This is a genomic window from Afipia sp. GW822-FHT03D08, assembly GCF_058801645.1.
This window is the reverse complement of record NZ_JBXANK010000002.1, coordinates 687,582-800,144: the sequence shown is the minus strand read 5'-3', so window position 1 is coordinate 800,144 and position 112,563 is coordinate 687,582. Positions and strand designations below refer to the sequence as shown.

Here is a 112,563-nt window from a genome sequence, read left to right as displayed (position 1 = left end):
TATTTTGAGTGGGTCGTATCGTTGCGCGAGCGCAATCGCAGTGGCGCGTAGCTGGGGATACTCATAACGTCCCCTTGTGACGTCCATCAGATAGAAGTGTTTATCTACCAACAACCATGTCGTGCAGACTGACCAGTCGTTCTGGCTACCGACCTTGGCGGCCGTGTCCCACGATTGAATGACTTTGGTTCGATAGCTGCGTTCCGGCAATTGATCGTAGTAGCGCAGCCAATCACGTTTGATCATCCCGCCGCCGTCGGGAACTGGAGATTGCTGATACTGGGCGCCGAAGATTCCGGAACCCATTTCGGTGCGAAGCTTTTCCAGCGTTGCGAGAGTCTCGTACGCGGGATGAAGAGCTTGGCCGGCGCGGCGCGCGTGGAACTGCCCTTCACCGATCTCCACTTTCTCATCGACCTCGGCAATGGCAGGCAGGCTGAGGACCTTCCAGTCCTTGGAATTTTCGACCAGAAATCCCGTCAGGTCGTGAAGATGAACCCGCTGCATGACCAGAATGATGACGCCCGTCGCTTTATTGTCGAGCCGCGAGAGCAGGGTATTCGTGAACCACTGGTTCAGGGAATTACGCAGCGTGTCGGATTGCGCATCTACTGGCTTTTGCGGATCATCCAGAATGATGATGTCACCGCCGAGGCCCGTCAGCGTTGCCGAAACGGAAGTTGACCGGCGAAAGCCGCGTCTGGTGGTGAAGACGTCGGAATCCGCAATACGATCGACGCGCATCGTCGGAAACGTTTTTCGATACCAAGCGGACTGAACAATCGCCCGGAAGTCGGCTGCGTGTTTGGCCGAGAGATCATTGCTGTAGCTCACGCCAAAGATCCGCAACTGAGGTTCATGGCCTAGCAAAAATGCCGGCAAAATCACCGACACCGTAAGCGACTTTAAGTACCGCGGCGGCATGTTGAGGATTAGACGGTTGACCTTGCCCTCTCGAATGAGCTGAAGCTGGTGCGCAATCGCCTTGATGTGCCAATTCGGCAGGTACTCAGCACCCGGATTGAGCATGAGAAAGCAGCGATGGAGGAAGCTTTCGAAGTCGTTGCGCAGAATGGAGTGCAGAAGATCTTGATCCTTCACTGTGTTCACTCCTTATCGGGATTCGATCGGAATTTGCTCAGGTAAGCATGAAGCACCGCCTTGTCGTCCGGATTGACCTCAGTCTCTGTGCTGTCTGTCGATGCGATTGCAGCCAAACGGTTCAACACGAAGGCTGCGCTCTTGGTGTTGCCCTTGAGTGAATCCTCTGCGAGCTTATGAAAAATTCCCTCCAATATGGTGATCTTGCGAACCTTGCCGTTCTGGCGGATTTCGATTTTGCGATTCAATAGCCCTACCAAAATGGTGGCCTCACTTTTGGCGCCCTTGGGTCGGCCTTTTGGATTGCCGCTTTTTCCGGGCTTGAATTGATTTGCCTTTGGCGGCTTGCCGTAGCCGACATCTTCGTCGCTCGACTTCAGCCGCACCCGCTTGCGGAAGACACGCTCAATTTTTGGGATCGAAGCCATTGTGTTAGATCCTTACGCGTTTGAGAGCAGGGGAAGCGGATCGCTCGGCGGTCACCTCGTCGAACGTCTGGCCGGTGGCCACGAGAACCGCGTCGCGCTTGGTGAATTCCTGCCAACGGCGGATAGCAACGTCGACGTACAAAGGATCGATTTCGATGCCGTAGGCGCGTCGGCTGACCTTTTCGGCGGCAAGAATGGTGGTGCCGGATCCCATAAAAGGATCGAGCACAATGTCGCCACGACGCGAACAGTCCCGCATGGCGTCGGCCACCAGGGCAACGGGTTTGACCGTTGGGTGAACGGTCAGCTCGGCGAGGCGATCTTTGCGGAACGTATTGACGCCGGCGTACTCCCAGACGTTCGATCTGGAGCGGCCAAACTTGCCGAGTTCGATATTGTTCTGGTGGCGGCCAGTGCCGTTCTTGAACACAAGGATTAGCTCATGCTGGGAGCGGTAGAAGCTGCCTTGCCCAGCGTTGGTTTTGACCCAAGCGATTATGTTTTTGAGCTCAGTGAAAGCTTCTTCGCCGGCCGCAAGGCACTCGCCAACGTGCCGCCAGTCCATGCAGCAGAAGACGATTGAACCGTCCTCTAAATACCGAGCGGCCAAGTGCATCCAGCTGGTAAGGAATTCAGTGAACTCGGCGCGCGACATCTCGCCGGAAGCTGCGGCAAACTCGCGGTGCTTGATTTTGCCGCGACCCTGAACGGAGCTAACTCGAACATTGTAAGGTGGGTCCGTAAACACCATGGCAGCTCGGGCGGTGCCCATCAGCTTTCTGACGTGCCCGGGCTCTCTGGAATCCCCGCACAACAGACGATGTTTGGACAGCGTCCATAAATCACCCGTCCGACTGACGGCCTTGGCTTCTATCTCGGGTACGGCATCGCCAGGCTCACGCTCAGAGTCGAGGTGATCGCTCATCAAGTTGTCAATCTCAGCAGTCTCAAAGCCGGTGAGTTCGATATTGAGCTGACATTCAGGAAGCAGAACCGCGAGCTCGCCGAGCTCCGCTGCAAGAACCGGATAATCCCATCCCGCGTTCGTCGGGATCTTGTTGTCCGCTATAGTAAGGAGGCGCTTCTTGGCGTTGCTTAGGCCCGACATGATTATTGTCGGCACTTCCTTAAGCCCGAGTTCGAGCGCGGCGAGATAGCGGCCATAGCCGCAAATAATGGTGCCGTCCTCATCGATCAAAATTGGATAGGTCCAACCGTAACAAAGGACTAGGTTTGCGATTTGTCGGATTTGCTTTTTTGAGTGCGTTCTTGTTTTACGTTTGGGCGCTCGCAATGAGCGTACAAGCGTCATGACGACGCGGTCGTGGGTCACAGTGAGCTCCTTTCATTTCGAAGGGAGCTCTTACATCCATCATTTTTTTGCTGAACGCATCAATCGCGATCAATGTGAGATTGTGGCAAGATTTAAGATCGGTTTTCCGAGGCTTTTGTACGCCGGCGGCGGGCTTGCCTGTTCGCTTTTGGTTTGGCCAAAAAGCGCTTCAACACACTGAGCCGCTGTGGACCGTCAACGATTCCTTCCAACGGTCCGCGATCGGCCGCTTCACGCGCCCGACGTTTCATATCCTCAATCGCACGCTTAGAAACTGTGACAAAAATCGTGGACATTGTATGCCTCCATTGCATGGAAGCTAATGATGTCACACGGGATGTCGTTGTCAGCCGCGCTGATCAAACTCAAATTGTGGCACGGCGGGGGCGCGCCCTTTTGTGACGAATTCCAAACTTGCTCAAGGTGTCGGAGATCTTTTGCTCCGATACAACCTTGCTGTTCGGATTATGCTTGAGCAGGTCGCCCTGTATTACCTTCAGATACGGAACATTGTCCAAGTCTCGAAGAGCACTGTAATTGAGAAGGTTCAATTCGCGCGCCATCGCAATGAAGTCAGGCCCTTGAGAACCGGCCGGAAGAGCGTAACACCGATCCTCCGCTTCCGCCGATGAAATCGTCTGATGGACGATCTGCCAATCACGTTCGGTGGTTTTGTACGGCAACTTCGCCGGAGTAATTTGAACTGCTCGGATAACCCTGCCGTCGATCAGGGTCACATTAACATCGCTGTCAACCATGGCGTCCGCCAACTCAACGGTTTCGAAATCAATCGACTCCGACCGATATCTGGCACGGCATATTTTTGAGCTGCGCAACCAAACTGTGTAAACGTGGCGATTACCGCGCTCAAATAGAAGTCCAGTGAGAGTGACAGCCTCGCCCGATGGCAGCGTTAAATCGCCACATGTTATCCTAGCTTGATCGCCGGATTGAAAGCCTGCTTCGTCGCTGAGCGCCGCGACCGCGTCCGCAACAGAAAGCATGTAAGGTTTCCGGTCGCTAAGATTGATGTGGACTGTCATGTCGAGCCTCGCGTACCCAAGATTCTCAGGTTGGTGAGCTCGGAGTATCTATGTCAAGTGCAGAGTGACCCGTTCCGGTGCGGCTGCAATCAGATCCGATCCGTGGGTTTTTTCGCGTAATGATGGATGAGTGTTTTAGGGGATGAAACCTGCACTAAAAAGCCCGCACTTCTGCGGGCTTTTTGCTTCTCCAGTTTTCAGTGGTGGCCCCAGTGGTGTCCGCCGTGATGACCACCATGGTGTCCGCCAAAATGTCCGCCTCCGAAACCAAATCCGATGCTCGGTCCACCGCCATAATAATAAGGCTGTGGGGCATAGTAAGCCTGCGGAGCATAGTAGCCGTAGCCCCCACCGTAAGGGCGAACGTGTCTATGGCGTGAGTGATGACGATGACGCCGATGCTGCGAACTGAACTCATTAATTTGCGCAGTGTGGGTTGCAGCCTGCGCCTTCACCGAGTTGTCTGCTGCATTGGCGGCGGAACCGCCGAGGAGCGCCGCTGCACCGACGGCAAATGCGATAGCTAGTTCTTTCATTTCTTTCCTGACTCCAAATACATGTCATGTGGAGCAATAATTACGATGGGAGATATCCGTTCCAGCTCTCCAGATTAAATTTGCGATAAGCCCTTGAACATTCATTCATATCGATGAACCCATCGCTGGGTTGACGAGGTTAACTGCGATGATGTTGCCCCTTGTGTCTTTCTCTAAAAGCCCGTCAGCCTCCGATAAAGGGACCGGTATAGACGTCTCAGATTTTGAGACGCTCTCCGTGCCGCTTAGAACCAACAACCCCAGGCCGTTGACGCCTACTAGTTTCGGACGAGCCGACGCTACGCGCGGCTTCCGGTAGCCGGGTACATGCCTGAGCTCGTTGCTATCCATTTCGCAAGAATCTTGTTGCAAGTTATTCGCAACAAGTATTTGATAGTCATTCGCAAGTAGCTCTGACAACTTAGAATGGCGACATTTTTTATGACGCTGCGAGGCCAAAACGTCATCGGCGAGCCGCGTCGCGGCGCGAATATCTTTAAAAGTCTGCTCGCCGGGATCGCGCTCGGGGCGCTGTCGTTCGAGGGTGCGCTGGCGGCCGACCAGCCTGGTGCTATGACGGTAAAAGCGCCGCGCATTGAAACTTACTTCGATTGGACCGGCCCCTATATCGGCGCTCATATGGGGTACGGCTGGGGGCGCACCAGCGCGACGCTGTTCGATCCGCTGCCGTCGGCGCTTTCCCACTCCTATAGCGGCATCAACGGCGGTGTGCAGGCCGGATATAATGTCGTCTTGCCCTCGCGGGTTTTGCTCGGCGTCGAGGCCGACATCACGTTTCCAAACTACATCAACTCTAACGCGGTGGTGTCGTCCCCAAGATCTGCGGAGGCTGGCCTGACGGAGAAAATGGATTACGTCGGCTCCGTGCGCGCGCGCCTCGGTTATGCCCGACCTTCATGGATGGTTTATGCGACTGGTGGATTCGCTTGGCAGGGCACACGGTTTGCCAGTGACCTGTCGGGCGGACTGGAAGAGAAAAGCATCCAGCGTCGCACCGGCTGGGCTGCCGGGGCCGGATTCGAATATGCCATCGATCCGCTCTGGTCGGCGCGGCTGGAGTATCTCTATTACGATTTCGGACCGGCCGACGTCCGGTTGCCGTCGGGAGCGCGCAATGCCTCGGCACTGGATTTCCAGACGCTTCGCATCGGCCTGAACCGCAAGATCGATTGGCCGGGGAGCACGGGATCGCAGCCAGTAGCGGCAAGGACCGCGCCGTCATCGGACATTTGGGAAATCCACGGACAGACCACCTACCTGTCGCAGGGCTATCCCGGATTTCATGCGCCCTACACGGGCACGAACAGCCTGACGCCCAGCCGCCAGTCGCAGGCGACATGGAGCAACAGCCTCTATCTGAATGCCCGGCTGTGGGACGGCGGCGAAGTCTACTTCAACCCTGAATTGCTTCAGGGCTTCGGCCTCAGCAATACCGTCGGCGTCGCCGGCTTTACCAGCGGCGAGGCGCAAAAATCGAACTTCCCTTATCCGCGCTTCAACCCGTCGCGATTTTACCTGCGCCAGACATTCGGCTTCGGCGGCAAGCAGGAAGAGTTGCCCAGCGGCCCCGGTCAACTCGCGGGGAAAGCGGACGTCTCACGGCTGACAGTACAGGCCGGAAAGTTCGCTGTGCCCGATGTGTTCGACGGCAATGCCTACGCCAAGGATCCCCGCAAGGACTTTATGAACTGGTCGATATGGGCGCCGGGCGCGTTCGACTATTCCGCCGACAAGGTCGGCCTGACATATGGCGTGACGGCCGAACTGAACCAGAGATACTGGGCGCTGCGCGCGGGTTATTTCCTGATGGTTTCGGAATCGAACTCAGGCAATTTCGACATGAAGGTGTTTCAGCGCGGCAACTACATCCTCGAGCTCGAAACGCGCTATTCGCTGTTTTCGCAGCCGGGGAAATTCCGCACCATCGCCTGGCTCAACAGTGCCTATTCCGGCGGTTACCGGGACACATTGAACGATCCGGCGCTCAATCTCGACATCAGCCAGACGCGCCGCGGGCGGATCAAATACGGCTACGTGTTCAACGTCGAGCAGGCGATCACTAGCGATATCGGCGTGTTCGGAAGGTGGAGCTGGAACGATGGCAAGACTGAAATCATGGTTTTCACCGACATCGACGCCAGCCTGTCGTTCGGCACGTCGATCAAGGGAACGTCATGGGGCCGGCCGGACGACGTCATCGGGATCGGCGGCGCGTTCAATGCCCTATCGAAGGACCATCGCGACTTTGTCGCGGCCGGCGGCCTCGGCGTGCTGATCGGTGACGGGCAAATCAATTACCGACAGGAGAAGATTCTTGAGATCTATTACGCATTGGCCGTTAACAAGCAGATCACGGCAACTGCCGACTATCAATTCATCGCCAACCCCGCTTACAATGCGGATCGCGGCCCGGTGTCGGTGTTCTCAGGCCGTCTGCGCGGAGAATTTTGACGTCGTCGTGCCCCGACGAAGAAGCACACAAGTTTCAGCATGCTTGAAAGTGCGCAGTCAAAAGCAGACCGGCCGACGTCAGTTCAGGCCTGACTAATCGGGTACATCAGCCAGCCTGTTTAACTCAGTCACGTCCTGTGAGCTTTTCAATAACTTGCTCACCATTTCGTAAGCTTTGTTGATTTCGGCCAGTCGGCTTATCTCGACGGTTGGCTGGATATTGGATTTTTCTACCATACCCTGCAGTACCTTCGCAGAGCCATCCGAAATTGCAGCCGGTGCGGAGTCCGATCGAAACAGATTTCCGCCGACCGCATGCAGATTGCCGCGTTCTGGAAATTGGACCAGTCGCAACCGGTCCAGTTCGCCCAGCTTGGTCGAAATCCGCCCGCTTGCGTCGATACTGATGCTGCCAGCTTGGGCGGGCACTGTTACTGCGCCATTTCCAGCTTGAACTGTGTGGCCCTCCATGGTGACCAGCCGGGCCGATTTATCAAGACTGAATGATCCGTCTCGGGTGTATCGCTCTCCCTGAGGGGTTTGAACGACGAAATAGGCATTTCCGTTGATCGCCAGGTCGAGCGGGTTCGTTGTGATCTGCAGCGCCCCCGGCGAATCCGCCGTAAATCCAAATGCAGCATCGACCAGAGAGACGGGACGTTCGGGTTTGACGCCGACGACCTGATTGTTTTCTGGTTTGAGGTACTCTTGAAAGGAAAGATGCTGAGCACGGAAGCCGGTAGTTTCGACGTTCGCAATGTTATTTGCCGCGACGTCGAGCTGACGCCTGAGAACCATCAGGCGCGAAAGATGGATAAGCGTGGTCTCTCCCACGGCGGCCCCTTTTCACGGCGAATCAAATCAAGCGTACAGCTTGCTACGATGCCGCCTTCGCGACGTAGCGCAATGCGACATCTTGGGTGCACGGCCAGCTCTCACCACTCGGTTCCGGAATCCAGGCGCGCTCTGCGAACTCAGTGATGGCCGTGGTGTCCGCCATGGCCACCGAAATGGTGTCCGCCGTGATGCCCAAAGCCAAAGGGTATGATTACAGGTGGTGCGTAACCGTATCCATAGCCGTAATAAGGATTAACGCGATAACGTCGATGCGCGTGGTGTCTATGATGACGATGCCGGCGCATGTGAACCGGCTGCACTTGCTCGCTCGCAGCAATAGTTCGCGCATCTATGGCGGTCCCGGAGGCCGGTAAGGCCGCTGCGGGAGTTACGGCTGCGACGCCACTCAAAAGAATAACGCCAGCCGCAATCGTGATGATGGTTTTCATGGCAACGTTCCCTTTCGGTCGATAGCAATCATGAATCCCGCAAGAGACATAAACTTTGTCACATCCTGCGTGCCAAATCAATTCCCGTACGGTATAGCGATCACTCCTTCAGTGCCTACGTGTGGCCAAACGTACGCCACAGAAGGTTCCCCTCTTTGCTCGAATGAGATTGGCCGTTATAAAGTCTCATTCGATCGCAAAAGGTCCGCCTTATGAAATGGATCAACGAGCATCACGAGTTGAAGAAGCTTAAGTTATTCTTCCTCGTGGCGGGATTGGTCGTCGCGATCAGCGCCATCAAGGTGTTTGTTCACTGGATGCAGTTCGAATTCGTGACGCTGAGCACGCTGTTGACCAGCGCAATCGGTGGCGCAATCTTCATCATCGGCTTTCTGCTGTCGGGCGTTCTTTCTGACTACAAAGAATCTGAGCGATTGCCGGCCGACATTCGCGTGGCATTGGAGGCAATCCATGACGACGCTGTCTGTTTCGCCGAGAAGTGCCCGGATTTCAAAGTCGGTCCGCTGCGAACGATACTCGGGAACATCCTGACCGTCTTGCAGAGGGGGCTTGGACACGAGGGAGCCCACAAGGATCTGCGGCCAGCCATTCTCGAAATCGACAAGCTCACTCCGATGATTGCGCAAATGGATATTTTGGGCATGCCGGCGAATTTCATCGTGCGACTGCGCGGCCAGCAGGATCAACTGCGCAGATGCGTCTTCCGAATCTATCACATTCAAAGCATGCAATTTGTGCCTTCCGTGTACATCTTGGTGAAGACGTTGGTTGCAGCTATCGTGCTGCTTTTGCTGTTCTTGGAGACTGAAGGCTCGCCCGGTACAGCGCTGATTTTTGGCTTTATATCCTATATGTTTGTATATGCGCTTTATCTCATCGAGACGCTTGAGCAGCCGTTCCGCAAAGATCATGACTCGCTCGACGATGTCAGTCTGTTCCTGCTACGCGAGTTCGGAGATAAATTGGACGGATATAAAGATGAGAATCTTGCCAACCGGCCCGTCGCCGGCCCGTGATATCGCAATGGTCGATCCGGCGGCAGGCGACTTCGTGCAGGTCGGGGGCCGGCAGGCCAGTTTCAGATGCGCAGAACCGACTCCGCCGTAACCTGGCGCCAAGTCGGCGCTTCAGCGCAACCATAGTCAGAATGGTAGGACCCTTTTATGGTGAGCCGCGCGCCTGCATTACGCTCAATTGTCGCACCGCGATTTTGAACAAAGGATGGCGGATCCATTCATCATTCATTCAAGCGGCGGCAGTCTGGAGGATATCCGTCGCCGAACGGATAGTGTCGGACCGCGCGAAACCGGCATTGGAGCAGACGCTTGCCGATCTGGTCAGCGAATTACTCTATGTTCGCTTCATCGGGAAACTCGGTCCGGCCCCGTCATTGTCCGTCGCGGCCAAACCTAAACAGGTTCGAACGGATACTAGCAAGCACCGACAGTTACGTACGCGGTCACACTGACATGCCTATAACTTGCCGTTCATCACTTATGAGTTCGGTGCGCGTTCGCTTGCTCATGTTCGTATGTAAATGGGGCTATATGCTCATTGTCGCGGCGCGATTCTGAACAAGGCATGCCGGATCCATTCATCATTCGCTCATTCGATCGGCGGCAGTCTGGGAGGAGATCCGCAAGTGTCCGGATTGCCGTTGCTGACCGTCAAGCTCAATCGGCAGACGCTGTCGCGATATGGAATCAGTGTCGGCAACGTCCATCACCTTCATCGAAAGCTGCGCAAGAAGGACATGCCCTGATCGATGCCGTCCGAGAGGGGGCGCTGACGAGGTTGCGGCTTGTACTCATGACGGCACTCGTCGCATCGCTGGGTTTCGTGCCGATGGCGATCGCAACCGGCGCCGGCGCTGACGTACAACGGCTGCTTGCGACCGCGGTCATCGGTGGAATTATCTCATCGACATTACTCACGCTTGTCGTCCTGCCCGCGCTCTACGTTTTGTTCCGGCGTGAAAACGCGAGCGACGAACGACTTCACCCCCCATCCAACGGAATTGCAACACGAAGTACATCGCATTGTTCTTTCCCTCATCTCTAAGACGGCGGCTGTTGTAAATTTCTTATGAGAGCTGTCTGCAGCCATTCTGATTAAGGCATCGATTCGAAGTCTCTACGTGGGCGCCTACGAGGGTCCTAGCGCTTCGATGATGCGGCAATCAGCAATCGTTCCGCACCTGCACTGATTGATCACGCTATCCAACTCGGCCCGGAGGGCCTTTAGGTCGGCGATCTTACGGTCTACCTGTCTGAGATGTTCTCGGGCGATTGCGTCTACAGATTCACAAGATCGCCGCTTTTCGTCGGAAAGGTCGAGCAAGTTACGTACTTGGTCCAATGTGAAGCCCAGCTCTCTTGCGCGGCGTATGAAGCTTAGTCTGACTAGATGCTCCGGAGCGTATGATCGGAAATTCCCTGCCGTGCGACTGGGCGCGGGGAGAAGGCCTATGTTCTCATAGTACCGTATCGTCTCGACCTTGGTGGTGGTTGCCCTGGAGAGGTCGCCGATTTTTAAGACTTGCACGGACATGCGCCCTTGACCCTCTAGTTGCTACAGGGTTTATATGAGCAGTCACGTCGAGAAAGTCGAGGTGACAAATGACAGATCTTTCCGTGCCGAGTCGGCTGACCCATCAGCTCTCTTTCCGCGTGATAGGCCTCGATTGTCAAAACGAGGCCCGTCAACTCAAGAGCGCGGTTGGTCCGCTCGTGGGTGGCGAAGACAACCTCTCCTTTGACACGAAGGCAGGTCGTATGGATGTTGCGCCGGGTGTTTCTCCGGCAATTGATGACATTCTAGTTGCCGTCGCAACCACTGGAATGGTCGCGGAATTGTTACGTGACCAGAAGCTGCCATTGAGTGTGTCGGCGACGGACGCCGCTTGCACCGGCTGCGCCGGCGACGACGTTGCATTCACCGCGCCCGTACCTGCCGCAGCCCCAGACGGAGTGGTGTTCAAGATCCATGGCATGGATTGCGGAGACGAAGTCGCCGCTCTCAAGCGCGAAGTCGGACTGTTGGTCGGCGAGGACAGGCTTGTATTCGACCTGGTCAACGGCCGGATGTCCGTGAGCGGTAATCCCGATGCAGCTATGCTGGCAAGCATCGAGAAGGCTGTTGCGCGGACTGGCATGCGTGCGGAACAGTGGATTGAAGGCCCGAAGACTGAAGGTGCTCTTGCCGAAGATCGAAGGCGTCGCACCCAATCGCTCCTAACGGCAGCCAGCGGAATTCTGACCGCACTTGGCTTTGCCATTCATGCTTCGTCCGCGGGAAGCGTGCTTGCCGCGCTCAGTGAAACTCCTGGGGTGTTCGCACCTGCTCCAATCGCCGCCATCCTGGCGTATGCGCTGGCTGTCGTCTGTGCCATCAGATATGTCGCGCCGAAGGCCCTACTTTCCGCGCGACGTCTGCGGCCTGACATGAATTTGCTGATGGTCATTGCCGTCGCGGGCGCTGTTGCCATTCACCAATGGTTCGAGGCGGCCACCGTCTCATTCTTTTTCGCGCTTGCCCTGGCGCTGGAGGCGTGGAGCCTTGGGCGCGCGCGTCGGGCCGTAGCAGCGCTGATGGAACTGGCTCCGGCCGTCGCGCGCGTGAAGTTTGCAAGCGGAATGGAGAAGGAAGTTCCTGTTGCGGAGGTGTCAATCGGTGCTCACATCGTTGTACGGCCTGGCGATAAAATTCCGCTCGACGGAATCGTCCTGACCGGTGCAAGCGAAGTGAACCAAGCTCCCATCACCGGCGAAAGCGTCCCCGTCTCGATATCGGAAGGTTCTGTGGTCTACGCCGGAACCATCAATGGCGAAGGTGCGCTGGAAATCGAAACCACAAAGGGCGCGGAAGACACCACGCTCGCCCGCATCATCAAAATGGTGGGCTCCGCGCAAAGCCGCCGCGCGCCTTCCGAGCAATGGGTCGAACGCTTTGCCCGAATCTATACGCCGAGCGTCATGGGGCTTGCGGTGGCGGTGTTGGTCATTCCGCCGCTTATATTCGGCGGAGCATGGGACGTATGGTTTTATCGCGCCCTGGTTCTTCTTGTCATCGCGTGCCCCTGCGCGCTCGTCATCTCCACTCCGGTCAGCATCGTGGCGGCTCTGGCTGGTGCCGCAAAACAAGGCGTGCTGGTAAAAGGCGGCGTGCACCTTGAGACACCGTCGAAGCTCAAGGCAATAGCCATGGACAAAACCGGCACGCTGACGCAAGGACGCCCCAAGGTCGTCGAACTCGTCACCTTCAACAATCACAGCGAGGGCGAACTGCTGAAGTTGGCGGCTGCCCTTGAAGCTCGCAGTGAGCACCCTTTGGCCCACGCGATACTCGAAAAAGCGGCCGAAGCCGGCATTGCGGCGGTCCCCGCCAATGGCGTTCAGGCAGTGCGCGGCAAAGGTGTCGTAGGACGCATCGGCCGGCAAGAAGCTTGGTTAGGGTCTCGTCGCTTTATTGAAGAACATGATAGGCTTTCGAATTCGGCCGAGGCGCTTCAAGCGGCCGATGCTCTTGCAAGTGCTGGGCGCACCGTTATCGGCGTTGGCGATGACCGCGAGATCTGGGGCCTGATTGCCGTCGCTGACGCGGTGAGACCCGAGGCCAAGCGTATTGTGGCCGACCTACACGCGGCAGGTATCGAGCGCGTCGTGATGCTGACTGGCGATAACAAGGCCACTGCCGAAATGATTGCGCGGGAAACTGGCGTCGATGAGGTGCACGCGGAGCTCTTGCCCGAACAGAAGGTCGAGTCTGTTGAAAGGTTGGTTGCGCGGTACGGCCATGTCGGGATGATTGGAGATGGCGTAAACGATGCTCCCGCGATGGCACGCGCAAACGTTGGCATCGCTATGGGAGCAATCGGGTCTGACGCCGCCATTGAGACTGCAGATATTGCCCTCATGCAGGACGATTTATCGCGGCTGCCTTGGCTCATTCGTCATTCCAAGGCCACCTTGGCGATCGTCCGGCAAAACATCGGCTTTTCGCTTGCCGTCAAGTTACTGTTCACGGGTCTGACGATCGTCGGATGGGCGTCCCTATGGGGTGCTATCGCAGCCGATGTCGGAGCCTCGCTGCTGGTCGTGCTGAACGGGCTCCGACTATTAAGCCGCGATCAGTCAGCTCAGACGTAAATCCATCGACGAATAGCCGTGGCCGATTGCCTCTGACTGCAGAGGCGGAACGGTGTGCTCTCACTGAAATAAGCTGGCGGATGAAAGTTCTTGAGTTGATGAGTTATTTGTTGGGCATACACCGATGACGCTTGACCTTTCCGTCGTCGGCATTGTTACGGCGTTCGCGGCCGGAGCGGTCTCGTTCCTATCGCCGTGTGTCCTTCCCCTGGTGCCGGCATACATCTCATATGTCGCAGGTCAAAGCCTCCCACCGGCGGACGGCGATCAATCGGTCCCGGCTCGGCAGCAGCTTCGCGTACTGTTTTTGAGTGTATGCTTTGTCCTCGGATTTACGACGATCTTTGTAGCACTTGGTGCCGGCGCCAACGCCTTGAGCTTGGTGCTCGCAGTTTACCGATACGAAATCAATATACTTAGCGGTCTACTGGTAATTCTGTTTGGTATCTTTACGACAAGCCTCTGGCGTCCTGCTTGGATCGAGCGCGACACGCGCGTGCAAATCGCACGGCCGGGAACAGGGCCGGTCTCTGCCTATCTCCTCGGTACTGCATTTGCGTTTGGATGGACGCCCTGCATTGGTCCGGTCCTTGGCGCAATCCTTGCAGTCGCGGCTTCGTCTTCCTCCGGCGCGAGCGGTGTGGCGCTGCTTGCCATTTACTCTCTCGGCCTTGGGTTGCCGTTCGTTCTGGCGGCGCTTTTTTCCAGCAGATTTGTCGGACGCTTGGGAAAATTTGGACGCGCCGGTCGCATTTTGCAGTTGATTGCCGGATTCGTGATGATCGCTATGGGGGTTGCAATGATTACCGGTCATCTCACTGACGTTGCGATCTGGTTCTTCGAAACGTTTCCGATGCTGGGTCAAATCGGCTGAGCAGGCGCGCAGGTGGAGTGTGATAATGCGAGCAACATTGGCGGTGGCTGCAACGTGGTACATCATAGACCAAGCCACCAAATGGTGGATACTCAATCATCTCATGGATTCGCCAACTGTAATCGACCTCACGCCGTTTTTTAACGTAGTGCTGGGCTGGAATACCGGAGTCAGCTTCGGGCTGTTTGGAGGCCTTGGCGTTCCGGCGTGGATTTTCGTGGCATTCGCGATCGCGATGTCCGCAGCCCTTTTGGTCTGGCTGGGTCGCGCTAACGTCCCATTCGTGCGCGTTGCCATCGGCTTGATCGTCGGTGGAGCGCTCGGGAATGCCACGGACCGCTTACGGCGCGGTGCCGTACCTGATTTTTTGGATTTTCATCTCGGGAATTGGCACTGGCCGGCCTTCAACATGGCCGACGTCGGGATCGTCTGCGGAACATCTCTGCTGATGTTGCATTTCGTCACACAACCGGGCAGGGCCAACACGGCAAGCACACAAGAAGAACGCTGATGCTTTGTAAGCACGGCTTGCACTCTATAACGCTTCGGAGTTCGAATTGTCGAAGATCATCGCCACACTTATGGTTTCAGTCCTTCTCCTGGGATGTTCGACGCCTCAATTTGACGCTGCTAAGCATCTGCGGTCGATACCCACGGTCTTATTGTCAGACATGCAGGCCAAGGGAATGACCTCGTCAGACCCGATCTTGGTGCGCATCTTCAAACAGGAAAATGAACTTGAAGTGTGGAAACGCGAGAGCAGCGGCCGTTACGCTTTGCTGAAGACGTACGGCATTTGTCGATGGTCCGGCCAGTTAGGTCCGAAAAATCGGGAAGGAGACCGTCAGGCCCCCGAAGGATTTTATCTCGTTACGCCTAAGCAAATGAACCCTCGCTCGGAGCTCTTTCTTTCATTCGATCTGGGATTTCCGAACGAGGTCGATCGGGCGCACGGTCGATCTGGACGTCATTTGATGGTGCATGGTGAATGCACTTCGAGCGGATGCTACGCGATGACGAATGACGGGATGGCTGAAATATATGCGCTTGCGCGGGAGGCGTTCGCCGGTGGCCAAAAGGGCATCCAAGTTCAAGCATTACCGTTTCGCATGACAGCTGAGAATCTGGCCAAATACCGTGCCGATCCGAATTTTGCGTTTTGGAAGAACCTGAAGGAAGGTTCGGATCATTTCGAGGTTGTGCGTCACGAGCCCACAGTTGACGCGTGCGGCGGGAATTACGTTTTCAATGCGAGCGCGCCTCGGGGCCCGCTTCGCGCCTCTCGGCCCTGCCCGGAATTGGTGTATGAACCAGAAACAGCGGCACTTGTTGAGGAAAAGCAACGCAACGACACCCAACAGGTAGCTCAGCTCGTGCGCGCCGGTACTGGTGCATTCAAACGCGTTTATCTCGATGGAGACATGCACAAAAGTTATCGGCGCTTATTGGACGCGGCACCCTCATCATATGCGAGCTTCAACGTCGCCGAGGTCAGTCGGCTGGAGGCGCTAAAGGGAGAGCCGCTAGAAATGCCAATCCAATAACATATTACTTTACGAGCGTTGAGATGGGAATTTGGGGAGGTCGCGAAGCGAGCACGGTCAGCTGCACGGCATTAAGGAGCGTGAAAATTCAAGCCGCTGAAAAGTGCGGCGGCTGGCCAAAGAAGGTTTCCGATTCCGCTTCATAACGAGCCAATGCGAGAGAGAATGGACACTCGAAGTATCAAGGTTATTCTGGAGAACCGGCAAATCGGTATTTATTTTGGTACCGTCGTGGTGGCAGGCATAAGCGCCTTGCTTCTCCCTGGCACGACTACTCTTGAGGCCAGTGTCAATCCTGCGCTCGCACTGATGCTGTTCGTGACCTTTCTACAGGTACCGCTTGCAGACCTCAGACAACATTTCGCTCGGCTCGATTTCCTCGCAGCTCTGCTCATCGCGAACTTCATCGCCGTTCCGCTTCTCGTAGCGGCGCTTGTTCAACTCCTCCCTGCTGGCTCTATGGAGCGACTTGGTGTGCTCTTGGTGCTGCTCACTCCTTGCATCGATTACGTCGTGACGTTTTCACATCTGGGCCGAGCCGATGCCCATTTGTTGCTGGCGACGACACCGGCCCTGCTTATTCTGCAAATGCTGCTGCTACCGATTTATCTTGGTCTGTTGCTCGGAGAAGATGCCGCCGGTCTCGTGCAGTTCGGGCCGTTCGTCCATGCATTCGTGTGGTTGATTGCTGTTCCTCTCGTTCTCGCTGCCGTCGTGCAGTTATGGGCTGCGAGCAGCAACGCCATTACTCGGGTGTCAACGGTGTTGGGGATGCTGGCGGTGCCGGCGACAGCGCTTGTCCTGTTCGTGGTCACCGCCGCCGTGGTGCCGCGGCTTGGGTCGGCAATGAATGCTGTGTTGCACGTGCTCCCAATTTATGTAGCGTTCGCAATTTCCGCGCCCTTGATCGGTTGGAGCATTGGGCGACTGTTCCGTCTCGATGCGCCGGCCGGCCGATCAGTTGCCTTCAGTGCTGCTACACGGAATTCGCTCGTGGTGCTACCAATTGCATTTGCAATACCCGGCGCAGTCCCGGTATTGCCTGCCGTCATTGTAGCGCAGACGCTTGTCGAGCTGGTCAGCGAACTACTCTATGTTCGCTTCATCGGGAAACTCGGTCCGGCCCAGTCATTGTCCGTCGCGGCCAAACTTGAACAGATGCGAACGGATAGTGGCAAACACAGACAGTCACGTACGCGGTCACACTGACATGCCTATAACTTGCCGTTCATCACTTATGAGTTCGGTGCGCGTTCGCTTGCTCATGTTCGTATGTAAATGGGGCTACCGGTTAACGATTCGGGCGCGAAACTGGCGGGAGCCACTAATACAGGAGGCCGCGCTACGTTCAGGCGAGCGAGTCCTGGAGGTGAGCGCGGAGGGGTGCAGCTTGTGCGAGGTGCTTGCACGTCAGTATCCCGCAGTACATTTTTCTGCCGTACAGCCTGCGGGATTAAACACGAGCGTCCGCAACGCCTTAAGCAATCTCGAGCTTTTGCACGGGAATCAGCACTGCATCAATTGCCGTGCTGCATCATTCGACAACGTGATCTTATCGCTCGCGCTGCATCCTTTACGGCTGAGTGATAAGGTTGCCCTCCTCAAGGAAATGAGGCGAGTATTGCGGCACGGCGGTACACTGCACATTGCCGACTTCGACCAACCGCTGCACCCGCGAGAGATCCACGCACTTCGCGGCACCGGCTATTTGTTCGGCTCTGAGACCGCGAAGTCCCATCTCGACGGCAGTTGGTTGAACTTAATCAAGAAGACAGGGTTTGATGGTGTGCGTCGCGTGAACACCGTTTCCGAGATGGTCGGCCGCATCGCCATAATCTGCGCACGCCGCAACTGAGCCGTTGCGGTGCCGAATATTTTTAACTCTCTATTTGGTTTAAATTTTCGCCAGCATTCCGGAATCAGACTGATGCAATGGCTGAACCGGCGGCAGGCAACTTCGTGTAGGTCGGGGACCGACAGGACAGCTTCAGATGCGCAGCACAGGCTCGGCCGTTCGCATTTCCTCGTCCTCAATCTGAATCGTCACATGATCGATCTTGAATTTCTCCTCGAGAACGGCCTTTGCGTTCATCAGGATTGCCCGTGCGTCTTTCATGTCGGTGACAACCACGTGGCCGGTCAATGAATCCGTTCCGGATGTAATGGTCCAGACGTGCAAATCATGAATGGCGGTCACACCGGGAATTTCCAGCAATGCCTTTTCAAGTGAAGGCACATCAACTTCGACCGGAACCCCCTCCATCAGGATATGGACGGCTTGCTTCAACAGCGTCCAGGTTCGGGGCACGATAAACAGGCCGATGCCGGCGCCGATGATGGGATCGGCCAAGGTCCAGCCGGTGTACATGATGATCAGGGCGGCGGCGATCACCCCCAGCGAACCGAGCATATCGCTGAGCACCTCGAAATAGGCACCCTGGACGTTGAGGCTTTCCGAAGAACCAGCCGAAAGCAGCTTCATGCTGATGAGATTGACGACAAGGCCGACCGCCGCGACGGCAAGCATCGGTCCGCTGAGAATTTCGGGCGGCGACAGAAATCGTTTGTAAGCCTCATAAAGAATGTAAACCGTCAGGAGCAACAGCACCACGGCATTGGTCAATGCGGCGAGGATTTCAGTGCGCAGATAGCCATACGTCTTTTGTGGAGTTGTGGACTTCTGGGCGAAGTAAATCGCAAACAACGCCAGAGCTAGGCCGCCGGCGTCGGTTCCCATGTGCGCGGCGTCGGCGATCAGCGCAAGACTTCCGGTCCAAATCCCGCCGACGATTTCGGCGGTCATGTAAGTCAAGGTCAGCGCGAGCGCGATATAGAGAGGTTTCCGGTGTCGGCCAGCCGCCGATGGGATAGCTCCTCCGTGCGAATGACCTTCACCCATGTATGTGCCTCAAAGTGTCGCAATCGACTGACTGAACCACCGCTAGGGTAGTTTCGGGTGAAAATCAAACTCGAGAAGCTGATTTCAGGCACTTTGTGATAGTGTTCAGTAACGGAATTTGCTATTCGGACCATATGGAACATCGGGCCAGCCGGAATCTATTTGATCAACGAGCGCTGCGCATTCGCCCGGCGCTGGTGATGTTCCTGGCGTTCGTTTATCTTTTTGTTGGACTGGCCCATGCGACCGCGCATGTGAACGAAACGATCACAGGTTTCAAGGTCATTCCAACAACGATTGCGCTTGAAGCGAGTTTGGCAACGGACGGTCTCGACGACGGAAACTCCGAAAAATTGTCCGCCGGCGGTGAGTATTGTCAAGTCTATGCACCGATTTTAGTGCCGGTCCTGGCCCGGGTTGCTACTCCTTCGGCTCAGCTTATTGGGCCACGATTCAGGGAACCGACGCTCCTGGTCGAAGACCACCCCCGGCTCGACACGCCACCCCCCAAAAATCTGATCTGAACGTTGTCGTAGCGACGCGGCTCTCTCGCGTCGCCGTTTCTCCGTTTTCAGGTCAGTATTATGTCTTTCGTCCGAACGGCTTTGCGCGTGATTTGCGCATTGCTTATGATAACAATTCCCGCTGCAGCCACCGAACCGCGTCCCACGCGCTCCATTTCGCTGCCGCAGGCCCTGCAGCGGGCGCTGTCGGCTAATCCGCGCTTAACAGCCGCTGAACGCGATATCGGGATAGCAGGGGGGCTTCGCATTCAGGCTGGAGCGTTGCCTAATCCTGACGTTTCCTTTGAACTGGATAGTGCCCTTGGCTCGGGTCCCTACAAGGGAACGCGATCTGCCGAGACAACTTTACAGCTCAGCCAACTCGTCGAGCTTGGAGGGAAGCGCGAAGCTCGTCTTGCCGCCGGCGAAGCCGGCGTAGGAAGCGCGGTCTGGCAAAGGCGCGCGACGCGTCTCGAAGTCCTCTCGGAAACCGCGATCGCGTTCATCACGATTATCAGCGCCCAACGCCGGATCGAGATCTTCGACGAGCAGATTGCAAGCTTCGATACGCTCATTCCACTGCTTCAAAAACGCGTCCAGGAGGGCGCTTCGTCGCCAGCCGAGACCCTGCGGGCCCAGGTCGCGGCCGATCTGTTTCGAGTCGAACGCGAGCGGTCGAAAACGCTATTGGCGACAGCGCGGCGGGATCTGGCCATCCTGATGGGCGACAGCAGTCCGCGTTTCGGAACCGCGGTCGGGCGGCTTGCGAATATTGGCCAGCCACCTTCTTTTCAGGCGGTCGTCAACGCCATCGAAGCCAATCCCCAGCTCATGCGGTGGACTGCCGTCACTGCCCAGCGCAATGCCGAACTGCTCATCGCGCGCCTAAAAGCGATCCCTGACCCGCGCATTTCGGCGGGTTGGCGGCATTATCAGGACACCAACGACAACGCCGTGCGCTTGGGCGTCTCGATTCCGTTGCCGATCTTCGACCAAAACACCGGCAACATCATCGCGGCCCAGGAGTCGTTGGCAAAGACCAATGCCGAGCGCGCCATCAACAAGCTCGTCCTCATCAGCATCGCGGGCCGTGCCTACGACACGCTGACTGGAGCGCTTGCGGAACTCAAGCTGCTGCGGTCTTCGGTCATCCCGAAGGCGCGCAGCGCTTCTGAGACTATCCTGAGCGGCTACACGCAAGGCAGGTTCACCTTGCTCGAGCTGCTCGACGTCCGGGGCTCGGTTTTGCAGGCGCTCCTTCGCGAGCAGGAGGCCTTGCAGAATTTCCATATCGCCATCGCGACGATCGAAGGTCTCGTCGGTAACCCGTTTTCGCTAACCCGCGAGAGTTCAAGATGATCAAAGGACTAATTCGGTACTCGGTGTTTTTGCTAGTTGTCGGGACGCTTGCTTATGGCGGCTATCGGTTGCTGGCGCCGGCAACTCCCAAACCAGGCTCGACGGAAAAGGTGGAAAAGGAAGAACATTCCGAAGGGGTCGAAATGAGCGACGCCAAAGTGGCCGCAGCCGGTATCGAACTTGCCAAGGCATCACCCGGCGTCTTGCGCGATAGCCTGCTGTTGAACGGCGTTGTCCAGCCAAACCAGGAATCGCTGGTGCAGGTCACGCCGAGATTTCCCGGAATCGTGCGCGAAACCCGCAAGCGGGTCGGCGATCGCGTCCAAAAGGGCGATGTTCTTGCGATCGTCGAGAGCAACCAGAGCCTTACGCCTTATGAACTGAAGGCGTCTCTCGCGGGTACGGTGATCGATCGCCAGACCACACTGGGCGAATACGTTTCCGAGCAAAAGCCGGCGTTTGTTATCGCGGATCTGTCAACCGTCTGGGTGGATCTTTCTGTCTACCGCCGCGATCTGAACCGCGTCAGCGTCGGCGACCAGGTTTTTGTCGATCCGGCCGACGGTGGTCCGCCGATCGAAACGAAGATTGCCTATCTGGCTCCAATCGGAAGCAGCGACACCCAGAGCGCAATCGCGAGAGCCATCGTGCTAAATTTAGATCAACGGCTGCGTCCGGGCCTATTCATTACTGGTCGGCTGTCGTTGTCGGCGAAGAAGGTGAATGTCGCGGTGAAATCGTCCGCGCTGCAGACAGTGGAAAATCGAACCGTCGTGTTCGTCCGCAACGGCGACAAGTTTGAAGTCCGCGATGTCGAACTCGGCGGGCGCGACCCGGAAATCGTCGAAATAGCATTCGGCCTTGTGGAGGGCGACGTCTATGCCGCCCAGAACAGTTTTATCGTCAAGGCAGAGATGGCGAAAGGATCGGCTTCGCATGAACACTGATCGCGACATGATGCTGGTAACAGCGCTGATTAGGCCGCACATGGAAGGGCACGTGGTGCGCATGCTTCACGACCTGCCTGACTTTCCGGGTTTCACATTCACCGAAACCCGCGGTCAGGGGCGAGGACGAGGGCAAGGCGGTGCCTATGTCTCGTCTGAATTCGATCTCACATATCATAATTTTCTCGAACTCCGGCTGGTGTGCCGACCCGAACTGGCCGATGAGATTCGTGACCGCATCGCGTCTGCAGCCTGGACCGGAAGGAAGGGAGATGGCGTCGTGTTCATAACCCCCATCCATTCTTTCGCTCGCATCCGGGAAATCGGCAAACGTCCGGAGAAGTCCAATGATTGACGGTATCCTTTCGTTTTCCATCCGCCAGAGGTGGCTGGTGATGATCGGTGCTGTGCTCATGGCAGCGTTCGGAGCGTGGAATTTCACGCGCCTGCCGATCGATGCGGTGCCCGACATCACCAACGTTCAGGTTCAGATCAATACCAGCGCCCCGGGCTACTCACCGCTTGAGGTGGAACAGCGGATCACGTTTCCGATCGAAACCGGTATGGGCGGTCTTCCTAACCTGCTTAACACTCGGTCGCTTTCCCGATACGGGCTGAGCCAGGTAACCGTCGTCTTTAAAGACGGCACCGACATTTATTTCGCGCGACAACTCGTCAATGAGCGCATTCAGCAGGTCAAGGACAGCCTGCCCACGGGTGTCGAAACGGCGATGGGCCCGATTTCGACCGGTCTCGGAGAAATCTATCTGTATACGGTTGAGGCCAAGCCAGGAGCGCTCAAACCCAGCGGCGAGGAATTCACCCCGACGGATCTGCGGACAATTCAGGACTGGATCATCAAACCGCAACTGCGAAACACTTCGGGCGTAATCGAAGTCAACACCATCGGCGGCTTCGAGAAGCAGTTTCATGTGCTTCCTGATCCGGCGCAATTGATGGCCTACAAACTTAGCTTTCGCGACATCATGTCCGCGCTTGCTGCCAATAATGCCAATGTCGGCGCCGGATATATCGAGCGCAACGGCGAGCAATATCTGGTGCGCACGCCCGGACAAGTCGCCAACATCGAAGAGATCAAGCAGGTGGTCATCGGGTCGCGCAATGGCGTGCCAGTTCGTATTTCCGACGTTGCCGACGTGAAAGAGGGCAAGGATCTTCGAACCGGCGCGGCCACGCTGAACGGCAAAGAAATGGTGCTGGGCACCGCGATGCTTCTGATCGGCGAGAACAGTCGTACGGTTGCGCAGCGCGTTGCCGCGAAGCTCGAACAGATCGGCCGGTCGCTTCCGGAAGGCGTGACGGCCCGCGCGATCTACGACCGTACCCATCTCGTTGAAGCCACGATCGCAACCGTGGAAAAGAATCTCGTGGAAGGTGCGCTTCTCGTCATCGTCATTCTGTTTTTGATCCTCGGGAACTTCAAGGCGGCGATCGCAACGGCGTTCGTGATCCCGTTGTCCATGCTGTTCACCGTCACGGGAATGTTCGAAAACAAGGTCAGCGCCAACCTGATGAGCTTGGGTGCAATCGATTTCGGTATCATCATCGATGGCGCCGTCATCATCGTCGAAAACTGTCTGCGCTTGCTGGCGCATGAGCAGCAAAAATTGGGCCGCGTTCTCAAACGCGAAGAGCGTTTCGCGACGATTCTGGAGGGATCACGCGAAGTTATCCGTCCAAGCCTGTTCGGCACTCTCATCATCGCGGTCGTCTACCTGCCCGTCCTCACGCTGACCGGCGTCGAGGGCAAGATGTTCACGCCGATGGCTCTCACGGTGCTGATGGCGTTGCTTGGCGCCAGCATCCTGTCGATGACGTTCGTACCTGCCGCGGTCGCGCTGCTGGTAACTGGCCGAGTGTCGGAGAAAGAGAACTGGTTCATGCGCGGCTCGCGCCGCATCTATGTTCCCCTGTTATCGAAGTCAATCCAGCATCGCGGCATGATTGCGTTCCTGGCCGCGTTCCTGGTCATTATTAGCGGCTTCGCGGCGTCCAAAATGGGCGGCGAGTTCATCCCGAGCCTGGACGAGGGAGATGTCGCCCTGCAGGCGATTCGTATTCCAGGCACAAGCCTAACGCAGTCGCTCGAGATGCAACAAATGCTCGAGAAGCGCCTTCTCAAGATACCTGAGGTGAAGGAAACTTTCGCCCGTACTGGCGTTGCAGAAGTTGCAACCGATCCGATGCCGCCTTCGATCTCCGATGGCTACGTGATGCTCAAGCCGCGTGAACAGTGGCCGGATCCGAAGAAGCCAAAGAGTGAGGTCGTCACAGCCATCGAGAAAGCTGCCGAAGAAATCGCGGGCAGCAGCTACGAACTCTCGCAGCCGATTCAGTTGCGCTTCAATGAATTGATTTCGGGGGTTCGCAGCGATGTCGGCGTCAAGATCTTCGGCGACGATCTGGAGGTTCTGGCTCAAGTTGCTGCACAGGTTCAGGCTGTCATACAGAACGTCCAGGGCGCGGCCGATGTCAAGACCGAGCAGATTTCGGGGCTGCCGGTACTGACTGTCAAGCTCAATCGTGCGGCGTTGTCGCGCTACGGCATCAGCGTCGCGGACGTTCAAAATCTCGTCGAGATCGCTGTCGGCGGTAAGAGTGCTGGTCTGGTTTTCGAGGGCGATCGGCGCTTCGAACTGGTTGTGCGGCTTCCGGAGCGCTTGCGCACAAATTTGGAAGCGATCAGGTCGCTTCCGATACCGCTGCCTCCGCTCGACGGGCAGGCGAAGGCGATGACGACGCGCGCAGTTTGGGGAAATTCTCCGCTCGCCCAGATCAGATACGCCCCGTTGTCCGAACTTGCCCAGATCGATGTCGCGCCGGGCCCCAATCAGATCAGTCGCGAGGACGGCAAGCGCCGAATCGTTGTTTCCGCGAACGTGCGGGGACGGGACCTGGGATCGTTCGTTGCCGATGCGCAAAGCCAGATCGCCGAGAAAGTGAAGATTCCGGCAGGCTATTGGGTCGGGTGGGGCGGTCAGTTTGAGCAACTGGTCTCCGCAACGCAGCGATTGACCATCGTTGTGCCAATCGCGCTACTTCTGATCTTTCTGCTGCTCTTCATGAGCTTGGGTTCGATGCCTGACGCGCTCTTGGTGTTCAGCGGCGTTCCGCTCGCATTGACCGGCGGCATACTTGCGCTCTTGCTTAGGGGCATTCCTCTTTCGATCAGCGCAGGCATTGGATTTATCGCGCTGTCCGGTGTCGCCGTGCTTAACGGGCTGGTGATTATCACCTTCATCGAAAAGCTGCGCTCCGAAGGTCACGCGATCATAGATGCTGTCAGAGAGGGCGCATTGACGAGGCTGCGGCCCGTCCTCATGACGGCGCTTGTTGCGTCGCTCGGCTTCGTGCCGATGGCGGTTGCCACCGGCGCCGGAGCAGAAGTTCAAAGGCCGCTGGCGACCGTCGTAATCGGCGGAATTATTTCATCGACACTTCTCACGCTTCTTGTCCTGCCGGCGCTCTACGTTCTTTTCCGGCGTGAGAACGGCGAGAGGGGCGAAGGACCTCAACCCACAACCAATGGAGTTACAACATGAAATACATTGCAATCATTGTGCTGTCCCTCATCTGGTCGGTGCCGTCTTTCGCGCAACATTCCCATGGAAGCCAAAAGGGACCGAATGGCGGGCAGATGGAGGATGTCGCAGGAGTTGAAGCAGAACTGGTTACATCCGGAAGCACAATCATGATCAACGTCTTTGACGAAAGCAAAAAGCCGGTTTCCACAAAGGGCTTCACGGGCGCCGCTCTTATTGCCATGGGAGCGGGGCGCGAGACGGTCACACTTGCGCCATCGGGAGAGAACGCATTGAAGGGCGAGGCAAAGGCCCCGATTGCCGCGGGCGCGACGATCACGCTGACCATCAAGACAGCCGACGGAAAATCAGGCCAGGCGAAATTCAAGAAATAGGATGATTAAACGAGGATAGCGGTTCATGGCGATAAGGTCAGGCTTTCGTCCCATCGGCCCAGAGAATCCGGCGCATCGCACCATATGCTCCGCTCTCCCAAGCGTCTTTCGTTTGTGCTTCCCATGGACCGTGGGAATGTTTTTCCTGACAGCCGCTGGTTCATGGTCTGCAGTTCAGGCGCAATCTTCCCAAGCCAAGATTGTCGGGCTGGGCGCAACGACGTGTCAGCGTTTCAGCATTGATATTAGATCCAACCCTATCCTTCGTCGCGACTATCTGGCTTGGGCACAAGGCTTCATGAGTGGAATTCTGTCGAGCAGACCCAGCGGTGTCGATGAACAACTCGACCTCAATCCGGTCACGTTCGATCTCGTAAACCAGTTGCATTTCCTCGAAGATCACTGCGCTCAGAACTCGGCGATCAATTTTTCCGACGCCGTCGCGGCGTTATATAAAAGGCTGCGCAAAGAAGGCAAAACATGATCAGCCACACAACCAAAAGCCCGCCCATGGCCGGCACCCCACGCAGTTTGCGCCTCGGTGTCGAGGGGATGGACTGTGCCTCTTGCGCCACGAAGATCGAAAACGCCCTGCAACGGATGCCCGGTGTTGGCGACGTAACGGTCTCAGTACCTCGGGGCACGGTGACAGTTAGTCATGACGGTAAAGCGGAAAACGAAAAGATTCAAAACCAGATCTCGGATTTGGGCTATCGAATCACGCGCGTGGAAGAGCTTGCAGCCAAGCCCGCTGGTGATGAGACGGATGATGGAACGCTCCCGGCTTCTTACGACCAACTCCATTCGCACGTTGATGGGGCCGGTTCGAGCAACCAGGCTTGGTGGCGAACCCGCAAGGGGATGCTCACCATTGCGTGCGGCTTGGCCTTGGCCTCGGCTTTTCTACTGGGCAAATTCTTTCCTGCTACAGAGCGTTGGGCATTCCTTTTCGCCATGATGGTCGGGCTCGTTCCAATCGCGAAGCGCGCGCTATCTGCAGCGCGGGCTGGCACGCCATTCTCGATCGAAATGTTGATGTCAGTCGCCGCCGTGGGTGCGGTGATCATTGGAGCAACCGAAGAGGCCGCGACTGTTGTCTTCCTGTTCCTGATTGGCGAACTCTTGGAAGGCGTGGCCGCAAGTCGCGCCCGTGCCAGCATCCAGGACTTGACCAAGCTTGTTCCGAAAACGGCCCGGCTGGAAGAAAATGGGTTGGTTCGCGAGGTGCAGGCGGACAGTCTTTCGGTCGGAGCGATCATCCAAATCCGACCCGGCGATCGCATCCCGGCCGACGGCGTCATCCTTTCTGGAGAAAGCGGGATCGACGAAGCGCCGGTGACCGGCGAAAGCACACCGGTCCGAAAGGGACCTGGGGAAATCGTATTTGCCGGTACCGTCAACGGTGATGGCTTGCTGCGTGTGCGCGTCACGGCCGCAGCTTCCGACAATACGATCGCGCGTGTCGTCCGATTAGTCGAGGAAGCTCAAGAATCGAAGGCTCCGACAGAGCGCTTCATTGATCGCTTTTCCCGGTACTACACCCCCGGTGTGGTGGTTGTTGCGGCCTTGATCGCCGTCGTCCCGCCACTCCTGTTCGGCGGTGTCTGGAGTAACTGGATTTATAAGGGGCTTGCCATCCTCCTGATTGGCTGCCCATGCGCGCTGGTGATTTCGACGCCGGCCGCCATTGCCGCAAGCTTATCCGCAGGGGCAAGGCGGGGGCTCTTGATGAAGGGCGGCGCCGTACTCGAGCAGATCGGCAAGATCACCGTCGCGTGCTTTGACAAGACCGGGACATTGACCGCCGGTAAGCCCCAGGTCACGGACATCATCGGCTATGGACGCACCGAAACGGACGTATTGCGGTTTGCCGCCGCGCTCGAGTTGGGTTCGAGCCACCCCCTCGCCACAGCCATTCTAGCGAAAGCAACCGAGCGGGAGCTATCGTTGCCGCCGACGTCCGACGCCAACGCGATGGGCGGAGTAGGCGTTCGTGCTAAGGTGGAGGGGGTTGAGGTGTTCGTCGGATCTCCGAAGGCCGCTGGTGAACGGGCTCCGATGACACCAGAGCAAAGGACGCAGATTTCTGCGCTCAATCATGAGGGAAAGACGGTTTCCATCGTTCTGGTCGGGCATGAAGTGGCTGGCGCAATCGCGATGCGCGACGAGGTCCGACCGGACGCAAGAGCAGGCCTGAAGGCACTGACCGAGATGGGCATCAAGACGGTCATGCTGACTGGAGATAATCGCAGAACGGCAAATGCAATCGGCGAGCGTCTTGGAATCGAGGTTCAGGCGGAATTGCTGCCTGAGGACAAGCAGAGGATCGTTGCTCAGTTTCAGAAAGCGGGCTGGTCAGTTGCGAAAATTGGAGACGGCATCAACGATGCCCCCGCGCTGGCCGCCGCAGATGTTGGCATCGCCATGGGCGGAGGCACCGACGTCGCGCTCGAGACCGCCGACGCCGCTGTGCTTCACGGTCGCGTCGCAGACGTCGCGGCGATGGTCGATCTGTCAAAGCGCACTATGATCAACATCAAGCAGAACATTGCTGTCGCACTTGGTTTGAAGGTCGTATTCCTCGTGACGACGGTCGTCGGTTTGACGGGTCTGTGGCCGGCCATTCTCGCGGATACTGGCGCTACGGTTCTGGTGACCATAAACGCCTTGCGCCTGTTGGCGCCGCCCAAACTTTAATGATGTGGAAGAACTGCAAGCAGTTTTGTTTCAACGGAAGGAAAGCAGATGGGTTTCGATCAGTATCACGAGCCGCCGGAAGAGCTTTCACAGGAAACTCGTACTTTCGCGCGGATGATCACATCTCTGATCGAGGAGGCGGAAGCCATCAGTTGGTACGAACAGAGAATCTCTGTCGAAAAGGACAAGAACGCCAAGGCGATTATGGCAAACGCGCAGAAGGAGGAGTTCAAACATTTCGGAATGAACCTCGAATTTCTTCTCCGAAAAAAGCCGGACTGGCGTGCGGAGCTACAAGGGATTCTGTTCACGAAGGGCGACATCGTCAAACTAGGCGAGAAGGCGGAGAAGAAAGTCGATTAGACAAACGCGGTGTCGGTCTTGGGATATCATGAACGGAGGAAAGTTTTTAGAGCCGGCATAATCTCTTTCGGAGATGTGGCGATCTCCTGCACAGTCCGGAGTCTCAGTTCCACTGGAGCCTTGCTGGAAATTAGGGGCCCAGCAGCAGTTCCGAAGAAATTTACTCTTGTAATTGCCGCAGACGAGTTTCGGCGAGCTTGTCGAGTTATTTGGATGACGGAAAAGAGGCTCGGCGTGGTGTTCGAACTGATCTGACTTAGGGGGCCGATTCTGCTAGACTGTAGGAGGATGCAATGCTGCATTTATTCATCGTACTCATGGTGTGTCTGACCGTAACCGGAGCAAATGCGCGCGCGGCAGGAATGGCACAGGGCAAATTCTCCCCGCTCTCAGATGAACGCCTGCAACAGCTGCCGCCAGCGATTCACAAGGCGTTCAAAGCGGCGCAGCGTCTCTGCATGGACGACGCGATAGATGTTCGAACGGGATATCTGCGATACATTATAGGCCCGAGGGGCGAAGAGTTCATCGCAATTCACTTCGATCAGTTCAGGTGCTCCAATAGCCAAGCGCTATGCTCGCCGAAAGGCTGCCTTCATCGTGTTTTCATTTCCAGAGCAGGCGCGCTTCGCGAGGTATGGCGAGGGAACGTCTTCGAGATCGATATGTCGATCGACTCAGGTGTGCCGTCGATCGACGTCAATTGCAGCCGAGACGGGTTGTTTTGCCGCCATAAGATGCAATGGGATGGCAAGCGGTTTCGTTGAGCCTGCGAGCACGCAGTTTCCGCTAAAGAGTTGCATATCCAGCCGCTCGAGATGACGACGGTCGTCGCCTGTAACCGGGGGGAATTATCGCCGGACGGCGAGAATACTTAGCCGTGCTGCTGAATGGGCATCGAAGGAATTATTGCATGCTGTCCGTTCTCAACCATCGAATTTATCGGCACCTGTTTGCCGCCCAGGTCGTTGCCCTGATCGGCACCGGAATGATGACCGTCGCGCTGGGGTTGCTGGCCTTCAAGATCGCTGGCGACAAGGCGGGAGTCGTGCTCGGCACGGCGCTTGCCATCAAGATGATCGCCTATGTCGGCATAGCGCCAGTGGTCGGTGGATTTGCCAATTTCCTTCCGCGTCGCGCATTTCTGGTTTCGATGGATCTTGCGCGCGCGACTGTCGCGCTGGCGTTACCGTTCGTCGATCAGGTTTGGCAGGTCTACTTGCTGATTTCAATTCTGCAGTCGGCGTCGGCGGCTTTTACACCGACATTTCAAGCCACGATTCCGGACGTTCTCCCCGATGAAGGCCAATACACACGGGCATTGTCGCTTTCTCGTCTAGCTTATGACATGGAAAGCCTGCTGAGCCCGATGTTGGCAGCCGCGCTGCTGACGGTCATCAGCTTCAATTGGCTCTTCACTTGGACTGTCGTCGGCTTCTTCTGCTCGGCAGCGCTGGTTCTTTCGGTGACGATTCCCGAGCCGGCGCCCGCGGAACGTAGGGGTGGCATCTATGAAAACACCACGCGCGGTATTCGCATCTATCTTGCGACGCCACGTTTGAGGGGGCTGCTTGCCCTCAATCTCTCGGTCGCAGCGGCTGGCGCCATGGTCATCGTCAATACGGTCGTCGTGGTGCGAGGATTGCTCGGCGGCACCGATAGTGATGTCGCCATTGCACTGGCGTGTTTTGGGGGCGGATCGATGACAGCCGCATTGGCGTTGCCGCGGCTGCTGGATCAGATCGCGGACCGTCAGGTCATGATTCCAGCTGCTGGAATGCTCGGCGTAACGCTGCTCGGCTTCGCTGCCGTTCTGTCTTTGTCATCGGGGACCGCGGGAAACTCCTCTTTCATATGGCCCAGCTTGCTGGCTGCATGGACCCTATTGGGCGTAGCTTACTCAGCGGTCATGACTCCATCCGGTCGACTGCTCCGTCGTTCGGCACATCCTTCGGACCGACCGGCGGTATTCGCTGCACAGTTTGCGCTTTCACATGCTTGCTGGCTGCTAACTTATCCAATCGCTGGTTGGCTGAGTTCAGTTGCTGGGATAGTGCCAACACTGTTGGCTTTGGCAGCTCTGACATTCGCAGGACTGGCCCTTGCGATCAAGTTCTGGCCCGTAGAAGATCTGCAAATATTGCCGCATGAGCATCCGAATCTACCCAGCAATCATCCGCATCTTCGAGGCTCCGCCGAAGCTCATGCCCATTCGTATGTCATTGACGAGATCCATCGCAGATGGCCTTAGCGACCTGGACCACCGATGCTGCTTATCGCGAGACGGAATCCGCAATCGATGCCGCTTGGGCTTATGACGTCCTCGCCGTCGAGATGGAAGCCGTTGCCCTGTACGCATTCGCGACTGCCATGCGGCGATCCGTGGTGTGCTTCGCGCACGTCACCAACGCCATGGCGCAGACGGAGGGTGATTTTGGAAAAGGCGAGGCAGACGGAACCACGGCGACTCTCGCTGTAATTGGTGCGGCGGCGCAGGGGTGGTCGTCCTCTGCCGCTGGTGGGCATTAGGTTAGCGATCCGAACACCTCCTCGATCGTGAGGTGATGAACTAATCAACTCGTAAGGGCTCGTGTCAGCGCTCCTTTGCCCCAGCCCTCCAGCTGGTCCGAAGACGCAACAGCGTTCGATGATGGCGCAAACGAGTCAATTGAGCATCGGGGCTTGGCACGCACGGATCGGTGGGGCGGATGAGGAATGAGGCGCATGGTACTGCGCGTTCCGCCATCACTGCGGCTGTGTGTAAAACCTCTTACGGTTGCTTGTCGAGAAATTCCCTGTTACCGCCAGAGCATCCACGACCTCAGCACAAGTCTGCACAGCGCGCCGATGTCGGATGGCCGTTGCTGCACGCGCTTGGAAAGTTCTCATGCGTTTTCCTTCCGATGGCTGTAGCCGGTTCGCGAAATAACCTGACGCGTCGCCTTCAACAGAGTGAATTTCATTGGCTCTGCCAGCACGACTATATGTCGGTCACGCGCAGCCGCAGCGCATTTGCGACAACGCTCACCGAAGAGAGCGCCATGGCCGCTGCAGCTATGATCGGAGAAAGCAGCAAGCCGAAATTCGGATAAAGGAGACCTGCAGCAATCGGAATCCCAGCTGCGTTGTAGATGAAGGCAAAGACTAAGTTCTGCCGGATATTTCGCATCGTTGCTTGAGATAGACGACGAGCGCGAACGATGCCGCCCAGGTCGCCCTTCAGCAGCGTCACGCCGGCGCTCTCCATTGCGACGTCTGTACCCGTGCCCATAGCAATACCAACGTCTGCTGCAGCAAGGGCCGGCGCATCGTTCACGCCGTCGCCAGCCATTGCGACAATTCGCCCCGCCTTTTGCAGCTTGCTCACCACTGCGCTCTTCTGATCCGGAAGGACTTCTGCCTCGACCTCCGGAATGCCAAGCTGTCTTGCGACCGCATCCGCTGTAGTCCGGTTGTCTCCAGTCAGCATGATCACCTTGATGCCTTCTGCTGCCAGTGCCTTCAGGGCATCCGGCGTCGATTGCTTTACCGGATCGGCAATGGCGAAGATTCCCGCTAACTTACCATCGATCGCAATATTGATGACCGTCGCACCGTCTCCGCGCAGCCGTTCAGCATGCGCGTCTAACAACTGTGTTTCGATGCCTTGGGACTTCACGAAATTTGCGTTGCCCAGCAGGACGGTCTTGCCGTCGACCTTGCCGGTCACGCCCTTGCCCGTCGGCGAGTCGAATTCCTCTACCGTGCTCAAGTTGAGGTTTCGCTCCCCGGCGGCACGCACGATCGCGTCGGCGAGCGGATGCTCGCTCGACCGTTCGACGCTGGCCGCCAGCTGCAGAATGTCAGTTTCTTCGAAACCAAAGGCGGGGATGATCGAGACGACCTTCGGTTTCCCTTCCGTCAGCGTTCCCGTCTTGTCGACCACAAGCGTATCGACTTTCTCCATGCGCTCGAGGGCTTCGGCATTCTTGATCAGCACGCCGGCCTGGGCACCACGCCCGACACCGACCATGATGGACATGGGCGTGGCAAGGCCCAGCGCGCAGGGGCAGGCAATGATCAGAACGCTCACGGCTGCGACCAAGCCAAATGCCACGCGCGGTTCGGGGCCAAAGAGCGTCCAGGCACCAAAGGCGACAAGTGCTACGGCGATGACCGTTGGCACGAACCAACCGGCGACTTGGTCGGCAAGGCGCTGGATCGGCGCACGCGAACGTTGCGCTTGCGCGACCATTTGCACGATCTGAGAAAGCAGCGTTTCGCGCCCGACCTTCTCAGCCTGCATCACGAAGCTACCGGATTGATTGAGCGTCCCCGCGATCACCTTGCCGCCTGTCTCCTTTGTGACGGGCATGGATTCGCCGGTTACCAAAGATTCGTCGAGCGATGAACGTCCTTCAATGATGACGCCGTCCACCGGCACTTTCTCTCCCGGACGGACGCGCAACTTGTCGCCCACGTTCAGGCTGTCGAGCGGGACCTCATGGTCAGCGCCACTATCGTCGATGCGCCGCGCGGTCTTCGGCGCGAGATCAAGGAGGGCTTTGATTGCTCCGGACGTTGCCTCACGGGCACGCAACTCCAGCACCTGGCCGAGAAGGACCAGGACGGTGATCACTGCGGCGGCTTCGAAGTACACCGCCACCGCGCCATCGTGGCCGCGGAACGTTGGCGGGAATATGCCAGGCGCAACAGTCGCGACGACGCTGTAGGCATAGGCGACACCGACGCCCATCGCGATCAGGGTGAACATGTTCAGGTTGCGCGTTACCAGAGATTGCCAGCCGCGCACGAAGAACGGCCAACCCGCCCAGAGAACTACGGGTGTCGCAAAGACGAGTTGAATCCAGTTCGACAAGGTCTGGTCAACCCAGCCGTAATTGCCAACCAGGTGGCCGCCCATCTCCAGAATAACGGCCGGCAAAGCCAACCCAAGCCCCACCCAGAAGCGCCGGGTCATGTCGGCCAGTTCGGGATTGGGCTGGGCCTCCAAGGTCGCCAGCTCGGGCTCCAACGCCATTCCGCAGATGGGGCAGTTCCCGGGTCCGGTCTGGCGGATTTCGGGATGCATCGGGCAGGTGTAGATCGTCCCTTCTGGTACGTCCGCCTGCGGTCGGGACTTGTCGAGGTACTGCTCGGGAGCGGCCGCGAATTTCGTCCGGCAACTCGCCGAGCAGAAATGATAGATATGGCCGTGTTGCTCGAACCGGTGCTTGCTCGTCTCCGGATCTATACTCATCCCGCAGACCGGATCTACGACAGTCGAAGGACCGGAGTCGTCATTTCGACGATGACCGTCATGCCCATGTTGGCCGGAGTGGTTCTGGTCTCCGCCGCAGCATCCGGACTTTCCAGCAGTCGCGGGTGCAGCGGTCGTTGTCTTGGGCGAGCAACAGCTCCCGGAACCCTTAGCTACTTCGTCCGATTTTGCTTTTCCGGATTTGGTCATCTAAATCTCTCTCGGCGGTTGCAACCTATACCTGGTATGGGTATATAATCGGCATGCGAAAAGACATCAAGAGTTCCTGCCAAAAACGGCTAAGCCGCATCGAGGGTCAGGTCCGCGGTCTCGCCAAAATGGTGGATGAAGATCGCTACTGCATCGATATCGTAACGCAGATCTCCGCAGTTCGTGCCGCACTGCGGCGCGTCGAAGAAGAAGTCCTGAAAGATCACGTATCCCATTGCGTGGAGCACGCGATTGCGAGCGGCGATAAAGCCGATCAGCGCAAGAAGATCGCTGAACTCATGGCGGTTGTCGGGCGAGCGGACCGATGAGGGCAGGCAACGGAACTTTATCACATCGGATGTTCGCGCTTGGCGGGGGAATGGTTTCCTCGTAAGCTTGCCATGATACCGAGTGCTCAAGTTGCGAGACAAAGGGCTAGATGTTCGTGCGTTTGACCAAAGCGAAGCGATTGAGGGCGGGATGGTTGCTCGCCTTGGTCTATTTGCTTTGCGTATCGGCGCCGGGCCTCTCGTTTGCATTGAGCGATGGGTCTCGTGTGGCGCCGTGCCTCACGGACGCGAGCTACGAGTCCGGGATCATTCACGTTCATCAATCCGGCGACAGCACTTCGGAGCACGTTCATAAGGACGGCCACGCCCACGAACGTTCCGGTGGACATAGCCATTTCAGCAAATCGCACAGTCCTGACAGTCAAGCATTGATCGCTGACGAAACACCGGCCCCTGCGAACGATCACCACAAGTCTTCCGGAACGAAATGCTGCGGTATGGTGTGCATCAGTGCATTGCCTGCAGCCCTCGTGGAAATCAGTGACCCCTCTCCTCCGAAGTTGCGTTCTGAGTCCGAGACCTATCGGCATCTCGCCGACAACGCGCCCCCTCGGCATTACCGCCCTCCCATTTTCTGATCTGACGAAATGACGTGGCCGCACCCGCTGAGGGCTCGCGGACCTATGGATCATCGGCAGTTCAGGAAAACATCATGCTTGCGCAGTTTGGGGCGAACTTCGCCGCCGTTCACTCGGTGGTCTGCAAAATCTATCAAAGGAGAAATAGCGGTGCCGTAGCTTTGGCTTTGTTGGCTATCGGCGGCGTGGTGTCGGGGTGCGCGGTCCCACTCGCCGTGAACGGGCAGGATCCGGCTGATCCGAGTGTGAAAGTCGCTCGCGTTGGCTACCGCTCGACGGTTGCTCCGTATGCGAGCTTGCGCCCGACGACGCCGTCCTCCTGGCGTAAGCAGAACGACAGCGTCGCCCCGAAACCGAAGTCCGGGCAATAGGAGCGCACGATGAACCGAACTCTCCAGATCGTACCGTTGGTTGTTGTTGCGAATCCGTTCCGATCGAAGGCGGCGTGTGTGGCCGCGGTTATTTCAATGTTTGCGCTATCAGGATGCGCAACCTTTTCACCCGATGGTGGAATGGCAGTCGTCGCCGATGTTGCGGGTGAGACAATCAAAAAGGATGTTGTGTCTATCCGCAGCGGCGAAGATGCGGAGTGGGCTCGCAGCGCGGTGCAACGGTTGCTTCGCCGCCCATTGACCGTGGACACTGCGGTTCAGGTTGCTCTGCTAAACAACAGAGGTCTTCAAGCCGCCTACAATGAATTGGCGCTGGCGGAAGCTGATTTCGTTCAGGAGAGCCTTCCACCCAATCCAACTTTCTCGATTTCGCGGATTGCGGGCAACGGCGCTGTCGAGATCGAACGTCAGGTCGTGGGCGATATTCTGGCGTTGGCGACGCTTCCGTTCCGCTCCGAGATTGCGCGTCAACGCTTCCAGCAGGCGCAACTGCGAGCCGTGCTTGAAACGCTGAGGCTCGCGGCTGATGTCCGACGGTCATATTATCGAACGGTCGCGGCCAACGAACTCGTTGGCCTGCTCACCGACGCTAAATCGACGGCGGAGTCCACCGCCAAGCTTGCCCAGAAGCTCGGAGAGACCGGTTCACTCAACAAGCTCGATCAAGCCCGCGAGCAAGCGTTCTACGCCGAAACGACAGCGGATCTTGCTTCCACGCGGCAAGAGGCGACCAGTTCGCGCGAACGGCTGGCCCGGCTCATGGGTCTATGGGGAAGCGATCTCGGTTTCCGGCTGCCGGATACCTTGCCGGTGCTTCCGCGACGCCCCTCTGCGCTTCCTTCCATTGAGATGGATGCCGTCAGTCATCGCATTGATCTTCAGATCACCCGGATCCAACTAGATGCGCTGGCCAAATCTCTCAATCTCACGGAAGCCACGCGGTTCGTCACGCTTTTCGATGTAGCGGGAATATCCAGAAAAACCCAGGATCCTGAAGGCGCACCGTTCCGCGAGCGTGGCTTCGATATCCAGTTTCAGATCCCGATCTTCGACGGCGGCGAAGTGCGCGTCCGGCAGGCGACTGCGATTTACAATCAGGCGTTCAATCGCCTGACCGAAAAGGCGGTCAATGTCCGCTCGGAGGCGAGAGACGCATACCGCGTCTACCGCTCGACCTACGACATTGCCGGACAGTATCAGCGTGAAGTGCTGCCGCTGCGCAAGATCATCACCGAAGAAATGCAATTGCGGTTTTCCAGCATGCAGATCGACGTGTTCGCGCTTTTGGTCGAGACACGACAGAGAATCGCGGTGTTGCGGGCCGCCATCGATGCCAAGCGCAATTTCTGGCTGGCGCAATCCGATTTGACGACCGCTATCAACGGTGGCGGCTCTGGAGACACACAAAATGAATCACGCCCGACTACCACCGCCCAAGCGGGCGGGAGTGGCGGCGGCCACTGAAGGAGATGAGCATGCTATCGCGAAGAGGATTTCTCGGAACGGCGGCGCTGGTCAGTGCCAGCGCCGTGAGCGGCCGTGTGCAGGCGGCCAGCATCCCGGAAGCACCGATCATGGACAAGGTGACGATGCAGCCACCGTTACATCCCACGTCCGGTCCCGACTATCGGCCGGTGGTGACACTGAACGGCTGGTCGTTGCCATGGCGCATGAACGGTGACTGGAAGGAGTTTCATCTGGTTGCCGAGCCCGTGGTGCGCGAATTTGCCGAAGGCATGAAGGCTCATCTCTGGGGCTACAACGGCCAATCTCCGGGTCCCACCATTGAGGCCGTAGAAGGCGACAAGCTCCGCATCTTCGTCACCAACAAATTGCCGGAACATACCACCGTGCATTGGCATGGCGTGCTCTTGCCAAGCGGTATGGATGGAGTCGGCGGTCTCAACCAGCCCCACATCAAACCTGGCGAGACTTTCGTCTACGAGTTCCAGATGAAGCATAGCGGGACGTTCATGTACCACCCGCACTCCGATGAAATGGTGCAGATGGCGATGGGCATGATGGGCATGATCGTGGTGCACCCACGTGATCTGTCATTCCGCCCGGTCGACCGCGATTTCGTCTTCATCATGAGCACCTACCTGATCGACCCCGGCACCTATTTGCCGAAGGTCAACGAGATGACCGACTTCAACATGTGGACCTGGAACAGCCGGGTGTTTCCCGGGATCGATCCGCTGCCGGTGCGCCTCAACGATCGCGTGCGCGTTCGGATCGGCAATCTCACCATGACCAATCATCCCATCCATCTTCACGGACATAAGTTCGTCGTGAGTTGCACCGATGGCGGCTGGGTGCCGGAAAGCGCTCAGTATCCGGAGACCACGACCGACGTTCCGGTCGGTGCGGTTCGGGCGTTCGACGTCGTCGCCGACAATCCCGGCGATTGGGCGTTCCACTGCCACAAGTCGCACCACACCATGAACGCGATGGGCCACGACATGCGCAACATGATCGGTGTCTCGAAGAAGGATCTGGCGAAAGCAGTCGGCAAGCTGGCGCCGGACGCCATGGTGATGGGGTCGACCGGGATGGCGATGGGCGAAATGGAAATGCCCGCGCCGGACAACACGCTGCCGATGATGACCGGTTCCGGCCAATTCGGGCCGATCGAAATGGGCGGCATGTTCTCCGTCATGAAGATCCGCGAGGGACTGGGCCGCGACGATTACAAGGATCCCGGTCCCTATGATTATCCGAAGGGTACTGTCGCCTACAAGGTCGACGCGCCACCGGCTGAAGCACCGCGGCAGAACAAGCCGAAAGAGTCGGCCAAGCCGACCGAGATGAAAGCGATGAAGGGAATGAAAGGCATGAAGGGGATGTAGGCGGCAACGGGAAGACTGAAGCGTACGATCAACAAAGGAACCGAAAAATGAAGAAGCATCAAACTGGCATCGCGCTGTTTGCGACGGTGGTCCTGTCCGCATCCGCCTGGGCGGGCGCGGGACCTGCAGGTCACGGTCACGAAGGTTTCTCGGCCGGCGAGCCCGGCGACCTGAAAAAGCCTGCCAGGATTGTTCAAGTAACGATGGGCGAGATGGACGGCAAGATGATGTTCATGCCGGCGAAAGTCGAGGTGAAGAAGGGCGAGCAGATCAAGTTTGTGCTGCGTAACAATGGCGAACTCGACCACGAATTCATCCTCGCCACAACGGCTGACAACCTCAAGCATGGCGAGGCGATGAAAAAGAATCCCGACATGGAGCACGATGATCCGAATGGCAAACGGCTTGCTCCTAAGAAGGCCGACGAGATCGTCTGGAAATTCACCAAGGCCGGCGAGTTCGAATACGGATGTCTGATCCCCGGTCACCGGGAAGCCGGGATGGTCGGCACGATCGTCGTGAAGTAACTCCTCAAGAACAGAGATAGAAATTGAAAGGAAATCCGATGAAGACGCTGAACATTGCAACCACGTTCGCTGTGCTTTTGACATCTACAATCGCCTTTGCGCAGAGCACGATGGTGACCGGTGAGGTGAAGAAGGTCGATGAAGCAGCCGGCAAAATTACCCTGAAACATGGCCCAATCAAGAGTCTCGACATGGACGAAGGAATGACGATGGTCTTCCGCGTGCAGGATCCATCGATGCTCAAGCAGGTCAAGGTGGGCGACAAGGTGCAATTCGAAGCTGAACGGGCGACGGCCGGCATCACAATCACGAAGATGCAGAAGTCCAAGTGATGGAGTGACGGTCCGGTAGCGTTGCGGTTTCGAGCCATCGCGCTGCCGGGCCGATCCGACTGATGCCGATTGATCAATTCGACGGCCGAAACAAGGGAGGTCACGTTTGACCGGAGCCAACGCTGCCGTGGACGAGCGAATGCTCGCATATGACCGCAAGAGTGGAAGGCTGACTGGTGCTGGGTTGATCGACAAGGTCGCGGTCCGCGCGCTGCAGGCCGGGTCGGCTCTCACACGTCCGTTCGGGCATCGCGGTTACGGATTGGGCTGCAAGGCGGTTTCGGCTGTCGCCACGGAATGCGACATCGTGGTCAGGCTAAACGCCGATGCGGTGTTCGCAATGCCTTTCTCCGACAGATATTGGAGCAGGATTCTCGACCGCCGATACGACTACGAAGAAGAAATCGAGGCGTTGCTAACGAGCGCCGCTGGGCTCAAGTACACGCTGATCGATTGTGGCGCAAACTTCGGTTACTGGTCAGTACTCGCGACGAGCAAGCCGTTCGGCTGCCAGCAGGCAATCGCGATAGAGGCATCTCCTGCAAATGCCGCAAGACTCGAAACCAATGCGAGGTTGAACGCCGGCCGCTTCAAGTGCTTAAACGCCGCGATCGGTGCGGCGACGGGTGGATACGCCAGGATCGTCGGTCAGAAGCATGAGGCGTTCGCAGCAATACCCATCGGGTTTCGGGAACGCGAAGCCGTCAGGATGCTGTCGGTGGATGGGTTAGTTGATGAGGGATTCATCGATACCTCCTTGCCGTGTCTGATCAAGTTGGACGTGGAAGGACAAGAGATCGAGGCGCTGGACGGCGCTCGCCGCATTTTAGCCGGCGACAGCGTCGTCATTTGTGAAGATCACGGAGCCGACCGGAATCACAGCGTCACGCGTCATCTCATTCGAAGTACTGACCTGAAGACATTTGCCTTCGATCCAACGAAGTGCCGCTTTTTTGCGGTGACCGCGCCGTCGGATCTCGACAGGATCAAGCGGCATACCTGGGTCGGCTACAACGTCTTCGCGACCTCAAGTCCTCTTTGGCAAGATAGGCTGCTTTCGGCGACGTGGGCTTACCGATGACGAGGTCGGACGGGGGTGGTGGGACCCGAGCATTCGCGGAGAAATCCACCGGGCCCAGACGGTTCGTGATCAGACGGGCGACCGGCGGTGACAGCCGCCAGATAGCGAAGTTGGCCAACCTCGCGGAGGGCGATACGCTTACGTTCATCCTGCGCGGCATCGATCCTGCAGCGGAAGTAATGCCAACGTATCGCGAGATGGTTGCGATGCCGACCGGAATATTCTCGTATCAGAATTGCATGGTTGCCGCGTCGGGCGGCCGGATCGTCGGAATGGCGAACGCATTTCCCGCCCGGCTCATCGAAGGTGAGATCGCGGACGTTGTATTGACCGAGCGTGAGGAGTTGTTGCGGCCGCGCACGGAGCTCAACGACCCCAGCAGCTATCTGCTGAACAACATCGCCGTTCTGCGCAGCCACCGCAGACTAGGTGTGGGTTCCGCACTGCTGGCCGCGGTCGTCGATGAGGCCATGCAGCAGTCGTTTCCCTCCGTGACGTTGCACGTTTGGGCCGACAACACGGAAGCGATCGTGTTCTATCTCGCCGCTGGTTTCAAGGAGGTCCGTCACGCGGAAATTCCCTGGCATCCCGACCTGCCGCACACGGGCGGAAGCCTTCTCATGATGTTGCCGGTCGAAATTGAAAGGGACGAATCGGTGAAGCGGCGGCTTGCGACGGTATCTCAAGACTCGGCGGATGAACGAGCATCGACTTCAGCTTGAGGACATCATGATTGCTCTCCCATACGACTATTTCCTGATCGCATGGTTCGTCATCGCGGCCGCTTCCACGGCCTACGTCGCTTTCGACCAGTTCAACGGGAATCCCGAACCGACCGTGATGAAGTGGGGCTTCATCCTTGTGACCCTGTACATGGGTCCGTTTGGCCTTCTCCTGTACGTACTTGCTGATAAGGAGCCGCGGCCCGGAGAGCATGAGCAGTTCACGTCCCCGCTTTGGAAGCAGGGCATCGGAAGCACCATTCATTGCGTTGCTGGTGATGCCACCGGCATTATTCTCGCAGCGGCCGTGACCGCACTGCTCGGTCTGCCGATGTGGATTGACCTGATCGTCGAGTATGTCGCTGGTTTCTCGTTTGGTCTCTTCATCTTTCAATCGTTGTTCATGAAGAAGATGATGGGCGGTACGTATTGGGAAAACGTGCGTAAAAGCTTCATGCCAGAGTTCATTAGTATGAACGCCATGATGGCAGGCATGGCGCCGACCATGAGCCTGTTGATGATGGGCCGCGACATGCGCGCGATGGACCCGCTCGAGCTGATCTTCTGGGGCGTGATGTCCCTCGGAGTGATGGTCGGGTTCGCGACCGCCTATCCGTTCAACGTTTGGATGGTGAAGAAAAAAATCAAGCACGGCCTGATGACCGCGCGCTCGGATGAGGAATCTGCCGAGATGCGCTCAATGTCCGGAATGAAGTCCGAGATAGTTAAAATGTCGGCTGCGGGCATGAGCCACATGAAGGGACACGAAGACCGTCCGCAGAAACAAACGGCTGCCAACGGCCACAAGTCTCACGGCGGTCATCAAATGACGAGCAATGCGACGACGCCACAGTTGGCTGCGCTCGCCGGTGTAACGACATTCCTCCTGATTTCCGGAATGGTGCTCCCAGGTTTCAAGGTCAATCTAGGTCTGAGCGTACGCGACGTCGGCGGCGCCATTATGCCGCCGGGCATGATCATGACGTTCGATACGCCAGGCGAAGCAATGAAAGACATGTCGGCGGTCAATCCCCGGCAAGTGGTCTATAAGGCGCCTGCCGATGCCCGAGGGGACAACGTTCTTGAGCCGCGCATCGAAAACGGGGTGAAGGTCTTCGATATCGAAGCTTCGATCATACGCTGGAATATTCTTCCGGATGTCTCCGTAGAGGCCTATGCCTACAATCGCCAGGTGCCGGGCCCGCGGATTCAATTGACCGAAGGCGATCACGTCCAGATCAAATTCCGCAACAACCTTCCGGAATCTACGACTGTGCACTGGCACGGTCTGATCGTACCAAACGAGATGGACGGCCCGGCCAAGATAGCCCAGCCGCCCGTGGCGCCGGGCGGGCAATACACCTACGAGTTCACCGTGAGCCAAAGCGGAACCTACTTTTATCACAGCCACGACCACCCCGATCGTCAACAAGGCCTAGGCCTTTACGGCGCGTTGCTGATTGCGCCGAAGGACAGTGCCGCCGATGTAAAAGCCGATCTCGAATACACTATCCAGCTCCAGGAATGGCTCAAGCGCGAATGGCTCACCTATCCCGCGATGCTGATGGAGGGTGGCCTTCCGAACTATTTTACAATCAACGGGAAGTCGTATCCGGAGACAGACACCGTCTTCATGAAGGTTGGGCAAACCATCAAGATTCGCTTCATCGGCACCAACAACAACTTCGTTCACCCTATGCATGTTCATGGCGGGCCTTTCCAGGTAGTGGCCCGCGACGGAGAGACGTTGGCAGAAAACCAGCGGTTTCTTGCCGATACGGTGAACGTCGGACCAGGACAGCGATACGACGTGGTTTGGACAGCGCGCAAACCCGGGAAATGGCTGGTGCACTGTCATATCCCGCATCACACCACCAACAACAATGTCGAGCAGAAAGGAGCGGGCGGCCTGACACTAGTTCTCAACGTGCAATAAGGGGCAGCCATCAAACCCAGGAGAGCTCAATGAATCATATGAGCAAAGAAATGCAAAGCTGCATCGATGAATGTCTGCGCTGCTACCAAGTATGTCTAGGAACAGCCATGACCCATTGTCTGGAAACTGGGGGCAAACATGTCGAACCCCAGCACTTCAGGCTTATGATGGCCTGCGCCGAGATCTGCCGCACGGCCGCTCATTTCATATTGCTAAATACGCCTCACCACAAGCACGTCTGCGGCGAGTGCGCGGGAATTTGCACCGAGTGTGCGAAGGACTGCGAACGCATCGGCGGCATGGACGATTGCGTCAAGGCCTGCAAGCAGTGCGCGGAAAGCTGCTGCGCCATGGCAGGCTAGATGAGCTGACAATCGATCAGGCGCTAGATCGATGTCTAGCGTCTGATCGGGCTATCGTTCGAGACGAAGTGCCTTTCCCCGGTCGGGTCGTCACAAACGTAAACGTCCTCGCCTTTCTGAAACCGTCGCCAAGAGTTTTCATGACAATTCGTGCTTTCCTTCCTGCCAAAGGCCGTGATCTCCGCCTCGATCTTTTCCGCGGCCTTGCGAACTGGGCAATCTTTCTCGATCACGTCCCGAATAACGCGGTCGCGTGGCTCACGACCAGAAATTATGGCTTCAGCGACGCAGCGGATATCTTCGTCTTCATTTCCGGCTATACGGCCGCGTTTGTCTACGCCAAGAGCATGCTCGTCCAAGGCTTCGTTGCAGGAACCGCTCGACTATTAAAACGCGTTTGGCAATTATATATCGCGCACGTGCTGCTGTTCGTTTTCTATATCGCGGCAATCGGCTGGGTCGCGGAAGCCTACAACCATTCTCACCTTGTGGATGAGTTCAACGTTGCAGGGGTGATCGACCGTCCGATGCTGACCTTAATGCAAGGCCTGCTGCTCAAATTCAAGCCGCTGAATCTCGACGTTCTCCCGCTCTATATCGTTCTGATGGCAGCATTTCCGCTGGTCTTGTGGCTGATGCTTCGGCGGCCAGACCTTGCAATCGCGAGCGCGCTCGTCCTCTATTTCGCTGCACGCCAATTCGGGTGGAATCTTCCCGCCTACCCATCGGGTGTTTGGTATTTCAACCCGTTCACATGGCAACTCCTCTTCGTGCTTGGGGCCTGGAGTGCGCTCGGTGGAGCATCGCGGCTGCAGAGGTTCATTCGCTCGCCCGCGATCGTATCGATCTGTTTCGTTTATCTGGGGTTTGCGCTGCTTATGACGGTTGCAGGTTATGTCGGGCCGCTGGGAAAACTAATCCCTGAGGGGCTGTTGGGCGCGTTCAATCCTAGCGACAAGACAAACCTCGCGCCATATCGGGTTCTGCACTTCGTTGCCTTGGCCGTGTTGGTCGTTCGGTTTCTCCCCTTCGGTTGGCCCGGGTTGACCTCGCGCTGGCTTCGCCCACTGATCATCTGCGGTCAGCGTTCATTGGAAGTGTTCTGCGTCGGAGTGTTTCTCTCCTTCGTCGGTCATTTCCTTCTCGAACTGGTCTCCGACTCGCTTCTCGCGCAGATCATCGTGAGTGTGTCTGGGATCGCGCTCATGACGGCCGTCGCCTACTACCGATCGTGGTCCAAGGATCTGGACAAGCAACCCGCGGCGTCCAAATCCAGTTCGGAATCGGTTTCGACATCGGTCAGTTAGAAGTTTGTTTGGAGGAAGAAATGTTTGGAGTAGTCTCGATGACCAACGAAGTACGGACCTCGCGACATGAATAACTCAGGAAAATATCCGGGCTTTTTGACTCGCAGAAGCGTTTTGGGACTAACAGCCGCGCTACTGGCTTTCCCGGACGGCGCTACCTCTGCTGCGGAATCCGTTGTCTTGGTTCATAAGGATCCAGATTGCGGTTGCTGCTCGGGTTGGGTGCGCCATCTCAAGGAAGCTGGTTTCAGCGTGACGATCAGGGAAACGGCGGATCTTCATGCAGTCCGGAAACGCCTTCGCGTACCTGCCGACCTCGCGGCGTGTCATACGGCGGAGGCGGATGGATACGTCATTGAAGGTCATGTCCCCGCCGCGGCCGTGCGACGACTATTGAAGGAACGTCCGAACGCGGTCGGATTGGCGGTTCCCGGCATGCCTTTGGGATCACCGGGGATGGAGGGCAGCCGGGTCGATCCCTATAACGTCGTTCTCTTCGACGCCACCAGCCGGCGAACGTACATGCGGTTCATCGGCGGCGATATCGCTGGTTGAGACTGATCTTTTAACCATGTCGCAGGTAACTGTGATCTGATCGTTTTCTGCTTATGGCGGATTTGTGATGTGATCTGCCTTCCCAAGTCCATGATCCTATGGGATGTTGGGCTATGAATTTTTGTCGATTCATCAGCCGTTTGCTCGCGATCTTTGCGATTGCCGGGCTTGTTGCTTCGCCGCTGGTCACGCCCGCGGTCGCGAAGCCGCTGTCGGCTGCCGAGATGAGCGATATGTCGGCAATGTCCGCCGACATGCCTTGCTGTCCGGAGACACAAAAGAGCAACGGCTGCCAGGATTGTCCGCTTCGTGCGATGTGCGCGTTGGGCGTTGCACAGGCGCAACCTCCTCTGGCAACCGGAATCCCGGCGCGTCTGCCAGTACACCGGCCGCTCACGGCTTTCGACGATCGGATCGCCGATGGCCTCGACGGTTCTCCGCCGGATCACCCCCCTCGAAACCTGGTCTGACCGGCGCTTAAGCGCCGATTGCTGCCGCGCCGACGCAAGTTCGCGCGGATGACGCATGCCGCCTTGCGGCAGACCCAGGACAATCGAGGACTACGAACATGAAGACGTTTAACTTCGCGCAGGCCTTCCAGGCTGCGCTGATCGCTGCCGCAATCGGTGGTACAAGCACGGCCGCTCTGGCGGACATCAAGGACTACAAATTCGAGCTGGTCGATCAGACCATCCAGGCCGGGCCCGACAAGGTCATCACCGTCCGACTGATGAACACGAAGACCGGCAAGCCGGTGCCTGACGCCGTCATCTTCGCGACCCGTCTCGACATGGCTCCGGACGGCATGCAGGAGATGGCAACCAAGATCGCGCCGATGCCGGGCGCGGAGCCGGGCAGTTACAAGTTCAAGGCGACGTTCGGGATGGCGGGCCGCTGGCAGCTTTCGCTCGGCGCCAAGGTTCAGGGCGAGACCGGCACCGTCGAGAACAAGCTCGTCATCACGGCGCAGAAATGACCCGCGCCGTTCTCACAAGCGCTGCCGCCGCGTTGATCGCGGCGGCAGGCATTGGATACGTCGCCGGCACGCAGCGGCCGCCGGCGCGCGCCTTCGCCATGGTTACTCCCGCAAGGGCGGAAGGAAATTCCGCCCCGATCTATTTTCAGGATCCGGACGGCAAGCCTGCATATTCGCTGACGCCGAGGAAGACCGGGGATGGCCGCGACTATCGTGCTGTTCCGGCGGGCGCCGACGTCAATTTTAACGAGGCAGCTCCGGACACATTGCCACCAGCCACAACATCCGCCGGCGGGACTACGGAGCGTAGAATCAAATACTACCGCAATCCCATGGGGCTGCCGGACACGTCGCCAACACCGAAAAAAGATTCGATGGGGATGGATTATATCCCGGTCTATGAGGGCGAGGACAGCGACGACGGATCGGTGAAGCTTTCGCCAGGGAAGATCCAACGTACCGGCGTCAGCTCCGAACCCGCCACATCGCGCGTCATTCGAACCCTCATTCGTGCGCCAGGCACGATCCAACTCGACGAGCGCCGGATCTCCGTCATTTCGATGCGAGCGGAAAGCTGGGTGCAGAAAGTCGCGAACGTCACCACCGGCAGCAAAGTTAGCAAAGGTCAGCCGCTGATGGAAATTTACAGTCCGTCCGTGGCATCGGCGGCCGCCGAATACATAGCCACCATCACGTCGAAAGGGACGAGCGGCGTCGCCGTGTATGGTCGCGGCTCGCGTCAGCGGCTGATGAACCTTGACGTTCCCGACACGGCAATTGCCGCCATGGAGAAGAGCGGTACCGTTCCGATCACCATCGACTGGTCGGCTCCGCGCGACGGCATTGTGCTCGAACGCAATGCCATCGAAGGCATGCGCGCGCAGCCCGGCGATGTGTTGTTCCGGGTCGCCGACACGTCTGTCGTGTGGGCCATGGTCGATGTTGCCGAGCGCGATCTCGGCGCAATCGCCATCGGGCAACCGGTGACGGTGAGGGCACGCAGTTTTCCTGGTCGCGAGTTCACCGGGAAGATCTCGGTGGTCTACCCGCAGGTGAACAGGGAAACACGAACCGCCCGGGTGCGGATCGAATTGGCCAATCCGGATGGCGCTCTGCTTCCCGATATGTATGTCGATGCGAATATCGATATTGGCAGCTCGCAGCCTGTGCTTACCGTACCTGAAAGCGCCGTTCTGGATACCGGCAATCGTCAGGCGGTATTCGTCGAGAAAGGACAGGGGCGCTTCGAGCCGCGCGAGGTGAAACTCGGCCATCGCGGCGACGGCTATGTCGAAATCCGACAGGGCCTCACGGAGGGCGATCCCGTCGTCGTCTCGGCCAACTTCCTGATCGATGCGGAAAGCAATCTGAAGGCCGCCCTTAAAGGGTTTTCGAACGCGGGAGGCCAGCAATGATCGCCCGCGTCATCAGTTGGTCGGCTCGCAACCTGCTGTTGGTCCTGTTCGGCACCGGCTTTGCCGCAGCCGCGGGCATCTACGCACTGGTCCATCTGCCGCTCGATGCGATTCCGGATCTCTCCGATACCCAGGTGATCGTCTACACCGAATATCCCGGCCAGGCGCCGCAAGTGATCGAAGACCAGGTCACGTATCCGCTGACGACCGCGATGCTGACCGTGCCCCGATCCAAAGTCGTGCGCGGCTTCTCGTTCTTCGGGGTTTCGTTCGTTTACGTCATCTTCGAGGATGGCACTGACATTTACTGGGCTCGCTCGCGGGTGCTCGAATTCCTCAACGGCGCGGCCTCGCGGTTGCCCGCCGGCGTAAGCCCGACGATCGGTCCCGACGCTACAGGCGTGGGCTGGGTCTACCAGTACGCAGTGGTATCGAAAGCGCTGAACCTCGCCGACACGCGGACCATCCAGGACTGGAATCTGAAATTCGCGCTGGCCAAGGCCGAAGGCGTCGCCGAAGTGGCGAGCGTCGGCGGCTTCGTCAAGCAGTACAACGTCATCCTTGATCCGCAGCGCATGCGCGATCTCGGCATCTCCATGCAGAAGATGCGCGATGCGATTCGCGCCAGCAACGCCGATGTCGGCGGCCGCACCGTCGAGCTCTCCGAGTTCGAATACGTCATCCGCGGCAAAGGTTATCTTAAAGGCATCAACGACCTCGGCAACATCGTGCTGAAGACCAGCAACGGCACGCCGGTTCTGCTGCGCGATGTTGCCCGCGTCGAGCTTGGTCCGGACGAGCGCCGAGGCATCACAGAGCTCAACGGCGAGGGAGAGGTTGCCAGCGGCATCGTGCTGCAGCGGTTCGGCGTTAATGCGCTTGATGTGATCGAGAATGTGAAGAAGCGCTTCAAGGAGATCGCCAGCAGCCTGCCGAAATCCGTCGAGATCGTCCCGGTTTATGACCGCTCCAACCTGATCAACGCGGCCATCGCTACGCTCAAGCACACGTTGCTCGAGGAAAGTGTGGTCGTCGCCTTGGTCTGCATCGTCTTCTTGCTGCATGTCCGCAGCGCTCTCGTCGCCATCCTGATGCTGCCGGTCGGCGTGCTGATGGCGTTCGGTGCGATGAAGCTGCTCGGGCTGGGGTCCAATATCATGAGTCTGGGCGGCATCGCGATTGCGATCGGCGCCATGGTCGATGCAGCGATCGTTATGATCGAGAATGCACACAAGCATCTGGAGCGGGCTGAACCCGAACGGTCAAGGGTCGACATACTGATAAAGGCAGCGTCCGAGGTCGGGCCGGCGCTGTTCTTTAGCCTGCTGATCATCACCGTGTCGTTCATGCCGATCTTCACGCTGGAATCGCAGGAAGGCCGGCTGTTCAGCCCCTTGGCGTTCACGAAGACCTTTTCAATGGCGGCGGCAGCGTTGCTGTCGGTAACGCTGGTGCCGGCGCTGATGATCATCTTCGTGCGCGGCAGAATCGTGCCCGAGCACAAGAACCCGATCAATCGCTTCCTGATCTGGATTTATCGGCCGGTGATCAAGGCCGTGATGCGTGCCAAGGCACTGGTGATCCTTATCGCGCTGGCAATTGTTGTGGTGACAGTGTGGCCGGCGCGTCAGCTCGGCACCGAGTTCATGCCCAACCTCAACGAAGGCACGCTGCTCTACATGCCCACCACGCTACCGGGAATTTCGGTGACCAAAGCGGGTGAACTGCTGCAGATGCAGGATAGGATCATCCGGTCGTTCCCGGAAGTGGCGTCAGTCTACGGCAAGGCCGGCAGGGCTTTGACGGCGACCGATCCGGCACCGTCCGAAATGTTCGAGACCATCGTCAACCTGAAGCCGAAGGAAGAGTGGCGGCCCGGCATCACGGTCGACAGTCTGATCGCAGAGATGGACAAGGCGTTGCAATTCCCCGGCGTCTCGAATGCCTGGACCATGCCGATCAAGGCGCGCATCGACATGCTATCGACCGGAATTCGCACGCCGGTTGGGGTCAAAGTGATCGGCACAGATCTGGTCGAGATCGACAAACTGGCCAAGCAGATCGAGCAGGTTCTAAAGGCTGTGCCGGGAACATCGTCGGCGTATGCCGAGCGGGGTATCGGCGGCTACTATCTCGACGTGACACCGGACCGGGCGGCCTTGGCGCGCTACGGCATCATGGTCCAGGACGTTCAGGATGTGATTGCGACCGCACTCGGCGGCCAGACGGTGACCACGACAGTGGAGGGCCGGCAGCGCTTCAGCGTCAACATGCGTTACCCCCGGGACCTGCGCGAGAATCCGCAGGCCATCGCCAACGACGTCCTGGTTCCGATGCCGGCGGGAGGTGCAGTGCCGCTTGGGGAGGTCGCCAAGATCGAACCGGCGCGAGGGCCGACATCGATCCGCACCGAGAATGGACAGTTGGCGACTTACATCTACGTCGACATCCGTGACCGCGATCTCGGCAGTTATGTTGCCGACGCGCGGCAGGCGGTGCAGGCCAGTATTCAATTTCCGGCGGGATACTATGTGGTCTGGAGCGGTCAGTACGAATATCTCGAACGCGCAACGGCGCGCCTGAAGATCGTCGTCCCGGTGACGCTGCTGATCATCTTTCTGCTGCTGTACCTCAACTTCCGTTCCATCGCCGAGACCGTGATCGTGATGCTGTCGCTGCCGTTCGCCTTGGTCGGCGGCATCTGGCTGATGTGGGCGCTAGGCTTCAACCTGTCCGTTGCAGTCGCGGTCGGTTTCATCGCGTTGGCGGGTGTTGCGGCTGAGACTGGCGTCGTTATGCTGATCTACCTCAACCAAGCCCTTGCCGAGATCAAGGCGCAGCGTGACGCCGAAAAGCGAACACTGACCCGTCACGACCTCTACGACGCCATCATGGAAGGCGCGGTGGAGCGGGTGCGGCCGAAGATGATGACGGTCGTGGCCATCATGGCGGGACTGCTGCCGATCATGTGGAGCACTGGTACCGGGTCCGAGATCATGCAGCGCATCGCGGTGCCGATGATCGGCGGCATGATTTCGTCGACACTGCTGACGCTGATCGTGATTCCCGCGATCTATGGATTGATCAAAGGCTTCCGTTTGCCGCCCAATGATCACGAAAACGATCATTCGCCATCGCGGGCCATCAAGCCGGCCAAGGAAGACTCGCGACTTGTTTCGGAACCCGCCGAGTGAGGTGAACCATGATGAATGGTATGGCGCCTGGAATGATATGGGGCATGGGGCTTTTGTGGCTGCTGATCATCGTTGTTTTGATCCTATCGGCAGCAGCACTCGTCAAATATCTGTTTTATGGAGACAAGGGAGGTCGGCGATGAACAGATTGATCATGATCGCATTGGTGACAGGCGCGTTCCTGCCCTCTGCACAGGCACAGCTAGGCGACGCATCCCGTGGCCAACGGAGTTTCCAGGCCTGTGCGCCATGCCACTCGCTGGAACCGGACCGAAACATGACGGGACCAAGTCTCGCCGATCTATGGAACCGAAAGGCCGGCATGCTGCCGAGCTTCAGTCGGTATTCACAGGCGTTGAAGTCGTCGGGAATTACTTGGGACGACGCCACGCTCAACGAGTGGCTTCGGGATCCGCAACACCTCATTCCTGGCAACACGATGCCGTTCTCCGGCGTGAAGGACGCGGGACGGCGCGGTGATCTTCTGGCGTTTCTCAAGGATGCGACCCAGCCCGGTCACGCTCCGCCATCGATTGCGCAACGCGGCAATCAAATGGGCGGAATGATGATGGGCATGATGGGTGGTGGTGCGGTCCCAAATCTCAAAAAACTCGAGTCTGACCAACGGGTGACGGCGATCACGCACTGCCGAGACACCTACCGGGTGATCACCGCGGATGGAAAAACGCGCGATTTCTGGGAGCGAAATCTGAGATTCAAGACCGACGTGAGTGACGATGGGCCACAGAAGGGCGCTCCGGCGATCGTGGCGGCCGGAATGATGGGAGACAGGGCTGACGTGATCTTTGCCGCACCAGAAGAGATTAGCGGGGCCATCTCACCGCAATGTTGATGAGCTCCAAGCCCATCAATCGACAACGGCGCGGCAGCGGGCCAACTATTTTTCCATTGATAGCGCCGTCAACTGTAACCAAACCGGCTGGATCAGCGAACTCATAGAGATAATGCAAGTATGACGACCAACGAAATCGAACTCAAGGCACTGATGCTTGCAAGCCTGGATGGCGACGCGGCCTCACACCGCGCGCTGCTTGAGCGATTGAGCCGCCGTCTGCGCGCATATTACAAAGGCAAATTTGCGGGCATTGGAAGAGGCGCGGCAGAGGCTGAAGATCTGGTTCAGGAAGCGGTATTGGCGATTCACATCAAGCGACATACCTATGACCCCACGGAGCCGCTTACACCGTGGGTGCATGCGATCGCGCGCTACAAGTTGATCGATTTCCTGCGTCGAACTCGCGCGTCGTTCGCTGATGTGCCTATCGATGAGGCCGATCTGATCATGGCACATGACGACAATGTCAGCGCCGAGAGCACACACGACGTCAGACGGCTCATGGAGCGGTTGCCGAAAAACATGCGATGCGCCATCGAGGCTGTAAAACTGGACGGACAGAGCATAGCTGAAGCGGCAGACCGATGCGGTATCTCGGAATCGGCCGTAAAAGTGAACATTCATCGTGGGCTCAAAACACTGGCTGCCTTGATTGTCCGGGAAACCAGAACATGAAGACGGATGACTTGGTTGCCATACTAAGTGCGAACGCAGAGCCGGTAGACCGCAGATTGGTCGTTCGGACGGTTTGCATTGCGCTTGCGGCTGGAACAGTGGCGGCACTCGGCATCATGCTCGTCGGACTAGGTGTCCGCACAGACCTGATGACGGCCCGCGCCTTGATTTTTCTCCTCCTGAAACTCGCGTTCACGGTGGGGATTGTCGGCGTCGCGTCGATCTATCTCACAAGGCTGGCGCGCCCCGGAGGGGAGCGAAGAACCTCGTCGATTTTGGTTGCAATGCCGTTCCTCGCGATTGTGTTACTTGCCGCAATCAGCCTTGCTTTTGCGCCGAGTTCCTACTGGGACAAAATGATCATCGGCGATCAGTGGCTTGAATGCCTTCTCTCGATTCCGATCATCGCAATCGTGCCTTTCGCAATTACCATCTGGGCGGTGCGAAGGGCTGCCCCAACGGATCTCGCCCGCACAGGCGCCTTCGCCGGCCTCATTGCTGGCGGCGTGAGTGCGATGGCTTATGCGCTTCATTGCATGGACGATTCATTGCCATTTGTTGCGGTCTGGTACGGTGGCACGATCGCCCTTTGCACCTTCGCAGGCGCAATATTGGGGCCGCGCTTGTTGCGGTGGTAACGGGCCTTGGTGGTCGTTTTCACGTCACCGTGAGTGTGTAACCGGCCGACGATTTGCTCCGAACTCATTTGTAGAAGCGCATGAGACACGCTTCACAATGACAAGGAGCCGGACAATGTTAACGAAACACTTTCTCACGATTTCGCTCTTGCTGCCACTTGTAGCGATATCAGCAACGGCCCACGCGGGATCGACAATTACCGACAAGAGCTATTGGCCAAATGAGGCCAGGCCGAGCGCCTACAACGCTGGTCGCTCGCAAAGCGACTTGGCTTCAGCGTTTGCATTCGACCGAAGGAAGCCACGTTCCCAGATAGCGCCGAAGGTCAGTTCCCAAGCGGCGGCGACGGTCCAGAGTGGCGGATACGTTTGGCGCTATCAAGGAGGTCCGAAATCTCCGATGATACGCACAAGAGGGAAATGATGCGCGCTATCCAAAATACGCAGCTCATCATTGATGAGCCTCCAGTGAGTGGTCTGAAGCCAGAACCGGTTGCGGATCCGGACCAATCGTTGCAACCGATTCACTCTGCATTTTCACCAAACGGAAGAGCAATTGGATGACCTTGATTGATCACAACGCAAACACCCGCGGGTCAGGCGATCGACCGCGCGATACTGTGACCAGCTATTTCACTCGGTATCGCTTGGCGCTGTATCTCTTCTCGGGCGCGGGAGTTGCTGCTGGTGTTGCGTTGAACTGGAACTGGCTGGCAGCAGCGGGGTTCCTTCCTGTCCTGGCGTTTCTCCCCTGCATGTTGATGATGTTCATGTGCATGAAACACGGGGCGCAATCGCCAAATGATCCAGGTACGGAGTCAACCAAGATCCTACCATCTCGATCAGGTAAGCCGCTTGAACCGCAACAATAGATGCGCGACCGAACCGATTGACTGGCGCGCGCAGACGCACGTCGGTTCATTCGTAAATTGGAACAGAGAGGAGAATCTTCCATGAAAACAGTTGCAACATTAGCAGTCGTTTTGTTCGCCGTTGGAACAGGCTTGGCTCTTGGTCCCGTTGCTCGCGCCCAAGATACGCCGACGCCATCGACTCCGCAGGCCAGCGATCACGGCATGATGAGCGGTGATATGAAAGCAATGATGGGTATGATGGGCCAGATGAACCAGATGATGGAGAACTGCAATCGAATGATGCAGAGCAAGAACGATCGGCGTGACGAGAAGAATCCGACGCAGAAAGGTCGACCTGGTTAGATAAAAGCCACAGAGTTTCGGGGGGGGGGGCACTCGAAATTTGCTCGGTCGGAATGTAGGTCGTAGCCCAGAGGTGACTTCCCAACATTGGCGGTTATTCATTGTTCCAATTGTCGACCAAGAGCATCGAAGTCGGCATATTCATCGTGGTGAAGTGCCTTTTACGGTGCGAGCGCTGGGTCGACGCGTTTGTCTTGCGACGGGCATCATCTCGAACAGCGCATCGATGATCGGACACTCCGGAACCTGATCCCGCGTGCACTGTGCAGCCATGTCCGACATCACTCGTTCGAGACGTCGCAAATCAACGATCTTCTGACGAATATCCGTGAGATGCTCGACTGTGAGCGCATGTACCTCCTCGCAACTGTAGGTGTGCCCATCGACAAGACGCAGCAATCCCCGCAACTCGTCGAGAGCAAATCCAAGTTCCCGACCGCGACGAACGAAATGCAACCGCCTCACATCGTCAGAGCCGTAGAGGCGATAACCACTCGCACTGCGGGCGGGCGACGGCATAATGCCGATCTTCTCATAATAGCGGATGGTCTCGATATTCACTCCGCTGCGCTCTGACAGCACCCCGATCGAAAAATCTTCATTCTGGTTCATTATTGGCCTCACAAACCCGTGAGAAACTCTCGCTTGACCCTGTAGTCGCTACAGGCGCTAGGGTCACCATAGACCAATCGCGGGAGCGGGCTCAATGACGATGCGAGACGAGGCGACTGTGCTGCCAAGCAAGGCGACGCCGACGCAGAAGTGCTTTGACAGCGTAGCGCTGCTGTCGGTTGGCGGCATCTTGGCGGCACTTGGCGCCGCGACCTGTTGCGTGGTGCCCTTCGCTTTGTTCCTAGCCGGCGTCAGCGGTGCATGGATCGGCAATTTGACCGCGCTCAAGGCCTATCAGCCATTGTTTATCGGGCTCGCGGTCGCATGCCTCGGCGCCGGTTACTATGTCGTCTACCGCAAACCGAAGACGGCCGATTGCGTCGAAGGCTCCTACTGCGCCAGCCCGTCATCTCGTCGGACCGCCGAGGTCGGACTGTGGATCGCAACGCTCCTGATCATCATCGCCGTATGCTTCCCCCTCATTGCTCGCCTTTTCCTCGACACCTAACAACAAGGAGACTTGCCATGAAGATTCTGCCTCTCGTCGCCCTGACCGTTGCCCTGTTCTCCTACGGTGCAGCTTCAGCCACCGAGCGAACTGTGACGCTCAATGTCGCCAACGCTACCTGTGAACTCTGCGGCCCGATCGTGAAACGCTCTCTCACTCGCGTATCCGGCGTGCTCGATGTTCAGATATCCGAGGCAGATGGGGCTGCGATTGCAAAGGTTCGGTTTGAGGATAGCCGGACGGACGTCCCGACGCTCATTACGGCGACCACCAACGCCGGCTATCCCTCGCGCATCGTGCAGTAAGGCCCGCGTCGGTATGGACCGTCGCAAAACTCATCATCATCGGGGCAGGGCGTACTCCGATTGTCTGCTGTGCGGCCCTGACTCCTGCAACGTGGATGCGAACACACGAAAGTTGAAACCATGAACGACTGTTGTACCCCGAGCATGAATGGCGGCAGCAGCCGCTACGACCTTGTTGTCGTCGGCGCCGGCTCCGCCGGCTTCTCGGCCGCGATCACTGCCGCCGAGCAGGGCGCGCGCGTTGCGCTCGTCGGGCACGGCACGATTGGCGGCACCTGCGTCAACATTGGCTGCGTGCCGTCGAAAACGCTGATCCGAGCTACAGAGACGGTGCACCACGCTGACGCCGCCCCGGCTCGGTTCGACGGCATCGAAAGCAGCGCGCGCGTGGTCGATTGGGCCGCACAGATCGCCCAGAAGGACGCGCTAGTCGCCAGCCTTCGTCAGGCGAAGTACGCCGATCTTTTGCCCGAATACAACAACATAGCCTACCGTGAAGGTCGGGCGCGCCTCGTCGAGGGAGGCGTCGACGTGGACGGTCAGCGCCTCGTCTCGGACCGCATCATCATTGCGACGGGCGCGCGGCCTGCGCTACCCACCATCCCAGGCATCGCAGAGGTTGCGCCTCTCGACAGCACGACGGCGTTGTCGCTGAAGGAGCTATCGCGCTCGATGATCGTGCTTGGCGGCGGCTACATTGGAGCTGAGCTTGCTCAGACCTTTGCACGCGCGGGCGTGGCGGTGACGCTCGTCTTCCGGAGTCGCCTCCTGCCGGAGGCCGAGCCGGAGATCGGGCAGGCGCTCGCGGGCTATCTGACCGACGAGGGGATCACGATTGTGGGTGGCTTGGCCTACGATTTCGTCCACAAAACCGAGGATGGCGGCGTCGCACTCACGATCACTCGCAACGGCGGTCCAGAGATATTGACCGCCGAGCGGATTCTTGTGGCGACAGGACGCACCCCGAATACCGAAACGCTCGGGCTTCCGGAGGTGGGCGTCGCGCAGACATCGTCTGGCGCGATCGTCATCGACGACCGCATGCGCACTTCGAAGGCCGGCATCTATGCCGCCGGCGACGTGACGGGCAGGGACCAGTTCGTCTACATGGCGGCTTATGGCGCAAAGCTTGCGGCCAAGAACGCGCTGAATGGCAACAGTCTGCGCTATGACAACACCACCATGCCCGCCATTGTCTTCACGGACCCTCAGGTGGCGAGTGTCGGTCTGACGGAATCGCAAGCCCATGCCGCCGGGTATGCCGTGCGGACTTCTCTACTCGCGCTCGACAACGTGCCGCGTGCGCTCGCAGCGCGCGACACGCGGGGGCTTATCAAGCTCATCGCGGATGGGGTAACGCGCAAACTGCTCGGAGCGCATATTCTTGCGCCAGAGGGTGCCGATAGCATCCAGACTGCGGCCTTGGCCATCCGCTGCGGTCTCACGATTGATGATCTGTCGGAGACGATCTTCCCCTATCTCACGACCGTCGAGGGCCTGAAGCTCGCGGCACAGACGTTCGACAGAGACGTGAAGAAACTGTCCTGCTGCGCCGGGTAACGGGGCGGGCTAAGGAACTGGCTATGGAATCAGAAGCGTCACTAGCGTCCGAACCCGCAGTGGAGATCAGACCGGGCGTCTTCCGTTCGGACTGATCTGCGGTGGCGGGCGCAGCGGCACGCCAGGCGTCCTTGGGCGCATACCGAAAACCTCATCCGGCGATGCTTGCGTAAGCGTCCATTCCTGACACGTGGGATCAGGTTGCGGGATTTGACGGGGTCCAATTCCAGGGCAGCAGGTCGTCAAGTCGGTTCATAGGATGACCGTTGGACATGTGAATAAGCACGTCTTTGAGGTGGGCGAAGGGCTCGACGTCGTTAAGCTTTGCCGTGGTGATAAGGGAGCGGACGGTCGCCCAGCGCGCAGCCCCGCGATCGAATCCGGCGAACAGGTGTTTTTTTGCGGCCGAGTGTGATGGGGCGGATGGCGCGTTCCACGGTGTTGGTGTCGAGTTCGATGCGCCCGTCATCGAGGAACCGGCTGAGGTCGCTCCAGCGGGTCAGTGCGTAGCGGATCGCATCGGCAAGCCCGCCGCGCGGCGGGATGTGGGTCAGCTGCGTCTCGAGCCAGGCCCTCATCGCAGCAACCAGCGGCAACGAGCGAACTTGTCGTACGTCCCGCCGTGCGTCGGCGGTCTTGCCTCGGATCGTTGCCTCGATCGCATAGAGCTCGGCGATGCAGCGTCTCTACATCGGCCGGCAGGGCGGTGAGATCGATGTTCATGACGATAGAGTGTAGCCGACTCGTGTCCGCTTCCGCCGCTCCGAATGCACCATTCAATCCGTCTCAGATCATCCGGCCAGGGCCGGTCGCCAGCGCTGCACGATCGGCGCTCCCGACCACGAGGAGGGATAAGCCCCCGGACTAACGAGAGGACTAAGCGGCGGACTAAAGGGAGGACTTAAGTTGCGCCGCCGGTAAAGCAGCTTGCGTTCCGGAGGCTGCGGCTCAGCCTCAAAAATCGCGCGTCAGTTCTCGAAGGCCTTGCGCGGAATACCCTCCGCCTCGCAATACTGCCGTTGGTTCAAGTCACTACGCTTCCACGCCTCATGGTGTGCCCGCCAGAAAGTCTCGCCCTGACGTCTCCACACTCCGTTCTTGCTCGCCATCTCGCTCTCCTCATCTACAAATCGAGAGCGAGAACAGATCGCGTCCGCTAGAGCCTATTCAAGCGTGTAAGAATTCAGCGCTCACCTAGATCCCTGTTGTCCGCGCGAGGTTTCCCTGTTCTTCGAAATGTGTTCCCTGTTAATTTTGTAGGGAATTATCGCCAAAAGCGCTGCGCCGCAGTGGTTTCTCGCCTCCAAGCTCCTCTGGGGAGGCCAAAATCGCGAATTTCCCTGTAAAATTCCCTGTTACCAGGGAATTCGCTTAGAGACGGGCGCGATCAGCACTGCGTCGCCAGCCATCGAGTACGAGTTTCGGAGAATTTCTTTCTTTTGTGTAAGAAAGGCCCGCCAATGGCAGGCTTTTTTAACATGCTGAGTTTCTACAGAGACCGGAATCGAACCGTCACCTTCTCAAATTGGTCGACATTCTCTGGCCAACCATTGAAGAATTCCCGTTTTCTAGAGTCTCCTTCCAGAGACCGAAGAATAAAAGCACTGCGTGGTCGTGGTGGCAGTGGTGACAGCTGCAAACAAAGGTGGCCGAGCTAACGGAAAGAAAAAGCTGCAGGGGGAAGGATGAGTGAGTGGGACGGTATCTGTGTGCTCGGTCGACAAGCGGTTATGTTGCGCGGTAGCCCCGCTCATTTCAAGCAAGGTCAATCGCCTGCGGTGCGCGCTCCGGGAAACCCTTACGGACGCATCTGATAGTGTTTCGTCACGCCATCTTCTACCGACGGTACACCAAGATCGGTTACCACCTTGAGAGGGAATTGTCCCACAGGCCGAGCGCTTTCGATGGCGATACTCCCTCCTTCCTTTGCAACCAAGGACTGCAGGCGTTCAAACTCGCTGCACCAAATAGTTTCCATGTCCCGATCCCGCCCGGCGTCACGGGCTTCCGCGGGACTTCCAATTCCGACCGCTCTGACTTGTATAACGTCAGTTTGCGAGCCGCCCAATAGTTCAACCCCATAGCCCGGATTAGCCGGCTTTCGGAGAACGACGCGACCACCCGCGACCCATGCCGTCATCATTCCCTCGGAGACCTCATAGCCGAGACTCGCAAGTCCTTCCAAAACTGTACGTCTCCTCTCTTCCGCAGCCATGGAGCGTACTTCGGCCTCGATCAGAAAGTCGGCGCGTTTGACGAGTTCCTGTCCATTGGCGCCGGACTTCGCAATGGCCCGCTCGATCTCGACGCGCAGCGCTGCCGCTTCGGCCGATTTCATCTCCGATAGTTCGGCATGCCGCTCAGAGAGATCCCGTTCGAGGCACGCGCGCTCGCGCCCGGTCTTGACCGCAAAGCTGAGATCGAGAAGCAGGCTGTCGGCAACGAGAGCTTGCCGTGCGCCCGGCTCGGCCTCGAGAGCCGTGATCCGGGCAGAAAAAGGACTGGGATCGATTCCAAGGCCGGCAAGTTCGCCGAGGAGTTTGTCCACCTTCAAAAGCGCTTGGTCTTCGCTTACATTGGTTTGTTGGGCAGTCCACTCCTCGAGCGTGATACGGCGGTCGCCGGCACCGAGCCGGTCGGCGAGCGCCCGCTGACGCTCGGTGACACGTTCGGAGCGGTCCGTCGGCTGAAGCAGCATCAGCCCCTTGCTGACAGCTTTGTTGAGGCTCTCGACGGACGCCGCGGGGGTCATAAGCTCTCGTCGAAGATCGACCGGAATCTGGATGCGAGAAGCTTCAAACTTTGCGAGCAGTGCTTGGGCGGCGGACTTGGCACGCCTGTGATCGCCCTTGCGCTTGGCCTCAGATTCTGCGGCCTTCTCCGCGCGTCGCTCGGCATCGGCGTTCAAATATGAGATCTCGGCGAGGACCTGCTTTTGAAGGTCAGTGAACTTGTCCGCGTCGAGCATTCGGTGAACTTCGTCGCGTCGAGCGATAACCCGGTCGATATCCTTCTGATCGATCGTCCCATTACGTTTGCAGGTCGATGCCCAGAATTCGATGGCTGCGTCCAGGCGCGCCAAGCTGCGGCGGCAAATTGAGATGATTTCCGCGCGGGTGACTATCCGGAAGGCTTTCGGACCACTCATTGGTATCCTCCTCCGTTGTGAAGTGCGTTCTCGACGGCTTCCTTGAGACGTTGACGCTCCTCGTCTCCGGCATGGGTCCAAGCGTAAGATGAGACGCGGTGAATGAACGGGACGGCTCCATTCAGAACTTTGGGACGCCAGACCTCGCGCGCTCGCGCTCTCTGGAGCAACAAATGCCGCGGAGCGTCGCACTCTATGCCCAGCACATACAGACCCGTGCGAGGATCGGTAATAGCGAAATCAAGACTGAACGCGCCGCCGTCGTGCGCCTTGGCCGGCTTCCATCCATTGGTCTCCAGGAATTTCTCGACGGATTTCGTGAATCCATCTTCTACGTGGCTTTCATATTCGTGATCCACACTCTTTTCCGTCACGAGACGTTCGAGCAAGGTCCTGCCGGAGTCTGCCGATCCCTCCGAAACGGTACGAGCGTATTCGAGGTAGCCCTGCAGATAGTCACGAGGTACACGCGGTCCGCTGCGCCGTGTCAAAAGGTCGGAAATCTCGGATACCGGCATAGACGTGACGATGACGACCTTCTCCCTTGCTCTGGTAACAGCCACGTTCAAGCGTCGCTCGCCGCCGGCATGACCAAGTGCGCCGAAGCTCTTGCGGAAGACGCCATGCTCATTGCGTCCGAAGGTGGTTGAGAACACGATGATATCGCGCTCGTCGCCCTGAACGTTTTCTACGTTCTTTACGAAGAAGCTCATGTCCTCGCCTGCTTCCACGCGCTCGCGTTCCCGCATCAAGGCATCGCGAAATGCTTCGTCGCTTTCTGCACGCTCTTCCAGCGCATCCTCGATCGCGTCCGCCTGCTTGCGATTGAATGTTACGACACCGACTGATGGCGGCGAAGCGTCCTCCCAGAGGCCGCTGAGATACTCCACAACATCGGAGGCTTCTTTGGGATTAGTCTGGCTCTTGTAGATACCGTCCGAGCGGAGAACCTCGATAGGCTTGATCCTCCGGATCGTTTCGTCGGGGTGGCGAACAGGCACGCTGAGACCGTTCGCGTAAAACGAAGCGTTTGAAAACGAGATGAGCTCGCGGTATTTCGAACGATAGTGGACCTGTAGGGTTCGGCTTTGGAGAGCGGACCGGGCAAGCTGGAGTAGGTCGGGGCAATCCTTGATCTCCCGCCGATTCCATGTTTCCGCGAAGGCTTCGCGTTCCTCTTCGGTCGCCTCCTCCTCCGGCTCCTCGCCATCGAAGATTGCCGCTTCGTCGTTCTCGACCTTGCTCGCGAAGAATGTCGTGGGCGGCATCTGCTTCTCGTCGCCGCTCACGATCACGATCTTGCTTCGGAATAGCGATGGCAACGCGTATTCCACCGGCATCTGGGAGGCTTCGTCGAAAATGACGGTATCGAACGTGCCGGGACGCGCCTGCAGCACGCGGCTCGCGATGTCGGGAGTCATCAGCCAAACCGGTCGCAGCGCGAAAAGGCCAAGCGGAGCGGCTTTCTCAATGAACTCTCGAAGTCGCAACGCCCTCGGTCCGCGAAGTCGAGTGATCGGTTCCCACTCACGCGTCGGGTGGACGCGGCTGACATCGATGCCGTGGATCAGGAGTTCCCTGTTGCAATCCCTGATCTGCGCGTCGGCTTCGGCAAGCGATGTCACTTTCGCTTCGACCGCTCCGCTATCGAAGAGTACCTCCGGATTGGCGGCTTCCATCGCGCTCTTCCAGGCCAGCCGCGCCTCCCGTCCGATGGTTGCCCGGATGCAAGAATCAAGATCACCGGTACCGATCAGCGAGAGTTCAGCTTCCTTCGAGCGAAGAGTGCGGAAGATGGCGCGTTCCTTGTCGCCGAGACGAACGGAGCGGAGCCGAAATTCCTGGTATGGCACCAGCATCGGTAACGCTTGGAGTATTTCGGCGAGGGCGGCCTCGTTTGACAGGCCGCCGTCGATCGTCGCGCGTCGCGATTCGATCCAAGCCGCGTCAACATATCGGGCGAGATCATCCAGCGCCGCATGGCTTTGCTGCCGGACATCCTGCCTTCGGAGGGCGCGATCCCCTCGCCCGAAGAACCAGTCTATCCCTTCGACCTTGCCGGTCATGGCTGCCCGGTCGAGCTCAGCCCGGTTGGGGCAATCATCGATGACGGTCACGAGGTTGTGGACGACCGCGAGTATCGAATGCAGGTTCCTGGAAAATTCGGCGAGTTTGCCGGGAGCAACGTCGTGATCGGGAGCCTTGTCGAAAAGCGCGGTGAGATATGCCGCCAACTGCGTTCTCAGCGGCCTGAGCACCAACTCCAGTTCGGCCCCGCGATGGAAAGAAGAGATGGCTCGGTGGTCGGTGGCAAAACTCATGGTCGTCAGCAGAGCGCGAAGACGACGCTTTCGTAGCCACCGCATGGGATTGATCATTGCCAATCCCGTCGCCGGCTGGAGTACCACTGCCGCCAGCTCCGAAGCGGATCTCAGTTCGCCATCGTGGACTCCCACCAGCTTCCGGACCTGCTCTGGCTGGTGGGCCGATGGATCAAGCGAAGCGAGGCGTTCCTCAAGCCAAACGAGGCGAGCGAGCATGTTCGTGCCCTTGGACCCGCTGCCCTCGGGAATTCTAAACATAGGAAGCCAGCGTCCGAGATTGGCGCAAAGGCCCTCGCTGATCGAGCGAAGCGTCTCGGCCGTCCGAAGCCATTGTCTGAAGGCGTCGAAATCTGAAATCTTCAAGGAGTCCGCGGTCTCCGCTTCCGCGCTCTCGCGTCGAGCCTCCAGGTCCGAGAAGGCACGAAGGGATGTCCCGAACTCCTCCGCTGTTCCGCGGTCCGGGTTGAAGACCTTGAGAGAAGCTAAGGGATTGCCCTCGAATTTGGCCGGAAGCCAATATCTCGCAAGCGGTCCGCAATTCTCCTCGACCGTTGCGATGTCGGACGGATGCAAATCTGATAGTAGCGAACGAAGCGCCGGAGCATCGATCGGCTTCGGCTCGCTTTCCTCGATGGCCAGGAGTTCACCGAGCAATGACCGATAGGTCAAACCCGTCCGACTTTCGACTTCGTGCAAGGCTGCCTGTTGACGATCGAGTTCCGCTTCGAGCACGTCGATACGAGCCGCCAATCGTTCGCGATCGCGTTTCCAGGCGGGCGAGCCACCTGCGGGACGACTATGCAAGGCTTCGACCTGGGATCGGATCGAGCCGACGATGGCCTCGCGATCTCGCGTCGCATCCGTGATCATGACGAACCGGTCACCAAGGCGTTCTCTTTCGAGACGCTTCCTGACGACGTCGATTGCCGGTTGCTTCTGGCAAATCACGAGCAGCGATTTGCCTCTGCCGATGGCGTCCGCCACCATGTTGACGATGGTCTGGCTTTTGCCCGTCCCTGGTGGCCCCTCAATGACGAGGCCTGGTGCCTGTCGAGCCTCGATCACCGCCGCCTCCTGGGAGGGATCGCTGTCGGCCGTAAAGTAGCGATCGATCTCCCGCACTGGGGCCGGCGACGGCGGGGCCGACTTTTGATCCGTGAGACGGAGTGCTGCCTCGAGCGCGGTCGCCGTGGGCGGCATTCCTCTCAAGAGCTGGAGATCCTTCATGACCGCCTGCCCCATAAAGGCGAGATGAAACAGCACGGCTGCCGGCACGATTTGTCGTTCGTGCGAGCCGACCTTGACGTCCTTCCCGGGAAGGGATGTCAACTCGCTTCCCATCGGCGTGGCGAGCTGGCTGAACGCGTCCATCACATCCTGCGCCGTAAGACTGCCACGGGTGAGCAGCTCGTCCGCCGCTTCCTGCCATCGTCTCGCTTCGGGAATTCCCACCATACCTTCGAGCGCTGGATTGACGACGACGTGTTCGGTCTCCGTCTCGGCATTCTTTTCGCGTCCGTACCCGATCGTAACATGACCGCGATTTCCGACTTCGGGCGACACGCTAACTGGCCAGAGCAGAACTGGTGCGATCCTCGGCTTCGTGTTCGGCTTCCCGTCTCGCATGAGCAGGAACGGAAATCCCATGTATAGACCGTCGATCCCGGTATCTCGCTTGTAGAGCAGTGCATGCGAATGGAGAGACCGAAGTCTGCGTTCCAGGCCCTCGTTCTCGGAAAACGCGGCAGGATCGACGTTCACTGCTCGACCCGCTCTGGCCAAAAGAAGACTAAGGATTTCTGATCCCGGCAGTCGCGGCGTATTCAACTCGGTCAGATCTATTCTCGCGGTTTTGCCGATGAGCATCCGCGTCAGCGGCCCGCGCAGTACGCCGCCTGATATTCTTTTCGCGAAGAAGTCTAGAATGGTCGAAACGTATCCTTGTTTCGGAAGTGGCTTCCACGTGTCTTTGGGAATCGAGAGAAGTGCGAGCGCCCGACCGATCGGCATGCGTCGGTCAAGACGAAATTCGTCGGCCCACTCGTCGATCGTCGAAATTCCGCACCTGGCGAAATTCTGTATACGCTCGTCGACGGCCTGGTAGATTTCACGACGAGGCCGCGCGAGTCGCGCCGCGGCCTCCTCCTTCGAAAAGGCGCTCAAGCGTGCCGATGAAGATTGCTTGGCTGCCTCCTCGATCACCTCCTCCACCGAGCGGAATTGGCTCGGCGATGCGCTGAGAAGAATTATCAGATCCTCTTCGGCCGACTGTCGCCGCTCCACGAGCGAAACGATGCCCGTATGGTCGGTATCGGGAAGCAGCCTCCGCTTCTCCTCCCACAGAGCCGACAAACGGGCCATCGACGTCGAGAGGAGGTGCACGCGAAGCAGGTCTTCCTCGACGTCGATATCGAGTTGTCCCAGGCGCTTTCGGACAGTCTCGGCGCGCAGTTTCAGCCGCCAAAGCAGATCGTCCGCATCGACCTTTCGAAGAAGATCTGGAGCCGGGCCCGTGATGAGGCTGAAGCCATCGTCGGGATGATCGAGCAGCCAGCCCGGGGTAACGATGTTTCCCCGGACGATCAAAGGCATGGACGGGTTCAGCGTCTTCAACGAGATCGATAGCTTCAGATCTTCGTTAAGTTCCTCGATCCTTGCGAACTGTCGCAGCGCCGCGGGCACTTTGGCATCGAAGCCCGCCTCCGTAGCCCAGGTCGCAACCGCTCCTCGCAGGAGAAGGCCTCTTGCCTCATCCCAGTTGGATGCTTCGGCAGCGGCAAGGGCGAACGAGCCGGCCGACCTGTACTGCTTGCCGCCGAGCGTGATGGACGCCCGACCCTCCGCTTCGCCGGCTTTCTGCCCTGCAGGCGCCGACACTGCTTCGCCCGCCAGCCAGGCCTGAACTTCTTTCCATTGCCACCGCTGACGACGATCACTTGCGAGAAGGCCCCGAAGAAGCAGGTCCATGGAAGGATCCAGATTCTCCGGCAACGGCACGCCGTTGGTCAGCACGTGGATCAGGAAGGCCTGCTCGTTGATGCCTTCGAAGCAGGCTCCTGCGGTGATCCGGTTCAGGAGGATCATCCCCAGGCTCCACCAGTCCGAGGCCGCCGCTACGCCGCCCGCAATCGCTTCAGGCGCCATGTAGCGGGTCGTTTCAAGCGGAGAGGCGATGTCGAGATCGAATTCCGAAAGCCGTGCGGAGCCGAAGCTGCCGATAGCGAGGTCGAGCGGATCCCGGGAGCGGACGAAAATGGTGGAGGGACGGAGGTCCCTGTGGCGCAGGCCTGCCTCGGTCAGCGAATGTACGGCTCGGGCAAGTTCGCTGATGAACCTCTCAAGTGCCGTCCGATCGCCGACGTCCAGCGACAGATCCGCGATGGTGCCGCCCGGGAATTCCTCTACGACCTCATACGCGCGCTCGCACCAGCGACCGGTCGCGATTATTTCGGCGACGTGATCGCGCGGAAGTTTTCGCAGCAGATCGTAGATCGCTCCGTCCGGTTCGGACGCGGTCGCATATAGCGTAAGCACTCCGCGACGTCCGCTGGAGTCCTGCACGGCCGTGTAGCGTTCGCGAACCGTACTAGACGACTCGATCCCGTCGAGAAGACGCCAGCCGTCGATGACAGTCTCGGTCGGCGATGGTTCGGTATCCGGCTCGGGTCTGGGCTCGGACTGTGGAGCGGGCGGGGCCGGTTCGTCGAGAATTTCTCCGCAGGTGCTGCAGATGAGATCGCCCGGCGAATTGGCGTGCCCGTTGCGACAAGTCGGGTTGGATGCCGTCGGCGCGGGAGGGACAGGTGCAGGTTGCGGCCGGCCAGGAGGCGTCACATCGACCGACGACAGATCCCATCCGCAATTGTGGCCATCGACCGTGCCTTCGCAAAAGTATTCTGTGACGGGGCGCTCGGTCTGGCAGTTCGGGCAAAGTCTAATCATGCCGGGCGAGCCCGCATTGAAACAATGCGCTTGTCCTCGGAGATGTCGAGTGTCGATCCATTGCTTTCGAGTAATTCCTGCAGTCTGCGAAAATCGTTGCGCGCGGGTATACCGGCAAACCAGACGTCGCCGTTTTCGTCGAACATGATGTCGACGGACCGGTCCCGCTCGTCGGCCAGGCGCTCGAAGCTGGCGAACCGGGCGCGGCCATTTTCCGTGATGAAGTGAAGTTCCTGATTGTCGCTTCCTCGCAGAGCAAGTGTCTGCTTTTCCTCGAAGTCGAACGGCCCCGTAACGAGGGCATCGATTGTAGCAGGGGACGTGCCAACCATGTCGCGGATGGATGCCCACGGATATCCTGTGAAGACGAGTATGTCCGCCTCGGTTTTCGACCTAAGTCGTGCCGTTAGTTCCAACAATGCGTCGGGCTGATCGAAAGGCTCGCCTCCGGAGATGGTGATGCCGTCGGCCTTCGAGATCCACGGAATGATGGAATTGACGACTTCTTCGACCGTCGTGTTTCCTCGTCCTTCGACCCAAGTGTCCATGGAAATGCAGCCCGGACAACGGATGGAGCAACCCTGAAACCAAATGCCGAGCCTTCGTCCGGGTCCTAAAGTTGTCACGGGAAAATGGATGCGCGATACGGAGATGCGAACCGTCATCTCGAGGGCTTGCTTTCGAGCCGAAGCGTCGACGATGCCCCGGTTTGAACTTCCAAAACCCGAAATCGGCTTCCTGCTTCTGCGCCGCTATCGAACAAACCGCGCGAAAGCGGGTTGATGAGATGGGCTTCGACCTGATTGCGTATGCCGCGACCGCCGTTCGAAAGATCTGCCAGACACAACGCACGCAGCGTCGCGCGGGCCTGCTCCGACAGTGTCACGTCGTAGCCTAGCGATTTGACGTCGTTCAGCAAGTTGTCCACCATCTGATCGAAGATTTCGTTGGCGACATCTCCGCGAATGAAATCGAAGACGATCACATTCTCGCCGATGCGATTCAGGATTTCTGGACGGTTGAGTACTTGCTTGAAGTGCTTTTCGATCTCGGTGCGGACCTTCCGCTTGACCGCATCGAACGTCTCCTCGGGCGTCACGTTCGCGATCCGCTCGCCCGTGGGGCCGGGAGTGTAAATGCCGAGATTGGACGTGAAGACGATGAACGCTTCGGAGAAGTAGACACGGTCACCTCGTCCCGAGGTGAGAACGCCGTCGTCCAGGATCTGAAGGAATTTATCGAGGATTCGCGGGTGCGCCTTCTCAATCTCGTCAAAAAGGACGACGCTGAATGGCTTTTCCCGGATCGCGTTCGTGAGCTCGCCGCCGACGTCGTATCCAACATAACCGGGTGGAGCTCCGATCAAGCGCTGATCGGAATGCTCGGCGCTGAACTCGGACATGTCGAAGCGGATGTATGCGCTGTCGTCGCCGAAGAGTAGGCTCGTGATGGTCTTCGCGAGTTCCGTCTTGCCGACTCCGGTGGGGCCGGCGAGGAAAGCGACGCCCCTCGGTCGGCCTCCCCTCGGCGATTGCCCGATGCCGGTGACGGCGCGTTTCACAATGTCGAGCATGTGAGTGACGGCGTGCGCCTGCCCCTTCACGCGGCGCCTTACGAACTCGTCCGCCGAACTGATCTTGTCGTGGCTTATCTTGCGCCACGGGTCTTCGGTGACGCCGACCTTGAACCGCCGAACCGCATCGGAAATGCGATCGAACGGGACGTTTTCGCTTCGGGCGAGCTGTGCGATCGCGCTGAGGTCGAGAAGCAGGAGTCCTTCGGTCTCGTCGACGAATCCATTCGTCGACTTCTCCAAGTCGGCCGGCGCAGCATTTTGAGCGCCGGGCAGTCCCCGCATCAACGAGCTGATCATGGTCCGTCTGGCCAGGTGATCGGGCCGACCGATCGGTATGTGCCGAATACGTGGATTGCTGATCAGGAACCAGTCGGGAAGGTCTCCTTCCTTGTCCACGATCCAGATCACTGTGTTGAAAAATGGCTGACGACGATCGCCGGCCGGGCGCGCGCGCGTAGAATGGGAAAGGATCAAAGCGCGCGAAAATAGCTGATGTTCGGCAGGAGAGAGGGCCTCGCTGCGAGTGATCAAGCGCGACGCGAAGTCGATGATGAGGGCCGAGGGCGGGCCGTCGGATGGAACATGCCGTTCAAGGGCCGAGGCCAACAGATCGATACCGCCGGCAGCGGTTCCGTTTGCGGGCGACAGTCCAAGATGCGTCAGAAAGCTGTCGTCGGAGGGTTGGAGGGCTCTAAAGCCGTTCAAAAGATCGAAGCTCGCGATCCGGCCATAGCCGGCGTCCTTCAGCGCGTCCGGCAGCGCTCTGGTCAGGGATACGGATGTGATCTGGCCGGGCGCGGCCTCATGGATCTGGAGATCCCTGGTATTGCCCGAAAGGACGAATTGGCTTCGCAAGGGCAGAAACCGGAGCAAATCGCGCAGCCATCTCGCCTTCTCGACCGTACCAGCCCCCACCAGCTCAACCCCCGTCCACACTCTTTGCGCGACTATAGTAGATTACTCGCCTCTTTCGAGCCCGATCGCCTAGGAAAATGGCATAATCCCCGCTCACGCTAGACGACCGAGTCGGGTCGCCGGCGAACGGCATCGTGGTGGGAAATGCAGAACGTCGGTGGGAATTTGTACCTGAGTTCGACCGATCTGGTCGGGCACCTGAACTGTACGTATCTAACGGTACTCGACCTCAAAGTGGCCAAGGGCGAGCTTCAGAAGCCCAAGGTCTGGGATCCGGTTCTTGAAACCCTTGCCGAGCGAGGTGCCGCGCACGAACAAGCCTTCATCGATCACTTGAAGACGCTCGGCATGGCCGTGACGGTGATCGATGGAATAGGGCTCGATCCCAAGTCCATTTCGGCGACCTTGGAGGCCATGACTCGCGGGGATGCGGTCATCGTTCAAGGAGCATTACAATCGGGGACGTGGAACGGTCGGGCCGACGTGCTTCGCCGAGTGGAAACGCCGAGCCGGTTCGGCGCCTGGTCGTATGAAGTTACCGATACGAAGCTCGCGCGCGAAACGAAGGGGAATACGGTTCTGCAGATATCACTGTATTCGGACATGCTTTCCGCGATGCAGGGTGTCGAGCCGACGTCGGCCCATGTCGTAACCCCGGATACGAATTTTGAGCCGGAAACCTATCGTATCGCCGACTACTCAGCCTACTACCGGCATGTGAGATCCAGTCTCGAAAGGGCAATCAACAACGGCGCCGGCGCCGCCTATCCCGAACCAATCGAACATTGCGACATTTGCCGGTGGCGCCGTGATTGCGACGATCGAAGGCGGCGGGACGACCACTTGTCGCTGGTCGCCGGTATCAGCAAGTCGCAGATCGGAGAATTGACCAGACGCGGAGTCGGCAGCACGGCCGCGCTCGCCGCCATGCCCATTCCCCTGGAATGGAGGCCGGAACGCGGAGCTGCCAAAAGCTACGAAAAGGTCCGCGAGCAGGCGAGAATTCAGGTCGAAGGCAGAACGAGCGGCTCGATGAAGTACGAGGCGCTACCGCCGATCGCGGGCTTCGGCCTGTCACGGCTTCCCGCGCCGTCGCGGGGCGATATCTTCTTCGATTTCGAGGGCGATCCTTTCGTCGGTGAAGGTGGTCTTGAATTCCTGTTCGGCTACTCCTTCCTCGATCACGAAGGGACGCCGACGTACGTGGGTGACTGGGCCTCGGACCGGCGGGAAGAGCGGGCCGCATTCGAGCGCTTCGTCGACTTCGTCACCGAGCGCCTCAAATCCTACCCCGATCTGCACATCTACCACTTCGCGCCGTACGAGCCGGCCACCATGAAGCGCCTGATGGGCCGTTACGCCTCGCGCGAGAATGAGGTCGACAACCTCCTGCGGGCCGAGATCTTCGTCGATCTGTTCGCCGTCGTCCGCCACGGGATTCGCGCCAGCGTGGAGAGCTATTCGATCAAGAAGCTGGAGCCCTTGTACTCGTTTACCCGTAGCGTTCCGCTGGAGGACGTCGGGGCAGTCATGGCCAGAACTCAAGCGCGGCTCGAAATGGCGGATGCCGCCGGCGTTCCCGATGCGGACAAGGACACGATCCGCGGCTACAACAAGGACGATGTCGACTCGACGGCCGCGCTGCGGGAGTGGCTCGAAGCGCTGCGCGCCAGTCTCATTGCCAGCGGCGAAATGATCGAACGGCCCGTTCCAAAGCCCGCAGAGGTCAGCGAAAAACTCGGCGATTGGCAGAAGAGGGTGGCTGTGCTCGTCGGAAGGCTTACGGAGGGTATCCCGGACGACGTCGCCGAACGGACGGTCCTGCAGCAGGCCCGTTGGCTGCTGGCATTCATGCTGGACTTTCACGGCCGGGAGAAGAAGGCCGTTTGGTGGGAATATTTCCGGCTACGTGATCTTTCCGCAGAGGACCTCCTCCACGAACGCGCCGGTCTCTCCGGGCTTACGTTCAAGGAAGCGGCCGGTGGCACCCCAAAGGTGCCTGTTCACAGGTACAACTTCGTCCTTCAAGATACCGATCTTCGGCCCGACAACGAGCTCAGGAGCATCGGCGGGCAGAAGTTCGGTAGCGTCGTCGCCATTTCGCATGAAGATCGGACCATCGATATCAAGAAGCGAGGCGATACCGCGGAATTCCATCCGGAAGCCGTCTTCGCGCACAAATCGGTGGATCGCGACGAACGTCCCGAGGCTCTCTTCCGGCTGGGACTGTACGTGGCGGAAAATGGAATTGAAGGAGGCGGCGAGCACCGCGCCGCGCGCGATCTTCTCCTATCGACCGCGCCGCGGCTGAAGGGAGAGAGCCTGCAGGTGGTGGGCGAGGATAGTTTGAAGACCGCCACCCGGGTTGCGCTTGCGTTGGACCAGAGCGTCTATCCGGTTCAAGGGCCGCCGGGCGCCGGGAAGACATTCACGGGAGCCCGCATGATCTGCGCTCTTGTGCGCGCCGGAAAGCGAGTTGGGATAACCGCCAATAGTCACAAGGTCATTCGGAATCTTCTCGACGAGGTCGTCGAAGTCGCAGGCGAAGAAGGTCTTCCGATCCGCTGCGTTCAGAAGGTCGATGAGAAGCATCAAGAAGACGATCTTGACAGCTTGAAGTTCGTCAAGAAGAACGAGCATGCCCTCGACGCTCTGCGGACGAACTGTCCCGTCGGCGGAGGGACATCGTATTTCTGGGCCCGGCCGGACGCACGCCTTAGCGTCGACGTGCTGTTCATCGATGAAGCCGCGCAGATGGCTCTCGCGAACGTGTTGGCCGTCGCACAAGCTGCGCAGAGCGTCGTTCTGCTGGGAGACCCGCGGCAATTGGAGCAGCCGATTCAAGGAAGCCATCCTGATGGCGTCGGAGTTTCGGCCCTGGACCATGTCCTCGGCCCCCATGCCACCATTCCGGCCGATCGGGGTCTGTTCCTCGCCGAGACGTGGCGGCTTCATCCCCTCATCTGTGCCTTCAATTCGGAACTGTTCTACGAAGGTCGCCTGAAGTCTCGACCGGGACTTGAGCGGCAGGAAATCAGGATCAATTCCGGACTTAACGGTTCTGGCCTTCGGTACCTTCCGGTCCAGCACGACGGAAATCAGAGTTCGTCGCCGGAAGAAGCCGATGCGATCCGCGACCTCATTGTGGACATCTTGGGATCCGGCACGACCTGGATCGACCGAAAAGGTAGTGAGTCCCCTATTTCGCTCGACGATGTCCTAATCATCGCGCCCTATAATGCGCAAGTCTTCGAGCTCCAGGAACGACTTCCCGGCGCTCGCATCGGCACTGTGGACAAATTTCAGGGCCAGGAGGCGCCAATAGTCATCTATTCCATGGCGACTTCCAGTCATGCGGATGCGCCACGCGGAATGGAATTCCTTTACAGCGCCAAACGACTGAACGTCGCGGTTTCGCGGGCGAAGTGCATTTGCATCGTAGTCGCGTCGCCGCGTTTGTTAGAGGCCGAGTGCCAGACTCCTCGTCAAATGCAACTCGCTAATGCTTTTTGTCGGTACGCCGAGATGGCGCCGGTATTGTAGGAAGCCTGGACTACGTAGAGCGTCCATCATCAAATCGAAACCACTTCAGGCTCGAACGGTAAATCGATCAAACGCCGTCAGGATTTGGCGGCTGATAAGTAATAGAGAAAATGGAATCAGTTGGCAGACAGATAACGAGATGGCAGAAATAGAGTCAGTCAGCGGACTGATAAGGAAACTGAAAAATCTTATCAGTCGCTTATGGCGGCAAAACTGATTTACACGTTTCACGTTGTTTGATGAGCTAATTCTAGTGTCGCAAATGTTCCGGCGAATGTCTGTTCGTGACCCAAGCGGACTATTGGCAAAGCAGCGCACGACCATAGGCTCTAACCGCATCGCGCTGCCGGGTTTGTATTTTACCTCAAATGCAAAGGCTAAGCACCTTAATGCGGCAAGCGGTGGCTTTAGAGCGACCTGAGGAAGCCGCTTCTCGTTTCACGGCCACCAGAGGCTCCTTTTCCTTCTTGCCTTTGCGCGGCTTCGACTCGTAATCGCCGGCAATCACCATGGCCCAATACGTGCGCTTGCCGCTTGCATCTTTAGCGCTCGCAATCCCAACGCGGGAGGCGTTTTGCAACAGAAGATTTTTGCGGTGCCCGGACGAATCGATCCACTGGCCGAGCGTCTTCTCGAAACTTTCGTAACCGTAGGCAATGTTCTCGGCGGCGCGCCCCGCTCGCGCTGGTGCAACCCGCGTGGTGAAGGAGCCAAGCACCTCGTGACTAAGATCATTCTTCGCCGCCATCGCTCGCGCCTGCTCCAGCGCAATGCGGTCGAGCGTTGCATCGCGCACGACACGGGGCTCGCCATGTTTGAGGCGGAAGCTGGAGATCAGTTCGGCCGGGGACTCGGCGGCCATTGCGGGTGCGGCCAGCAGTAAAAAGCTTGCCGTTACCCTACCAGCTGCACGAAGTGCAATTATCGCCCAGAAGCTCATTTGCTCACCAAGCCGGTTCCATGCCCTCCTACCTCTCGATCGGCAATGTGGACACTTCAAGGCATGGGCTGTCCCTAGCACGATGCAGCTCACTGTGGCCGGATTTCTTCTGCCATCTGCGGCGAAGCTGATCCGAACAACGCCGGCCACGGCAGCAGGCATTATAGCCAAAGCGGGCATAGCCAAGCTTGTCGACGGTTACCCGGAGGGATTTTCAGTTTCTGGCACTAAGCGGATATCCAAATTCCTATCCTTGGTTCGGCGAAATCAGGTCGGTTAGGATCCGAGAGCGTGACGAAGTTCCGACCATACGAGCGGCAGCGTCTTGGGGATTCGCGCTAAGGATAATGTCGCTGGTTGATCGCCGTTGAGAATGGCCGCGGTGATGGCCGGTGCGAGAAACGCGTAACGGAGTTCCTGCCGGACCAGCTTGGGATGCAGGTTAACGGCGGCTGCCAGCGCTTCAACAGTGTCAAATTTGTTGTTCTTCAGATCGCGCAGCCACGCATGAGCCCGAACAACGGCCTGCACCAATTTTGCATCGGGTTGGCGTTCGTTAGTTGCATCGACGATCGATGCCGAACCGGCCTGGGGCGGCTGCCAAGGAATCGTGAACTGGCTGGATCGAATCTTCGCTGCTGGAGATGTAGTAATTTTGATGGCACGGCTGCTTAGTTCGGCGCGAGCAACATAGGTGCTGATCACAGCCGTATTTAACACAGCCTCAGCAATCTTCAGCCGTTCCCGCAAGGCATTGATCAGCGCCTGTTCGATGTTGGTTGCCGAGACACGGGCGACCGATCCGGCTTGTGTTTTGCGGCCGCGCAGGATTGCTGAGCTGACGTAGAAGCGATAGCGAGCGCCATTCTTGCTTGAGAAGCTCGGGCTCATGGCATTGCCGCGATCATCGAATAGTTTGCCCATGAGGAGCGCACCGCTTTCAGTCCGTTTGACTTTCCGTTTGGTGGTGCTCGCCGCCAGCAGTTCCTGCACCTTGTCGAAGGTTTTGCGATCTACGATTGCCTTATGCTCGCCGGGATACCATTTGCCGCCGTGACCGGTCTCGCCAATATAAATCCGGTTTTTCAGGAAATGGGCGAGGGGACCGTAGGTGAACGGGATGCCACCGTTAAATTTCTTGACCTTGGTATTTCGCCGCTTGGTGACGATGCCGCGCTTGTCGAGATCGACAACAAGGCGGCCAAAAGACTGCAGCTCGATATAGCGGTGGAAGATGATGCGGACGGTTTCTGCTTCGGTGGGATTGATGACGAGTTTCTTGTCCCGTGCGTCATAACCGAGCGGCACCGTGCCCCCGGTCCATTTCCCCTTGCGCCGAGAAGCGGCCACCTTGTCTCGAACACGCTCCGATGACAGCTCACGCTCGAACTGAGCAAAGGACAGCAGAACGTTGAGGGTCAAGCGGCCCATCGAGGTCGTGGTGTTGAACTGCTGCGTGACGGCCACGAACGAGATTGATCTGGCGTCGAATGCCTCAACCAGCTTCGCAAAGTCGGCCAGCGATCGGGTGAGGCGGTCAATCTTGTAGACCACGACGACATCGACCTTCCCGGCGTCGATATCCTTCAGAAGTCGCTTAAGGGCAGGGCGCTCGAGGTTGCCACCGGAGAAAGCCGGGTCGTCATACGGCTGCGGCAGCACCTTCCAGCCGAGGGATGCCTGGCTTTTTATATACGCCTCGCAAGCTTCCCGCTGGGCATCGAGCGAGTTGAATTCCAGCTCGAGGCCATGTTCAGTCGATTTGCGGGTGTAGATGGCACAACGCAAGGTTTTGGCAGTATTACTCGCCATTGGACGTGGCCTTTTCTGCCTTCGACCGCAGCCCGAAGAACCGCGGTCCATTCCAATTGGTGCCAGCGATCAGAGAAGCGATCTCGGAGAGGCCCGCATAGGTTTTGCCGTCATAGGCAAACCCGTCCGGCCGGACCACAACCCGGTAGGTTTTCCCCTTCCACGTCCGGACCAGCTCAGAGCCGGGCTTGATGCGGCGCGGCAAATCAAGTTTTCCATTGGGCTTGGCGGCCATGGCTTTCACCAACTGGTCGAGGAGGCGCTTGGTTGGACTGGGCAACCCGCCATAGGCCTTTTCTTGAATCCGATGGGCGATGCTCCGGCGCAGGAGGTCGGGACCGAAAGCCTTTGGTGGCTCGGTCCTAAGCATCTCTCGATATCGTTTGCGCAATTCGACGATCGGAGCTGTCGCCAGCCGATCCAGTTCGGCTTCCATCTCTGGATCCGCTGGCTTCATGAAGGAGGGGCTTTGGTCATTTCGCGGTGCCCGCCTTTGCGATCCGGTAGACGCGCTGGCCATCGGTTTTAACCGAAGTCAAATTTAGCTTGAGCTTCTTGCGCACGGTGCCTGCAAAGAAGCCGCGCACCGAATGCTGCTGCCAGTCGGTGGTCTTCATGATGGCGGCTATGGTGGTGCCGAGCGGGGCGCGAAGCATTTCGAGGACTTTGTCCTGCTTGGACGAGGCGGCGGCCGGTGTCTTTGGCGGCGTCGGCTTCTTGGGCGGAGCGGCTGCTTGAGCCTTTGGAGACGGCTTGGTCGCTCGCTTGGATAGAGGTTTGGATTTGGGTACGGTTCTTGGCTTGGGGTTTCGATTGCTGGTAGCCATCTGGCTCTCCTCGCATGCGCGACAGCATCCTGTGCTGCCACTGCCGCAAGCCCGTCTTCTGTTGACGGGGGGAGAAGCCAAACGGTCGGCGGCGCGACCTTAGTCGCGCGACAGCCGATTGAGCAACGAGGCGGCATCGTGAAGCCGGCTCGCCTCATAGATCAGTTGTTCGATGTCCATCGAGACCGCGACACCTTCCGAGATGCTGCCAGCCAGTGCGCAAGCCTCGGCAGCCTTGGCGATCCGCGTGGCTTCGCCAAGACGCGAGCTGATCTCGGTCAAAATCAAACTTATCGTCTGTTCCGTAATTTTGCGATCCATCATGTGTCTCCGTTTACGGCGACAGTAGCGCTCCCCAAGCGCCTGAAGTCGAGTGGAAACGGAGCAATCTTGTGGCTCTTATCGGCGATTTTCGATCACGAAATGCTCGCGTTCGGCAAACCTACTTTTGCTTGTTGGTCATGGTCCGCGGAGCCGGCTTTCTAGTGACAAAGTCCCGAAAGAGCTTAACCGGGTCAGCTCCCAGCGCGCGGGCGATAGCGATAAATTCAATGACGTCGATCCGCCGCTCGCCGCCTTCGTACTTGGCTATAAAAGATTGCGGACGTCCCAACGCCTTGGCCAAGGCCTGCTGCTTTATCCCGGCCGCGTCCCGTGTCGCCGCGAGTAATTCAACAAAGCGGGCATATTCCGCGGATTTGAGGGACTTCTGCATGCGTCGCCACGGTCGTGAATCGGCGACAAGTAATCTGATCCCAAAACTGGATTATCCCAAAACTGGATATTATTTGCGAACGGAGGTAACTGTCTGGCGTCCACGATTTGGCGTGGCCTTGGGAGATTAATATGCGGAATTTGAACGAGGCGATTTTACTAACAATTGTGCTGGCAGGCTGCTCAGGCCTGAACCAACCATCGGCGCAGGTCAACGCTGCTCAGAGGCGCGATCTTCTGCCGCCGGAAAGGCAGGCGCTTGCACCGGTTTTTTCTGCAGGATTGAAAGATCCGGCAGCGGCGCAATTCAAGTGGATGCCGGTTGTTCTGAACGACCGTGACGGCATCACCGATTACTGCGGACTGGTGAACGGCAAAAACAGTTACGGCGGTTACACCGGCTTCGTCCGTTTTTATGCGCAGCTTCAGAAAGACGACAAAGGTCAGTTTACCCGCGCCACGCTCCGCGAGATTGAGTTGCCCAACCGGGAGGTCAATCCGCTTGATCCACGATGGCTCAACGGCATCTGCGAAAAGTTCGGCTACGACGACTTCAGTCAGGCGCGATGACCACAGCACCCGCACCCATCGGAGGAGAGCGACTCAATACCCGCCTCGAGTGGCAGGGAGCGGAATTCCTGGTCCTCGCTCATCTCCTGATCGAGGGCATTGAGGCTTACAAACCTTACGTCAATCAGCCCGGCTACGACATCGTGGCGCTTAACCCGAACGCCAATAAGCTTGCCCGGATCTCGGTTAAAAGCCGGTGGGCGACCAATCGGGCCGGTCATTTCCCGCTCAACAGCCTGGACTGTGATTTCGTCATCCATGTTGCTCTGAATAGAGGTGAGCGCAGGCAAAAGATGACGATCACCACCAAAGTCGAACAGGCGCAGATATTTGTCCTACCGATAGCAGTTTGCCAGCAGGCTCGGACTGGCTCAAACAAGATCAACATTCGGAATATCGCTGCGGTCGAGCAATATGAATCGAACTGGGGCTTGATCTGTCAGTTCCTCGGCGTAAAGCGCGAACAATCCCGAAGTTGAGCAAATAATACGTTTGGCCTCAAAGCCGACAAATACACGCTGAGATCGGTGTATTTGCTCTAGAATGTCGATGGGACCGATTCGTTTGGAGCGATACCATGATGCTCGACATGAAAGAATCTGAAACCAGCCGAGGAGTTGGTCGTCCTGGGGGCTCCGAAACGCGCCCGATGGAATCCAAATTCAACCTTTACAGGACGATTGAGGCTGCACGCGAGCGAGAGTTTCGCCGCACTGGGCGTCGGCCGTCCGTCAATAAAATCTGCGGTTGGATCGTCCGGCAAGGCGGTTACCATGAATTCATCGCCTGCGAGAATGCACAAGAGTTTCCGAAGAGTGACAAGGTCCAGCTCGGTCGCGTCAACGATGCCGGAACGGGAATCCAGATAGATCGTGACGGTGATGTGTTTCTGACAAATTCAGTCCAAAGTGCCGATTCGCTGCGCAGACGATATTACGAAGCGAAGGAATACCTGTCCGAAAATGACCTACTCGAAGTCATGGCTCGGCAGATCGGCGACATATTCGGCGAACCACGACCAACTGCCGATTGGTCGTTAGGTTGGCTCGCTCCACAGCGCATCATTCCGCCGCACTAAATTGTTCGCGCAACCGTCGCACGCGCGAATCTGAGATGAAAAGCCCTCTTCATGAGGGCTTTTCCATGAGTCGTGCACCCCGACGGACGCGTTTCGCAAATGAGACATCTCGCAAAGGCGGTCGCGCCGCCCTGACGAATGTAGGCACCGGCAAGTTCCAAATCGAATATCGAAGCATCGAGAGCTTGATCCTCGACTCCCGCAATCCTCGTCAGCATCCGCAAAAACAGGTGTTGCAGATCGCCGATAGCATCCGCGAATTCGGCTTCATCATGCCGGTCGTGATTGACGACAATGGGCAGGTGATCATCGGCCACGGGCGCGTTCTGGCAGCCAAGCAGCTGCGCATGTTCGAAGTGCCCGCGATCGAGGTGAAACACCTCTCACCGACGCAATTGAAAGCGCTCAGGATTGCGGACAACAAGCTTGCGCTTAATGCGCATTGGGACGAAAGGCTGCTCGGCGAGGAATTTGTCGCGCTTCAAGAACTGGACCTTGATTTCGAGATCGAGATTACCGGCTTTTCAGCACCCGAGATCGATCTCACGATCCAGAATCTAGGGCGCGAAGGTACTCAGGACCCTGACGAGCAAGGATCGATCACCGGAGCCGCCGTGTGCCAGTCCGGCGATCTTTGGCTTCTCGACGGACATCGCCTGCTTTGCGGCGACGCCACATCCGAGGCCGCATTCGAGGAGCTTATGGGAAAAAAGCGGGCGCAGCTCGTTTTTACCGACCCTCCATATAATGTCCGGATCGAAGGTCATGTCTCCGGAAACGGCCGGATCAAACACCGCGAGTTCGCTCAAGCCTACGGTGAAATGACTTCCGCCGAGTTCACTCGGTTTCTGACCAACTGTTGCGGTCTTCTCGCTGATTTTAGCGCTGATGGTTCAATTCATTTCGTCTGCATGGATTGGCGGCACGCAGAAGAGTTGCTGGCCGCCGGCAAGCAGATCTATTCAGATCTGAAGAACATCAACGTCTGGGCGAAAAACAACGCGGGTATGGGTTCGCTATACCGCTCGCAGCATGAATTCATCTTTGTGTTTAAGTCGGGCACTGCTCGGCACATAAATAACATCGAGCTTGGCAAGAACGGTCGCCATCGCTCGAACGTCTGGAGCTATGCGGGCGCAAACACCCAAGGGCGCCGAGGCAATAATCTCTTAGCTCTGCACCCGACCGCCAAGCCCGTCACGATGGTCATGGACGCCATCATGGATTGTTCCAATCGCGGCGACATCGTCCTCGACTCATTTCTCGGAAGCGGCACCACGCTCCTGGCGGCCGAACGCACCGGCCGCGTTTGCTACGGTCTGGAGCTCGATCCGCTTTACGTCGATACGATTATTCGACGGTGGCAGAATCTCACCGGGCGCGATGCGCGGCGCGCCGGCGACAACAAGACATTCCGCGAGATTGAGGCTGAAGCTGAAGGGGAGAAACAGGATGAAGAGTAAGCTGCGCAAAACGAAACACAACGAATCCGTCGGTTATTGCAATCCGCCAAAGCATTCACGCTTTCAGAAGGGTATCTCAGGCAACCCAAGCGGTCGGCCCAAAAAGCGACCTATCATAGTGAATCCGGCAGAGGTACTAGAACAAATTGATAGTGAAGAAATCATCGTGATCAATAACGGTAAGCGGAAGCGCATGCCAAAGGTGGAGATCGATTTTCGGCAGTTGATCGCGAAGGCGACAAAGGGTGACGTCAGATCGGCCCGGCTGGTGTTCAAGATGGCAGAAAAGTACTTTGCTAATGAAGCTCAGCATGACGTTTCTCCAGAAATCATCTCTCAGTCCGACGCGATCGAAAGATTTGGCCCAAACTGGGAGAGGTATGCAGTCAACATGGTCGCAGGTACGTGACGATGACGAAATCTTCAGCGCGGGGCGGCAACGTACGTGATGCCGGTTATGGGAAGCCTCCGAAGGCGTCGCAATTCAGAAAAGGAAAATCGGGCAATCCGAAGGGAAGGCCAAGAAAAACCAGTGTTGTGCTGTCGTCGGCCGTTATCTTCAGAAGGGTAATGGCCGAGGTTATCGAGGTGGCCGACCCTGGTGGAGTGCAGCACATGACACGGTGGGAGGCGCTCGTCAGGCAAATCTACACAATGTCCTTGAATAAGGATCCCGCCGCTACGCGACTCCTGCAAGGCCTTCGAGTGAAATTTCCAAGCCGCGTACCGTCCGGCGATCCGGTGGTTTGGGTGTTCAGCGATCGCGAAATGAAGATCTGATCGCGTAGTGGCAAAGTGTCCCCGGATTCGCGTAATGAGCCGTTATGGAACGTTGGTCATCGCTTGGAGATGCGATCCTGATCCAAACTGAAGTGGAAAGCAGTCTTCTTGCTCGCTGAAGAGTGGACGCCCGGAAGCTAGGATCAGTCGGGACGGTTACGTCGCCTCAAGAACATTTTTCGCTGGACAACTAAGTCGCCAGATCAGCCCTGTTGATGCATAGCTAAGCTCAACTTTTCCGCCCAGACTCATCTCGGTCATTTTCGTTATAACAGTTGTGCCAAAGCCACGGTTGGCTGGGCGCGCAACAGGTGGACCGCCTTTCTCAACCCAGCTCATTGTGAAATTCTCCCTGCCGGCGTCTCCATCAAGGCGCCATGAGATTTCAACGCGACCATTCTCAACTGACAAAGCACCGTGCTTGACCGCGTTTGTCGAGAGCTCGTGGACCACCATACCAACAGACTGAGCAGCTGAAGGCGCCAGGCGAAGCCTGGGGCCTTCAACCGTGATCCTTTGCCCGACCAACTCGGCAAAATGCGCGAGTTGTCCGCGAACGAGATCCGACGCATCGACGCATTTCCACTGACCGACCACCAGCAAGTCGTGGTTCACCGCCAGAGCCTGAATCCGGCTGGAGAAGCGAAGAAGAAAATCACTAGAGTTTGAGGCGACCGTCTGCTGGGCGACGGCCATCACGACGCTGAGGATGTTCTTTGAACGATGATTAACTTCATTCATCAGCAAGCGAACTTGTTCCTCGGAACGCTTGTGAGCCTCGGTGCGCTCCAGCACCCTTTGCTCAAGTGTATTGTTAAGTTCGTAAAGTTGCTGCTGGGCGAGACGCCGCTCGGCGACCTCAGCCATGAGCGCGCGGTTCGCGTTTTCGAGCTCACGCTGTTTCAGATAAAGCTCGACCAGCACCGCAACTTTTGACCGAAGGATAGCCGGGTTGATTGGCTTGTGCAGATAGTCGACGGCTCCGCTATCGTAGCCTTCGATCACATGCTGGTCTTCATTATAATAGGCCGTGAGAAATATGATGGGTATCTCTGCGTTTTTCTTGCGCTCCCTGATCATCTGGGCCAGTTCGAAGCCGGTCAGGCCGGGCAGGCGGACATCGAGAATCAGGACCGCAAATTCGTCGGCCAGCAGCGACAGAAGAGCCTGCTCGGCGGACTCCGCTCGAACCAGCCGATAACGCGGCGCGTCCAATACGCTTTCCAGGACCGTGAGATTTCTCGGTTCGTCGTCGACGATCAATATATTGATGAGGTCACTGGTCTCCGGGCTCGTCGAAGCTGGACGGGCCGTCGTATCGCTGTCAGTCAGCGTTGCTTCTTCCACGTAACCGCTGGTAGCCGATGGCAGGTTCATCTGCGTTTGCTCATGCTTCAACGGTGCAGCCATACACGCATCAACGAAAGAAGCTGATCTGTATTTACTGGTTTTGAAATGTAGTCGCTGGCGCCGGCTTCAAGGCACTTCTCGCGATCGCCTTTCATCGCCTTCGCTGTGAGCGCGAGTATCGGAAGCGTATGAAAGTCAGGAATTTTGCGAATCTCGCGAATCGTCTCGTAGCCGTCCATTTCCGGCATCATGATATCCATCAGGACGAGACTGATGTCGGGAGTCTTCTGTACGATCTCAATGGCGGTTTTACCGTTGGTCGTACTCACGACATCCACGTCGTGATTTTCGAGCAGGGATGTGAGTGCGAAGATGTTTCGGGCATCGTCGTCGACAATGAGCACTTTGCGTTTCTGCAGAATTTCGTTCGACCCGTGAAGCCGGCTGAGCATCGCCTGTTTCTCTGGCGGTAGGTCGGTTATCACCCGATGAAGAAACAACGCGGTTTCATCCAGCAGGCGCTCCGGTGACTGCACATCTTTCAGAACGACGCTCTTTGCCATAGTCTTGAGTTCAAGCTGCTCGTCAATCGTCAAATTCTTGCCGGTGAAAACGACGATCGGCACGGTTGCCAACGCTGGATCGGCATGCAGCTTCTTTAGCAGCTCAAAGCCGGTCATGTCGGGCAGTCGCAGATCGAGCACGACGCAATCGAAGTGCTGCTCCCGCATGGCTTGCAGCGCCTTTTCTCCACTCGCCGCGGTTACAAGCTCGATGTCGTTATAACCCAGCAGTTCTACAATGGACTGCCGTTCGATGTCGTTGTCTTCAATCACCAGAAGGCGCTTTGTGCGCGTGACCGTGAAGTTCTTGAGGCGGTCGAGCGCCGTCTCCAGTGAGGACGTGGTGGGCTCCTTGATGAGATAGGAAAATGCGCCATGGGAAAGACCATGCTGGCGTTCCTCGTCCAGCGTGACGATCTGCACCGGTATGTGCCGCGTCGTCGGGTCGAGCTTGAGTTGATTGAGCAGCGTCCAGCCCAGCATGTCTGGCAGAAATATATCGAGAGAAATGGCTGCCGGGCGGAATTGCCGGGCCAGGGAAAGCCCGGTCGCGCCTCTGGTCGCAACGATGCCTTTAAAGCCTTTGTCGTGAGCCAGTCCAAGGAGAATGCGAGCGTAGTGAGGGTCGTCCTCGATGATGAGCAGTACGGTATCATCTCTTTCGATGATGTCGCGATCATCGTCGATATGCTCTTCCCGCCCGACCGGCATGACGATGAGTTCGCGGGAAACCGGCGCGCGGACCGCGGATCCGTCAGCAACCACATTTTGGGAGCTGTCGCGGCCCGGGAACTGGACGGGCAGGAACAGCGTAAAGGTGCTTCCCTGGCCGTAGATGCTGGTGAGCTTAATTTCTCCCCCCAGCAGGGTCGCTAGCTCGCGGCTGATCGCGAGGCCAAGTCCGGTGCCACCGTATCTGCGCGAGGTGCCAGCGTCTGCCTGCTGAAACGCTTCAAAGATGAGTCGCTGCTTGTCGGGAGCAATACCGATACCTGTGTCTTCCACGGAAAAGGAGACAACTTTCTCGGCCTTGCTCAGGACGGGATGGTCTGTACTCCAGCCCTGGGTCACGAGTTCAGCACGAACATGGACATGCCCGCGTGCGGTAAATTTCACGGCGTTGGAGAGTAGGTTCTTGAGAATTTGCTGGAGGCGCTTGTCGTCGCTTTCTATCAAACGGGGAAGATCGGCTGCGAAATCAATCTTGAAGGGCAGGCTCTTCGCTTCTGCGACATGACGGAAGTTGCGTTCGATGTTGTCGCGCAGGCGAGCAAACGGAATTTCCTCAACTTCGACGGTAACCGTACCCGATTCGATTTTCGACAGATCGAGAATGTCGTTGATCAGGTTCAGAAGGTCGGAGCCGGACGAATTAATGTTGCGGGAGAACTCGATCTGCTTGTCCGATAGGTTGCCCGGCACGTTCTCAGCAAGCTGTTGACTGAGTATCAGGATCGAATTGAGCGGTGTCCGCAGTTCGTGAGACATATTGGCCAGGAATTCGGACTTGTACTTCGAGGTAAGCGCAAGTTCGATGGCTTTTTCTTCCAGTGCAAAGCGCGCCTGCTCGACCTCCGCGTTCTTTCGCTCGACCTCCGCATTTTGATCTGCGAGCAGCTTTGCCTTCGTCCCCAGTTCCTCGTTGGTCTGCTGCAGCTCGATCTGGCGCGACTGCAGTTCGGCGGTCAGTTGTTGCGATTGGGTCAGTAGCCTTTCGGTGCGCATGGTCGCTTCGATAGTGTTGAAGACTGCGCCAAGGCTTAGGGTCAGTTGTTCCAGGAATGCGAGGTCGACTTCGGTGAACGGCTGCAGCGTTGCCAGTTCGATCACAGCCTTGGTCTGTCCCTCGAACAGAACCGGCAGCACCACCACGCTCACGCGTGTAGCCTTGCCAAGGCTGGACGAGATCGTGAGATAATCCGGTGACACGTCTCCCAGCAGGATCGTCTTCTTTTCGATAGCGGATTGGCCCACCAGGCCCTCGCCGAGGTCGATGGTTTCGCGTGGCCGGACGCCGCCGCGCGCATAACTCGAAAGCAGCTTGAGCTTGGTGTTTTCTTCATCGCTGTCGAGGTGATAGATCGTGCCTTGATAGGCTTTGACCAGCGGACCCAGCTCGCTCAAAAGGATATCTCCCACCGTGCTGAGTTGTCGCTGGCCCTGAAGCATATTGGTAAATTTGGCAAGGTTGGTCTTCAGCCAGTCTTGTTGCCGATTACTTTCGGTCGTATCGCGCAGGTTGGCGATCATCGTGTTGAGGTTGTCTTTCAGCTCGGCGACTTCGCCGCGAGCCTCGACCTGAATCGTGCGCGTGAGATCGCCCTTGGTGACAGCGGTGGCGACCTCGGCAATTGCGCGAACCTGAGTAGTCAGATTTGCCGCGAGCAAGTTGACGTTGCTGGTGAGATCCTTCCATGTGCCTGCGGCGCCAGGGACGTTAGCCTGGCCGCCTAATCTTCCTTCTACGCCGACCTCCCGCGCCACGTTCGTCACCTGGTCTGCAAACGTCGCGAGTGTGTCGGTCATATTGTTGATGGTTTCGCCGAGGGCCGCGACCTCGCCCTTCGCCTGCACGGTGAGCCGCTGGCTCAGGTTGCCGTTGGCGACAGCGGTCACCACCTTCACGATGCCGCGAACCTGGTCCGTCAGGTTGGAGGCCATGAAGTTGACACTGTCGGTCAGATCCTTCCAGGTACCGGCCACGCCGCGGACCTGGGCCTGACCTCCGAGCTTGCCTTCGGTGCCGACCTCACGCGCCACGCGTGTGACCTCGCCGGCGAACAGGTTGAGCTGATCGACCATCGTGTTGATGGTGTTCTTCAGTTCCAGAACCTCGCCCTTCACATCTACCGTGATCTTGCGGTTGAGATCGCCGCGCGCCACTGCCGTAGTGACTTCCGCGATATTGCGCACCTGTGTTGTCAGATTGTTGGCGAGACCGTTGACCGTGTCGGTCAGGTCCTTCCAGGTGCCGGCTACTCCCGGAACGGCGGCCTGACCTCCGAGCCGGCCTTCGGTGCCGACCTCACGGGCGACGCGTGTCACTTCCGATGCGAAAGAACGAAGCTGCTCAACCATCGTGTTGATGGTTTCCTTGAGCTGGAGAATTTCACCGCGCACGTCGACCGTAATTTTCTTCGACAGGTCGCCGCTGGCGACCGCAATGGTGACCTCGGCGATGTTACGGACCTGACCGGTGAGGTTTGAGGCCATGTAGTTGACGTTATCGGTGAGGTCCTTCCAAGTGCCCGCGACGCCGGGCACCGCGGCTTGGCCGCCAAGTTTGCCTTCGGTGCCCACTTCGCGTGCGACGCGGGTAACTTCGGACGCGAAGGCTGAGAGCTGATCAACCATCGTGTTCATGGTTTCCTTCAGCTGCAGAATCTCGCCTTTCACGTCCACCGTGATCTTGCGGCTCAGATCGCCGCGCGCGATGGCGGTGGCGACGTCCGCGATGTTGCGAACTTGACCTGTCAGGTTGTTGGCCATCGAGTTGACGTTGTCGGTGAGATCCTTCCAGGTGCCGGCCACGCCGGGTACCTGCGCCTGACCGCCGAGCTTGCCTTCAGTGCCGACTTCGCGTGCGACACGGCTCACCTCAGCGGCGAACGAGCGAAGTTGATCGACCATCGTGTTGATCGTTTCCTTCACTTCCAGGATCTCGCCGCGGACGTCGGCGGTGATCTTTTTTGAAAGGTCGCCGTTCGCAACAGCAATGGTGACCTCGGCGATGTTGCGGACCTGACCTGTCAGGTTATTTGCCATCGAGTTGACGTTGTCGGTGAGATCCTTCCAGGTGCCGGCGACGCCAGGCACCACAGCCTGACCGCCGAGTTTGCCTTCGGTGCCAACTTCGCGCGCCACACGGGTGACTTCGGACGCAAAGCCATTGAGCTGATCCACCATCGTGTTGATGGTATTCTTCACTTCCAGAATTTCGCCCCGCACGTCGGCGGTGATCTTTTTGGACAGATCGCCGCGCGCCACGGCGGTGGTGACTTCGGCGATGTTGCGGACTTGACCGGTGAGATTCGACGCCATGAAGTTGACGCTGTCGGTGAGGTCCTTCCAGGTTCCGGCGACGCCTGGCACCACAGCCTGACCGCCGAGTTTGCCTTCGGTGCCGACTTCACGCGCCACGCGCGTGACTTCCGCCGCGAAGCTATTGAGCTGATCCACCATCGTGTTCATGGTGTTCTTGAGTGCGAGAATTTCGCCCTTCACTTCGACGGTAATCTTCGAGGAAAGGTCACCTTCGGCGATAGCTGTCGCCACTTCGGCGATGTTGCGAACCTGACCGGTCAGGTTGTTGGCCATCGAGTTGACGTTGTCGGTGAGGTCCTTCCAGGTGCCGGCCACGCCTTCGACCGCCGCTTGTCCGCCAAGCTTGCCTTCGGTGCCGACCTCGCGCGCTACGCGGCTGACTTCGCCCGCGAAAGCGTTAAGCTGATCGACCATCGTATTGAGAGTAATTTTCAGCTCAAGAATCTCGCCCTTCACATCGACGGTGATCTTGCGCGACAGATCGCCGTTGGCCACGGCGGTTGCCACATCCGCGATATTGCGGACCTGGCCGGTCAGGTTCGACGCCATCGAGTTGACGTTGTCGGTGAGATCCTTCCAGGTGCCGGCGACGCCAGGCACCACAGCCTGACCGCCGAGTTTGCCTTCGGTGCCAACTTCGCGCGCCACACGGGTGACTTCGGACGCAAAGCCATTGAGCTGATCCACCATCGTGTTGATGGTATTCTTCACTTCCAGAATTTCGCCCCGCACGTCGGCGGTGATCTTTTTGGACAGATCGCCGCGCGCCACGGCGGTGGTGACTTCGGCGATGTTGCGGACTTGACCGGTGAGATTCGACGCCATGAAGTTGACATTGTCGGTGAGGTCCTTCCAGGTACCTGCAACGCCGGGCACGGCAGCCTGGCCGCCGAGTTTGCCCTCGGTGCCGACTTCGCGCGCCACGCGCGTGACTTCCGCCGCGAAACCATTGAGCTGATCCACCATCGTGTTGATGGTGTTCTTAAGCGCGAGGATTTCGCCTTTTACATCGACCGTGATTTTACGCGACAGATCGCCTCGCGCGACGGCGGTTGTCACATCGGCAATATTGCGGACCTGTGCGGTTAGGTTTCCGGCCATGTGGTTGACCGACTCGGTGAGTTCCTTCCAAACACCGGACACACCCTTGACCTGGGCTTGGCCTCCAAGCTTGCCCTCGGTACCCACTTCGCGCGCCACCCGTGTCACCTCGGAGGTGAACACAGAAAGCTGCTCGATCATGGTGTTGACGAGATTAGCCGACCGCAAGAATTCGCCTTTAAGCGGCCGCCCGTCTACCTCCAGTTCCATGGACTGCCCAAGGTCACCCTTTGCCACGGCCCCAATGGTGCGCGCCACCTCGGTGGTAGGCCGCACCAGATCGTCCAGGAGGGTGTTGATAGAGTCGGCCTGCTCAGCCCATCCGCCGATCGCACCGGGCAGGGTCATGCGCTGCCTGAGGCGCCCCTCTTTGCCGACCGTCCCGCTTAGCCGCGCCACCTCTCCAGTGATCCGGCCCTGGTGTGCGAGGGTTTGGTTGAAAGCCTCGGCTATTCGTCCATCCGTGCCGGGCCAATCTCTCGGTAAGCGCACCGAGAAGTCGCCATCCCGAAATGCCACCATCGCCGCGAGAAGCTGCCGCGAACGCATTGCCGCGGCATCGTCAATTAGGTCTCTGGCCTCCCCGTTCCCTCTTGCGATGGCCAAGGGTTTCTTGCGATTTCTCGGGATCGTCGTTTCGCTCATGGGTCACCGGTAAATGCGATCGCGACATAACATGCAGCGATCCGTGGCTGACGGCAATCGTCCTTCATTCCGGCACTTCCCATTCATTGCGAGAGACACCGATCAACGTGGAGCATTACAATTCTGTAGGAATAAATGCTGCAGACGAGGTGGGCAACATCACCGCGGCCCGACTCACAATCTGAACGATTCCGGAAACTTTCGTTCCAGGATATGGTTCCATGGCCGGAACAAGAAGCGCGCTTAAATTTTGTTCGCGCAAAATATGAGAATTGTCCGACGGCACCCGGGCCAAAAGTACTTTCCCGCACGCTTGCTCGGCGCCCTTCGCCATCTTTGCCGGGTGGTATAAGCCAACCCTCTCTGGAGGGGCCGTGCAGCCGTCGTGCGTTTGGATCTCTCAAAGAGAAATGGCCTTGCCCGATCACCGGTAAGGCCATTCAAGCGTTAGCGAAGCAGGATGATCAGCAAAATCAGCAACGATGGAATTACAAGTAGGTGCGCCTTTCAGGCTTTTGCGCACCACGTCCATCAATAGATCACATTGCCGCTGGTACGTGAACCAGCCGATGCATTGATTGTCTCGCTATTGCGCTTGCGTTGGTCAATTTGTTTGGGGAGCTTCAGGACACCGGGCGCTATTACACCACGGCAAATCTGCTGAGATGGCAAGGGGACCCTACTGCTGATTATTTTGGTTGTTGAGGACGAAGCGCGCAGCGGCTGATTGCCAAACATTGAAACCCATCATTCCCGAAAGGTAGAGCCGCTCCGAGGCGTTCGCTTTATCGTTCAGAATCGCGGCGGCGGAGCTGAACTTTCTTACCACAGTCGATTTGTCTCCTTTAGGAAGGAGACGGAGCAGTGCCTCGTTATCATTTTAACATATTCCACTATTGGGACGACGTGGGGGAGGAATTGCCGGACCAGGATGCGGCTTGGGTCGAGGCGACCCGTACCGCCGGCGAGATGATCAAAAACCTCGATGGCAAGCTGAAACCGGGCCGGGACTGGCGCATGGAAGTAACCGATGAGTTTCAAAACCCTCTTTGGGAGATTCGCGTCAACGCCGAAAAAAGGTAGATGTGAGGGGCAGGTAAAGGGATTAATAACGCCACAGCTGCCGGTGATTAAGGGATTCGCGTTCTCTCCGGCAAGGCGCAAATTGGAACATTACCGCTCGCCCTGGTAGGTGTCGGTGACTGAGAGCATTGAGCTCTTTATTGCGGTGAGGCCGCATGCTAACCGACGACCGGGCGTATGGCGCGCCTGTTACTTGTCCCAAGTAAAAGCCTCCGCGCGCAATGGTCATAAAGACCATTCATCTAGGTTTTTTATTCTTCGAGGACCGGATCGATTATCAGTGCCCGAAGTGCGGCGCTGAAAAAAACCGAAATCGCAAAATAAGGCAGCGTCAAGCCGATGCTTGCTCACGATCATTAGCTCGTCACTGGTAGGATCAGTTCAGGCCCCTTATTCCTGACATTTCCCACCTTCTTATCGACCGGGAATATCTCGAGCCATTCGTCGGGGCAGGGCGCCAGCAGCGCCAGCAGTTCGTCGTTGCTCGCGGACTCTTCGCCCAGCCACTTTGCCCAGTCGCTTTCGCCCAGGATGCAGGGCATGCGATTGTGGATCTCGGCCATGGCGTTATTCGGCCCGCAGGTGAGGATCGTGCAACTCAGCACCTCTTCACCGTTCAGCGGATCGCGCCAGGTTGACCAGAGGCCGGCCATGACCATCGGCTTTCGGCCGGCCATGAAGATGGCGTAGGGCTGTTTCTCCTTGCCCTTCCCGTCGAGTTTCTTCCATTCGTAGAAATTGGTCATCACGCACAGGCAGCGCTGCCCGCGCTTCCATGCGTCCTTAAACGCTGGTTTCGTCGTGAACTCTTCCGAGCGGGCATTGATCGTCGAGTACTGAAGCTTCGTATCCTTCGCCCACGAGGGGATAAGTCCCCACTTCATCATCCGCGGCGTCCGCTTCCCGTCTTCCGATCGGATCGCGGTCATCATGCGCTCCGTCGGCGCGAGATTATGGTTGTACTCGTAGTTCGGCGCCGGGGCGTCTGAATCGAACTTCAGCCGGATTTTGATTTCCGACCAGTCGTCAGCGAGGCGAGCGCGGCCGCACATCAGCGTTCTCCGGGATAGCCATGTGACGGCGGGTCATTGGCTGAAATCTTGGTGGGACGGAGTGCCACAAGATGGCTTCGCTTATATGGGTAACCTCGAACCTTCGAGCAATCCTGGCAGCGCATCCACCGCTCAAGCTCGTGGATCGGAGTTTCCTTCGGCTGCCGGACGATTGTCAGGTCCACCGTGCTGTGCATCTCGCAGCCCAGGCACTTCACTTCAAGATACCGAAAGCCCGCGTTCAGGGCGTCACCGAGCGTCGGGGAGGGTTGGGCCGGGCCGTGATAGCCCAGCATCCGAAGTGTCCAGGCCTCACAGGCGAGCCGATCAGCCTTCAGGCGCGCTTCTGCTGCGCGCTCCGCGGCCGCGCGTATGGAACTGCCGAATAGATATTCCCGCGACTTCGATCCCATTACGGACCACCAAGCAGTTTGCCAAGGCGATCGACGTCTTCGGACGTCGGCGCGCTGTCCTTACCGATGATCGCCGCTGCCTCGTCGATGCGTTGCTGAGCCCTCAGAATGCCTGTCTCGTCGACTACGCGGGCGAAGTCGTCCACAGCCTTGTCGTGGGGGCAGCGGGACTTGGTGCGTCGGAAGAACGAGATTTTCATGAAGGACATTCAAGCGCACGCGAGGGCGCAGGTAAATAGTCCTAGATGTGGTTGTGGAAGCGTGAGGTCGTACAGCTGGTCGGGGGATGGAACGAGATCGATCTGCTTGAGCTTGTCCTACTGGCATCCTTCGGCGCCGCGCCGCCAGGGGCGAGGGCCGCAGGATGAATCCCAAATGTGGAACGCGGGGGCGACTAAACTCGTTGCCGTGCATTATCTAGGAGATTCGCATGGCGCTGCGTGCTTATTGGAAGGGCTCTCTGAAGCTCTCGCTCGTAACTTGTCCAATCGCTCTATATCCTGCTTCAACGCAATCCGAAAAAACCCACTTTCACCAAATCAACACCAAGACCGGCCATCGGCTTAGACAGCAGATGGTCGATGAGCGCACGGGGCGGGTGGTTGATAAGGAACACAAGGGAAAGGGGTACGAGCTTTCAAAGGGCCGCTACGTCGAGATAGACGATGATGAGCTCGACGCGATCAAGCTTGAGAGCACTCACACCATAGAGATTGACGACTTTGTGCCTGCCGAAGATATCGATGAGCGGTATCTGGACAAACCGTATTACATCGTCCCGAGCGGAAAAGAAGGCGCGGATGCGTTTGTTGTGATCCGTGATGCCATGAAGCAGAAAGAAAGAGTTGCGCTGGCGCGGGTCGTCCTTTCCAATCGAGAGCACATCATTGCGCTAAAGCCATTGGGAAAAGGTCTATTAGGCACAACACTACGCTATCCGTATGAACTGCGAGATGAGGAAGATTATTTCGACGACATTCCCAGTCCGCGGGTATCTAAAGATATGGTCAAACTGGCTTCTCACATCCTCGATACCAAAGCCTCTAAATTTAACCCGGGCAAGTTCAAGGACAAGTACGAGGCGGCGTTAAAGGCCCTGGTAAAGCGGAAGGCGGCGGGGAAGACAATAGAGGTGCCTGAAGAGAAGGAAGATCGTGGCAACGTGATCGACTTAATGGAGGCCCTTAAACAGAGTTTGAAGGGCAGGAAGAGTGCCGCACCGCGCGCAAAACGGAGGCGTTCCGGCGGACGGAAACGAAAGGCGGCTTAGCAAGCTTGGCGTTCACTTCCGCGCGTGTTTCAATTCGTTCTGAAACTTCTCCATCTGCCTTTTCCAGCGAAGCTCCTCAGCCTCGAAACGTCGATCAAGCGCCGCGCGCTCGGTTTCCATCTCGCGAAGCCGGTTCTCATGATCTCGCTTTGCTTTTTCTCTTTGGGCCTCGACTTTGGAGATGGCTCGCTCGCGACGCGCACGTTCAGCTTCAAGTTTGGCCCGTTCCCGATCTCGCTTCCGTTCTTCCCGTTCGTATTCCTTTGCGGCCTCTCGGGCTGCCTTGTCATCCAGAGCGCGCCCGCGCTTAATTGGCGTCGAAGGGGGCTTTCGCGAGCCCCGCTTGTGGGCTGGAAGCGATGCCGGGAGGTCCGCCTGCTCTAAGAAGGGCCCATCAGATCCAACAGGGCGCTTCAGCACTACGCCGGGCCTTTTCATTGTTGCGGCGACGACGTCGATATCATCCACCTCTTGCGCAAAACCCTGGTGGAATAAGTTGTTCTTGGATCCCCAGGCCTCCAATGCTGCTTTCATCGAGGGGGCGGCTACGGCCAGATCGAAAAAGCCCATCGATGTCTGGTAAGTTTTGAGCTTTCTAGGCATGCCAACGCTCCCGGCTCGGACTCCAAATCCACCAACAGATGATTACCTAAGAACTATCGCATGTGGAGTATCGTGATGCCCGGTCCAAGAACGCCGCGGGAATTGTCGAACCGGATGGCCGAGCAAAGGGCAGGCCGGAAGCTCGCCGGCCGGGACGACGGCTACGTCCGGGAGACGTTCACCCAGCCTCGAGAAAAAGCCCGCCAGACGGCAAGGGCATTCCTCGATGAATACCCCAAACAGGCATACATGTCGGAGGTTGAAACCTGGCGTGAGCTCCCCGGCGACGAGATCGAATTTACGATGCGAAGGTTGAAATCTGCGGATTAGGGAACGCAACGTCCGCGGTGGAATTAGCAGTCATGAGCAGAGCCTTTGTAAAAGAGTCCGACGCCGTTGATGAACTGCCCGACCGTATCGTGTCGGAGTATCCCAATTACGTTACAGCGGAAGGCTCAGCTTAATTGAGATGAAGATCGCTGAACTTCAAAGCAGGCTGGCCCAAGCGCAGATCGAAGGTGATCGAGACGCGCTTTCAGCTATATCCCGAGACCTCCGTTACTGGAACAACAGACGCGGCACCGCGATGGTGGTCCAGATGCCGGACAGCGCTACGACGGTTCGGTTTGGCGCCGTGGTCACGATCGAGCGCGACGACGGCCGAAGGCAGGAGTACCGTATAGTCGGAGAAGACGAAGCCGATCCCACCAAAGGTCTGCTATCCCATGCGTCGCCACTCGCCCGAGCCCTGCTTGGGAAAGCCGTTGGTGACACCGTCGTGGCTGGTCAGGGACGGCTGAAATTGTGTCAATTGGAGACGCTTCGACGACATCAGAGCTGTAGTCGATGCCCGCCTCGTTCGTGGCGAGCGAGATCGGGTTCACGATGAGGCGCAATATGATCGTTCAGCGATGCCCCTGAACACTCGTGGTTGGGCTCCCTATTGCGGGGAGGGCACTCGCGAATCCTTTCGGGCACTCAGTGGTGAGGAACTTATCCGGATAGCCGGACTTCTTTGCGATATTTGATCGCAATTTGAACTTTCGGCTTGCTTTATCGCCGCTCTGAGATTGTTGTTTAGGTCATGAAGGCTTACAATTCGGCGCTCCCCGCTACCGCGCGGTTATTTTTTAGCAGCGTCCTCAGAAAACTGCCCCTTATCGATCAGCCGCTGCAGTTCTGCTGCCATTTTTCGATACGCTTCAGCAAGCCGCTCGAATGATTCTCGCTTTGTATTGTTGGTTGCGAGTTTTGCGATGATTTCGCAATCGACGGCATCGACCAGAAGTTTTTCAATCCTGGCTTTTACATCTTTCATCGCAGCTCACCACGCCTGCTGGTCCAATCCTGCGCGCCTTCGAGATTGCCGCGCACGCTGCATTTGCGTATTGGACTTCTGTTCCGCGCGTTCTTGGTCCCGATAACCACCTAGCTCATAGCAAGTCCACTTGGTGGGGGCTTGGATAACGACTTCCCTCTGTCTAAACGCGCGTTCAAACTGAGGGCGATTCTCGCGCCACCGTTAGCCATCCAATTCTTTCGCCATACCTCGAATACGACAATCTGGTCTTTTCATTCTCCCCCTCCGCTTGGGCAACAAAGCCGGCAATTCAGCCGGCTTTGTCACTGGGTTGTCTAGCGCAGCAGTAGCACTAGTAGAATCAAAGGGAGAGGAATTCCAATCAACCAGAGCAAAATCGGCATATCGATGTTCCTTGTATTGGGGTTACCAAAAGCGGTGGCCCGCAAAGGTCGGAATTCGGTTTTCGTCGCGGTGACGCGCTCCCGCCCCCGCTGCAACGATAGCTGCAGCCAAGCTGATAAGCAGTGAAACGCCGGCTATAAAAGCAGTGATAACCGTAGCTTTGCGAGCTTTGTCGACTTGTTGACGTGCCTTCAATTCAAGGTCGCGAGCTTCTGCTATGGCAGCGTCCACACGGCTTTGGGCTTCGGCTTCAGGCATGCCTGTTCGCGCGATGACGATCTGTCCAAGATACGTGCGGTCTCGCTCGGAAATTGCCTGATTCTTGATAGCGCTCGCAAAAATCCGGTTTGCTTCCGCGCGTGCTGCCTCTAGGTCGCCGCCGCCAGTTTTCAAGTCGACCGTTGTGCCAGGTTGCGGCGGTCGGAGAAGCAAGTCGACTGCGTAGTCGGCGGGCGTCGCTGAAAGCGCTCGTGCATTTGAGGTTGCCCCGGACGTCGCGCCGGCTGCAACAACAGCGGCGGACTGAGCGGAGGTTTTTGCAGAACTCAGTCCGACAATGGCGAGAACAACGGCGCCGAATAACACCCCCACTGCCCATACCATGAAGCCATGCGTACTGTCTCGAAAGCCGCTTTCTGGCTCAGAGTCGCTCCATCGCGACCGCATCCGTCCTGCAAGATAGCCGCCTGCTGCAAAGCTACCGATCTGCACCAGCACCATCCACCAAGCGACGGCGAGGCTCACTACCCATAAACGCGCGCCTGTGTCTGGCCATGGAGATGTGAGGGATAGCCCAATGGCTCCACCGAACGTCAAAAGAAGAAACGACAAAGATGCTGCGGCTACCGCGCCGCCAATAATGGGACCCCACTCCAGATAAGACCTGCCAGACTGAACATACCCCGGATCTGTTACCGCCATAGCGAATTCCTCTGTTGAATTATCGAAGGCCGATGAGTGAAAGTACCGCCATAACCACGACCACCAGGCCGACGAGATAAATTACGCCATTCATGTGAATCTCCTTACGGTTGAAGAGGTTTACTTGGCGCCTGGGACCTTGATCGTGAAGCTTGGTCCCGAGTTACCCATATTGCCGGTTGCCATCATCATGGCTGCTCCGACAAAAATAACGAGGACCACACCCACTACGACTCCAAGAATTCCACTTGCGCCATCACTGCCGTCAGCCATTTGAATCTCCTTAGTTGTTTAATCGGCTACCAAAACGACAATGTGTCGTCCGTGTTCCCTTCGCTCCGAGACATTTAGCGGCGTCGACGGCAGTGCAGCGAACTGAAAAAACAACCCCATCGAGGTCCGCTTGCATTTTTGGCGACCGCCTCAATCGATGGAAAATCCCATGTTGAACGGCCGCTGCAGCTCGTCTTCGCGAAGCTCGGGTCGATCTCTCAACATTCGTCGGACGGCGTCTGCAGCCGCTGCGATCTCCTGCTTTCGCTTTGCAGCAAGCCGCTTTCTATCGTTTGCCGAATCACGCGCCTTTCTCAGTTCGAGCTCACGACTCCGCTTTGCAATCGCGATCTTATCTTGCACCGGCGCCGGTTGGTCACTGACCGTAATCGTCGAGGACGGGACGTTCGCGCGGGACCGGAGTTCACCAACTGTTTGCGCGTCATCCGCTCGTCTGTTATCGCCGTTCTTAGTCGGCCTAAGATCTTCGGAAGGCCCGGCATGGTCTACTGGCTTAGGTGCCTGTAAGGTGCCCGCAGTGTGCAGAGGTACAGGCGCTGGCGTCGCTTTCACGGTTGCGATATTCGGCACTGCTTGAGCAGGAGAGTTGTTCTTCGCTTGCAACGCTTCATCCTGCTTGATGACACGCTCAATCTTTGTTGGCGAGAGAGGCTTTTTGGTTGTGATCGTGTTGAAGAATGCTAACGATCCACCAAAGCCGATGACCAAAGCCATGCCGGCCGTTCCAACGCCAGCGAAGTAATAGGTAAGAGATGATCGCATCGCCGCCTCCTTTGTTTGGGGGCGAACGTTTATGAGAAGTTGGTGTTCCTCCGGAGAAAGAGAACTTAAAGGCTTCAGTAAATGGCTAAACGGGCTGCAAAAGCAAAGCACTTCCGGCACACTTGCCGGAAGTGCCCGCAAAAGCTTTGGAGGTCATTACTCGATGATCTGAACAATGCGTCGTGAGCTCGGATCAACCAACACTGTGCGATCGTTCACAACAGTATAGCGATAACGCGTTGCACCATATTCATTTGGAATTTCGTAGTAAGTGACGCCGCTAGCTGGGAGTTCGACTCCGACTCGAATATCGCCTTGGTATCGATAAGAGGGATGGCTCCGCTCCGTTACATATGAGCGAAAACGAGGCCGTGCATCGTCGGCGATGCCACCCACGGCAGCACCGGTGGTAGCGCCGACCGCAGCGCCAACGGGTCCGCCGACTGCACCGCCTACGATAGCGCCACCAACCGCGCCGCCCACTGCGCCCTCCTGTGCCAGGACTGGCGTCGTTACTGAAACCGCTGTCGCTAAGATTAATCCTGAAACGATCTTATGCATCTCGCTCTCCTCTGATTGATGCGCCTGCCAAACGTGGGTCGGAAATTTCTGTTCCATCCGGTTGGTGTATCGGGAAGGGTAAAATGACGTGTTAGATATGCCGATAAATTACTCGGAAAAGCTGGGTTCATCTGAGGTTAAGCTGGGTTCATCTAAGGTTAATATGGAATGCCTCAGTTTTGCGATGTGGCATGTAGGTAGGACCAATGAATTCCTTTGACCCGATGGCCGTCGCGATTGATTGGCTTGAAGCGTATCGCGCGGAGGATCTAGAAGGTCTCCTTCATCTTTATGATGAAGGAGCTTCGCTCGAATGTGGCTGCGGGGGCGAGCAAGTCATCGTGGGTCGAGAGGCGATCCGCGCTTATTGGAAAGTACGATTCAGCGAAAAGCCAAGCGCGGAGTTTGAAGAATTTGCGCCCGTGCATCGGGGCGTTCATTTTTCATATAGAACTAAAACCGGTGTTGTAAACGTCATGCTCGATTACAACAACGAGGGCAAGATCGAGCGAAGTCGCTGCGGTCCGTTGCTTCCATTTGGTGAAAGTTGAGGGGAAACCGCCGAAAAGCGTTCCCCCTCCTCGATATCACCAGCTTCGGCCGCCGATGCTGAACCCTACGCTCGGACCGCCGTAGTAGCCGTCTCCTCGGTAATAATGAGGACGACCACCGTAGTAGCCGTAACTATGGCGTACGTTGTAACTATCATACTCGCGCACAACGTATCGGGGCCCCCGGCTGTGCCAGCAGCGGCCGTATTGATTACAGACCAACCTGATTTGCTCTACCGTGGTCAGGTCTGAACCAACAGCACCGACATTCAGAGGCGCCGCGACCACCGCGGTGGAGGTTAGGACGACTGCGCCTGTTAGCGATATAAGAACCGACTTCATCGTTTTTCTCCTTATACCTGACCGTTAGTGCCAGTGGCGGTGATGGCCGCGATGCCATCCATAGTGATGGCCTCGACCGCGGTGCCACCCATAATGATGGCCTCGGCCACGGTGCCATCCATAATGGCGTCCTCGATTATGCCCCTTCCAGCCATGACCGCCATGGTGCTTTGCAAGCATAAGCTCGCTGTCACTGTGCGCGACGGTACTCGATTTGGCCGTGGGCATTGCCGCCGTGGGCACTGTCAGGCCGACAAGAGCAACTGCTGCTGCTGTGATGATCAGTTTCCTCATGAACTTCTCCTTTGGTTTAGCGGCTCCCAAACCAGCTTGAACAATTTCTGTTCCGGGGAACTAAAGCGGCTCATCGCCGTTCAGCGCGCGTTACCAACATTTGGAGGAAGTGATGAAGAAAATTCTGATGGGCGCTGCGTTCGCGATGATTGGTGCAGTAGGGGCATACGCCCAGACTGCCGTTGTCAGCGAATACTATGTCGTCCGAGACAGCAATACCAAGACCTGCACCGTGGTCGACAAAAAGCCCACTGGCACAACGACCACAATTGTCGATAACGGGGTTTTCAAGACCAGGACCGAAGCGGAAACCGGGATGAAGACCATCAAGGTTTGCACGGAGAAGTAACTCACTGAAAGAGGACGGTCGATCGACCGTCCTCTTTCATATGCCCGAGCCGCGAAGGCAGGGCACGTGCGAACATCGTGTATGGGGACGGATCGATGCCGCTTTTTCGGTATTTTATATGTGTGGGTAGCCTGCTGTTGACCGTTATCCTGCTTAGCGAGCATCTCGATAGTCGCCCTAGAGCAAAAGAGCGCCCAGATGTCGACCGGACGGTCATTAGAATTGCGTCTGCAATCCGCCGTCCTGATCTTGTGGTGATCGATACGTCGCTGCCGACGATATCCTCGCCTGTTGCAGAGATTGCCGACGCAAAGATACAAAGAGAGTTCGAAACTACGAAGTTGAATGCTTCTGAAGCATCTGTTCGTTCGCCGATACCAGGCGTTAGCAAGTCCAAGAGAAACGCCCCGCTTCGCAAGAAACTCGCGGTGCTCGCTCCAAGCTGAGTTCTAGCCCTGGTTTGGGGAATGGCAAGAGCGACCTAATTCTGAAGGTCCAGTTCGACCGCTTTCCGGATTAGGTCGGAGTGATTTTTTGCACCAAGCTTTTGTCGCAGCGAGGTGGTCGAATTTGCGATGGTTTTGTAGGAAAGTGCGAGCGCATCGGCCACTTCGGCGATGCTGTTGCCACGGGCCAATAATCGCAAAATTTCGATGTCTCGCCCGCCCAGTACATTGAGCGGATTCGCCCGGATAGAAGCAGCAGAGAAGGTTACATTCTTGGCGAGCCGTGGCGAAATGAAAGATCCGCCATTTCCGACCGTCACCACAGCTTCAATAAGATAACGGGGATCATCGGTCTTCGAAAGATACCCATTGGCGCCAAGTTCAAGGGAACGAAGTATGAAGATTGGATCGTCGTTCATGCTGAACATGATAGTTTTGGCGGATTGGTCATGCTGTCTGATTTTTCGCAACAACTCAAAGCCGGAAAGACCGGGCAGATTCAAGTCGATAATTGATACTTCGGGTCGAACGTCCAAGAATTGCTGAAATCCGGTCCGTTCGTCCGATGCGGATGTGATCGTGATTGAGGGAACCGATGCAAGGATTGCTTTGCATCCAGAAATGACCAGTGGATGATCGTCAACGATCAAGATATTCATTGGGGTTAATTACCATTCGGTCGCGGTTAGGCAATTTGTCTGGGAGCAACCATAGTACAAGCTAGGGGTTCCTCGAAGCTTCCTAGGCATCAACCAGTAGAATCCAAAATAATGTGGTCTGTGCTTTCGCTTCGCGTTCGCCTCGCGCTGTTGCTAAGTTCAATGCTGATCTTGGCCTTGGGAACTATTGTGGCTCTTCAGGTGATGTTCGCCTCGCTTACGCTAAAACACGAGAAGGTGCTCGCGGACGAGGTCGCTAATCAACTTGTTCGATCGCTTGGGGCAACGCTGTCAGTTTCAGACAATCCTGATAGCGTGATGCAAAAATTTTTGGATTCATCTCGAGAAAATAAGACAGGCATCATTGGCTTTGAGACCACCGATACAACGACGCCAGTGGTCGCCTCCACACCCTTTCGAGCCGACGGGGTGCCGGCTTGGTTCATAAGACTTCTAGGCGAACATTCAGATCCAAGTCGATTACCTGTCACCAAAGACGGACGAAAATTCGGAGATCTGATCTACTTCTCGGATCTGTCCGCCGACATTCGGGAAAAGTGGATTACATTTGTTGCCTTGCTGATAGCTGCAATACTACTTTCTTCTCTCACGTTCCTAATTGCCTATTGCTTGTTGGGCTCAATGTTAAAGCCGCTCGCCCGTGTTGAGAAGGCTCTGACGATGTTGCGGCGCGGGCAGTATGAATTTCAGATTGAGTGTGAGGGATCGCCAGAGCTGGTTCGAAGTTGCAACGAGGTGAACCAGCTCGCCCAAAGTTTAAAGCGCTTCAGCAGCGATCGCAGCGACCTGCTTCGGCAAATGGTGAATCTCCAAGATCGCGACCGCTCAGACATCGCCAAGGAGTTGCATGACGAACTCGGTCCCATATTGTTCGCAATCCGTGCTCATGCCACGTCGATATCCGATGGCCTGTCAATAATGGACACTAACAGCGCTATCGCATCATCACGGTTGCTCGAGGCCGTCGAGATTTTTCAGCAAGCCAATCGCCGCATCCTCGACCGGTTGCAGCCGTTTCAGCTGCAAGAGTTCGGCATTATATCGAGTATCGACAGTATACTATCGGGACCTGGCCCAAAGGCTGCGGCCATAGATATTAGTAAGGACATTGATCCCTCCATTGCCGGTGTCAAAGGAGTCACCGCCGAAACGATTTTTCGCGTAATACAAGAAGGCGTGACTAACACTTTGCGCCATTCAGCTGCGACTAGACTAGTAATTTCAGCCCAGTTGGTAACTGACGGTGAGGAAACCTCTCGGAGAAGGCAAGTCCGCGTTGACGTGTTCGACGACGGGAAGGGAGTGCCCACGAATGTGGTATTCGGTCGTGGACTGCGGGGTATGAGCGAACGCCTGCGCGCTCTCGGGGGCACCTTGTCCATTTCCAGCACGCGGCAAGGCACGCGTCTGAGCTGTGTGATACCATGTTTGAGCGACGATGACCTTCCTGCGGTCTAGCGCTATCCCGCGCGGGGCTCGCAGCAGAAGTCGAGCGGGTGTTGCCTCGTATCAGCTCTAATATGCCAAAGCATCCTTGTATCTCCCTGACGCGCTCTGTGCGGTCAATGATAAAGCCTAATTTTTCAATGGTTTGATTGGCCAATCTGGGTCTATTGCCACTTTTTCCTGAGAAATAAGGAACTTGTCACCCGGTTTCCTATTATTCACCAACGCTGCGTAGGGCTGAATGAGGAGGGTGGGTTGGTCACATCGCGGAGTTGGACGCCAGCACAGATAGAACGTCTCGAAGAACTGCTTGCTGCTAAAGCATCTCCTGCAAGAGCAGCGGTGGTTTTGAAGCGCTCTATAGTATCGGTTCAAGTCAAGGCGCGCGCGCTCGGCAAGCCGTTTCCTAATATGAGAAAACTGCGGCTCGCCAGAAATGCGGCGGCTGCAGCTTTTTCAGAAAACGGAACCTTATAGATGTTTGCCTGATTACTGGAAACGGCAACGGGACCCTGCGAGCCGAGCCGTCACTTTTTGCCTCGAAGTGCGCGATGCGCACGGCAGGAGTTTGCTTCGGTCGTATCCCGTAGCCTCTCAGCCTCTCTCTACGCCGGTTGATCACCAAAATATTCGGAGCAGGGTCGCACCCTCAGCGAGAGGCGGGATACTCGTCCGAAAGCCGTTCCTCCCAAAGCCGGGCATCGGTTGGCGCCCGCCGCCGTACCATCGGATCGACCCCTGAAAGCAGGACGTATGCGGCATTCATCGCGCCAACCTAGGCTCCCAGCGGCTTCCGAAGCAGGAAAAAATTCGCCCGACGCTGTCGGCCAGCCAACAGTCGGTTCTTGGACTGGCGTTTGGAACCAATCCCAATCCCTGCCGTTAAGGAAGCTTTTGTTGTCTGCGACTTGGACTCAGATATTTTAGAGCCGTCTTCTTCTCAAAACGCGGCCGATAGGGGGTGAAGGATGTCCAGTGGGGCTAACCGACCAGTTTCCGTCTTAACGCCCAAATCCTATCGGCCCATGGCGGCAGAACCCGGACCGATGGTGCTTTCGGCAATCCTTGCAGGCTCGCCCGACGCGATCTGGTGCTGGCGGACCGACGGTATCATCACACAGTGGAATCCCGCGGCAGAACGCCTGTTGGGGTTTGAGACTTCGGAAATCGCTGGTCAGTCCCTTCTGGAGTTGGTCACGCAGGCGGAGCGCTCAGTGGCCGAGAGCATGATCGAACGCGTGAGCGCCGGCCAGTCCTATGGCCCCTTCGAAACGGTCAGGGTGGGCAAGGATGGGAGAACGCTTGCCGTGGAGCTTACTGTCGTCCCGCTGCGCGACGAGAAGGGATTGATCGTGGGCGGAGCAACGTTTTGCCGGGACATCAGCGAACGCAAGAGCGCTGCGGAATCACTTTCGCGGACCGTCCGTGAGCTGGGAACGCTTTTTCACCTGACTGAGCGCCTGCAGGCTGCGAGATCCGCCCAAGAGGTCTATGAGGCGGCGCTAGAGGCGATCACCGATGCGCTGGAGTGCGAGCGCGCGTCGATTCTGCTGTTCGATTCGGCTTCCGTAATGCGCTTTGTCGCTTGGAAAGGACTCAGCGAGCAGTATCGTAAAGCTGTCGATGGTCACTCTCCGTGGACACCCGAGACAACTGACGCGGTCCCGATCTTCGTTACCGACATTCGGAATACGAACGACGCCGATACCCTGAAGAGGGTAATCGAGGGCGAAGGGATTCGCGGCCTTGCCTTCATTCCGCTCGTCCGCCACGGACAACTCATCGGCAAATTCATGACCTACTATAGGTGCCCACATCAATTCAGCGAGCGAGAGACCCGTCTAGCAAGCACCATTGCTCGACAGTTGAGCTTATCTCTGGACAGAATAATCACAGAAGAGCGGTTGAGGGAATCCGAATTGCGCTTCCGTCTCATGTCGGAGCACGCTCCTGTCATGATCTGGATGAGCGACGCAGCGGGCAAATGCCTTCACCTTAACCGTTTGCTCCGTAGTTTTTGGGGGGTGGAAGAAGCAGCCATTCCTTATTTCGACTGGTCGTCGACGATACACCCCCAAGACGCCCAAATGGTGGGCGACCAGGTTGCGGCCGCATTTGCTAAAAGGGTCCCCGTAAGGTTGAAAGGGCGATACCGCAGCGCCAAAGGAGAGTACCGGGTGCTTGAAACCGTTGCGCATCCTCGCTTCGGAGCTTCCGGTGAATTTCTCGGGATGATTGGCGTCAACGTCGATATTACCCAGCGAGAGGCAGCAGAGGCTGAACGTCGCCGGGCTGAAGAGGAATTGCAAGCAACGAATATTGCCCTACGAGAAAACGAGGAACGTTTGCGACTCGCTACTGCTAACGCGGACATCGGATTCTGGGATGTGGATGAGATCAACCAGGTCCTGCACTGGCCACCATTGGTCAAGGCAATGTTCGGGATATCGCCGGACAGGCCCGTGTCGATGATGGACTTCTATTCGGGTCTTCACCCCGAGGATCGCGAGTTCGTCAGCGCCGCTTACGCGGCGGCGGCAGATCCCGACAAGCGAGCTCTTTATGATGTTGAGTATCGTACCGTTGGGAAAGAGGACGGTCGTGTCCGATGGGTGGCTGCGAAGGGACGCGGCTTGTTCAATAGCGATGGGTACTGTGTGCGAGTTACCGGCACCGCTATCGACATCACTGCTCGCAAGGCCGATGAAGCAAAGCTTAAGGAGTTGAACGAAACATTGGAGCGCCGAATCTCCGAGGTTTTGGCTGAAAGGAAAGTGTTGGCGGACATCGTCGAAGGCACGGACGCTTTCGTCCAGGTAGTGGACCTCGAATTTCGCTGGCTCGCCATCAACAAGGCCGCAGCTAATGAATTCGAAAGGCTATTCGGGGTTCGTCCCCAGGCCCAGCAATGCATGCTTGACCTGTTGGCGCATCTGCCTGCCGAGCGCGAAGTCGTGCGCGCTGTTTGGGCCCGCGCATTGTCGGGAGAGGAATTTACGGAAATCGCGGCGTTCGGCGACCGCGCTGGCGAACGTCGCCACTATGAGATGAAGTACAATACTTTGCGGAACAGTGATGGAGAACGGATCGGCGCGTATCAGTTCGTATACGATGTGACGGAACGTATCCGGGAGCAGGAGCGTCTGGCCAGGGCGGAGGAGCAACTCCGTCAGGCGCAGAAAATGGAGGCAATGGGCCAGCTTACCGGCGGCGTCGCCCACGACTTCAACAATCTGTTAACGCCAATCGTCGGCGCGCTCGATGCTTTGCAACGGCGGGGCTTGGGTGGCGACCGCGAGCAGCGCTTGATCGCCGGAGCGATGCAGTCCGCAGAAAGAGCCAAGACCCTTGTGCAGCGGCTACTCGCATTCGCACGACGCCAACCACTCCAGGCCAAGCCGGTTCACGTGGGAGACCTGATTCACGGAATGGGCGAGCTGATTGCCAGTACGTGCGGTCCGCAGGTGAAGGTTTCCATAGAGATCGAGCAGAACTTACCGGCCGCGAGGATCGACGAGATTCAGTTGGAAATGGCTCTCCTCAATCTCGCGGTCAACGCGCGTGACGCTATGCCTGACGGCGGTACGTTGCGCATTATTGCGGACGCCCAACAGGTTGATGCGGGAAATCGCGCCAACCTTAATGCAGGTCGCTACGTCAGGATATCCGTGGCCGACAGCGGCGTCGGCATGGATGAATCCGTGAAGACGCGGGCGGTCGAGCCGTTCTTCTCGACCAAAGGAATCGGAAAAGGCACGGGTCTCGGTCTATCGATGGCTCACGGCTTGGCATCACAGTTGGGCGGTGCGCTGACCATTCAAAGCCGTTTGGGGCTGGGCACGAACATAGAGATCTGGCTTCCTTCGACTGATCAGCCCGTGCAATCGGACAGCCAGTATCAGGTCTCGAGGGTCAGCGGCGGCCCCATTGGAACCGCGCTCCTTGTCGATGACGAGCCCCTCGTTCGTGCGGCAGCAGCTGACATGCTCGCGGACATCGGTTACACGGTTATCGAAGCTGCTTCGGCGGAAGAGGCAATCCGGCTGATTGGCGGCGGCCTTAAACCCCAACTTCTTGTTACCGATCACCTTATGACCGGCATGAACGGCACGGATTTGGCGCGGCGTGTCCTATCGGAGTTGCCGGGCACGCAGGTATTGCTGGTGTCGGGCTATGCCGAGAGCGAGGGCGTCGCTCCTGATCTTCCCCGGATGGTCAAGCCATTCAGCACTCGAGACCTCGCTGCGAAACTTGCTAACCTAAGTGCAGGCTAGAGCAGCGCGCTTGTTTCAACGGTCCGAGACGTACTGCGTTTCCGGGCGCGGACCTTTCTGCCGATTTCGTTCGTCGGAGCTGCACCTCTAGAAAAATCATAGCCACGATCGGTGCCTCGGCAGGCCCCGGCTCATAAGCGTGCTGCTGAAGCTGGCGGCGATGAAATGATCACGGTGACATCCTCGAAGCTGACAGGGCGCTAGACCAAGGCGCGAAACTTAAAGAATCTTCCGAGATCACGCCGGAGCAAATCCAGCACTTCTTCGATCGCGAAAAAGATCTCGAGCCTAACAAGTGAGTGAAGGTGCTGCGCTGGGGCAGGGCCGAGGACGTTCACTAGCTGATCCTCGACGGAATTGAGTACGCCCGGGCGCATAAGTTGCGATACGTCGCGATCAAGAATGCACGTCTCTGCAGGGAGCGATGCGCACGCGCAGTCCATAACATCTGATATGCGAGGCCTCACAGCCGCAACGCCACGGCGATAGCCAGAGTGAGCGCCAAGGTCACGAGTGCGAAGGCAAGAGGCCACCGCAATGCCGCGACGGCGCGTTCCCCGCGCGCCATGACCCGCAACGGCCAAAAGCGGATGTCTATACGGTCTGGATCCATAGCAAATCTCCATTCATAATATAGGTTTATATTCCTACATCACGAATGTCAACGGGGATGTCTGTTCACAGGTTTCGTTCGGATGCGCGATCGTTTCCAGTTGAGTTAGTTACGCCGCAGTGTAGCGCTTAATTCTATCAAGCTTTTTGGCTGGGCTTTCACTCTTTATTGCTTCGATCGCACATGCTCTCACCCGAAAATAGCGCTGCGCAGTACGTCCGCATGTCAACTGACATGCAATCCTATTCGATCGCAAACCAGTCCGATGCCATTCTGATTTATGCTGCACGCAGAGGATTGACGATTGTGCGCAGCTACGAGGATGTCGGACGAGGCGGAGTGCGCCTTGACGGCCGCGCAGGGCTCCAGGCTCTGCTGTCCGATGTGTGTTCTGGAAGAGCAGACTACAAAACTGTCCTTGTCTACGATGTCAGCCGCTGGGGGCGCTTCCAGGACAGCGATGAGAGCGCACATTATGAATACTTATGCAGGCAAGCAGGGGTCAACGTCGAGTACTGCGCTGAACAGTTCGAAAATGACGGCAGTTTGACCGCCGCACTCCTGAAGAACATCAAGCGTGCGATGGCTGGCGAATATAGCCGAGAACTGTCCGTCAAAGTGCAAACTGCGAAGATCCGTTTGGCCTTGAAAGGCTTTCATCTCGGGGCACCTCCAGGTTACGGCCTTCGCCGCATGCTCGTCGATGAACACCGGACGCTCAAGGGTGAGCTTCGCCGAGGTCAATGGAAAAACATTCAATCGGACCATGTTATTTTGATCCCAGGTCCGCCAAACGAGTTAGCAACGATCGAGCGCATCTACGAAATGTTTCTCGATCAGGAATTGGACGTACGCAAAATCGCAGAACAATTGACGACCGAGGGAATCCCTGCTGCATCAGGAGGTCCGTGGACTTACAATACAGTGCGCGCAGTCCTGTCGCATGAAAAATACATCGGGACTGCTGTATATAGCGTGACGTCGAAACCAATCGGTAAAAAATGGCAACGAAATCCGAAGAAGGATTGGGTTCGCTATGAGGACGCGTTCGAGGCCGTTGTACCTAAGGATCGATTCAAGAAGGCGTCTGAGCGGCTAGAGCAACTGGCCCAACCCCTGACAACGAACTGGATGCTCGATTGCCTAACAGCGCTTTGGTGCCAGCGCGAACATCTCAGCTCAGAGATAATTAGCGAATCAAAAATAGCGCCCAGTTGCCACACATATCAGGCCTATTTCGGGAGTTTGTCTAAGGCGTATCACTTGATCTGCTTCAGGAACCGGGAGAGCCTTGGATACAACGCAGACCTCCGCAAGCAAATTATCTCCGAAATGAAAGCGGAGATAATCCGCCGAGGGGGAACGGTTGAGGTCTTCCCTTGGAACAAGCATGTCATCGTAAACGCAGAGCTCAGAGTCAGCATATTCATTAGCCGACTAAAGAACACGGGTCCGCGTATCTGGCAGTTTGGCTATAGATCTGGGACGAAACCCGACATCGTCGTGGGCGCGAGGATCATGAGGCGAGGCGGGCGGGTTGAGGACTATTTCATTCTACCCTTTATGTTATTGCCGCACGGAGCGTGGATCACGACGAGCGCATCTAGTGGGGCAAGGCTCGATAGGTTCCGAACGAATAATCTGGAGCCGCTTTATCAGCTCTGTGCGCGCACAAAAGCCGTTGCGCCGCAATGGTAGACCTACGAGATCAGAGAAGGGCGGAAACCCGTAAGCGCAGGGTGCTGGAGAAGCTTGGAGGTGACCAAAGAGAAGTCATCAAGCACGGTCGGATCGGCCGGTTGTTGGAGCAACTAAGAGATGTCGTTGCAGATGAGACATTTAACAGATTTATACATACGCGTGGAATTCAATCAGTTCCAAACATTCTAGGCCCTCAATCTTCGCTCCCTCCAGACCTTGATCGTAGTCTGGCGTTTGTTGTTTCGTGGAGGTTCTTTGCGCCATTTCTGTACGACCCTGTGACAGCAACCTATCTGGAAATGCGCTGGCCAGGATTGATCATTGAAATGAAGGATGTCTTTATTGACCTAGTGGCAGATGGACCATTTCCTCATGAGCCGCGGGGGCGGGATCGGCGGTCATTCTGAGGTTGACAGCCGAGGCGTTATGCGTTCGACAGAGCAATGCAAACTTTCCTGTCTTTTCTCTTTTGTCTTTGCGCAACTGCAGCATCTGCGATAACCGGCAGCCGCTCCGCGCCGAGCAGCGATGTTGCGCGATCTATCGTCACCGTCGTCGCAGCCGGCGGCGGCGTCTGCACCGGCACGATGATTGCGCCGAACATCATTCTGACCGCCGCGCATTGCATCGCGCCCGGCACGGCCAATCGCGTGATCGACTATTCATCGAAGCCGCCGACGCTGATCGCACCGCAGCAGGTCGCGGTGCATCCGCAATACAATGCACAATCCATCGCGGCGCACCGGGCGACGGCGGATGTCGCGCTGCTGCGCTTGTCCGCGCCGATGCCCAGCAAGTCCGCTGCGCCTGTCGGCGTGCCGCGCATTCCCTTTACGCCCGTCTCGCGCTTCACCGTCGTCGGCATCGGATCGACAGTCGCCGGCAGCGATACCGGCGTGGGCACGGCGCGCGCCGCGCCGCTCGCCGTGACTGGCCAGCCGGGCACGTTGCAGGTGCGCCTGGTCGATCCGCAAACCCAGAACAGGAGCGCGGGCATGGGTGCGTGCACCGGAGATTCGGGCGCGCCCGCGTTCGAGAATCAGGATGGCCGAAGCGTCATCACCGGCGTGGTGAGCTGGTCGACCGGCGCCAACAACGCCGCAGGCTGCGGCGGCCTCACCGGCGTGACCCCGCTCACATTATATAGAGACTGGATCGTAAAGACCGCGCGAAGCTGGGGCGCGGGGTCGTGATTTGACGAACCGTCAACGCGAGAGACTATCCTCCGACGGAAGGACCCGACGATGCGCCATGCCCGCCACTTCATCTTGGGTTGTCTCGCGGCAGGCGTATTGCTTGTTCCTGTCACGGCTCCCTCGGCGCTCACCCAGCAGCTGGACTTGAAGACTCCACAGCCGCGTCTCGACAATTCAAAGCTAAAGTCGGTTGCACGTCCTCGCCCGGCAACGTCCTGTGCGGAATACGGTGCCGGCTATGTGCGCGTGGAAGGCACAGGCAGTTGCGTGCGGCTCGGTGGCGGCATCAACGCCGGCGTCGGCGGATCGCGTTGAGGGCCATGCAAGAATGTCCCATGTTTTACGAACCATGTCCTGTCTGCTCGCTGTCACCATTTGCGCGACGATGACTTCTGCATCCGCGGCACAGGAGAAGCGGCCCGGCATCAACAAAACGCACACGCGCAGTCATGCAACGGCGCCACGAAAAGCAGCGAGCCCGCGGTCCTGCTCCGAATTCGGCGCGGGCTTCGTGCGTATGCCTGGCTCGGATAGCTGCATTCGCTTTGGCGGCGGCGTCGGGATGGGCTATTCCATGCCGTGAATTTCGTCAGGCCCGGATGACGTCGCCCACCGCGAGAAGATCGTGCCGTTGCCGGACTCTTCGCGCGGCGGCCTGGTGACGCTCTGGCATCGGCCGGTATTAATGACCCTGCCCGCGATGCCGCCACTTCTTGCGCGGATACACCGCCGGCTTCTTCACGTATTGCTCAGCCTGCCGCTTGCGCGATTCCTCCAGCGCCCGCTGATACCCTGGTGAGCTCATGATGTTCGCCGCTGCGCCGCCGCGAGCGGAAGCCGCGACGGCGAGAAGCGGAACAGCGCACATTGCAAGAAGCAGTATGGCGGCAAGATGCAGATTGCGTTTCATCTCGATCCTTGGTTGGCCGTTGCCTGAAATCCAAGCATCTCCGGCTCGAATACCTGTGCTGTCAAACTGGTGAACCGGCTCACGCCGTCGAACGCCTGCTGCGTTTCTGGCATGTGAGGCGGACCGCCTGGTCTGCAGCTCTGATATCGCATGACCTTCCCTGTAATTTTCCCGAATTTCCCTGTTCTTGGAAATAACTTCCCTGTTAGTTGTTTTAGTCAATTTTAAAAAGAAGGCGGTTTTCGACGTGGTTTTCGCCGTCCGTTAATTCCTGAATGCGTCTAATTCGCCGATTTCCCTGTAAAATTCCCTGTTAACAGGGAAATCAAGCTGAGACGGGTGCGATTACCACTGGGTCGCCAGCCAAACGTTCCGGATTTCGGAGAATTTCTTTCTTTTGTGAGAGAAAGGCCCGCCAATAGAGGGCTTTTTAAACCCACTGAGTCTCTCCAGAGACCGGAATCGAAACCGTCACCTTCCCAAATTGGTCGGCATTCTCTGGCCAACCATTGAAGAATTCCCGTTTTCTAGAGTCTCGTTCCAGAGACAGAAGAATAAAACCACTGCGTGACGTCCATGCAGTGGTTCGGGCGTCGCCACTTAGCAACTGATCTGATCGATTGGTGTCGTTCCATCTCGTAGTGACTTACGTAGGTTTATCAACACCGGTTCGGAGCATGACCAAAATCTGCTTTGCGATCGATGCCGGTGTGTCGCGATCCTTCTTGTACCAGAACAATGACCAGGAGAGGGCCCCGATCAAGGTGAGGCGGAGATAACGCTTATCGACCTTGGGGCGCAGCGGGAGCTCCTCGATCAGACCCGTGAAGATCTTTTCATATTCATCGCGCAGGGAAATGACCCTAGCCTTGATGCTTTCCGGGTAGTGCCAGGGAGGCATTACGAACAAGACCTGGTTTGCACGCCGCCAGTCGAGCAACCCGGTAATATGCGCAATACACGCTGTTTCCATCCGCTGCCATGGATCGGTTTTGAGCGCGATCGCATCGGTCACGCGGTTGAGCAGTTCGACCCCGCCTTTCTCCCAGACGGCCCAGAGCAACTCCTCCTTGGAGTCGAAGTGATAATACATCGATGCGGGCTGCATTTCGGCGGCGGCCGCAATGTCACGCATCGATGCTCCGTCGAATCCCTGCTTGTTAAAGAGCGCTTCGGCGACAGAAATTATTCGTTCCCGCGCCTGCTCACCCTTTGTCAGCTTCTGCTTTTCACCTGGCATCTTGTTGCCCGATTTGGCTTTTTTTGCCTTAGCCAGTGTCGTCGACGCCATGGAGGACCTCTTTTCGCAGCGCTTGATTTTCTAACGATCGTTCGGTAATAAATATTCTAACAGTTGTTCGATAATAACAGTTAACTCCAGATGAGGAAGCCATGGCCGTCCCCGCACGTCTAGATAAATTCGTCACAACCGAGAAGCAGCGGCACTTTCCCAAAGATTTCATGACCGGTTGGGAAGACTATGAGACCTGGGCAGACGCCACCGTTGGCCAATCCGGTCCCGCCCAGCGCACTTTCGTTATCACCGAGGAAGATATCCTCGACTACAACAAGGCATGCGGCGAAACCGATCCGCTGATGGTCGATCCCGACTATGCCCGCAAGAACTCGCCGACCGGCGAGCTGTTGCAGCACCCGATCTTTGTCACCACGATTGCCTTTTACAGTCTCGGTGAAAAGGGCATCGGCACCTGGATCCGGACCCCCGGCGCACGCAACCCCCAGCAGCGAATTGAGATCATCGAGCCGTTCAAGTACGGCGAGGTCATTACAACGACAGTGACCACTTCCCAGAAATTCGTTCAGCGCGGCAAGCCTTACCTGCAGATGCTGCTCGACTTCCATAATGAGAAGGGCGTGCTCAAGGCGCGCTGGTGGTGCTCGCTGATTCTTCCCGAAACGCAGGCTGATGTCGCCCGCTTCGCAAACGCCTGATCGAGGAGCTTTTCAATGTCCAATCCAACCTTCGGCGAGATCGACACCGGCTACGCGTTTCCGGGCGTCGCTCAGTCCTATGCTCAGTCCGCCATCGATCACTACGCGCTCGCATCGCTGGATATGAACCCTGTCCATACCAACGAGGAATGGGCGGCGCGCGCCCAGGTTTTCGGAATGCCGATCACCGTCGGGCACGGCATGATGACCATGTCCACTCTCGCATCGGTAGTGACGCGGGCATGGGGCGCGATCGGAAAGAACGGTGGCTCCATCCGCTACGTCGATGCCAAGTTCACCAAGCCGGTGAAGGTGGGTGAAACGGTCACCGCGACGGCCAAGGTCAAGCAGAAGCACTTCAATGGTTCCGGCAAGAACTGGGTTCAGGTGCTGGTCGAAGGCAAGGATTCCACCGGCGATCTGATTGGATTTGCCGAGGTCGGCTACAACCTTCCGGATTGATTCAGAAAACACGGGGCCGGAATTTCCGGCCCCGCCCTGCGACGTGCTGCTTCATTGAACAAAATAATCAAACGTACGATCGTTCGAAGAATAAACGAGCGACAGGGAGAGCGCCATGCCGAGCCGTATCGGGGACGCGTTGCATTGGTTTGCGACGTACACGCCACGGAAGACAGCCATTATATCTAGTCTGGGGTCTCAGACATACGAACAACTGTGGTCGCGGGTGCGCCGTCTGGCGAACTCTCTCTCCGGGATTGGAATCAAGCCGGGTGATCGTGTTGCGCTGCTAATGCAAAACGGCAGCCGCTATCTTGAACTTTATCAGGCGGCGGCCCTGATGGGCGTGGCTGTTGTGCCGCTCAATTTCCGCTTTGTCGCAAGCGAGATCGAATATGTCGTCAACCACTCCGGTGCGAGTGCGCTTGTGTACGACGCTGCGTTTGGTGACACGGTCAGCT

General features: G+C 57.6%; 107 protein-coding genes and 2 pseudogenes (2 of these 109 running past the window's edge). 70 read left to right on the top strand and 39 right to left on the bottom strand.

From position 1 onward, the window contains the following. The 6 genes from terL to AC1RM7_RS18675 form a co-directional block, all read right to left on the bottom strand. Nucleotides 1–1,101: the 5' portion of a phage terminase large subunit gene (gene terL, locus AC1RM7_RS18700; RefSeq protein WP_425991803.1), read on the bottom strand. 294 nt of this gene lie to the left of the window's left edge; the window shows 1,101 of its 1,395 coding nt (coding positions 1–1,101); its start codon is at nucleotides 1,099–1,101; the stop codon falls past the left edge of the window. A gap of 5 nt (nucleotides 1,102–1,106) precedes the next feature. Continuing rightward, nucleotides 1,107–1,529, bottom strand: coding sequence for a DUF5681 domain-containing protein (locus AC1RM7_RS18695; RefSeq protein WP_425991801.1), 423 nt, complete (start codon nucleotides 1,527–1,529; stop codon nucleotides 1,107–1,109). A gap of 4 nt (nucleotides 1,530–1,533) precedes the next feature. Then, on the bottom strand, nucleotides 1,534–2,862 hold the full coding sequence (locus AC1RM7_RS18690) for a site-specific DNA-methyltransferase (protein ID WP_492943910.1): 1,329 nt from the start codon (nucleotides 2,860–2,862) through the stop codon (nucleotides 1,534–1,536). Nucleotides 2,863–2,954: 92 nt separating this feature from the next. After that, nucleotides 2,955–3,158, bottom strand: a complete 204-nt coding sequence (locus tag AC1RM7_RS18685; protein ID WP_492838852.1) for a hypothetical protein — start codon at nucleotides 3,156–3,158, stop codon at nucleotides 2,955–2,957. A 69-nt stretch (nucleotides 3,159–3,227) separates the two neighbouring features. Then, nucleotides 3,228–3,905 (bottom strand): hypothetical protein, encoded by a 678-nt coding sequence (locus AC1RM7_RS18680; RefSeq protein ID WP_425991799.1) that lies wholly within the window; start codon nucleotides 3,903–3,905, stop codon nucleotides 3,228–3,230. A gap of 197 nt (nucleotides 3,906–4,102) precedes the next feature. Further along, nucleotides 4,103–4,441, bottom strand: a complete 339-nt coding sequence (locus AC1RM7_RS18675) for a hypothetical protein (RefSeq protein ID WP_492838855.1) — start codon at nucleotides 4,439–4,441, stop codon at nucleotides 4,103–4,105. A gap of 426 nt (nucleotides 4,442–4,867) precedes the next feature. Between AC1RM7_RS18675 and AC1RM7_RS18670 the strand changes: the two genes are divergently transcribed. After that, nucleotides 4,868–6,913 (top strand): carbohydrate porin, encoded by a 2,046-nt coding sequence (locus AC1RM7_RS18670; RefSeq protein WP_492838857.1) that lies wholly within the window; start codon nucleotides 4,868–4,870, stop codon nucleotides 6,911–6,913. 93 nt (nucleotides 6,914–7,006) lie between these two features. Here the strand turns inward: AC1RM7_RS18670 and AC1RM7_RS18665 are convergent, their stop codons facing one another. Together AC1RM7_RS18665 and AC1RM7_RS18660 are read right to left on the bottom strand one after the other, a co-directional pair. Beyond that, a complete protein-coding gene (locus AC1RM7_RS18665; RefSeq protein ID WP_492838859.1) occupies nucleotides 7,007–7,747 on the bottom strand; it encodes a flagellar hook-basal body complex protein in 741 nt (246 codons plus the stop codon). 140 nt (nucleotides 7,748–7,887) lie between these two features. Continuing rightward, on the bottom strand, nucleotides 7,888–8,199 hold the full coding sequence (locus tag AC1RM7_RS18660) for a hypothetical protein (RefSeq protein ID WP_492838861.1): 312 nt from the start codon (nucleotides 8,197–8,199) through the stop codon (nucleotides 7,888–7,890). Nucleotides 8,200–8,411: 212 nt separating this feature from the next. On the opposite strand from AC1RM7_RS18660, the gene AC1RM7_RS18655 reads away from it, so the two are divergent. Both AC1RM7_RS18655 and AC1RM7_RS18650 read left to right on the top strand, forming a co-directional pair. Beyond that, entirely contained in the window at nucleotides 8,412–9,236 is an 825-nt protein-coding gene (locus tag AC1RM7_RS18655; RefSeq protein WP_492838863.1) for a hypothetical protein, read from the top strand. A 730-nt stretch (nucleotides 9,237–9,966) separates the two neighbouring features. After that, nucleotides 9,967–10,281, top strand: a pseudogene (locus tag AC1RM7_RS18650) (efflux RND transporter permease subunit); the annotation flags it as partial. A gap of 84 nt (nucleotides 10,282–10,365) precedes the next feature. Here AC1RM7_RS18650 and AC1RM7_RS18645 read toward each other — a convergent pair. Next, a complete protein-coding gene (locus AC1RM7_RS18645; RefSeq protein ID WP_029659689.1) occupies nucleotides 10,366–10,770 on the bottom strand; it encodes a MerR family transcriptional regulator in 405 nt (134 codons plus the stop codon). Nucleotides 10,771–10,838: 68 nt separating this feature from the next. On the opposite strand from AC1RM7_RS18645, the gene AC1RM7_RS18640 reads away from it, so the two are divergent. The 6 genes from AC1RM7_RS18640 (at nucleotide 10,839) to AC1RM7_RS18615 (ending at nucleotide 17,640) form a co-directional block, all read left to right on the top strand. After that, the gene (locus tag AC1RM7_RS18640) at nucleotides 10,839–13,367 is read left to right on the top strand and encodes a heavy metal translocating P-type ATPase (protein WP_492838865.1); all 2,529 of its coding nucleotides are present in this window, start codon (nucleotides 10,839–10,841) and stop codon (nucleotides 13,365–13,367) included. Nucleotides 13,368–13,491: 124 nt separating this feature from the next. Next, a complete protein-coding gene (locus AC1RM7_RS18635; protein ID WP_492838867.1) occupies nucleotides 13,492–14,241 on the top strand; it encodes a cytochrome c biogenesis CcdA family protein in 750 nt (249 codons plus the stop codon). Between the two features lie 25 nt (nucleotides 14,242–14,266). Continuing rightward, nucleotides 14,267–14,752 (top strand): signal peptidase II, encoded by a 486-nt coding sequence (lspA, locus tag AC1RM7_RS18630; protein ID WP_492838869.1) that lies wholly within the window; start codon nucleotides 14,267–14,269, stop codon nucleotides 14,750–14,752. A 46-nt stretch (nucleotides 14,753–14,798) separates the two neighbouring features. Continuing rightward, on the top strand, nucleotides 14,799–15,785 hold the full coding sequence (locus AC1RM7_RS18625; RefSeq protein WP_024575740.1) for a L,D-transpeptidase family protein: 987 nt from the start codon (nucleotides 14,799–14,801) through the stop codon (nucleotides 15,783–15,785). Nucleotides 15,786–15,950: 165 nt separating this feature from the next. Then, nucleotides 15,951–16,994 carry an arsenic resistance protein gene (locus AC1RM7_RS18620; RefSeq protein WP_492838872.1) on the top strand — a complete coding sequence of 348 codons (1,044 nt, stop codon included), beginning with the start codon at nucleotides 15,951–15,953 and terminating at the stop codon, nucleotides 16,992–16,994. Further along, nucleotides 16,879–17,640: a class I SAM-dependent methyltransferase gene (locus AC1RM7_RS18615; protein WP_492943909.1), complete on the top strand. Its 762-nt coding sequence runs from the start codon at nucleotides 16,879–16,881 to the stop codon at nucleotides 17,638–17,640. Before AC1RM7_RS18620 ends, AC1RM7_RS18615 begins: the two co-directional genes overlap by 116 nt. A 132-nt stretch (nucleotides 17,641–17,772) precedes the next feature. On the opposite strand, the gene AC1RM7_RS18610 is transcribed toward AC1RM7_RS18615, so the two are convergent. After that, entirely contained in the window at nucleotides 17,773–18,684 is a 912-nt protein-coding gene (locus AC1RM7_RS18610) for a cation diffusion facilitator family transporter (RefSeq protein ID WP_024575743.1), read from the bottom strand. 134 nt (nucleotides 18,685–18,818) lie between these two features. Here AC1RM7_RS18610 and AC1RM7_RS18605 point away from each other — a divergent pair, with 134 nt between their 5' ends. From AC1RM7_RS18605 to AC1RM7_RS18545, 13 genes are all read left to right on the top strand, one after another. Further along, nucleotides 18,819–19,208, top strand: coding sequence for a hypothetical protein (locus AC1RM7_RS18605; RefSeq protein ID WP_024575744.1), 390 nt, complete (start codon nucleotides 18,819–18,821; stop codon nucleotides 19,206–19,208). Between the two features lie 60 nt (nucleotides 19,209–19,268). Beyond that, nucleotides 19,269–20,546 carry a divalent metal ion exporter subunit IhpA gene (ihpA, locus tag AC1RM7_RS18600; protein WP_002714834.1) on the top strand — a complete coding sequence of 426 codons (1,278 nt, stop codon included), beginning with the start codon at nucleotides 19,269–19,271 and terminating at the stop codon, nucleotides 20,544–20,546. Beyond that, the gene (gene ihpB / locus AC1RM7_RS18595; RefSeq protein WP_002714835.1) at nucleotides 20,543–21,493 is read left to right on the top strand and encodes a divalent metal ion exporter adaptor subunit IhpB; all 951 of its coding nucleotides are present in this window, start codon (nucleotides 20,543–20,545) and stop codon (nucleotides 21,491–21,493) included. Before ihpA ends, ihpB begins: the two co-directional genes overlap by 4 nt. Further along, nucleotides 21,483–21,848, top strand: coding sequence for a P-II family nitrogen regulator (locus AC1RM7_RS18590; protein WP_002714836.1), 366 nt, complete (start codon nucleotides 21,483–21,485; stop codon nucleotides 21,846–21,848). Before ihpB ends, AC1RM7_RS18590 begins: the two co-directional genes overlap by 11 nt. Then, a complete protein-coding gene (locus AC1RM7_RS18585) occupies nucleotides 21,841–25,056 on the top strand; it encodes an efflux RND transporter permease subunit (RefSeq protein WP_024575745.1) in 3,216 nt (1,071 codons plus the stop codon). The genes AC1RM7_RS18590 and AC1RM7_RS18585 overlap by 8 nt, the downstream gene beginning before the upstream one ends. Beyond that, a complete protein-coding gene (locus tag AC1RM7_RS18580; protein ID WP_002714838.1) occupies nucleotides 25,053–25,430 on the top strand; it encodes a hypothetical protein in 378 nt (125 codons plus the stop codon). Before AC1RM7_RS18585 ends, AC1RM7_RS18580 begins: the two co-directional genes overlap by 4 nt. A gap of 136 nt (nucleotides 25,431–25,566) precedes the next feature. Continuing rightward, the gene (locus AC1RM7_RS18575; RefSeq protein WP_034461932.1) at nucleotides 25,567–25,914 is read left to right on the top strand and encodes a hypothetical protein; all 348 of its coding nucleotides are present in this window, start codon (nucleotides 25,567–25,569) and stop codon (nucleotides 25,912–25,914) included. Continuing rightward, the gene (locus AC1RM7_RS18570) at nucleotides 25,911–28,127 is read left to right on the top strand and encodes a heavy metal translocating P-type ATPase (RefSeq protein ID WP_492838876.1); all 2,217 of its coding nucleotides are present in this window, start codon (nucleotides 25,911–25,913) and stop codon (nucleotides 28,125–28,127) included. The genes AC1RM7_RS18575 and AC1RM7_RS18570 overlap by 4 nt, the downstream gene beginning before the upstream one ends. A 48-nt stretch (nucleotides 28,128–28,175) precedes the next feature. After that, nucleotides 28,176–28,490: a ferritin family protein gene (locus tag AC1RM7_RS18565; RefSeq protein ID WP_002714842.1), complete on the top strand. Its 315-nt coding sequence runs from the start codon at nucleotides 28,176–28,178 to the stop codon at nucleotides 28,488–28,490. Between the two features lie 9 nt (nucleotides 28,491–28,499). Next, nucleotides 28,500–28,745: a PilZ domain-containing protein gene (locus tag AC1RM7_RS18560; RefSeq protein ID WP_081710868.1), complete on the top strand. Its 246-nt coding sequence runs from the start codon at nucleotides 28,500–28,502 to the stop codon at nucleotides 28,743–28,745. A 38-nt stretch (nucleotides 28,746–28,783) separates the two neighbouring features. Beyond that, the gene (locus AC1RM7_RS18555; RefSeq protein ID WP_024575747.1) at nucleotides 28,784–29,257 is read left to right on the top strand and encodes a hypothetical protein; all 474 of its coding nucleotides are present in this window, start codon (nucleotides 28,784–28,786) and stop codon (nucleotides 29,255–29,257) included. Between the two features lie 146 nt (nucleotides 29,258–29,403). Beyond that, complete coding sequence (locus AC1RM7_RS18550; protein WP_492838880.1) at nucleotides 29,404–30,741, top strand: MFS transporter; 1,338 nt, start codon at nucleotides 29,404–29,406, stop codon at nucleotides 30,739–30,741. Then, on the top strand, nucleotides 30,732–31,019 hold the full coding sequence (locus AC1RM7_RS18545; RefSeq protein WP_492838882.1) for a phosphorylase family protein: 288 nt from the start codon (nucleotides 30,732–30,734) through the stop codon (nucleotides 31,017–31,019). Before AC1RM7_RS18550 ends, AC1RM7_RS18545 begins: the two co-directional genes overlap by 10 nt. A 451-nt stretch (nucleotides 31,020–31,470) precedes the next feature. On the opposite strand, the gene AC1RM7_RS18540 is transcribed toward AC1RM7_RS18545, so the two are convergent. Beyond that, nucleotides 31,471–33,939 (bottom strand): heavy metal translocating P-type ATPase, encoded by a 2,469-nt coding sequence (locus AC1RM7_RS18540; RefSeq protein WP_492838884.1) that lies wholly within the window; start codon nucleotides 33,937–33,939, stop codon nucleotides 31,471–31,473. Between the two features lie 53 nt (nucleotides 33,940–33,992). On the opposite strand from AC1RM7_RS18540, the gene AC1RM7_RS18535 reads away from it, so the two are divergent. From AC1RM7_RS18535 to AC1RM7_RS18430, 22 genes are all read left to right on the top strand, one after another. Continuing rightward, nucleotides 33,993–34,268, top strand: a complete 276-nt coding sequence (locus tag AC1RM7_RS18535; protein ID WP_492838886.1) for a metal-sensitive transcriptional regulator — start codon at nucleotides 33,993–33,995, stop codon at nucleotides 34,266–34,268. 673 nt (nucleotides 34,269–34,941) lie between these two features. Continuing rightward, on the top strand, nucleotides 34,942–35,238 hold the full coding sequence (locus tag AC1RM7_RS18530) for a hypothetical protein (RefSeq protein ID WP_492838887.1): 297 nt from the start codon (nucleotides 34,942–34,944) through the stop codon (nucleotides 35,236–35,238). Between the two features lie 96 nt (nucleotides 35,239–35,334). Further along, a complete protein-coding gene (locus tag AC1RM7_RS18525) occupies nucleotides 35,335–36,723 on the top strand; it encodes a TolC family protein (protein ID WP_492839316.1) in 1,389 nt (462 codons plus the stop codon). Nucleotides 36,724–36,734: 11 nt separating this feature from the next. Continuing rightward, on the top strand, nucleotides 36,735–38,108 hold the full coding sequence (locus tag AC1RM7_RS18520; RefSeq protein WP_492838889.1) for a multicopper oxidase family protein: 1,374 nt from the start codon (nucleotides 36,735–36,737) through the stop codon (nucleotides 38,106–38,108). A 47-nt stretch (nucleotides 38,109–38,155) separates the two neighbouring features. Continuing rightward, a complete protein-coding gene (locus AC1RM7_RS18515) occupies nucleotides 38,156–38,635 on the top strand; it encodes a cupredoxin domain-containing protein (protein ID WP_492838891.1) in 480 nt (159 codons plus the stop codon). A gap of 38 nt (nucleotides 38,636–38,673) precedes the next feature. Next, complete coding sequence (locus tag AC1RM7_RS18510) at nucleotides 38,674–38,967, top strand: copper-binding protein (RefSeq protein ID WP_492838893.1); 294 nt, start codon at nucleotides 38,674–38,676, stop codon at nucleotides 38,965–38,967. A gap of 106 nt (nucleotides 38,968–39,073) precedes the next feature. Further along, complete coding sequence (locus tag AC1RM7_RS18505) at nucleotides 39,074–40,048, top strand: FkbM family methyltransferase (RefSeq protein WP_492838895.1); 975 nt, start codon at nucleotides 39,074–39,076, stop codon at nucleotides 40,046–40,048. Between the two features lie 239 nt (nucleotides 40,049–40,287). After that, the gene (locus tag AC1RM7_RS18500; RefSeq protein WP_492838897.1) at nucleotides 40,288–40,770 is read left to right on the top strand and encodes a GNAT family N-acetyltransferase; all 483 of its coding nucleotides are present in this window, start codon (nucleotides 40,288–40,290) and stop codon (nucleotides 40,768–40,770) included. Between the two features lie 7 nt (nucleotides 40,771–40,777). Continuing rightward, nucleotides 40,778–42,706, top strand: coding sequence for a DUF4396 domain-containing protein (locus AC1RM7_RS18495; protein ID WP_492839318.1), 1,929 nt, complete (start codon nucleotides 40,778–40,780; stop codon nucleotides 42,704–42,706). Nucleotides 42,707–42,735: 29 nt separating this feature from the next. After that, entirely contained in the window at nucleotides 42,736–43,068 is a 333-nt protein-coding gene (locus AC1RM7_RS18490; protein ID WP_492838899.1) for a four-helix bundle copper-binding protein, read from the top strand. 140 nt (nucleotides 43,069–43,208) lie between these two features. Beyond that, a complete protein-coding gene (locus AC1RM7_RS18485; protein ID WP_492838901.1) occupies nucleotides 43,209–44,375 on the top strand; it encodes an OpgC domain-containing protein in 1,167 nt (388 codons plus the stop codon). Between the two features lie 66 nt (nucleotides 44,376–44,441). Then, a complete protein-coding gene (locus AC1RM7_RS18480) occupies nucleotides 44,442–44,930 on the top strand; it encodes a DUF411 domain-containing protein (protein WP_029659695.1) in 489 nt (162 codons plus the stop codon). A 113-nt stretch (nucleotides 44,931–45,043) separates the two neighbouring features. Continuing rightward, entirely contained in the window at nucleotides 45,044–45,400 is a 357-nt protein-coding gene (locus AC1RM7_RS18475; protein ID WP_024575757.1) for a hypothetical protein, read from the top strand. A 98-nt stretch (nucleotides 45,401–45,498) separates the two neighbouring features. Further along, the gene (locus tag AC1RM7_RS18470) at nucleotides 45,499–45,906 is read left to right on the top strand and encodes a FixH family protein (RefSeq protein WP_002714858.1); all 408 of its coding nucleotides are present in this window, start codon (nucleotides 45,499–45,501) and stop codon (nucleotides 45,904–45,906) included. Next, nucleotides 45,903–47,321: an efflux RND transporter periplasmic adaptor subunit gene (locus AC1RM7_RS18465; RefSeq protein ID WP_024575758.1), complete on the top strand. Its 1,419-nt coding sequence runs from the start codon at nucleotides 45,903–45,905 to the stop codon at nucleotides 47,319–47,321. The genes AC1RM7_RS18470 and AC1RM7_RS18465 overlap by 4 nt, the downstream gene beginning before the upstream one ends. Then, complete coding sequence (locus AC1RM7_RS18460) at nucleotides 47,318–50,515, top strand: efflux RND transporter permease subunit (RefSeq protein WP_425991750.1); 3,198 nt, start codon at nucleotides 47,318–47,320, stop codon at nucleotides 50,513–50,515. The genes AC1RM7_RS18465 and AC1RM7_RS18460 overlap by 4 nt, the downstream gene beginning before the upstream one ends. Before the next feature lie 8 nt (nucleotides 50,516–50,523). Continuing rightward, nucleotides 50,524–50,658 carry a hypothetical protein gene (locus tag AC1RM7_RS18455; protein WP_002714861.1) on the top strand — a complete coding sequence of 45 codons (135 nt, stop codon included), beginning with the start codon at nucleotides 50,524–50,526 and terminating at the stop codon, nucleotides 50,656–50,658. Beyond that, complete coding sequence (locus AC1RM7_RS18450) at nucleotides 50,655–51,368, top strand: c-type cytochrome (RefSeq protein ID WP_024575760.1); 714 nt, start codon at nucleotides 50,655–50,657, stop codon at nucleotides 51,366–51,368. Before AC1RM7_RS18455 ends, AC1RM7_RS18450 begins: the two co-directional genes overlap by 4 nt. A 120-nt stretch (nucleotides 51,369–51,488) precedes the next feature. Beyond that, nucleotides 51,489–52,046, top strand: coding sequence for a sigma-70 family RNA polymerase sigma factor (locus tag AC1RM7_RS18445; RefSeq protein WP_492838905.1), 558 nt, complete (start codon nucleotides 51,489–51,491; stop codon nucleotides 52,044–52,046). Then, on the top strand, nucleotides 52,043–52,684 hold the full coding sequence (locus AC1RM7_RS18440; protein WP_492838907.1) for a DUF1109 domain-containing protein: 642 nt from the start codon (nucleotides 52,043–52,045) through the stop codon (nucleotides 52,682–52,684). Before AC1RM7_RS18445 ends, AC1RM7_RS18440 begins: the two co-directional genes overlap by 4 nt. Before the next feature lie 560 nt (nucleotides 52,685–53,244). After that, on the top strand, nucleotides 53,245–53,556 hold the full coding sequence (locus AC1RM7_RS18435; RefSeq protein WP_152527717.1) for a hypothetical protein: 312 nt from the start codon (nucleotides 53,245–53,247) through the stop codon (nucleotides 53,554–53,556). Between the two features lie 81 nt (nucleotides 53,557–53,637). Next, on the top strand, nucleotides 53,638–53,901 hold the full coding sequence (locus AC1RM7_RS18430; RefSeq protein ID WP_034473580.1) for a hypothetical protein: 264 nt from the start codon (nucleotides 53,638–53,640) through the stop codon (nucleotides 53,899–53,901). A 141-nt stretch (nucleotides 53,902–54,042) separates the two neighbouring features. On the opposite strand, the gene AC1RM7_RS18425 is transcribed toward AC1RM7_RS18430, so the two are convergent. After that, nucleotides 54,043–54,513 carry a MerR family transcriptional regulator gene (locus AC1RM7_RS18425; protein ID WP_492838909.1) on the bottom strand — a complete coding sequence of 157 codons (471 nt, stop codon included), beginning with the start codon at nucleotides 54,511–54,513 and terminating at the stop codon, nucleotides 54,043–54,045. 94 nt (nucleotides 54,514–54,607) lie between these two features. Between AC1RM7_RS18425 and AC1RM7_RS18420 the strand changes: the two genes are divergently transcribed. The 3 genes from AC1RM7_RS18420 to merA all read left to right on the top strand — a co-directional run bounded on the left by AC1RM7_RS18420 (nucleotide 54,608) and on the right by merA (nucleotide 56,886). Then, on the top strand, nucleotides 54,608–55,021 hold the full coding sequence (locus tag AC1RM7_RS18420) for a mercuric transporter MerT family protein (protein ID WP_024575764.1): 414 nt from the start codon (nucleotides 54,608–54,610) through the stop codon (nucleotides 55,019–55,021). A gap of 17 nt (nucleotides 55,022–55,038) precedes the next feature. Further along, nucleotides 55,039–55,326: a cation transporter gene (locus AC1RM7_RS18415; RefSeq protein ID WP_024575765.1), complete on the top strand. Its 288-nt coding sequence runs from the start codon at nucleotides 55,039–55,041 to the stop codon at nucleotides 55,324–55,326. A 120-nt stretch (nucleotides 55,327–55,446) separates the two neighbouring features. Continuing rightward, the gene (gene merA / locus AC1RM7_RS18410; protein WP_492838912.1) at nucleotides 55,447–56,886 is read left to right on the top strand and encodes a mercury(II) reductase; all 1,440 of its coding nucleotides are present in this window, start codon (nucleotides 55,447–55,449) and stop codon (nucleotides 56,884–56,886) included. Between the two features lie 196 nt (nucleotides 56,887–57,082). Here the strand turns inward: merA and AC1RM7_RS18405 are convergent. The 6 genes and pseudogenes from AC1RM7_RS18405 to AC1RM7_RS18380 all read right to left on the bottom strand — a co-directional run. Then, nucleotides 57,083–57,569 (bottom strand): annotated as a pseudogene (locus tag AC1RM7_RS18405) (IS66 family transposase); the annotation flags it as partial. Between the two features lie 285 nt (nucleotides 57,570–57,854). Next, on the bottom strand, nucleotides 57,855–57,995 hold the full coding sequence (gene tnpA, locus AC1RM7_RS18400) for an IS66 family insertion sequence element accessory protein TnpA (protein WP_002714872.1): 141 nt from the start codon (nucleotides 57,993–57,995) through the stop codon (nucleotides 57,855–57,857). A 689-nt stretch (nucleotides 57,996–58,684) separates the two neighbouring features. Then, the gene (locus AC1RM7_RS18395) at nucleotides 58,685–60,034 is read right to left on the bottom strand and encodes a hypothetical protein (RefSeq protein WP_492838914.1); all 1,350 of its coding nucleotides are present in this window, start codon (nucleotides 60,032–60,034) and stop codon (nucleotides 58,685–58,687) included. Then, nucleotides 60,031–65,892, bottom strand: coding sequence for an AAA domain-containing protein (locus AC1RM7_RS18390; protein ID WP_492838916.1), 5,862 nt, complete (start codon nucleotides 65,890–65,892; stop codon nucleotides 60,031–60,033). Before AC1RM7_RS18390 ends, AC1RM7_RS18395 begins: the two co-directional genes overlap by 4 nt. 404 nt (nucleotides 65,893–66,296) lie before the next feature. Beyond that, entirely contained in the window at nucleotides 66,297–66,965 is a 669-nt protein-coding gene (locus AC1RM7_RS18385; protein ID WP_492838918.1) for a 4Fe-4S single cluster domain-containing protein, read from the bottom strand. After that, nucleotides 66,962–68,791, bottom strand: a complete 1,830-nt coding sequence (locus AC1RM7_RS18380) for an AAA family ATPase (RefSeq protein WP_492838920.1) — start codon at nucleotides 68,789–68,791, stop codon at nucleotides 66,962–66,964. The genes AC1RM7_RS18385 and AC1RM7_RS18380 overlap by 4 nt, the downstream gene beginning before the upstream one ends. Before the next feature lie 144 nt (nucleotides 68,792–68,935). On the opposite strand from AC1RM7_RS18380, the gene AC1RM7_RS18375 reads away from it, so the two are divergent. Beyond that, complete coding sequence (locus AC1RM7_RS18375; protein WP_492838922.1) at nucleotides 68,936–72,334, top strand: TM0106 family RecB-like putative nuclease; 3,399 nt, start codon at nucleotides 68,936–68,938, stop codon at nucleotides 72,332–72,334. Between the two features lie 364 nt (nucleotides 72,335–72,698). Here the strand turns inward: AC1RM7_RS18375 and AC1RM7_RS18370 are convergent, their stop codons facing one another. The 6 genes from AC1RM7_RS18370 to AC1RM7_RS18345 all read right to left on the bottom strand — a co-directional run bounded on the left by AC1RM7_RS18370 (nucleotide 72,699) and on the right by AC1RM7_RS18345 (nucleotide 76,628). Further along, nucleotides 72,699–73,274, bottom strand: coding sequence for a CAP domain-containing protein (locus AC1RM7_RS18370; RefSeq protein WP_492838924.1), 576 nt, complete (start codon nucleotides 73,272–73,274; stop codon nucleotides 72,699–72,701). A gap of 276 nt (nucleotides 73,275–73,550) precedes the next feature. After that, the gene (locus tag AC1RM7_RS18365; protein WP_492838926.1) at nucleotides 73,551–75,086 is read right to left on the bottom strand and encodes a recombinase family protein; all 1,536 of its coding nucleotides are present in this window, start codon (nucleotides 75,084–75,086) and stop codon (nucleotides 73,551–73,553) included. Further along, a complete protein-coding gene (locus tag AC1RM7_RS18360; RefSeq protein ID WP_492838928.1) occupies nucleotides 75,076–75,522 on the bottom strand; it encodes a DUF2924 domain-containing protein in 447 nt (148 codons plus the stop codon). Before AC1RM7_RS18360 ends, AC1RM7_RS18365 begins: the two co-directional genes overlap by 11 nt. A 37-nt stretch (nucleotides 75,523–75,559) precedes the next feature. Then, nucleotides 75,560–75,913, bottom strand: coding sequence for a DUF3489 domain-containing protein (locus AC1RM7_RS18355; RefSeq protein ID WP_492838930.1), 354 nt, complete (start codon nucleotides 75,911–75,913; stop codon nucleotides 75,560–75,562). Nucleotides 75,914–76,012: 99 nt separating this feature from the next. Continuing rightward, nucleotides 76,013–76,234, bottom strand: coding sequence for a hypothetical protein (locus AC1RM7_RS18350; RefSeq protein ID WP_492839320.1), 222 nt, complete (start codon nucleotides 76,232–76,234; stop codon nucleotides 76,013–76,015). A gap of 121 nt (nucleotides 76,235–76,355) precedes the next feature. Beyond that, on the bottom strand, nucleotides 76,356–76,628 hold the full coding sequence (locus tag AC1RM7_RS18345; protein ID WP_492838932.1) for a helix-turn-helix domain-containing protein: 273 nt from the start codon (nucleotides 76,626–76,628) through the stop codon (nucleotides 76,356–76,358). Nucleotides 76,629–76,759: 131 nt separating this feature from the next. Between AC1RM7_RS18345 and AC1RM7_RS18340 the strand changes: the two genes are divergently transcribed. The 6 genes from AC1RM7_RS18340 (at nucleotide 76,760) to AC1RM7_RS18315 (ending at nucleotide 80,518) form a co-directional block, all read left to right on the top strand. Next, nucleotides 76,760–77,197: a hypothetical protein gene (locus AC1RM7_RS18340; protein ID WP_492838934.1), complete on the top strand. Its 438-nt coding sequence runs from the start codon at nucleotides 76,760–76,762 to the stop codon at nucleotides 77,195–77,197. After that, the gene (locus AC1RM7_RS18335) at nucleotides 77,194–77,676 is read left to right on the top strand and encodes a hypothetical protein (protein WP_492838936.1); all 483 of its coding nucleotides are present in this window, start codon (nucleotides 77,194–77,196) and stop codon (nucleotides 77,674–77,676) included. The genes AC1RM7_RS18340 and AC1RM7_RS18335 overlap by 4 nt, the downstream gene beginning before the upstream one ends. A 98-nt stretch (nucleotides 77,677–77,774) precedes the next feature. Continuing rightward, nucleotides 77,775–78,275 (top strand): hypothetical protein, encoded by a 501-nt coding sequence (locus tag AC1RM7_RS18330; protein WP_492838938.1) that lies wholly within the window; start codon nucleotides 77,775–77,777, stop codon nucleotides 78,273–78,275. A gap of 65 nt (nucleotides 78,276–78,340) precedes the next feature. Next, nucleotides 78,341–79,738 (top strand): site-specific DNA-methyltransferase, encoded by a 1,398-nt coding sequence (locus tag AC1RM7_RS18325; protein ID WP_492838940.1) that lies wholly within the window; start codon nucleotides 78,341–78,343, stop codon nucleotides 79,736–79,738. Further along, complete coding sequence (locus tag AC1RM7_RS18320) at nucleotides 79,728–80,147, top strand: DUF5681 domain-containing protein (protein WP_492838942.1); 420 nt, start codon at nucleotides 79,728–79,730, stop codon at nucleotides 80,145–80,147. The genes AC1RM7_RS18325 and AC1RM7_RS18320 overlap by 11 nt, the downstream gene beginning before the upstream one ends. Nucleotides 80,148–80,149: 2 nt before the next feature. Further along, entirely contained in the window at nucleotides 80,150–80,518 is a 369-nt protein-coding gene (locus tag AC1RM7_RS18315) for a DUF5681 domain-containing protein (RefSeq protein WP_492838944.1), read from the top strand. A gap of 156 nt (nucleotides 80,519–80,674) precedes the next feature. On the opposite strand, the gene AC1RM7_RS18310 is transcribed toward AC1RM7_RS18315, so the two are convergent. Together AC1RM7_RS18310 and AC1RM7_RS18305 are read right to left on the bottom strand one after the other, a co-directional pair. Continuing rightward, a complete protein-coding gene (locus tag AC1RM7_RS18310) occupies nucleotides 80,675–81,928 on the bottom strand; it encodes a response regulator (protein WP_245258700.1) in 1,254 nt (417 codons plus the stop codon). Further along, nucleotides 81,913–88,125 carry a HAMP domain-containing protein gene (locus AC1RM7_RS18305; RefSeq protein WP_157223897.1) on the bottom strand — a complete coding sequence of 2,071 codons (6,213 nt, stop codon included), beginning with the start codon at nucleotides 88,123–88,125 and terminating at the stop codon, nucleotides 81,913–81,915. The genes AC1RM7_RS18310 and AC1RM7_RS18305 overlap by 16 nt, the downstream gene beginning before the upstream one ends. A 960-nt stretch (nucleotides 88,126–89,085) precedes the next feature. Between AC1RM7_RS18305 and AC1RM7_RS18300 the strand changes: the two genes are divergently transcribed. Further along, complete coding sequence (locus tag AC1RM7_RS18300) at nucleotides 89,086–89,304, top strand: DUF6894 family protein (RefSeq protein ID WP_492838947.1); 219 nt, start codon at nucleotides 89,086–89,088, stop codon at nucleotides 89,302–89,304. A 356-nt stretch (nucleotides 89,305–89,660) separates the two neighbouring features. On the opposite strand, the gene AC1RM7_RS18295 is transcribed toward AC1RM7_RS18300, so the two are convergent. Genes AC1RM7_RS18295 through AC1RM7_RS18285 form a run of 3 tightly spaced genes read right to left on the bottom strand, consistent with a single transcriptional unit; the run spans nucleotide 89,661 to nucleotide 90,969 of the window. Further along, nucleotides 89,661–90,356, bottom strand: a complete 696-nt coding sequence (locus AC1RM7_RS18295; RefSeq protein ID WP_062329212.1) for an SOS response-associated peptidase — start codon at nucleotides 90,354–90,356, stop codon at nucleotides 89,661–89,663. Then, a complete protein-coding gene (locus AC1RM7_RS18290) occupies nucleotides 90,356–90,769 on the bottom strand; it encodes a hypothetical protein (protein ID WP_059369398.1) in 414 nt (137 codons plus the stop codon). Before AC1RM7_RS18290 ends, AC1RM7_RS18295 begins: the two co-directional genes overlap by 1 nt. Continuing rightward, a complete protein-coding gene (locus AC1RM7_RS18285) occupies nucleotides 90,769–90,969 on the bottom strand; it encodes a hypothetical protein (RefSeq protein WP_202966309.1) in 201 nt (66 codons plus the stop codon). The genes AC1RM7_RS18290 and AC1RM7_RS18285 overlap by 1 nt, the downstream gene beginning before the upstream one ends. Nucleotides 90,970–91,199: 230 nt before the next feature. Here AC1RM7_RS18285 and ku point away from each other — a divergent pair, with 230 nt between their 5' ends. After that, nucleotides 91,200–92,039 carry a non-homologous end joining protein Ku gene (gene ku / locus AC1RM7_RS18280; protein WP_006019301.1) on the top strand — a complete coding sequence of 280 codons (840 nt, stop codon included), beginning with the start codon at nucleotides 91,200–91,202 and terminating at the stop codon, nucleotides 92,037–92,039. A gap of 12 nt (nucleotides 92,040–92,051) precedes the next feature. Here ku and AC1RM7_RS18275 read toward each other — a convergent pair whose 3' ends face one another. Further along, nucleotides 92,052–92,642 (bottom strand): hypothetical protein, encoded by a 591-nt coding sequence (locus AC1RM7_RS18275; protein ID WP_006019302.1) that lies wholly within the window; start codon nucleotides 92,640–92,642, stop codon nucleotides 92,052–92,054. A 60-nt stretch (nucleotides 92,643–92,702) separates the two neighbouring features. Between AC1RM7_RS18275 and AC1RM7_RS18270 the strand changes: the two genes are divergently transcribed. Then, a complete protein-coding gene (locus AC1RM7_RS18270; RefSeq protein ID WP_202966310.1) occupies nucleotides 92,703–92,972 on the top strand; it encodes a hypothetical protein in 270 nt (89 codons plus the stop codon). 139 nt (nucleotides 92,973–93,111) lie between these two features. Next, nucleotides 93,112–93,531 carry a GreA/GreB family elongation factor gene (locus AC1RM7_RS18265; RefSeq protein ID WP_492943908.1) on the top strand — a complete coding sequence of 140 codons (420 nt, stop codon included), beginning with the start codon at nucleotides 93,112–93,114 and terminating at the stop codon, nucleotides 93,529–93,531. A gap of 234 nt (nucleotides 93,532–93,765) precedes the next feature. Here the strand turns inward: AC1RM7_RS18265 and AC1RM7_RS18260 are convergent, their stop codons facing one another. From AC1RM7_RS18260 to AC1RM7_RS18240, 5 genes are all read right to left on the bottom strand, one after another. Further along, nucleotides 93,766–93,960, bottom strand: a complete 195-nt coding sequence (locus tag AC1RM7_RS18260; RefSeq protein WP_492838951.1) for a hypothetical protein — start codon at nucleotides 93,958–93,960, stop codon at nucleotides 93,766–93,768. A gap of 408 nt (nucleotides 93,961–94,368) precedes the next feature. Then, complete coding sequence (locus AC1RM7_RS18255; RefSeq protein ID WP_492838953.1) at nucleotides 94,369–95,268, bottom strand: hypothetical protein; 900 nt, start codon at nucleotides 95,266–95,268, stop codon at nucleotides 94,369–94,371. A 120-nt stretch (nucleotides 95,269–95,388) separates the two neighbouring features. After that, a complete protein-coding gene (locus AC1RM7_RS18250) occupies nucleotides 95,389–95,541 on the bottom strand; it encodes a hypothetical protein (protein WP_006019307.1) in 153 nt (50 codons plus the stop codon). A gap of 150 nt (nucleotides 95,542–95,691) precedes the next feature. Further along, nucleotides 95,692–96,324, bottom strand: coding sequence for a hypothetical protein (locus AC1RM7_RS18245; protein WP_492838955.1), 633 nt, complete (start codon nucleotides 96,322–96,324; stop codon nucleotides 95,692–95,694). Nucleotides 96,325–96,480: 156 nt separating this feature from the next. Next, a complete protein-coding gene (locus tag AC1RM7_RS18240; RefSeq protein WP_492838957.1) occupies nucleotides 96,481–96,885 on the bottom strand; it encodes a DUF1236 domain-containing protein in 405 nt (134 codons plus the stop codon). 206 nt (nucleotides 96,886–97,091) lie between these two features. On the opposite strand from AC1RM7_RS18240, the gene AC1RM7_RS18235 reads away from it, so the two are divergent. Then, nucleotides 97,092–97,436, top strand: coding sequence for a YybH family protein (locus tag AC1RM7_RS18235; RefSeq protein WP_111835333.1), 345 nt, complete (start codon nucleotides 97,092–97,094; stop codon nucleotides 97,434–97,436). Between the two features lie 353 nt (nucleotides 97,437–97,789). On the opposite strand, the gene AC1RM7_RS18230 is transcribed toward AC1RM7_RS18235, so the two are convergent. Continuing rightward, complete coding sequence (locus tag AC1RM7_RS18230) at nucleotides 97,790–97,942, bottom strand: hypothetical protein (protein ID WP_157223898.1); 153 nt, start codon at nucleotides 97,940–97,942, stop codon at nucleotides 97,790–97,792. 242 nt (nucleotides 97,943–98,184) lie between these two features. Here AC1RM7_RS18230 and AC1RM7_RS18225 point away from each other — a divergent pair, with 242 nt between their 5' ends. Both AC1RM7_RS18225 and AC1RM7_RS18220 read left to right on the top strand, forming a co-directional pair. Next, nucleotides 98,185–98,421, top strand: a complete 237-nt coding sequence (locus AC1RM7_RS18225) for a hypothetical protein (RefSeq protein ID WP_059369824.1) — start codon at nucleotides 98,185–98,187, stop codon at nucleotides 98,419–98,421. A 95-nt stretch (nucleotides 98,422–98,516) separates the two neighbouring features. Next, complete coding sequence (locus AC1RM7_RS18220) at nucleotides 98,517–98,867, top strand: hypothetical protein (RefSeq protein ID WP_492838960.1); 351 nt, start codon at nucleotides 98,517–98,519, stop codon at nucleotides 98,865–98,867. Between the two features lie 35 nt (nucleotides 98,868–98,902). Here the strand turns inward: AC1RM7_RS18220 and AC1RM7_RS18215 are convergent, their stop codons facing one another. Further along, nucleotides 98,903–99,526, bottom strand: a complete 624-nt coding sequence (locus tag AC1RM7_RS18215) for a response regulator transcription factor (protein ID WP_492838962.1) — start codon at nucleotides 99,524–99,526, stop codon at nucleotides 98,903–98,905. Between the two features lie 162 nt (nucleotides 99,527–99,688). On the opposite strand from AC1RM7_RS18215, the gene AC1RM7_RS18210 reads away from it, so the two are divergent. The 6 genes from AC1RM7_RS18210 (at nucleotide 99,689) to AC1RM7_RS18185 (ending at nucleotide 109,092) form a co-directional block, all read left to right on the top strand. After that, nucleotides 99,689–101,005: an ATP-binding protein gene (locus AC1RM7_RS18210; RefSeq protein WP_492943907.1), complete on the top strand. Its 1,317-nt coding sequence runs from the start codon at nucleotides 99,689–99,691 to the stop codon at nucleotides 101,003–101,005. Nucleotides 101,006–101,248: 243 nt separating this feature from the next. Further along, a complete protein-coding gene (locus AC1RM7_RS18205) occupies nucleotides 101,249–101,470 on the top strand; it encodes a hypothetical protein (RefSeq protein WP_492943906.1) in 222 nt (73 codons plus the stop codon). A 548-nt stretch (nucleotides 101,471–102,018) separates the two neighbouring features. Then, nucleotides 102,019–105,267, top strand: coding sequence for a PAS domain S-box protein (locus AC1RM7_RS18200; RefSeq protein WP_492943905.1), 3,249 nt, complete (start codon nucleotides 102,019–102,021; stop codon nucleotides 105,265–105,267). Between the two features lie 796 nt (nucleotides 105,268–106,063). Then, nucleotides 106,064–107,578: a recombinase family protein gene (locus tag AC1RM7_RS18195; RefSeq protein ID WP_492838968.1), complete on the top strand. Its 1,515-nt coding sequence runs from the start codon at nucleotides 106,064–106,066 to the stop codon at nucleotides 107,576–107,578. Nucleotides 107,579–108,024: 446 nt separating this feature from the next. Next, nucleotides 108,025–108,774 carry a S1 family peptidase gene (locus AC1RM7_RS18190; RefSeq protein ID WP_492838970.1) on the top strand — a complete coding sequence of 250 codons (750 nt, stop codon included), beginning with the start codon at nucleotides 108,025–108,027 and terminating at the stop codon, nucleotides 108,772–108,774. 51 nt (nucleotides 108,775–108,825) lie between these two features. Further along, nucleotides 108,826–109,092 (top strand): hypothetical protein, encoded by a 267-nt coding sequence (locus AC1RM7_RS18185; protein WP_492943904.1) that lies wholly within the window; start codon nucleotides 108,826–108,828, stop codon nucleotides 109,090–109,092. Nucleotides 109,093–109,459: 367 nt separating this feature from the next. Here AC1RM7_RS18185 and AC1RM7_RS18180 read toward each other — a convergent pair whose 3' ends face one another. Then, complete coding sequence (locus AC1RM7_RS18180) at nucleotides 109,460–109,582, bottom strand: hypothetical protein (RefSeq protein ID WP_492838974.1); 123 nt, start codon at nucleotides 109,580–109,582, stop codon at nucleotides 109,460–109,462. Nucleotides 109,583–110,333: 751 nt separating this feature from the next. After that, entirely contained in the window at nucleotides 110,334–110,978 is a 645-nt protein-coding gene (locus AC1RM7_RS18175; RefSeq protein ID WP_006020052.1) for a TetR/AcrR family transcriptional regulator, read from the bottom strand. A 101-nt stretch (nucleotides 110,979–111,079) separates the two neighbouring features. Here AC1RM7_RS18175 and AC1RM7_RS18170 point away from each other — a divergent pair, with 101 nt between their 5' ends. From AC1RM7_RS18170 to AC1RM7_RS18160, 3 genes are all read left to right on the top strand, one after another. Continuing rightward, nucleotides 111,080–111,640, top strand: coding sequence for a MaoC family dehydratase (locus AC1RM7_RS18170; RefSeq protein ID WP_006020053.1), 561 nt, complete (start codon nucleotides 111,080–111,082; stop codon nucleotides 111,638–111,640). A 15-nt stretch (nucleotides 111,641–111,655) separates the two neighbouring features. After that, nucleotides 111,656–112,102, top strand: a complete 447-nt coding sequence (locus tag AC1RM7_RS18165; RefSeq protein WP_024921928.1) for a MaoC family dehydratase — start codon at nucleotides 111,656–111,658, stop codon at nucleotides 112,100–112,102. 115 nt (nucleotides 112,103–112,217) lie between these two features. Beyond that, on the top strand, nucleotides 112,218–112,563 hold the beginning of the coding sequence (locus tag AC1RM7_RS18160; RefSeq protein WP_081758752.1) for a class I adenylate-forming enzyme family protein. It continues 1,196 nt past the right edge of the window; only the first 346 of its 1,542 coding nucleotides appear in the window; it begins with the start codon at nucleotides 112,218–112,220; its stop codon lies off the right edge, out of view.

Excerpts from the sequence above, each read along its gene's own strand:
- AC1RM7_RS18695 (WP_425991801.1), bottom strand. The coding sequence starts at position 1,529 with ATGGCTTCGATCCCAAAAATTGAGCGTGTCTTCCGCAAGCGGGTGCGG.
- AC1RM7_RS18685 (WP_492838852.1), bottom strand. The coding sequence starts at position 3,158 with ATGTCCACGATTTTTGTCACAGTTTCTAAGCGTGCGATTGAGGATATG.
- AC1RM7_RS18680 (WP_425991799.1), bottom strand. The coding sequence starts at position 3,905 with ATGACAGTCCACATCAATCTTAGCGACCGGAAACCTTACATGCTTTCT.
- AC1RM7_RS18675 (WP_492838855.1), bottom strand. The coding sequence starts at position 4,441 with ATGAAAGAACTAGCTATCGCATTTGCCGTCGGTGCAGCGGCGCTCCTC.
- AC1RM7_RS18670 (WP_492838857.1), top strand. The coding sequence starts at position 4,868 with ATGGCGACATTTTTTATGACGCTGCGAGGCCAAAACGTCATCGGCGAG.
- AC1RM7_RS18660 (WP_492838861.1), bottom strand. The coding sequence starts at position 8,199 with ATGAAAACCATCATCACGATTGCGGCTGGCGTTATTCTTTTGAGTGGC.
- AC1RM7_RS18655 (WP_492838863.1), top strand. The coding sequence starts at position 8,412 with ATGAAATGGATCAACGAGCATCACGAGTTGAAGAAGCTTAAGTTATTC.
- AC1RM7_RS18645 (WP_029659689.1), bottom strand. The coding sequence starts at position 10,770 with ATGTCCGTGCAAGTCTTAAAAATCGGCGACCTCTCCAGGGCAACCACC.
- AC1RM7_RS18640 (WP_492838865.1), top strand. The coding sequence starts at position 10,839 with ATGACAGATCTTTCCGTGCCGAGTCGGCTGACCCATCAGCTCTCTTTC.
- AC1RM7_RS18635 (WP_492838867.1), top strand. The coding sequence starts at position 13,492 with ATGACGCTTGACCTTTCCGTCGTCGGCATTGTTACGGCGTTCGCGGCC.
- lspA (WP_492838869.1), top strand. The coding sequence starts at position 14,267 with ATGCGAGCAACATTGGCGGTGGCTGCAACGTGGTACATCATAGACCAA.
- AC1RM7_RS18620 (WP_492838872.1), top strand. The coding sequence starts at position 15,951 with ATGGACACTCGAAGTATCAAGGTTATTCTGGAGAACCGGCAAATCGGT.
- AC1RM7_RS18615 (WP_492943909.1), top strand. The coding sequence starts at position 16,879 with ATGTTCGCTTCATCGGGAAACTCGGTCCGGCCCAGTCATTGTCCGTCG.
- AC1RM7_RS18610 (WP_024575743.1), bottom strand. The coding sequence starts at position 18,684 with ATGGGTGAAGGTCATTCGCACGGAGGAGCTATCCCATCGGCGGCTGGC.
- AC1RM7_RS18605 (WP_024575744.1), top strand. The coding sequence starts at position 18,819 with ATGGAACATCGGGCCAGCCGGAATCTATTTGATCAACGAGCGCTGCGC.
- ihpA (WP_002714834.1), top strand. The coding sequence starts at position 19,269 with ATGTCTTTCGTCCGAACGGCTTTGCGCGTGATTTGCGCATTGCTTATG.
- ihpB (WP_002714835.1), top strand. The coding sequence starts at position 20,543 with ATGATCAAAGGACTAATTCGGTACTCGGTGTTTTTGCTAGTTGTCGGG.
- AC1RM7_RS18590 (WP_002714836.1), top strand. The coding sequence starts at position 21,483 with ATGAACACTGATCGCGACATGATGCTGGTAACAGCGCTGATTAGGCCG.
- AC1RM7_RS18585 (WP_024575745.1), top strand. The coding sequence starts at position 21,841 with ATGATTGACGGTATCCTTTCGTTTTCCATCCGCCAGAGGTGGCTGGTG.
- AC1RM7_RS18580 (WP_002714838.1), top strand. The coding sequence starts at position 25,053 with ATGAAATACATTGCAATCATTGTGCTGTCCCTCATCTGGTCGGTGCCG.
- AC1RM7_RS18575 (WP_034461932.1), top strand. The coding sequence starts at position 25,567 with ATGTTTTTCCTGACAGCCGCTGGTTCATGGTCTGCAGTTCAGGCGCAA.
- AC1RM7_RS18570 (WP_492838876.1), top strand. The coding sequence starts at position 25,911 with ATGATCAGCCACACAACCAAAAGCCCGCCCATGGCCGGCACCCCACGC.
- AC1RM7_RS18565 (WP_002714842.1), top strand. The coding sequence starts at position 28,176 with ATGGGTTTCGATCAGTATCACGAGCCGCCGGAAGAGCTTTCACAGGAA.
- AC1RM7_RS18555 (WP_024575747.1), top strand. The coding sequence starts at position 28,784 with ATGCTGCATTTATTCATCGTACTCATGGTGTGTCTGACCGTAACCGGA.
- AC1RM7_RS18550 (WP_492838880.1), top strand. The coding sequence starts at position 29,404 with ATGCTGTCCGTTCTCAACCATCGAATTTATCGGCACCTGTTTGCCGCC.
- AC1RM7_RS18545 (WP_492838882.1), top strand. The coding sequence starts at position 30,732 with ATGGCCTTAGCGACCTGGACCACCGATGCTGCTTATCGCGAGACGGAA.
- AC1RM7_RS18540 (WP_492838884.1), bottom strand. The coding sequence starts at position 33,939 with ATGACCAAATCCGGAAAAGCAAAATCGGACGAAGTAGCTAAGGGTTCC.
- AC1RM7_RS18535 (WP_492838886.1), top strand. The coding sequence starts at position 33,993 with ATGCGAAAAGACATCAAGAGTTCCTGCCAAAAACGGCTAAGCCGCATC.
- AC1RM7_RS18530 (WP_492838887.1), top strand. The coding sequence starts at position 34,942 with ATGCTTGCGCAGTTTGGGGCGAACTTCGCCGCCGTTCACTCGGTGGTC.
- AC1RM7_RS18525 (WP_492839316.1), top strand. The coding sequence starts at position 35,335 with ATGTTTGCGCTATCAGGATGCGCAACCTTTTCACCCGATGGTGGAATG.
- AC1RM7_RS18520 (WP_492838889.1), top strand. The coding sequence starts at position 36,735 with ATGCTATCGCGAAGAGGATTTCTCGGAACGGCGGCGCTGGTCAGTGCC.
- AC1RM7_RS18515 (WP_492838891.1), top strand. The coding sequence starts at position 38,156 with ATGAAGAAGCATCAAACTGGCATCGCGCTGTTTGCGACGGTGGTCCTG.
- AC1RM7_RS18510 (WP_492838893.1), top strand. The coding sequence starts at position 38,674 with ATGAAGACGCTGAACATTGCAACCACGTTCGCTGTGCTTTTGACATCT.
- AC1RM7_RS18500 (WP_492838897.1), top strand. The coding sequence starts at position 40,288 with ATGGTTGCCGCGTCGGGCGGCCGGATCGTCGGAATGGCGAACGCATTT.
- AC1RM7_RS18495 (WP_492839318.1), top strand. The coding sequence starts at position 40,778 with ATGATTGCTCTCCCATACGACTATTTCCTGATCGCATGGTTCGTCATC.
- AC1RM7_RS18490 (WP_492838899.1), top strand. The coding sequence starts at position 42,736 with ATGAATCATATGAGCAAAGAAATGCAAAGCTGCATCGATGAATGTCTG.
- AC1RM7_RS18485 (WP_492838901.1), top strand. The coding sequence starts at position 43,209 with ATGACAATTCGTGCTTTCCTTCCTGCCAAAGGCCGTGATCTCCGCCTC.
- AC1RM7_RS18480 (WP_029659695.1), top strand. The coding sequence starts at position 44,442 with ATGAATAACTCAGGAAAATATCCGGGCTTTTTGACTCGCAGAAGCGTT.
- AC1RM7_RS18475 (WP_024575757.1), top strand. The coding sequence starts at position 45,044 with ATGAATTTTTGTCGATTCATCAGCCGTTTGCTCGCGATCTTTGCGATT.
- AC1RM7_RS18470 (WP_002714858.1), top strand. The coding sequence starts at position 45,499 with ATGAAGACGTTTAACTTCGCGCAGGCCTTCCAGGCTGCGCTGATCGCT.
- AC1RM7_RS18465 (WP_024575758.1), top strand. The coding sequence starts at position 45,903 with ATGACCCGCGCCGTTCTCACAAGCGCTGCCGCCGCGTTGATCGCGGCG.
- AC1RM7_RS18460 (WP_425991750.1), top strand. The coding sequence starts at position 47,318 with ATGATCGCCCGCGTCATCAGTTGGTCGGCTCGCAACCTGCTGTTGGTC.
- AC1RM7_RS18455 (WP_002714861.1), top strand. The coding sequence starts at position 50,524 with ATGATGAATGGTATGGCGCCTGGAATGATATGGGGCATGGGGCTTTTG.
- AC1RM7_RS18450 (WP_024575760.1), top strand. The coding sequence starts at position 50,655 with ATGAACAGATTGATCATGATCGCATTGGTGACAGGCGCGTTCCTGCCC.
- AC1RM7_RS18445 (WP_492838905.1), top strand. The coding sequence starts at position 51,489 with ATGACGACCAACGAAATCGAACTCAAGGCACTGATGCTTGCAAGCCTG.
- AC1RM7_RS18440 (WP_492838907.1), top strand. The coding sequence starts at position 52,043 with ATGAAGACGGATGACTTGGTTGCCATACTAAGTGCGAACGCAGAGCCG.
- AC1RM7_RS18435 (WP_152527717.1), top strand. The coding sequence starts at position 53,245 with ATGACCTTGATTGATCACAACGCAAACACCCGCGGGTCAGGCGATCGA.
- AC1RM7_RS18430 (WP_034473580.1), top strand. The coding sequence starts at position 53,638 with ATGAAAACAGTTGCAACATTAGCAGTCGTTTTGTTCGCCGTTGGAACA.
- AC1RM7_RS18425 (WP_492838909.1), bottom strand. The coding sequence starts at position 54,513 with ATGAACCAGAATGAAGATTTTTCGATCGGGGTGCTGTCAGAGCGCAGC.
- AC1RM7_RS18420 (WP_024575764.1), top strand. The coding sequence starts at position 54,608 with ATGACGATGCGAGACGAGGCGACTGTGCTGCCAAGCAAGGCGACGCCG.
- AC1RM7_RS18415 (WP_024575765.1), top strand. The coding sequence starts at position 55,039 with ATGAAGATTCTGCCTCTCGTCGCCCTGACCGTTGCCCTGTTCTCCTAC.
- merA (WP_492838912.1), top strand. The coding sequence starts at position 55,447 with ATGAACGACTGTTGTACCCCGAGCATGAATGGCGGCAGCAGCCGCTAC.
- tnpA (WP_002714872.1), bottom strand. The coding sequence starts at position 57,995 with ATGGCGAGCAAGAACGGAGTGTGGAGACGTCAGGGCGAGACTTTCTGG.
- AC1RM7_RS18395 (WP_492838914.1), bottom strand. The coding sequence starts at position 60,034 with ATGAGTGGTCCGAAAGCCTTCCGGATAGTCACCCGCGCGGAAATCATC.
- AC1RM7_RS18385 (WP_492838918.1), bottom strand. The coding sequence starts at position 66,965 with ATGACGGTTCGCATCTCCGTATCGCGCATCCATTTTCCCGTGACAACT.
- AC1RM7_RS18375 (WP_492838922.1), top strand. The coding sequence starts at position 68,936 with ATGCAGAACGTCGGTGGGAATTTGTACCTGAGTTCGACCGATCTGGTC.
- AC1RM7_RS18370 (WP_492838924.1), bottom strand. The coding sequence starts at position 73,274 with ATGAGCTTCTGGGCGATAATTGCACTTCGTGCAGCTGGTAGGGTAACG.
- AC1RM7_RS18365 (WP_492838926.1), bottom strand. The coding sequence starts at position 75,086 with ATGGCGAGTAATACTGCCAAAACCTTGCGTTGTGCCATCTACACCCGC.
- AC1RM7_RS18360 (WP_492838928.1), bottom strand. The coding sequence starts at position 75,522 with ATGGAAGCCGAACTGGATCGGCTGGCGACAGCTCCGATCGTCGAATTG.
- AC1RM7_RS18355 (WP_492838930.1), bottom strand. The coding sequence starts at position 75,913 with ATGGCTACCAGCAATCGAAACCCCAAGCCAAGAACCGTACCCAAATCC.
- AC1RM7_RS18350 (WP_492839320.1), bottom strand. The coding sequence starts at position 76,234 with ATGGATCGCAAAATTACGGAACAGACGATAAGTTTGATTTTGACCGAG.
- AC1RM7_RS18345 (WP_492838932.1), bottom strand. The coding sequence starts at position 76,628 with ATGCAGAAGTCCCTCAAATCCGCGGAATATGCCCGCTTTGTTGAATTA.
- AC1RM7_RS18340 (WP_492838934.1), top strand. The coding sequence starts at position 76,760 with ATGCGGAATTTGAACGAGGCGATTTTACTAACAATTGTGCTGGCAGGC.
- AC1RM7_RS18335 (WP_492838936.1), top strand. The coding sequence starts at position 77,194 with ATGACCACAGCACCCGCACCCATCGGAGGAGAGCGACTCAATACCCGC.
- AC1RM7_RS18330 (WP_492838938.1), top strand. The coding sequence starts at position 77,775 with ATGATGCTCGACATGAAAGAATCTGAAACCAGCCGAGGAGTTGGTCGT.
- AC1RM7_RS18325 (WP_492838940.1), top strand. The coding sequence starts at position 78,341 with ATGAGTCGTGCACCCCGACGGACGCGTTTCGCAAATGAGACATCTCGC.
- AC1RM7_RS18320 (WP_492838942.1), top strand. The coding sequence starts at position 79,728 with ATGAAGAGTAAGCTGCGCAAAACGAAACACAACGAATCCGTCGGTTAT.
- AC1RM7_RS18315 (WP_492838944.1), top strand. The coding sequence starts at position 80,150 with ATGACGAAATCTTCAGCGCGGGGCGGCAACGTACGTGATGCCGGTTAT.
- AC1RM7_RS18310 (WP_245258700.1), bottom strand. The coding sequence starts at position 81,928 with ATGGCTGCACCGTTGAAGCATGAGCAAACGCAGATGAACCTGCCATCG.
- AC1RM7_RS18305 (WP_157223897.1), bottom strand. The coding sequence starts at position 88,125 with ATGCGTTCGCGGCAGCTTCTCGCGGCGATGGTGGCATTTCGGGATGGC.
- AC1RM7_RS18295 (WP_062329212.1), bottom strand. The coding sequence starts at position 90,356 with ATGTGCGGCCGCGCTCGCCTCGCTGACGACTGGTCGGAAATCAAAATC.
- AC1RM7_RS18290 (WP_059369398.1), bottom strand. The coding sequence starts at position 90,769 with ATGGGATCGAAGTCGCGGGAATATCTATTCGGCAGTTCCATACGCGCG.
- AC1RM7_RS18285 (WP_202966309.1), bottom strand. The coding sequence starts at position 90,969 with ATGAAAATCTCGTTCTTCCGACGCACCAAGTCCCGCTGCCCCCACGAC.
- ku (WP_006019301.1), top strand. The coding sequence starts at position 91,200 with ATGGCGCTGCGTGCTTATTGGAAGGGCTCTCTGAAGCTCTCGCTCGTA.
- AC1RM7_RS18275 (WP_006019302.1), bottom strand. The coding sequence starts at position 92,642 with ATGCCTAGAAAGCTCAAAACTTACCAGACATCGATGGGCTTTTTCGAT.
- AC1RM7_RS18270 (WP_202966310.1), top strand. The coding sequence starts at position 92,703 with ATGTGGAGTATCGTGATGCCCGGTCCAAGAACGCCGCGGGAATTGTCG.
- AC1RM7_RS18265 (WP_492943908.1), top strand. The coding sequence starts at position 93,112 with ATGAAGATCGCTGAACTTCAAAGCAGGCTGGCCCAAGCGCAGATCGAA.
- AC1RM7_RS18260 (WP_492838951.1), bottom strand. The coding sequence starts at position 93,960 with ATGAAAGATGTAAAAGCCAGGATTGAAAAACTTCTGGTCGATGCCGTC.
- AC1RM7_RS18255 (WP_492838953.1), bottom strand. The coding sequence starts at position 95,268 with ATGGCGGTAACAGATCCGGGGTATGTTCAGTCTGGCAGGTCTTATCTG.
- AC1RM7_RS18250 (WP_006019307.1), bottom strand. The coding sequence starts at position 95,541 with ATGGCTGACGGCAGTGATGGCGCAAGTGGAATTCTTGGAGTCGTAGTG.
- AC1RM7_RS18245 (WP_492838955.1), bottom strand. The coding sequence starts at position 96,324 with ATGCGATCATCTCTTACCTATTACTTCGCTGGCGTTGGAACGGCCGGC.
- AC1RM7_RS18240 (WP_492838957.1), bottom strand. The coding sequence starts at position 96,885 with ATGCATAAGATCGTTTCAGGATTAATCTTAGCGACAGCGGTTTCAGTA.
- AC1RM7_RS18235 (WP_111835333.1), top strand. The coding sequence starts at position 97,092 with ATGAATTCCTTTGACCCGATGGCCGTCGCGATTGATTGGCTTGAAGCG.
- AC1RM7_RS18230 (WP_157223898.1), bottom strand. The coding sequence starts at position 97,942 with ATGGCGGTCATGGCTGGAAGGGGCATAATCGAGGACGCCATTATGGAT.
- AC1RM7_RS18225 (WP_059369824.1), top strand. The coding sequence starts at position 98,185 with ATGAAGAAAATTCTGATGGGCGCTGCGTTCGCGATGATTGGTGCAGTA.
- AC1RM7_RS18220 (WP_492838960.1), top strand. The coding sequence starts at position 98,517 with ATGCCGCTTTTTCGGTATTTTATATGTGTGGGTAGCCTGCTGTTGACC.
- AC1RM7_RS18215 (WP_492838962.1), bottom strand. The coding sequence starts at position 99,526 with ATGAATATCTTGATCGTTGACGATCATCCACTGGTCATTTCTGGATGC.
- AC1RM7_RS18210 (WP_492943907.1), top strand. The coding sequence starts at position 99,689 with ATGCTGATCTTGGCCTTGGGAACTATTGTGGCTCTTCAGGTGATGTTC.
- AC1RM7_RS18200 (WP_492943905.1), top strand. The coding sequence starts at position 102,019 with ATGGCGGCAGAACCCGGACCGATGGTGCTTTCGGCAATCCTTGCAGGC.
- AC1RM7_RS18195 (WP_492838968.1), top strand. The coding sequence starts at position 106,064 with ATGCTCTCACCCGAAAATAGCGCTGCGCAGTACGTCCGCATGTCAACT.
- AC1RM7_RS18190 (WP_492838970.1), top strand. The coding sequence starts at position 108,025 with ATGCAAACTTTCCTGTCTTTTCTCTTTTGTCTTTGCGCAACTGCAGCA.
- AC1RM7_RS18185 (WP_492943904.1), top strand. The coding sequence starts at position 108,826 with ATGCGCCATGCCCGCCACTTCATCTTGGGTTGTCTCGCGGCAGGCGTA.
- AC1RM7_RS18180 (WP_492838974.1), bottom strand. The coding sequence starts at position 109,582 with ATGAGCTCACCAGGGTATCAGCGGGCGCTGGAGGAATCGCGCAAGCGG.
- AC1RM7_RS18175 (WP_006020052.1), bottom strand. The coding sequence starts at position 110,978 with ATGGCGTCGACGACACTGGCTAAGGCAAAAAAAGCCAAATCGGGCAAC.
- AC1RM7_RS18170 (WP_006020053.1), top strand. The coding sequence starts at position 111,080 with ATGGCCGTCCCCGCACGTCTAGATAAATTCGTCACAACCGAGAAGCAG.
- AC1RM7_RS18165 (WP_024921928.1), top strand. The coding sequence starts at position 111,656 with ATGTCCAATCCAACCTTCGGCGAGATCGACACCGGCTACGCGTTTCCG.